Source organism: Pseudomonas sp. p50(2008) (assembly GCF_015351605.1).
Lineage (GTDB): Bacteria > Pseudomonadota > Gammaproteobacteria > Pseudomonadales > Pseudomonadaceae > Aquipseudomonas.
In genome coordinates this window covers 56,120-171,462 of the sequence record NZ_JACMYF010000007.1, presented here as the reverse complement: position 1 = coordinate 171,462, position 115,343 = coordinate 56,120, and the positions used below count along the sequence as shown (strand labels likewise).

At 59.0% G+C, this 115,343-nt stretch carries 101 protein-coding genes and 2 pseudogenes (2 of these 103 running past the window's edge); 46 read left to right on the top strand and 57 right to left on the bottom strand.

Translation table 11 applies throughout. The annotated features are described in order from the left end of the window. The 3 genes and pseudogenes from H7698_RS20510 to H7698_RS20500 form a co-directional block, all read left to right on the top strand. A protein-coding gene (locus H7698_RS20510; protein ID WP_194692648.1) for a GtrA family protein crosses the window boundary here: on the top strand, positions 1–352 show its 3' portion. It extends 23 nt beyond the left edge of the window; the window shows 352 of its 375 coding nt (coding positions 24–375); the start codon falls outside the window, past its left edge; the stop codon is at positions 350–352. Then, complete coding sequence (locus H7698_RS20505; RefSeq protein WP_194692647.1) at positions 349–1,290, top strand: glycosyltransferase family 2 protein; 942 nt, start codon at positions 349–351, stop codon at positions 1,288–1,290. Before H7698_RS20510 ends, H7698_RS20505 begins: the two co-directional genes overlap by 4 nt. After that, positions 1,290–2,798 (top strand): annotated as a pseudogene (locus H7698_RS20500) (glucosyltransferase domain-containing protein). Before H7698_RS20505 ends, H7698_RS20500 begins: the two are co-directional and overlap by 1 nt. An 8-nt stretch (positions 2,799–2,806) precedes the next feature. Here the strand turns inward: H7698_RS20500 and H7698_RS20495 are convergent. The 7 genes from H7698_RS20495 to H7698_RS20465 all read right to left on the bottom strand — a co-directional run bounded on the left by H7698_RS20495 (position 2,807) and on the right by H7698_RS20465 (position 13,600). Then, positions 2,807–3,091: a putative quinol monooxygenase gene (locus tag H7698_RS20495; RefSeq protein WP_194692646.1), complete on the bottom strand. Its 285-nt coding sequence runs from the start codon at positions 3,089–3,091 to the stop codon at positions 2,807–2,809. Between the two features lie 57 nt (positions 3,092–3,148). Further along, on the bottom strand, positions 3,149–4,768 hold the full coding sequence (locus tag H7698_RS20490) for an FMN-binding glutamate synthase family protein (RefSeq protein ID WP_194692645.1): 1,620 nt from the start codon (positions 4,766–4,768) through the stop codon (positions 3,149–3,151). A 481-nt stretch (positions 4,769–5,249) separates the two neighbouring features. Beyond that, a complete protein-coding gene (locus H7698_RS20485; RefSeq protein WP_194692644.1) occupies positions 5,250–6,614 on the bottom strand; it encodes an ATP-binding protein in 1,365 nt (454 codons plus the stop codon). Next, positions 6,611–8,422: a DAHL domain-containing protein gene (locus tag H7698_RS20480; protein ID WP_194692643.1), complete on the bottom strand. Its 1,812-nt coding sequence runs from the start codon at positions 8,420–8,422 to the stop codon at positions 6,611–6,613. Before H7698_RS20480 ends, H7698_RS20485 begins: the two co-directional genes overlap by 4 nt. After that, positions 8,419–9,378, bottom strand: a complete 960-nt coding sequence (locus H7698_RS20475; RefSeq protein ID WP_194692642.1) for a cytochrome-c peroxidase — start codon at positions 9,376–9,378, stop codon at positions 8,419–8,421. Before H7698_RS20475 ends, H7698_RS20480 begins: the two co-directional genes overlap by 4 nt. 44 nt (positions 9,379–9,422) lie before the next feature. After that, entirely contained in the window at positions 9,423–11,297 is a 1,875-nt protein-coding gene (locus tag H7698_RS20470; protein ID WP_194692641.1) for a two-component system response regulator, read from the bottom strand. Continuing rightward, positions 11,294–13,600, bottom strand: a complete 2,307-nt coding sequence (locus H7698_RS20465) for a putative bifunctional diguanylate cyclase/phosphodiesterase (protein ID WP_194692640.1) — start codon at positions 13,598–13,600, stop codon at positions 11,294–11,296. Before H7698_RS20465 ends, H7698_RS20470 begins: the two co-directional genes overlap by 4 nt. A gap of 254 nt (positions 13,601–13,854) precedes the next feature. Between H7698_RS20465 and H7698_RS20460 the strand changes: the two genes are divergently transcribed. The 4 genes from H7698_RS20460 to H7698_RS20445 all read left to right on the top strand — a co-directional run bounded on the left by H7698_RS20460 (position 13,855) and on the right by H7698_RS20445 (position 18,247). Then, positions 13,855–15,225, top strand: coding sequence for an HD domain-containing phosphohydrolase (locus H7698_RS20460; RefSeq protein WP_194692639.1), 1,371 nt, complete (start codon positions 13,855–13,857; stop codon positions 15,223–15,225). A gap of 1,426 nt (positions 15,226–16,651) precedes the next feature. Beyond that, entirely contained in the window at positions 16,652–17,086 is a 435-nt protein-coding gene (locus H7698_RS20455) for an NUDIX hydrolase (protein WP_194692638.1), read from the top strand. Between the two features lie 22 nt (positions 17,087–17,108). Beyond that, positions 17,109–17,747, top strand: a complete 639-nt coding sequence (locus H7698_RS20450; RefSeq protein WP_162441198.1) for a LysE family translocator — start codon at positions 17,109–17,111, stop codon at positions 17,745–17,747. A 2-nt stretch (positions 17,748–17,749) separates the two neighbouring features. Next, complete coding sequence (locus H7698_RS20445) at positions 17,750–18,247, top strand: GNAT family N-acetyltransferase (protein ID WP_194692760.1); 498 nt, start codon at positions 17,750–17,752, stop codon at positions 18,245–18,247. 46 nt (positions 18,248–18,293) lie between these two features. Here H7698_RS20445 and metR read toward each other — a convergent pair whose 3' ends face one another. After that, positions 18,294–19,211, bottom strand: coding sequence for a transcriptional regulator MetR (gene metR / locus H7698_RS20440; RefSeq protein ID WP_194692637.1), 918 nt, complete (start codon positions 19,209–19,211; stop codon positions 18,294–18,296). Between the two features lie 119 nt (positions 19,212–19,330). Here metR and metE point away from each other — a divergent pair, with 119 nt between their 5' ends. The 3 genes from metE to H7698_RS20425 all read left to right on the top strand — a co-directional run bounded on the left by metE (position 19,331) and on the right by H7698_RS20425 (position 23,654). Then, positions 19,331–21,643 (top strand): 5-methyltetrahydropteroyltriglutamate--homocysteine S-methyltransferase, encoded by a 2,313-nt coding sequence (gene metE / locus H7698_RS20435; protein WP_194692636.1) that lies wholly within the window; start codon positions 19,331–19,333, stop codon positions 21,641–21,643. A 242-nt stretch (positions 21,644–21,885) separates the two neighbouring features. Then, positions 21,886–22,905, top strand: a complete 1,020-nt coding sequence (locus tag H7698_RS20430) for an alpha/beta fold hydrolase (RefSeq protein ID WP_194692635.1) — start codon at positions 21,886–21,888, stop codon at positions 22,903–22,905. 83 nt (positions 22,906–22,988) lie between these two features. Then, a complete protein-coding gene (locus H7698_RS20425; RefSeq protein ID WP_194692634.1) occupies positions 22,989–23,654 on the top strand; it encodes a DsbA family oxidoreductase in 666 nt (221 codons plus the stop codon). Between the two features lie 21 nt (positions 23,655–23,675). Here H7698_RS20425 and H7698_RS20420 read toward each other — a convergent pair whose 3' ends face one another. The 11 genes from H7698_RS20420 to H7698_RS20370 form a co-directional block, all read right to left on the bottom strand. After that, on the bottom strand, positions 23,676–24,005 hold the full coding sequence (locus H7698_RS20420) for a GlpM family protein (protein ID WP_178114321.1): 330 nt from the start codon (positions 24,003–24,005) through the stop codon (positions 23,676–23,678). A gap of 8 nt (positions 24,006–24,013) precedes the next feature. Then, positions 24,014–25,342 (bottom strand): sigma-54-dependent transcriptional regulator, encoded by a 1,329-nt coding sequence (locus H7698_RS20415; RefSeq protein ID WP_194692633.1) that lies wholly within the window; start codon positions 25,340–25,342, stop codon positions 24,014–24,016. Beyond that, on the bottom strand, positions 25,339–27,240 hold the full coding sequence (locus tag H7698_RS20410) for a sensor histidine kinase (RefSeq protein WP_194692632.1): 1,902 nt from the start codon (positions 27,238–27,240) through the stop codon (positions 25,339–25,341). Before H7698_RS20410 ends, H7698_RS20415 begins: the two co-directional genes overlap by 4 nt. A 353-nt stretch (positions 27,241–27,593) precedes the next feature. Then, positions 27,594–28,328, bottom strand: coding sequence for an amino acid ABC transporter ATP-binding protein (locus H7698_RS20405; RefSeq protein ID WP_162439398.1), 735 nt, complete (start codon positions 28,326–28,328; stop codon positions 27,594–27,596). Beyond that, on the bottom strand, positions 28,325–28,996 hold the full coding sequence (locus tag H7698_RS20400; protein WP_162439399.1) for an amino acid ABC transporter permease: 672 nt from the start codon (positions 28,994–28,996) through the stop codon (positions 28,325–28,327). Before H7698_RS20400 ends, H7698_RS20405 begins: the two co-directional genes overlap by 4 nt. Then, entirely contained in the window at positions 28,996–29,742 is a 747-nt protein-coding gene (locus H7698_RS20395; protein ID WP_162439400.1) for an amino acid ABC transporter permease, read from the bottom strand. Before H7698_RS20395 ends, H7698_RS20400 begins: the two co-directional genes overlap by 1 nt. A 191-nt stretch (positions 29,743–29,933) precedes the next feature. Beyond that, positions 29,934–30,848 carry a glutamate/aspartate ABC transporter substrate-binding protein gene (locus tag H7698_RS20390; RefSeq protein WP_162439401.1) on the bottom strand — a complete coding sequence of 305 codons (915 nt, stop codon included), beginning with the start codon at positions 30,846–30,848 and terminating at the stop codon, positions 29,934–29,936. Positions 30,849–31,299: 451 nt separating this feature from the next. Beyond that, positions 31,300–32,838: a glycerol-3-phosphate dehydrogenase gene (gene glpD, locus H7698_RS20385; protein WP_194692631.1), complete on the bottom strand. Its 1,539-nt coding sequence runs from the start codon at positions 32,836–32,838 to the stop codon at positions 31,300–31,302. Between the two features lie 362 nt (positions 32,839–33,200). Beyond that, positions 33,201–33,956, bottom strand: coding sequence for a DeoR/GlpR family transcriptional regulator (locus H7698_RS20380; protein ID WP_162439403.1), 756 nt, complete (start codon positions 33,954–33,956; stop codon positions 33,201–33,203). A gap of 95 nt (positions 33,957–34,051) precedes the next feature. Continuing rightward, the gene (gene glpK / locus H7698_RS20375; RefSeq protein WP_162439404.1) at positions 34,052–35,557 is read right to left on the bottom strand and encodes a glycerol kinase GlpK; all 1,506 of its coding nucleotides are present in this window, start codon (positions 35,555–35,557) and stop codon (positions 34,052–34,054) included. Between the two features lie 75 nt (positions 35,558–35,632). Further along, positions 35,633–36,484, bottom strand: a complete 852-nt coding sequence (locus H7698_RS20370; RefSeq protein ID WP_162439405.1) for an MIP/aquaporin family protein — start codon at positions 36,482–36,484, stop codon at positions 35,633–35,635. A gap of 296 nt (positions 36,485–36,780) precedes the next feature. On the opposite strand from H7698_RS20370, the gene ybaK reads away from it, so the two are divergent. After that, positions 36,781–37,251, top strand: coding sequence for a Cys-tRNA(Pro) deacylase (gene ybaK, locus H7698_RS20365; protein ID WP_007971306.1), 471 nt, complete (start codon positions 36,781–36,783; stop codon positions 37,249–37,251). Positions 37,252–37,385: 134 nt separating this feature from the next. Here the strand turns inward: ybaK and H7698_RS20360 are convergent, their stop codons facing one another. Next, the gene (locus H7698_RS20360) at positions 37,386–38,495 is read right to left on the bottom strand and encodes an ABC transporter ATP-binding protein (protein ID WP_162439407.1); all 1,110 of its coding nucleotides are present in this window, start codon (positions 38,493–38,495) and stop codon (positions 37,386–37,388) included. Further along, positions 38,492–39,412, bottom strand: a complete 921-nt coding sequence (gene argF, locus H7698_RS20355; RefSeq protein WP_162439408.1) for an ornithine carbamoyltransferase — start codon at positions 39,410–39,412, stop codon at positions 38,492–38,494. The genes H7698_RS20360 and argF overlap by 4 nt, the downstream gene beginning before the upstream one ends. A 408-nt stretch (positions 39,413–39,820) precedes the next feature. On the opposite strand from argF, the gene H7698_RS20350 reads away from it, so the two are divergent. The 3 genes from H7698_RS20350 to grxD all read left to right on the top strand — a co-directional run bounded on the left by H7698_RS20350 (position 39,821) and on the right by grxD (position 42,819). Next, positions 39,821–40,111, top strand: a complete 291-nt coding sequence (locus H7698_RS20350) for a hypothetical protein (protein ID WP_162439409.1) — start codon at positions 39,821–39,823, stop codon at positions 40,109–40,111. Positions 40,112–40,271: 160 nt separating this feature from the next. Next, positions 40,272–42,380: a molybdopterin oxidoreductase family protein gene (locus H7698_RS20345; protein ID WP_194692630.1), complete on the top strand. Its 2,109-nt coding sequence runs from the start codon at positions 40,272–40,274 to the stop codon at positions 42,378–42,380. Positions 42,381–42,477: 97 nt separating this feature from the next. Further along, positions 42,478–42,819, top strand: a complete 342-nt coding sequence (gene grxD / locus H7698_RS20340; RefSeq protein ID WP_194692629.1) for a Grx4 family monothiol glutaredoxin — start codon at positions 42,478–42,480, stop codon at positions 42,817–42,819. A gap of 199 nt (positions 42,820–43,018) precedes the next feature. Here the strand turns inward: grxD and bfr are convergent, their stop codons facing one another. After that, entirely contained in the window at positions 43,019–43,492 is a 474-nt protein-coding gene (gene bfr, locus H7698_RS20335) for a bacterioferritin (protein ID WP_017340571.1), read from the bottom strand. Positions 43,493–43,691: 199 nt separating this feature from the next. Further along, a complete protein-coding gene (locus tag H7698_RS20330; RefSeq protein WP_008057530.1) occupies positions 43,692–43,910 on the bottom strand; it encodes a bacterioferritin-associated ferredoxin in 219 nt (72 codons plus the stop codon). A 302-nt stretch (positions 43,911–44,212) separates the two neighbouring features. On the opposite strand from H7698_RS20330, the gene H7698_RS20325 reads away from it, so the two are divergent. After that, positions 44,213–44,815: a peroxiredoxin gene (locus H7698_RS20325; protein WP_064679479.1), complete on the top strand. Its 603-nt coding sequence runs from the start codon at positions 44,213–44,215 to the stop codon at positions 44,813–44,815. 73 nt (positions 44,816–44,888) lie between these two features. Here H7698_RS20325 and rnt read toward each other — a convergent pair whose 3' ends face one another. Continuing rightward, positions 44,889–45,566 (bottom strand): ribonuclease T, encoded by a 678-nt coding sequence (rnt, locus tag H7698_RS20320; protein WP_162439412.1) that lies wholly within the window; start codon positions 45,564–45,566, stop codon positions 44,889–44,891. Then, the gene (gene pyrC / locus H7698_RS20315) at positions 45,563–46,609 is read right to left on the bottom strand and encodes a dihydroorotase (RefSeq protein WP_194692628.1); all 1,047 of its coding nucleotides are present in this window, start codon (positions 46,607–46,609) and stop codon (positions 45,563–45,565) included. The genes rnt and pyrC overlap by 4 nt, the downstream gene beginning before the upstream one ends. 159 nt (positions 46,610–46,768) lie before the next feature. Here pyrC and H7698_RS20310 point away from each other — a divergent pair, with 159 nt between their 5' ends. Both H7698_RS20310 and H7698_RS20305 read left to right on the top strand, forming a co-directional pair. Continuing rightward, on the top strand, positions 46,769–47,689 hold the full coding sequence (locus H7698_RS20310) for a flagellar protein MotY (protein WP_194692627.1): 921 nt from the start codon (positions 46,769–46,771) through the stop codon (positions 47,687–47,689). Between the two features lie 129 nt (positions 47,690–47,818). Continuing rightward, complete coding sequence (locus H7698_RS20305) at positions 47,819–49,036, top strand: argininosuccinate synthase (protein ID WP_008155574.1); 1,218 nt, start codon at positions 47,819–47,821, stop codon at positions 49,034–49,036. Positions 49,037–49,189: 153 nt separating this feature from the next. Here the strand turns inward: H7698_RS20305 and H7698_RS20300 are convergent, their stop codons facing one another. Continuing rightward, positions 49,190–49,810 (bottom strand): hypothetical protein, encoded by a 621-nt coding sequence (locus H7698_RS20300; RefSeq protein ID WP_162439415.1) that lies wholly within the window; start codon positions 49,808–49,810, stop codon positions 49,190–49,192. Positions 49,811–50,285: 475 nt separating this feature from the next. Between H7698_RS20300 and H7698_RS20295 the strand changes: the two genes are divergently transcribed. Beyond that, positions 50,286–50,912: a response regulator transcription factor gene (locus tag H7698_RS20295; protein WP_162439416.1), complete on the top strand. Its 627-nt coding sequence runs from the start codon at positions 50,286–50,288 to the stop codon at positions 50,910–50,912. 66 nt (positions 50,913–50,978) lie between these two features. Here the strand turns inward: H7698_RS20295 and H7698_RS20290 are convergent, their stop codons facing one another. The 8 genes from H7698_RS20290 to metG all read right to left on the bottom strand — a co-directional run bounded on the left by H7698_RS20290 (position 50,979) and on the right by metG (position 57,765). Beyond that, a complete protein-coding gene (locus H7698_RS20290; RefSeq protein WP_162439417.1) occupies positions 50,979–51,158 on the bottom strand; it encodes a PA3496 family putative envelope integrity protein in 180 nt (59 codons plus the stop codon). A 106-nt stretch (positions 51,159–51,264) separates the two neighbouring features. Next, entirely contained in the window at positions 51,265–51,903 is a 639-nt protein-coding gene (gene nth, locus H7698_RS20285) for an endonuclease III (protein ID WP_162439418.1), read from the bottom strand. 25 nt (positions 51,904–51,928) lie between these two features. Then, on the bottom strand, positions 51,929–52,438 hold the full coding sequence (locus H7698_RS20280) for an Rnf-Nqr domain containing protein (RefSeq protein WP_194692626.1): 510 nt from the start codon (positions 52,436–52,438) through the stop codon (positions 51,929–51,931). Next, positions 52,431–53,042: an RnfABCDGE type electron transport complex subunit G gene (locus tag H7698_RS20275; RefSeq protein WP_194692625.1), complete on the bottom strand. Its 612-nt coding sequence runs from the start codon at positions 53,040–53,042 to the stop codon at positions 52,431–52,433. Before H7698_RS20275 ends, H7698_RS20280 begins: the two co-directional genes overlap by 8 nt. Beyond that, positions 53,039–54,031 (bottom strand): RnfABCDGE type electron transport complex subunit D, encoded by a 993-nt coding sequence (locus H7698_RS20270; protein ID WP_194692624.1) that lies wholly within the window; start codon positions 54,029–54,031, stop codon positions 53,039–53,041. The genes H7698_RS20275 and H7698_RS20270 overlap by 4 nt, the downstream gene beginning before the upstream one ends. Then, on the bottom strand, positions 54,018–55,028 hold the full coding sequence (rsxB, locus tag H7698_RS20265) for an electron transport complex subunit RsxB (RefSeq protein ID WP_194692623.1): 1,011 nt from the start codon (positions 55,026–55,028) through the stop codon (positions 54,018–54,020). The genes H7698_RS20270 and rsxB overlap by 14 nt, the downstream gene beginning before the upstream one ends. Next, complete coding sequence (locus tag H7698_RS20260; protein WP_194692622.1) at positions 55,025–55,594, bottom strand: Rnf-Nqr domain containing protein; 570 nt, start codon at positions 55,592–55,594, stop codon at positions 55,025–55,027. The genes rsxB and H7698_RS20260 overlap by 4 nt, the downstream gene beginning before the upstream one ends. A 119-nt stretch (positions 55,595–55,713) precedes the next feature. Then, on the bottom strand, positions 55,714–57,765 hold the full coding sequence (metG, locus tag H7698_RS20255; protein ID WP_194692621.1) for a methionine--tRNA ligase: 2,052 nt from the start codon (positions 57,763–57,765) through the stop codon (positions 55,714–55,716). A 389-nt stretch (positions 57,766–58,154) separates the two neighbouring features. Here metG and apbC point away from each other — a divergent pair, with 389 nt between their 5' ends. After that, positions 58,155–59,249, top strand: coding sequence for an iron-sulfur cluster carrier protein ApbC (gene apbC / locus H7698_RS20250; protein ID WP_194692620.1), 1,095 nt, complete (start codon positions 58,155–58,157; stop codon positions 59,247–59,249). Between the two features lie 157 nt (positions 59,250–59,406). Here apbC and H7698_RS20245 read toward each other — a convergent pair whose 3' ends face one another. Further along, positions 59,407–60,165, bottom strand: coding sequence for an SDR family oxidoreductase (locus tag H7698_RS20245; RefSeq protein WP_194692619.1), 759 nt, complete (start codon positions 60,163–60,165; stop codon positions 59,407–59,409). A 164-nt stretch (positions 60,166–60,329) separates the two neighbouring features. Here H7698_RS20245 and H7698_RS20240 point away from each other — a divergent pair, with 164 nt between their 5' ends. The 4 genes from H7698_RS20240 to groL all read left to right on the top strand — a co-directional run bounded on the left by H7698_RS20240 (position 60,330) and on the right by groL (position 63,837). Further along, on the top strand, positions 60,330–61,061 hold the full coding sequence (locus H7698_RS20240; protein WP_194692618.1) for a HugZ family pyridoxamine 5'-phosphate oxidase: 732 nt from the start codon (positions 60,330–60,332) through the stop codon (positions 61,059–61,061). Positions 61,062–61,127: 66 nt separating this feature from the next. Continuing rightward, complete coding sequence (locus tag H7698_RS20235; protein WP_194692617.1) at positions 61,128–61,604, top strand: FxsA family protein; 477 nt, start codon at positions 61,128–61,130, stop codon at positions 61,602–61,604. Positions 61,605–61,850: 246 nt separating this feature from the next. Continuing rightward, positions 61,851–62,144 (top strand): co-chaperone GroES, encoded by a 294-nt coding sequence (locus H7698_RS20230; RefSeq protein ID WP_054045166.1) that lies wholly within the window; start codon positions 61,851–61,853, stop codon positions 62,142–62,144. 49 nt (positions 62,145–62,193) lie between these two features. Continuing rightward, the gene (groL, locus tag H7698_RS20225) at positions 62,194–63,837 is read left to right on the top strand and encodes a chaperonin GroEL (protein ID WP_162439429.1); all 1,644 of its coding nucleotides are present in this window, start codon (positions 62,194–62,196) and stop codon (positions 63,835–63,837) included. Between the two features lie 170 nt (positions 63,838–64,007). On the opposite strand, the gene H7698_RS20220 is transcribed toward groL, so the two are convergent. Continuing rightward, positions 64,008–64,751, bottom strand: coding sequence for a phosphatase PAP2 family protein (locus H7698_RS20220; RefSeq protein WP_194692616.1), 744 nt, complete (start codon positions 64,749–64,751; stop codon positions 64,008–64,010). Positions 64,752–64,981: 230 nt separating this feature from the next. Here H7698_RS20220 and colR point away from each other — a divergent pair, with 230 nt between their 5' ends. The 5 genes from colR (at position 64,982) to H7698_RS20195 (ending at position 68,713) form a co-directional block, all read left to right on the top strand. Continuing rightward, positions 64,982–65,665: a two-component system response regulator ColR gene (gene colR / locus H7698_RS20215; RefSeq protein WP_162439431.1), complete on the top strand. Its 684-nt coding sequence runs from the start codon at positions 64,982–64,984 to the stop codon at positions 65,663–65,665. Then, complete coding sequence (locus H7698_RS20210) at positions 65,655–66,938, top strand: sensor histidine kinase (protein ID WP_162439432.1); 1,284 nt, start codon at positions 65,655–65,657, stop codon at positions 66,936–66,938. Before colR ends, H7698_RS20210 begins: the two co-directional genes overlap by 11 nt. A gap of 158 nt (positions 66,939–67,096) precedes the next feature. Next, positions 67,097–67,765: a class I SAM-dependent methyltransferase gene (locus H7698_RS20205; protein WP_162439433.1), complete on the top strand. Its 669-nt coding sequence runs from the start codon at positions 67,097–67,099 to the stop codon at positions 67,763–67,765. A 4-nt stretch (positions 67,766–67,769) separates the two neighbouring features. Continuing rightward, positions 67,770–68,483, top strand: coding sequence for a lipopolysaccharide kinase InaA family protein (locus tag H7698_RS20200; RefSeq protein ID WP_162439434.1), 714 nt, complete (start codon positions 67,770–67,772; stop codon positions 68,481–68,483). 2 nt (positions 68,484–68,485) lie between these two features. Then, the gene (locus H7698_RS20195) at positions 68,486–68,713 is read left to right on the top strand and encodes a hypothetical protein (RefSeq protein WP_194692615.1); all 228 of its coding nucleotides are present in this window, start codon (positions 68,486–68,488) and stop codon (positions 68,711–68,713) included. A gap of 204 nt (positions 68,714–68,917) precedes the next feature. Here H7698_RS20195 and H7698_RS20190 read toward each other — a convergent pair whose 3' ends face one another. From H7698_RS20190 to H7698_RS20145, 10 genes and pseudogenes are all read right to left on the bottom strand, one after another. Next, positions 68,918–71,956: a multidrug efflux RND transporter permease subunit gene (locus H7698_RS20190; RefSeq protein WP_194692614.1), complete on the bottom strand. Its 3,039-nt coding sequence runs from the start codon at positions 71,954–71,956 to the stop codon at positions 68,918–68,920. 13 nt (positions 71,957–71,969) lie between these two features. Further along, complete coding sequence (locus H7698_RS20185; RefSeq protein ID WP_194692613.1) at positions 71,970–73,118, bottom strand: efflux RND transporter periplasmic adaptor subunit; 1,149 nt, start codon at positions 73,116–73,118, stop codon at positions 71,970–71,972. 263 nt (positions 73,119–73,381) lie between these two features. Then, positions 73,382–74,479: a DUF1513 domain-containing protein gene (locus tag H7698_RS20180; protein ID WP_194692612.1), complete on the bottom strand. Its 1,098-nt coding sequence runs from the start codon at positions 74,477–74,479 to the stop codon at positions 73,382–73,384. Between the two features lie 14 nt (positions 74,480–74,493). After that, positions 74,494–75,558 carry an imelysin family protein gene (locus tag H7698_RS20175; RefSeq protein ID WP_194692611.1) on the bottom strand — a complete coding sequence of 355 codons (1,065 nt, stop codon included), beginning with the start codon at positions 75,556–75,558 and terminating at the stop codon, positions 74,494–74,496. Between the two features lie 27 nt (positions 75,559–75,585). Next, entirely contained in the window at positions 75,586–77,013 is a 1,428-nt protein-coding gene (locus H7698_RS20170; protein ID WP_194692610.1) for a di-heme oxidoreductase family protein, read from the bottom strand. Positions 77,014–77,302: 289 nt separating this feature from the next. Beyond that, entirely contained in the window at positions 77,303–78,658 is a 1,356-nt protein-coding gene (locus H7698_RS20165; protein WP_194692609.1) for an imelysin family protein, read from the bottom strand. 290 nt (positions 78,659–78,948) lie between these two features. Further along, positions 78,949–80,968 (bottom strand): annotated as a pseudogene (locus H7698_RS20160) (putative bifunctional diguanylate cyclase/phosphodiesterase). A gap of 969 nt (positions 80,969–81,937) precedes the next feature. Further along, the gene (locus H7698_RS20155; RefSeq protein WP_046033233.1) at positions 81,938–82,534 is read right to left on the bottom strand and encodes a superoxide dismutase; all 597 of its coding nucleotides are present in this window, start codon (positions 82,532–82,534) and stop codon (positions 81,938–81,940) included. A 176-nt stretch (positions 82,535–82,710) separates the two neighbouring features. Then, positions 82,711–83,313 carry a LysE/ArgO family amino acid transporter gene (locus H7698_RS20150; protein ID WP_162439666.1) on the bottom strand — a complete coding sequence of 201 codons (603 nt, stop codon included), beginning with the start codon at positions 83,311–83,313 and terminating at the stop codon, positions 82,711–82,713. Positions 83,314–83,319: 6 nt separating this feature from the next. After that, a complete protein-coding gene (locus H7698_RS20145; protein WP_194692608.1) occupies positions 83,320–83,721 on the bottom strand; it encodes an ACT domain-containing protein in 402 nt (133 codons plus the stop codon). A gap of 97 nt (positions 83,722–83,818) precedes the next feature. Here H7698_RS20145 and H7698_RS20140 point away from each other — a divergent pair, with 97 nt between their 5' ends. The 4 genes from H7698_RS20140 (at position 83,819) to H7698_RS20125 (ending at position 87,764) form a co-directional block, all read left to right on the top strand. Continuing rightward, on the top strand, positions 83,819–84,712 hold the full coding sequence (locus H7698_RS20140; RefSeq protein ID WP_194692607.1) for a LysR family transcriptional regulator ArgP: 894 nt from the start codon (positions 83,819–83,821) through the stop codon (positions 84,710–84,712). Between the two features lie 54 nt (positions 84,713–84,766). After that, a complete protein-coding gene (locus H7698_RS20135) occupies positions 84,767–85,759 on the top strand; it encodes an NAD-dependent epimerase/dehydratase family protein (protein WP_194692606.1) in 993 nt (330 codons plus the stop codon). Between the two features lie 107 nt (positions 85,760–85,866). Next, positions 85,867–86,739 carry an ATPase gene (locus H7698_RS20130; protein ID WP_194692605.1) on the top strand — a complete coding sequence of 291 codons (873 nt, stop codon included), beginning with the start codon at positions 85,867–85,869 and terminating at the stop codon, positions 86,737–86,739. 176 nt (positions 86,740–86,915) lie between these two features. Beyond that, positions 86,916–87,764 (top strand): cache domain-containing protein, encoded by an 849-nt coding sequence (locus tag H7698_RS20125; protein WP_194692604.1) that lies wholly within the window; start codon positions 86,916–86,918, stop codon positions 87,762–87,764. 151 nt (positions 87,765–87,915) lie between these two features. Here the strand turns inward: H7698_RS20125 and H7698_RS20120 are convergent, their stop codons facing one another. Continuing rightward, on the bottom strand, positions 87,916–89,433 hold the full coding sequence (locus H7698_RS20120; RefSeq protein WP_194692603.1) for an MDR family MFS transporter: 1,518 nt from the start codon (positions 89,431–89,433) through the stop codon (positions 87,916–87,918). 77 nt (positions 89,434–89,510) lie between these two features. After that, positions 89,511–90,695 carry a 4-hydroxybenzoate 3-monooxygenase gene (gene pobA, locus H7698_RS20115; RefSeq protein WP_442966312.1) on the bottom strand — a complete coding sequence of 395 codons (1,185 nt, stop codon included), beginning with the start codon at positions 90,693–90,695 and terminating at the stop codon, positions 89,511–89,513. Positions 90,696–90,883: 188 nt separating this feature from the next. Here pobA and H7698_RS20110 point away from each other — a divergent pair, with 188 nt between their 5' ends. Beyond that, positions 90,884–91,780, top strand: a complete 897-nt coding sequence (locus H7698_RS20110) for a helix-turn-helix domain-containing protein (RefSeq protein ID WP_162439658.1) — start codon at positions 90,884–90,886, stop codon at positions 91,778–91,780. A gap of 9 nt (positions 91,781–91,789) precedes the next feature. On the opposite strand, the gene H7698_RS20105 is transcribed toward H7698_RS20110, so the two are convergent. Both H7698_RS20105 and H7698_RS20100 read right to left on the bottom strand, forming a co-directional pair. Continuing rightward, positions 91,790–91,993 (bottom strand): hypothetical protein, encoded by a 204-nt coding sequence (locus tag H7698_RS20105; RefSeq protein ID WP_162439627.1) that lies wholly within the window; start codon positions 91,991–91,993, stop codon positions 91,790–91,792. 133 nt (positions 91,994–92,126) lie between these two features. After that, positions 92,127–93,032, bottom strand: a complete 906-nt coding sequence (locus tag H7698_RS20100; protein WP_208525786.1) for a LysR family transcriptional regulator — start codon at positions 93,030–93,032, stop codon at positions 92,127–92,129. A 123-nt stretch (positions 93,033–93,155) separates the two neighbouring features. Here H7698_RS20100 and H7698_RS20095 point away from each other — a divergent pair, with 123 nt between their 5' ends. Continuing rightward, complete coding sequence (locus tag H7698_RS20095; protein WP_194692601.1) at positions 93,156–94,043, top strand: MBL fold metallo-hydrolase; 888 nt, start codon at positions 93,156–93,158, stop codon at positions 94,041–94,043. Positions 94,044–94,245: 202 nt separating this feature from the next. Continuing rightward, positions 94,246–94,860 carry an NAD(P)-dependent oxidoreductase gene (locus tag H7698_RS20090; RefSeq protein ID WP_194692600.1) on the top strand — a complete coding sequence of 205 codons (615 nt, stop codon included), beginning with the start codon at positions 94,246–94,248 and terminating at the stop codon, positions 94,858–94,860. Positions 94,861–94,971: 111 nt separating this feature from the next. Here H7698_RS20090 and H7698_RS20085 read toward each other — a convergent pair whose 3' ends face one another. Then, complete coding sequence (locus H7698_RS20085; RefSeq protein ID WP_194692599.1) at positions 94,972–95,853, bottom strand: LysR substrate-binding domain-containing protein; 882 nt, start codon at positions 95,851–95,853, stop codon at positions 94,972–94,974. Between the two features lie 158 nt (positions 95,854–96,011). On the opposite strand from H7698_RS20085, the gene H7698_RS20080 reads away from it, so the two are divergent. The 6 genes from H7698_RS20080 (at position 96,012) to H7698_RS20055 (ending at position 103,440) form a co-directional block, all read left to right on the top strand. Next, positions 96,012–97,649 (top strand): 5-guanidino-2-oxopentanoate decarboxylase, encoded by a 1,638-nt coding sequence (locus tag H7698_RS20080; protein WP_194692598.1) that lies wholly within the window; start codon positions 96,012–96,014, stop codon positions 97,647–97,649. An 8-nt stretch (positions 97,650–97,657) separates the two neighbouring features. After that, entirely contained in the window at positions 97,658–99,106 is a 1,449-nt protein-coding gene (locus tag H7698_RS20075; RefSeq protein ID WP_194692758.1) for an aldehyde dehydrogenase family protein, read from the top strand. Positions 99,107–99,323: 217 nt separating this feature from the next. Further along, a complete protein-coding gene (locus H7698_RS20070) occupies positions 99,324–100,427 on the top strand; it encodes an extracellular solute-binding protein (protein WP_194692597.1) in 1,104 nt (367 codons plus the stop codon). Positions 100,428–100,617: 190 nt separating this feature from the next. Continuing rightward, positions 100,618–101,526, top strand: a complete 909-nt coding sequence (locus H7698_RS20065) for an ABC transporter permease (protein ID WP_194692596.1) — start codon at positions 100,618–100,620, stop codon at positions 101,524–101,526. Continuing rightward, positions 101,523–102,371 (top strand): ABC transporter permease, encoded by an 849-nt coding sequence (locus H7698_RS20060; protein WP_194692595.1) that lies wholly within the window; start codon positions 101,523–101,525, stop codon positions 102,369–102,371. Before H7698_RS20065 ends, H7698_RS20060 begins: the two co-directional genes overlap by 4 nt. Before the next feature lie 13 nt (positions 102,372–102,384). Continuing rightward, entirely contained in the window at positions 102,385–103,440 is a 1,056-nt protein-coding gene (locus H7698_RS20055; RefSeq protein ID WP_194692594.1) for an ABC transporter ATP-binding protein, read from the top strand. A gap of 114 nt (positions 103,441–103,554) precedes the next feature. On the opposite strand, the gene H7698_RS20050 is transcribed toward H7698_RS20055, so the two are convergent. Beyond that, positions 103,555–104,484 (bottom strand): AraC family transcriptional regulator, encoded by a 930-nt coding sequence (locus tag H7698_RS20050; RefSeq protein ID WP_194692593.1) that lies wholly within the window; start codon positions 104,482–104,484, stop codon positions 103,555–103,557. A 333-nt stretch (positions 104,485–104,817) separates the two neighbouring features. On the opposite strand from H7698_RS20050, the gene H7698_RS20045 reads away from it, so the two are divergent. Then, entirely contained in the window at positions 104,818–105,171 is a 354-nt protein-coding gene (locus tag H7698_RS20045; RefSeq protein WP_194692592.1) for a putative quinol monooxygenase, read from the top strand. Positions 105,172–105,212: 41 nt separating this feature from the next. Then, entirely contained in the window at positions 105,213–105,443 is a 231-nt protein-coding gene (locus H7698_RS20040; RefSeq protein ID WP_162439647.1) for a hypothetical protein, read from the top strand. On the opposite strand, the gene H7698_RS20035 is transcribed toward H7698_RS20040, so the two are convergent. The 5 genes from H7698_RS20035 to H7698_RS20015 all read right to left on the bottom strand — a co-directional run bounded on the left by H7698_RS20035 (position 105,444) and on the right by H7698_RS20015 (position 112,544). Further along, a complete protein-coding gene (locus tag H7698_RS20035) occupies positions 105,444–106,073 on the bottom strand; it encodes a flavin reductase family protein (RefSeq protein WP_194692591.1) in 630 nt (209 codons plus the stop codon). A gap of 197 nt (positions 106,074–106,270) precedes the next feature. Continuing rightward, complete coding sequence (locus H7698_RS20030; RefSeq protein ID WP_162439645.1) at positions 106,271–107,590, bottom strand: MFS transporter; 1,320 nt, start codon at positions 107,588–107,590, stop codon at positions 106,271–106,273. A gap of 227 nt (positions 107,591–107,817) precedes the next feature. Then, positions 107,818–109,152 carry a sigma-54-dependent transcriptional regulator gene (locus H7698_RS20025; RefSeq protein WP_194692590.1) on the bottom strand — a complete coding sequence of 445 codons (1,335 nt, stop codon included), beginning with the start codon at positions 109,150–109,152 and terminating at the stop codon, positions 107,818–107,820. Continuing rightward, positions 109,137–110,912 carry a sensor histidine kinase gene (locus H7698_RS20020; protein ID WP_162439643.1) on the bottom strand — a complete coding sequence of 592 codons (1,776 nt, stop codon included), beginning with the start codon at positions 110,910–110,912 and terminating at the stop codon, positions 109,137–109,139. The genes H7698_RS20025 and H7698_RS20020 overlap by 16 nt, the downstream gene beginning before the upstream one ends. Positions 110,913–111,020: 108 nt before the next feature. Continuing rightward, positions 111,021–112,544: a fumarate hydratase gene (locus H7698_RS20015; protein ID WP_003214142.1), complete on the bottom strand. Its 1,524-nt coding sequence runs from the start codon at positions 112,542–112,544 to the stop codon at positions 111,021–111,023. A gap of 523 nt (positions 112,545–113,067) precedes the next feature. Between H7698_RS20015 and H7698_RS20010 the strand changes: the two genes are divergently transcribed. The 3 genes in view from H7698_RS20010 to H7698_RS20000 are tightly spaced (at most 29 nt apart) and all read left to right on the top strand, a layout consistent with a single transcriptional unit that may run on beyond the window. After that, on the top strand, positions 113,068–114,174 hold the full coding sequence (locus H7698_RS20010) for a GGDEF domain-containing protein (protein WP_162439641.1): 1,107 nt from the start codon (positions 113,068–113,070) through the stop codon (positions 114,172–114,174). Continuing rightward, the gene (locus tag H7698_RS20005; protein WP_194692589.1) at positions 114,167–115,102 is read left to right on the top strand and encodes an iron-sulfur-binding ferredoxin reductase; all 936 of its coding nucleotides are present in this window, start codon (positions 114,167–114,169) and stop codon (positions 115,100–115,102) included. Before H7698_RS20010 ends, H7698_RS20005 begins: the two co-directional genes overlap by 8 nt. Positions 115,103–115,131: 29 nt before the next feature. Beyond that, positions 115,132–115,343 carry the 5' end (the start) of an enoyl-CoA hydratase gene (locus tag H7698_RS20000; protein ID WP_194692588.1) on the top strand. Its footprint extends 538 nt past the window's final position, so only the first 212 of its 750 coding nucleotides appear in the window; the start codon lies at positions 115,132–115,134; the stop codon falls past the right edge of the window.

Below are 115,343 nucleotides of genomic sequence, written 5' to 3'. Positions count from 1 at the left end.
TTCCAGCTACACGATAATCGGGGTTGCGAATACGCTGATCCACTGGCAACTCTTTTTCCTGCTGAGCGTGGCGGCCGATCTCAGCCAGGCACTCAGCAACCTGGCGGCGTTCCTCGTCGCGGCCTCTTTCTCTTTCTATATGAACGCACAATTTACCTTCGACGCCAGAGCGTCGACGGGCAGCTATCTGCTGTTTCTGGGAGCCATGGGCGCGCTGAGTCTGGGCGTTGGCCATGTCGCTGATGTGTGGAAATTCCCGGGTCTGCTGACCGTGGCGCTGTTTTCGGGCCTGAGCCTGGTGCTGGGATTTCTGTTTTCCAAGTACGTGGTGTTTCGCGAGCATGAGCTATGAAGATCTCGCTCATCGTTCCGGTGTTCAACGAAGAGCAGTCGATCAACCTGTTCTACCAGGCGGTGCGGCGCGAGCTGCAGATCGACCACGCTGACGTCGAGATCGTGTTCATCAACGACGGCAGTACCGATCAGACAGCAGAGCAGGCTGCGGCACTCGCAGAGGCCGATGAGCAGGTGGTGCTGATCAACTTTTCCCGCAATTTCGGCAAGGAGCCTGCACTGTTCGCCGGGCTGGAATACGCCACCGGCGACGCGGTGATTCCCATGGATGTGGATTTGCAGGACCCGATCAGCGTCATCCCATTACTGATCGAGCAATGGCAAAAAGGGGCCGACGTGGTGCTGGCCAAACGTCGCGACCGCAGCGCTGACAGTTACATGAAGCGTCACAGCGCCACGTTGTTTTACCACCTCCTCAACCGTATTTCGTACACCCGGATCGAAGAGAACGTCGGTGATTTTCGCCTCATGGATCGCAAGGTGGTGGATGTCATCCGCGCGTTGCCCGAGCATCAATTGTTCATGAAGGGCGTGCTGTCCTGGGCCGGGTTCAACACCGTGGTGGTGGAGTACGAGCGTGTCGGGCGAGTGGCAGGAAGCAGCAAGTTCAATGGCTGGAAGCTGTGGAACCTGGCACTGGAAGGCGTGACGTCGTTCAGCACGGTGCCGTTGCGCCTGTGGACCTACATCGGCGGCGCCATTTCGATCTTTGCCGTGATCTATGCGGTGTACATGGTGCTGGACAAGATTTTCTTCGGTAACAGCGTGCCCGGTTACCCCTCGTTGATGACCGCGATCCTGTTTCTCGGTGGAGTGCAATTGATCGGCATCGGCATCCTCGGTGAGTACGTAGGTCGTATCTACATCGAGGCCAAGCATCGACCGCGCTATGTGATCAAGGACATCGTCGGCGGCAAAAAACGGAACGAGCCTTGATGGGCCGGTTCAGTGACTACTTCACCCGGGAACTGGGGCGCCGTCAGGTCTGGCTGTTTTTTCTGATCGCGATCCTTGTGTATGTCTTGCCGCTAATCCTCGCGGACTATCCCTACATCGATGACAACTGGCGCTCATTGTCCGCCGGCACGGCCTGGGCGGATCAGGGCCGGTTGTTCACGCAGCTGTTCTACAACGCACTGACGTTCAGCGATGGCGCACCGAACATCTTTCCGCTGCCGCTGCTGATTGCCTCACTGGCCATGGCCTCGGCGTTGACTCGCCTGACTTTTCACTACTGGCCTCAGCCCACAGTCGCGGGTTGCCTGGTGGTGTTGCCGCTTTGGTACAACCCGTTTTTTCTGCAGAACCTGTCGTATCAATACGACGGCGCGGGCATGGTATTCAGTGTGGTCGCGGTGGTCTACGCGATCAGCTTTGAGCATCCTTCGCGCAACCTGCGATGGCTGGTACCGGCCTTTTTGATCGCACTGGGGCTTGGGCTTTACCAGGTGAGTTTCAATGTCTTTCTGGGGCTGTGCTGTGTGGAAGTGCTGAGGGCTGCGCAAGACAACGTCAACTGGGAGCAATGGCGCGACCGGGTGGGAGGAAAGATCGCCCAAGCGCTGTTGGGCGCGTTGATTTACGCCGTCAGTGCTTACCCGTTTACCAACCAGAGTCGCACGCTTTTACTGAATTGGGCTGCAAGCCCTTGACTGCAGGTGTCCACCAACATCAGTCGCGTGCTGGAAAAAGTGCAGCTGCTCTTCCACGGAGGATTCGCTTGGGTGTTCGCCGGCTTGTTGCTGTGCGCGATAGCGGGCGGTGTGCAGGTGGGCGCGCACATTTGGCAACGGCGAGACAGTGGCGCGAAAAAGTGCCTGATCGGCCTGGCGTGCTTGCTGACGCTGCCGATGGTGATGTTGCTGGTGTCGGGCATGGCGCTTTTTTTTCGTGACTTCAACGAAGGCGCCAGAACACTGATGGGGTTCGCGGTGCTGCTGGTGTTGTTGTTCTATCTGAGCCATGTGGCACTCGTCCGCCTGCACCCTCGGCTACCGCTGCTGTTGGTCGTGCCGCTGCTGGCGATGTTGTCGTTGTCGTACGCCTATGGTCGGGTGCTGACGGTGCAGAAAACCTTCGCGGCCAGCGCCCTGGCCAGCCTTCAACACGATATTGCCTCCCATCGCCAGCTACGCGACGCCAAGCGTATCTACTTGTCGGTGACCTATTCCGATCACTGGCTGCTGGGGGCGGCAGGTTCGTTCAAGCAGATGCCGGTGTTGCATTACTTGCTCAACATCGACTTTTTCGTGCTGGCCGAGAACCTGCCGGGCGTGGGCATCACCAACGTCGTCGCGGAGAAGGAACGGCGCAATGCCACGAGGGTGGGGTATCAGGGGTATCCGGCATTGGTGGACAGCCAGTTTTACCGGATCTACCTGATGGGTGATTACGGTTTTATCGTCATGAAAGAGCCATCCCCGATCGACTCGATTCGCTGGTGATGCGCAGGTTAGAACGCGTCCATCAGCAGGATCACGCAATCCCTGGCTTGGTATTGGTTGATCTGCGGGACCAGTCGCCGGAAGTGCTCGGTCTGGCAATGAGTGTCCAGTGCCGCCTGATTCGGCCATTGTTCAATGAAGACAAAATGCCCGGGGTTCTTTTGATCGACGAACAGGTCGTAGGCGATGCAATCAGGTTCCAGGCGAGTTTTCTCGACCAGTTCGGCGTACCACGGGCGGACGGTTTCAATGTATTCGGGCTTGATAAAATCCCGGGCGATCACTTTCAGCATCTGGTTCTTCCTTGAGGTAGCGCCAACCTCATGCTGAGGCTGGCGGGAAAATAGTCCTTACGCGGCGGCTACTTCATTGGGCTCAAAACTGTCCGCCCGCGCCATCTGCCACATCCGGGAGTAGAACTCGCCGTTGACTTCGCCGGTCAGTAATTCCCCCGGTTTGAGGAACACATGCAACTGCGAGAACAGCTTGATCTCGGTCGCCGACATGCGCCGCACCAGGTGCTTGGCCGACAGTTGCGAAGGGTGGTCGAGGCCGGCGGCGGCGAGCATTTCAGCCAGTGCCTTGAGGGTGTTGCGGTGGAAACTGAATACACGCTGAGCCTTGTCTGGCACCACCAGCGCGCGTTGGCGCAGGGCGTCCTGGGTGGCGACGCCGGTCGGGCATTTGTTGGTGTGGCAGCTTTGCGACTGGATGCAGCCGATGGCGAACATGAAGCCGCGCGCCGAGTTGGCCCAGTCGGCGCCGATGGCCAGGACGCTGGCAATGTCGAAGGCGCTGACGATCTTGCCGCTGGCGCCCAGTTTGATCTTGTCGCGCAGGTTCAGGCCGACCAGGGTGTTGTGCACGAACAGCAAACCTTCGCGCATCGGTACGCCGATGTGGTCGGTGAACTCCACGGGTGCAGCGCCGGTGCCGCCTTCCTTGCCGTCGACGACGATGAAGTCCGGAAGGATGCCGGTCTCCAGCATGGCTTTGGCGATGCCCATGAACTCCCATGGATGCCCAAGACAGAACTTGAAGCCCACCGGTTTGCCGCCAGACAATTCCCGCAATTGCTGGATGAAATGCATCATTTCGATTGGCGTCGAAAACGCGCTGTGGCGTGACGGCGAGATGCAGTCCTCGCCCATCATGATGCCTCGGGTTTCGGCGATTTCCTGGGTGACCTTGTGCTTGGGCAGGATCCCGCCGTGACCCGGTTTTGCACCTTGGCTCATCTTGATTTCGATCATTCGCACTTGCGGTGTCTGTGCCTGTGCGGCGAAGCGTTCCGGGTCGAAACGACCGTCCGCAGTACGACAGCCGAAGTAGCCGCTGCCCAGTTCCCAGGTCAGGTCGCCGCCGTGCTCCCGATGATAGGCGCTGATGCTGCCTTCGCCGGTGTCGTGGGCGAAGTTGCCGAGTTTGGCGCCCTGGTTCAGCGCGCGAATCGCGTTGGCACTGAGGGAACCGAAGCTCATCGCCGAGATGTTGAACACCGAGGCCGAGTAGGGTTGAGTGCATTGCGGGCCACCGACGATCACGCGAAACCCGCTCGGGTCGCTCAAGGGCGCCGGACGCATGGAATGGCCGATGAATTCGAAACCCGATTGATACACGTCGATCAACGTGCCGAAGGGTTTGTCGGCGCTTTCATTCTTGGCACGCGAATAAACCAGCGAGCGCTGAGCGCGGGAGAAGGGCAGGGCATCGCTGTCGGATTCAAGCAGGTACTGACGAATTTCCGGGCGGATGCCTTCGACCAGGTAGCGGATATTGCCCAGGATCGGATAGTTGCGACGCACGGCGTGAGGGCTTTGCAGCAGGTCGAACAGGCCGATCAGGCTGAGGACGGCGGTGACGGCAGTGAAGGGCCAGAGCCAGTCATGTTCGAGGAAGGGCAGGCTGGCGAGGGTGAACACTACGCAAGCGGCAAAGAAGGCGTAGCGGCTCAGGAGGGACAGGCTCATACGGTTTCCTTGGGTTCGGACTCAACAGTTATCGGTACGGCTTGAACAGCATTCTGTGGCCGGGAAGCATGTTCCTTTGCCACAGGTCTGCGCATTGTTGCAGAAGTTGCCAGGCATTCTGCGCCTGACGAAAAACTGAAAACACTTCAAGCCGGGATTTTATCCCCAGCATGGCGTGCAAGATTGTGAAGGAATTGTAAGGGCTGGATGGGTTAGAGGGGGCGTGTCGGAGAATAGGGATGCTGAATGTGCCATCGCCATCGCGAGCAGGCTCACTCCTACAGGGGATTTTGTTGGACGCAGATCCGGTGTCCACCGCAGATCAAAATGTAGGAGTGAGCCTGCTCGCGATGGGGTCGTGTCAGGCAACCAGGATGCTGAATGTGCCATCGCTATCGCGAGCAGGCTCACTCCTACAGAAATCTCTGCCGGGCACAAGATCCCGGCAACTATCGCGAGCAGGCTTTGCTCTTAAAAATGTTCAACTTGCCGGTTTCGTCTGGCGTATAGGCAGCTCGACCCGAAACGTCGTCCCCACCCCAACCTCGCTGCGCACCGAAATCTCCCCCCGGTGTTTTTTCACGATGCCGTAGGACAACGACAGCCCCAGCCCCGTCCCTTGGCCGACCGGTTTAGTCGTAAAAAAGGGGTCAAAAATCTTCTGCAAATTTTGCGGCGCAATGCCCGCGCCGGTGTCTTCGACTTCTATCCAGACCCTTTCATCGGCCTGCCCGGTACGCAGGGTGAGGGTGCCGCGTTCCGGGCCGATGGCCTGAGACGCGTTGACGATCAGGTTCATGATCACCTGATTGATTTGCGACGGCAGGCATTCGATATCCGGCAGTACCTGATACGCCTTGAGCACATCCGCCTTGTACTTGAGTTCGTTGGCCACGATGTTCAGCGTCGATTCGATACCTTGCTGCAAATTGACCCACTGCCATTCCTCACTGGCGTCCACGCGGGAGAAATCCTTCAAGTCCTTGACGATCTGTCCGACCCGGTTGATGCCGTCCTTGGACTCCTTGATCAGCAGCGGAATGTCCTCGCGCAGAAACTCCAGCTCGACCTGTTCGCGCAGTTGTTGCAGGCGCTCTACGCGTTCGCTGGAGCCGATGGCATCTTCCGCATCCCGGTAGGCGTCGAGCATTTCCTGAAGTTGCTTGAAGTAGCCATCCAGGGTGCCAAGGTTGGAAGAAATGAAGCCGATGGGGTTGTTGATTTCATGGGCGACACCGGCCGCGAGTTGTCCCAGGGAGGCGAGTTTTTCCGATTGCACCAGTTGCGACTCAAGCTGTTTGCGCTCGTCGATCTCCTGCTGCACCAGTTGCTCCAGATGGTTCATCTGCAAGGACGCCCGTTCGGTCATGTCCCACTTGGTCAGCAGGGTGTTGGCCATCTGCTGCACTTCGATGTTGTCGAACGGCTTTTTCAGAATCAGCAGACGGTCATGGGCCTGCAGACGGTCCAGCAGTTCATCCCAGGAATAATCCGAGTAGGCGGTACACACCACCACTTGCAGGCGCGGGTCGTCCTGCCACAGGTGTTCAATGGTTTTCGCGCCGTCCCAACCTTCCGGCATGCGCATATCGACGAAGGCCAGGGCGTAGGGGCGGTTTTCCTGTAATGCCCATTTGAGTTTACCCAGCCCCTCTTGTCCGCCGTATGCCGAGTCCAGTTCGAACAGGGCGCTGGGGGCTTTCACCTCACTGCCGAACAGCGCCGATTCCATCTGGTCCAGTTCCGCGGTCTGCACCGGTTCCGGCGCGAGAATCTTGCGAAAGTCCACGTGGATCGACGGGGTGTCATCGATCAGCAAAACGCGGCGGTTCGAGCGCTCGCTCATGCGTCCTCCGTGACGGCTTTCAACGGGATCTGCAACGTGAACAGCGCGCCTTTGCCTGGGCCGTCGCTGTGGGCGGTGAGGTGGCCGTTCATCTCGATGGCGGCCAGGGCGCAGCTGTGCAGGCCAAACCCGTGGCCTTCTTTGCGGGTGGTAAAACCGTGGGCGAAGATGCGCGTCATGTTCTCCTCGGCGATGCCTTCGCCGTCGTCCTTGACGCTGACTTGCAGGGTCGTGTCGTCGACGATTTTTACCCCGAGGGTCATTTGCCGCGGACGGTTGCCGAGGTCGGACATGGCGTATTTGGCGTTGCTGATCAGGTTGATCAGGATCAGCAGCAGCCGGTGTTTGTCGCCCATGATCTGCGGCACCTCGCTGTAGTCCTTGATCACGGTGACGTGATGCCGGGTCAGGGCGCCGGAGTTCATGCGCAAGGCGTCTTCGAGCAGTTCGCTGATGTGCAGCGGTTCCATCAGGCTGTTGGCGCCCGCATAGGATTGCTGGGTCGCGACGATGTCCTTGATGTGGTCGACACTCTTGCTCAGCTGCGCGAGTTCCTCGGTCATGCCTTGCTGTTCCAGGGCAATGGCCTCCACCAGTTGATTCAGGTAACCGGGCAGCAATTTGCCTTTCTCGTCCTGGGTCAGAAACGTGCCGAGATCCCCCGGGTGCTCGTTGATCAGCTGCATGGCTTTGCCCAGGCCCAGGGCTTTGCTGCCGCGCAGTTTGCGGGTGACCAGGTCGGCCGAGATGTTCACGCTGTTGAGAACGTTGCCGACGTTGTGCAGCACGTTGGTGGCGATCTCGGCCATGCCGGCCTGGCGAGCGGTGTCGAGCAGTTCGCTTTGGGTGTCCCTGAGTTCGCGGGTGCGCTCTTCTACTCGCCGTTCGAGGTCGTCGTTGGCCGATTGCAGGGCTTTGTTGACGCGATTGATGATCGTGAAACTGCGCATCAAATGAATCGCCAGGTACACCAGCAACAACACCAGCAGGACTGAAAAAACCAGCATGTAAAAGTGGTAGCGCTGGTCGACCGCATCGGAGCGCTGCTGGTCCGTATTCAGCAGGCTGGTGATGTCGTCCAGGTGTTTGGCCACGGGCACGGCTTCGATGTTTTCCAGCAACCGGTTGACCACCGGTTGTTCCTGCAGGATCAGTGAAACGTGCTTGCTGAGGATATCAATCGGACCGTGGAACTGTTCAGGCAAACGTTGTTTGTTCACCTGCAGTTTGTTCAGCCCCAGCAGAATGTCAGCCGCCTTGTCATCGGAGGTGACCTGGGCGAATTCCAGACTGCTCAACAGCAAATCGTAGGTGTCGGTGGCGATGTTTTGCAGCTGCAGTTTGTCCCCGTCCATCAGTTGCGCGAGCTGTTCCTGAATGTCGTCTTCGGCGACGGACAGGAACGCCAGCGAGTTGCGCAGCACGGCATTGTGCGACTTGAACTGCTCCACCAGCCGGGTCTTTTCCTGCAGATCATTGAGGAAGGCGTCATGGCTGTCACGCCAGGTGGCCGAGTCATTGCGCCCGTGGCCGGACTCCATCGCCTGGAACTGTTGCCACAGCTGGGTCATCTCGGTCAGTGGTGTGACCAGTGGATCGTAGTTGTGATTGGTGGCGATCCTGGCCTTGAGGATTTCGGTTTCCCATTGTGCGTTCAGTTGTTTGATCCGGCCGACCAGATCCCTTGATTCGGCATAGATCGTTGCCTGGTTCGAGTTGGATTTGAGGTACAGGAACAGCAGCGTCGAGGCCAGCATCAGGGCGACGATGCCGAGCAGCGCCAGGTTGCGGCGTTGAGACAGTCTCATAGGGGTTTACCTCCCCATTCGCCGGTCAGGGTCTTGAGGAATTTGACGATCAGGGTTTTGTCCTCCGCAGAAGGGATGCGACCGAGTTGGTACTTGAACATCACATCCACCGCCTCTTCGAGGGTCCTGGCCGAGCCGTCATGAAAGTACGGTGCGGTGACCGCGACGTTGCGCAAGCTCGGTACTTTGAACACGTTGCGGTCCTCATCGTCCTTGGTCACCAGATAACGGCCCAGGTCTGACTCGACAGGGTTTCCCCGCGCCTGGAAGTAATCGCCCATCACGCCGAACTTCTGAAACATGTTGCCGCCGATGTTGACCCCCTGGTGGCAAGCGATGCAGCCGTACTCTTTGAAGCGTTGGTAGCCGTACTTTTCATCCGTGGTGAGAATGTCGGTATTGCCTTGCAGGTATTGATCGAATCGCGAGTTGGCACTGATCAGCGTGCGTTCGTAGCTGGCCAGGGCGTTTTGCACATTGACCATGTTCACGCCGTCCGGGTACGCGTTGGCGAATAAGGCCCGGTACGCCGGATCGGCGGACAGCGTTTGCACCACGTGTTCCCAGTTGCTGCCCATTTCGCTGGGACTTTGCACAACCTCATGAACCTGGCTTTCCAGCGTGTCGGCGCGACCGTTCCAGAACTGCCGGAAGTTCAGGCTGGCGTTGAACACGCTGGGGGTGTTGACGCCCACCGCAAGCCCGGTGAAACCGATGGAGAAGGCTTTGTTGTCGGCGCCACCGGTCTCCAGTTGATGGCAGCTTGAGCAGGACAACGAGCCGTTGACTGACAAGCGCGGTTCGTTGAACAACTGACGACCCAGTTCGACCCGCAGCGGATTCTGCTTGGGAATGGCTGGCAAGGGTTTGAGCGGCTCATCCAGTGGCGCGGCGCTCACGCACAGGCAAAGTCCGAACAGCGGTAAAAGCAGCAGGTGCCGAAAGGCGGGCGACATCGGTTGGTTCCTTCGCGGATGGCCTGAGTGTCGTTGAGCCTTGTTCACGGAGTGACAGATGAAGAGGGCTTCACCGATTCCAGATACTGGACGAACGCCTCAGGCGTTACAGCTTTGCTGAAGTAGTAACCCTGACCCTCTTCACAACGGTGGGACCTGAGGAAATCCAGCTGTTCGAGGGTTTCCACGCCTTCGGCAATGATGATCAGTTTCAGACTGCGCCCCAGGCTGATGATGGCGCTGACCAGGGCAGCGTCATTGCTGTCACAGCTCAAGCCGCGAATGAACGACTGATCGATTTTCAGCACATCGATGGGAAAGCGCCGCAGATAACTCAGGCTGGAATAACCCGTGCCGAAGTCATCGATGGCCAGCCGCACCCCCAATGCCTTGATCCGGTTCAGGGACGTGACGGTGGCCTCGATGTTCTGCATGAGGACGCCTTCGGTGATTTCCAGTTCCAGCGAGGCGGGGTCCATGCCCGTCTGCGCGAGGATCTGTTCGATGCCCTCGACAAAGTCCCGCTGACGGAAATCGATGGCCGAGATATTGACCGACATGCAGAGCGTCGGCAGCCCTGCGTCCCGCCATGCACAGGTTTGCCGGCAGGCTTCGGCCAGCACCCATTTGCTCAACTGGACAATCAGGCCGCTGTCTTCGGCGACCCCGATGAACGCTGAGGGGTAGACCAGTCCGTTTCCGGGTTTCTGCCAGCGAATCAACGCCTCGGCGCCCACCACCTGGCCGCTGGCAAGGTCGAGTTTGGGTTGGTAATGCAGGACGAATTCATTGCGTTCCAGAGCCAGGCGAATACCGGTCTCGATGCTTTGCTGATCCCGGGCGCGCTGGTTCATTTCGTCGATGAAAAAGCGGAAATCGTTCGGACCGCTTTCCTTGACGTTGCGCATCGCGGTTTCGGCTTTCTTGATCAGCGAGATGGCGTCGAAGCCATCGTCGGGGTAAATGCTGATGCCCACACTGGCAGTCACGCTCAGGTCGTGGCCGGCAATGTGTTGCGGCGCGCGAATCGCCTTCAACAGTTTTTCGGCGATGCCCTTGGTCTGCTGGGGGTGACGGATATCGGCAAGGATCACCACGAATTCGTCCGAGCCGTAGCGAAACACCGAGTCGGACTCACGCACCGTCGCCACCAGATTGCGGCCGACCTGTTTGAGCATCTCGTCACCGGCGGGATGGCCCAGGGCGTTGTTGATGCGCTTGAAGCGGTCAAGCCCCAGAAACATCACCGCCAGTTGTTTGTCATGTCGCCGGGAGAGGGCAAGCGACTGGTTCAGTCGATCTCCCAGCAAGGTGCTGTTGGGCAGTTCGGTGAGCACGTCGTACTGCAACAAGTGCGACACTTTCAGCAGTTCGTGGACCCGGGCCTCGATGGTTTGCTCCAGGCTCAGGACCTTCATTGCCGCATCCTGGGTCATCTGCCATTTCCAGGTCATGGCACTGGCCATCTGACGGATTTCCAGGCTGTCGAAGGGCTTCTTAAGCACCAGCAACTGGTCGCCGAATTCCAGACGCTCGGCCATGTCTTCCCAGGTGTAGTCGGAGTAAGCGGTGCACAGCGCAATTTGCAGGTGCGGGTCGGCTTTCCACAACTGTTCGATGGTTTCCAGACCATCCCAGCCCGGCGGCATGCGCATGTCGATGAACGCCATGGCATACGGCCGGCCTTCATCCAGTGCGCATTTGACCCGATGAAGCGCTTCCTGGCCCTGATAGGCCGAGTCGAGCTGGAACGTCAGGCGATCGTTGGGCAGCGTGCCGAACAAGGCTTCTTCCGTGCCCGCCAGCGCTTGTTCGTCGTCGACCGGGGCACCCAGGATCTTGCGAAAGTCCTCATGAATCGAGGGCGTGTCGTCGATGATCAGAATGCGCCGGTTGGTTCGCACGAAAGGCGTTTTCATCCCTTGTCCTCCGTGGAGCGTTGCGGGTTGTCCAGAATCGGTCCGATGTCGTGGCTCGGTGGCACGATACTGCCGGCCTTCAGCAGCTCGGCGGCCTGCTGACTGGTGACGGCTTTACTGAAGTAATAACCCTGGGCATTCATCGGTGAACCCGTCGCCATCAACGAGCTGCGTTGCTCCTGGGTCTCGACGCCCTCGGCAATGATGCCGATCCCGACCTCCCGGGCGAAGTTGATGATGGCGCGCAGCGTGTTGGCACTGGCCGGGTCGCGGACGGCGGTGTCGATGAAGGTTTGCGTGAGCTTCAGGTGATTGACCTGATAGGTCTTGAGGTAATCGAACGAGGAGTACTCCGTGCCGAAGTCATCGATGGCAATCTTTACCCCGAGCTCGCGCAGACGCGGCAGCACATCGTTGTGGGTCCATTTGGTCTGGGCCAGGGTGGCTTCGGTGACGTCAAAGCGCAGGTCCCACGGACAGAGTTCCCAGCGTGCGGTGGTGCGCAGCACATCATAGATCAGCTCCGGACCGCTCTTGAGTTGCGCCAGGGACAACTTGATTGCAATGACCGGCGGCGCCATGCCCTGGTCGCGCCATTGGCGCATTTGCTGGCAGGCGCGATCCAGCACCCAGTGACCGAGGGCAACGATGGTGCCGGTTTTTTCCGCCGCGGGCAGAAACGCCGAGGCTTCCAGCAACCCGCGCTCGGGATGGTTCCAGCTGACCTGCGCTTCCATGCCGAGGATCTTGCCGCTGCTCAGGTCCACTTCCGGCCAGTAATGCAGTTCAAGTTCCTGGCGGTCGATGGCTTCTCTCAGGTCGTTGGCGATGGCCATGCGCTCGACCACCTCCCGATTGATCTCCTCGGAGTGGAAATGGTACTGGTTGCGGCCTTTTTCCTTGGAGCGATACAGCGCCATGTCGGCCTGGGTCAGCAGGGAATCGGCGCTGGTGCACAAGGGGCTGTAGAGGCTGATGCCGATACTCACAGACACCCGCACGTCGTTGCCGGCCAGGGCATAAGGCAGCACCAGCGCATCGCGGACCTTGGCGGCAAGGGCCGCGGCGTGGGTCGGGTCACTGACCTCCAGTTGCAGGATGGCGAACTCGTCTCCGCCGAGGCGGGCGACCACATCGTTTTCACGCACGCAGGCCCGGATCCGCTCGGCAACTTCTTTCAGCAACAAGTCGCCGACCGGGTGCCCCAGCGAATCGTTGATGCGCTTGAAGTGATCCAGGTCCAGGTAAAACATGGCAAACGCTGTCGCGCCCCTTCGCGCGGCCGCGAACGCCTGGTGCAGCCGCTCGATCAATGTGGCGCGGTTGGCCAGTCCGGTCAGGCTGTCGGTGCGCGCCAGCAGGGCGATTTTCTCTTCCGCCAGTTTGCGTTCGGTGATGTCGATGATGATGCCTTCGACCTCCAGCAAACGGCCGTCATCGTCGCGCACCGGGATGTAACGGTTTTCGACCCAGCGCCAGGCGTCATTGGCCGTACGCATCCTGAACTCGATGGACGCGCCTGCCGCATGACGATCCAGCACCCGGGCCATGGCGGTGTCGACCTTCGATTGATCGTCGGGATGAATCAGTTCCCGGGCCCAGTTGGCCGACGCCACGAGGTTCGCCGCGACGTGCCCGTACTTGGTGATGTTGTGGGAGATGTACATCAGTGGGAACGATGGCTCACCGCGCAGCCGGTACAGGATGGTCGGGCTGTTCTGCACAATGATGTTGGCATCGGACAGCTCCCGGGTGCGCTCTTCGACGGCTTGCTCCAGCAGCGACATCTTCAGCTCCGCATCTTCGGTCATCTGCCACTTGGCAGTCAGCGCGCTGGCGATCTGGCGGATTTCGATGGCATCGAAGGGTTTTTTCAGAATCAGCAGGCGGTCACCCAGGTCCAGGCGTTCGTCGATGTCTTCCCAGGAATAGTCGGAATAGGCGGTGCAGAGCGCCACTTGCAGCTTGGGATCGACTTGCCACAGCCGTTCGATGGTCTCCAGCCCATCCCAGCCAGGGGGCATGCGCATGTCGATGAAGGCCATCGCGTAGGGCAGATCGTTGGCCAGCGCCGTCTCGACCTTGTCCAGTGCCTCAAGGCCCTGGAACGCCGAATCGAGTACGAAACTTTGCAGTGACAACGCCGCCGGTGTACCGAAAAGGGCATTTTCGGCACTGATCAGGCGGTCGTCATTGAACGTGGGAGGGCTGAGGATTTTGACGAAGTCTGCATGGATCGAGACAGTATCGTCGACGATAAGAATCCGTCGGTTAGTGCGCGCGAGCAGCGTATTCATCGCCATGCGCGGCCACTGTGAGCGATTTGATGGGTTGTGTTCATAGGACGGGCATCCTTTCCCTGATCACCTGCCGAACGTACAGATATGGATCCGAGTCATCTGAGCATAGTCCTCTGCGGGGGACTTCGCGCTAGTTGGACGGAATCATTTTGCGGAGCGGGCTGAAAATCATCTAGCCTGTAGGTCAGGCTCCGACAATAGGGGATGTTGATTCGGGGCCTGACACAGCGCAATGGTTGTTTCACACGAGGTACGCCATGGAAGAGCAACTCCCCACGCCTTTGACCTACAAACCCACCGTGTTGCTGGTCGATGATGAAGAGTCGATTCTCAACAGCCTGCGACGCCTGTTACGTGGCCAACCTTACAACGTGCTGCTGGCCACCAGCGGTGCCCAGGCCCTGGAAATCTTGGCGCAACAGCCCATCGATCTGGTGATGAGCGATGCGCGCATGCCTAACATGGATGGCGCCACCTTGTTGGCTTACGTCCATCTGCATTACCCCCACACCACCCGCATCATGCTCACCGGCTATGCCGATCCGTCGGCCATTATCAAAGCCATCAATGAAGGGCAGATTCATCGTTACATCAGCAAACCCTGGCACGATGAGGAACTGCTCCTGACGTTGCGCCAATCCCTCGCGTATCAACATTCCGAGCGTGAACGGGTGCGCCTGGTGCAGGAAACGCGTGATCAGAACGAGCAATTGAAGCAGCTCAACGCCACCCTGGAAAAACACGTCGCCTCCCGCACTGCCGAGCTGCAGCAGACCGCTGACATGCTTGACCTGGCGTACGAGGAACTCAAACACAGCTACGTCACGGGCACCGAGGTGTTTTCGCTGCTGGCCAACCTGCGGTTGCCGCCGGCCAAGCAGACCAATCGGCAGATCATCGAGTTGGTGCGGGTCTACTGCAAACGGCATGGCCTGGACGAAGGCAGCAGTCGCGACCTGACCATGGCGGCGGCGCTCTACAACATTGGCAAGCTGAGCTGGACCGACAGCATGATGACCGCCCCGGCGGACCTGCTGCATCACAACGATCGCGAGCGTTATCGCGGTTATCCGAAGCAGAGTGAATCGCTGTTGATGACCCTTGATCCGATGAAGGACGCGGCGCGGCTGATTCTTCACCATCAGGAGCGCTGGGACGGTAACGGCTTTCCCGACCGGCTCAAGGGGGAGGCGATTCCTTTCGGTTCGCGGCTGCTGAAACTGGCGGTGGATTTCATCGAGTTGCAGCGAGGCCTGATTCTTGAGCGGCAGATGAACAGCGATGAAGCGCTGGTGTACATCCGCAGCTATGCCGGGCGGCTTTATGATCCTGAGATGGTGGAGGATTTCATTCAGGTGTGTGCGGCGTATCTCAGTGATGTGTCGTTGGCTGATCCTTTGGTCAAGGTGCTGACCACTCGGGAGGTGGCGGCGGGCATGATCCTGGCGCGCAACCTGAATGCTGATAACGGCATGCTGCTGTTGAATGCGGGCAAGGTGTTGAATGGGGCGTTGGTGGAGAAGTTGATTGCCTTTGAAGCGATGGAGGGGGCGAAGTACAGTATTTTTGTGAAGGAGCCGGAAGCGTTGTCGGACGCGATTCTTGAGGCGGGTGAGGTGTCGCGATAACGGCCTGACAGCCAATCATTTCTCGGCTGTACCCGAACCAAACTGTTGGAGCTGGCCTGCCAGCGATGGCGGCCCCACAGCTGGTAATTTTTTGCGGATGTACCCGGATCAAACTGTGGGAGCTGGCTTGCCAGCGATGGCGGCCTCATACCCGACGAGTATTCTCCTGATGAACCCGGATCAAACTGGTCTGACCCCAAACTGTGGGAGCTGGCTTGCCAGCGATGGCGCCCTTACAGCCAACCCATATCTCACTGATCCACCCGGATCAAACTGTAGGAGCGAGCCTGCTCGCGATAGCGGTCTGATCGGCGGTGAGATTCTTTTTGGTGTACATATCCATTGCTGCGGTTACGGCTTCTATGGGTTTCGCCCTTACGGCGAGTCACTTGGAAGAGCGCCAAGTAACCAAACGCTCTTGCCCCTTTCGTACGGTGCCTCGCCTGGGCTCGGCATACCCTCGCTCCGGTCCTGCTCCGTGGGCCCGCCGCGATCGGCCATCCATGGCCGTGCGCGGCTAACCCGGCATCCATGCCGGGTTGCCCACTGCGCAGAACCTGCGCTCGGCCTTCCGAGGGGGCAAGAAGATCAAAATCTAAAGCAGATCTAAAGCCAAAACGAGGCGGCCTGAGAGCCGACCTGACTTTCAAAGCTTACGCGTTCACCTGTGGGGGCTGAGCTTGCTCGCGATGGCGGCCTCACAGCCGATCGATATTTTCCTGATGTACCGGATCAAACAGTGGGAGCTGGCCTGCCGGCGATGGCGGCCTCAAAGCCGACGAGTATTCTTCTGATGCACCCGGATCAAACTGTGAGAGCTGGCTTGCCAGCGATGGCGCCCTTACAGCCAACCCATATCTCACTGATCCACCCGGATCAAACTGTAGGAGCGAGCCTGCTCGCGATAGCGGTCTGATCGGCGACGGTTTCATTGCTGGTGTACATATCCATTCCTGGGGTAACGGCTTCTATGGGTTTCGCTCTTACAGCGAGTCACTTTGAAAAGCGCAAAGTAACCAAACGCTCTTGCCCCTTTCGTCCGGTGCCTCGCCTGGGCTCGGCATACCCTCGCTCCGGTCCTGCTCCGTGGGCCCGCCGCGATCGGCCATCCATGGCCGTGCGCGGCTAACCCGGCATCCATGCCGGGTTGCCCACTGCGCAGAACCTGCGCTCGGCCTTCCCATGGGGCAAGAAGATCAAAAGCAGATCAAAAGCAGATCAAAAGCCAAAACGAGGCGGCCTGATAGCCGACCTGCTGCTTGAGGCCTGTGCGTTTCCCTTTGGGAGCTGAACCTGCTCGCAATGGCGGATTGATAGCCGACAGGTGTGTTCCACATATCCACGGATCAAATTGTGGGGGCTGGGATGACGCCGTACGGAAACTCATGTGATCCTTGCCTCTTTTACCCAAGGACGATCCTGTTTCATGACCCTTTCATCCGCCACTTCACCCCGTCTCATCCACATCGCCGCAGCCCTGGTGATTGATCCGCGCGGTCGCACGTTGCTGGTTCGCAAGCGCGGGACCGAGGCGTTCATGCAGCCTGGCGGCAAGATCGAGCCCCATGAGCAACCGGTCCACGCCCTGGCTCGTGAGCTGGAGGAAGAACTGGGGCTGGTCATCGATCCCGCGCACGCCACTTTTCTCGGCCAATTCAGCGCACCGGCCGCCAACGAGCCAGGGTTTGTGGTGCAGGCGGAACTCTTTCTGCTGACCATTGATTCAGACGTATCGCCTGCCGCTGAGATCGAAGAGGTTGTCTGGATCGACCCGGCCACCGATGGCGACCTCACGCTCGCGCCATTGACACGAGACTTGATCCTGCCGTTTTATCGAGCTTCGCTGACCACAACTGCCTGATCTTTACGGACGAACACTTGCCATGATTCCCCTTCAAGACCTGTTGATTTTCGCCGCTGCAGCCTTGCTGATGGTGCTGACGCCCGGGCCGAACATGATCTACCTGATCTCCCGTTCGATCTGCCAGGGACGCAAGGCGGGCGTGACGTCGTTGCTGGGTGTGGTCGCGGGTTTTTTTGTGCACCTGTTCGCGGCGGCCGCGGGTTTGACTGCGGTGTTCCTGGCGGTGCCAATGGCCTATGAAGTGTTGAAATGGGCGGGGGCGTTGTACCTGATGTGGCTGGCGTGGCAGGCGGTCAGACCGGGGGCGCGGTCGCCGTTCGAAGCACAGCAGTTACCGCCGGACTCGGCGCGCAAGCTGATCACCATGGGGTTTCTGACCAGTGCCCTGAATCCCAAGATCGCCGTGTTTTACCTGTCGGTGTTCCCGCAGTTCATCACGCCTGAGCATGGCTCGGTGTTTACCCAGAGCATCATCCTCGGCCTGACCCAGATCAGCGTCAGTTTCTGCGTCAATCTGTTGATCGCCGTGTTTGCCGCGGGTATCGCCTCCTGGTTCGTCAACAACCCGACGTGGCTGGCGGTGCAGCGTTATTTCATGGGATTTGTGTTGGCTGCGCTGGCGGTGCGGCTGATGCTTGAGCAACGAAGAGCGGCTTGACCATGTGGATTGAGCGACTGGATGCCAGCCATGCCCTGGATTATCGGGGACTGATGCTTGAAGCCTATGACCTGCACCCTCAGGCGTTTACTTCCAGTGTGCGAGAGCGCGCGGCAATGCCGTTGAGTTGGTGGGAATCGCGTTTGAGCAACAAGCTGGACGTGGTGTTTGGTGCCTTTGAAAACGGCGGGTTGGCGGGCATTGTCGGGCTGGCCTTCGAGCCTCGGGAAAAAGCCCGGCACAAGGTGACATTGTTTGGCATGTACGTGTCCGGCAAGGCTCGTCAGCGCGGGCTGGGTTACACGCTGGTGCAAGCCGCGCTGGCTGAAGCGCAGAACCATCAGGGTTTGCGCTTGGTTCAGCTGACCGTCACCGCTGGCAATGAAGCAGCGTTCAGGTTGTACCAGCGCTGCGGCTTCATCCAGTACGGCCTCGAGCCCATGGCCGTGCGCGTGGGCGAGGACTACTTCGACAAGATTCATATGTGGCGCGAAATTTAGACTGCCTGTAGGAGCAAGCTTTGCTCCTACAGGAGGATGTGGCGCTTTAGCGAACTGCGCTAACGCCATCCAGTGTCGAGAACGACGTATCTTTCGCCGTCAGCAGAAAGTCGCGCATGTACGGCGCATCCAGCATGTCGGCGCGAATCCCGGCGTACAAGGTTGCAAACAATCCCTTCTCACCCAGCCGCTTGGCCTTCACATAGCCCCGTGAACTGTATTCATGCAGCGCCCAATGGGGCATGCCGCAAACCCCACGGCCGCTGGCCACCAATTGCATCATCATCACCGTCAGTTCCGAAGTGCGGACCTGAGCCGGTTCGATGTCGGCGGGTTCCAGGAAGCGGGTGAAGATGTCCAGCCGGTCACGCTCGACCGGGTAGGTGATCAGGGTTTCTGTCACCAGATCTTCCGGGACGATGTAGGCCTTGTTCGCCAGACGGTGCTGGTTGGCGACCGCAAGCATGGCTTCGTAAGTAAACAACGGCACGTAGGTGATGCCGGCCAGCTCCAGGGGATCGGACGTCACCACCAGATCCAGATCGCCACGGGCCAGGGCCGGCAGCGGGGCGAAGGAGAAACCCGAGGCCAGGTCCAGCTCGACTTCCGGCCAGGCATCGCGGAACTGGTCGATGGTCGGCATCAACCACTGAAAGCAGCTGTGGCACTCGATCGCCATGTGCAAACGCCCGGCAGTGCCGCCGGCCAGCCGCGCGATGTCGCGCTCGGCGCCACGCAACAGCGGCAGGGTGGCGTCGGCCAGTTGCAGCAGGCGTAAACCGGCGCTGGTAAAGCGCACCGGTTTGGTCTTGCGCACGAACAACGGCATGCCCATGCGCTCTTCCAGTTCCTTGAACTGGTGGGAGAGGGCGGACTGCGTCAGGTGCAGGCGATCGGCTGCGTCTACCAGGCTATCGGCTTCGCGCAAGGCATGCAGGGTCTTCAGGTGACGGATTTCAAGCACCGGGGGCTCCATGAGGAAAACTTGTGATCAACACGAAAAGGTTGAGTTTGTCTCATGTTGGGTTGGGTGTCGACAATAGCGCCATGTTTTACAGCATCTTTTAAGAGAGAATTTTCATCATGGCCCTGGCACACACACTTGGTTTCCCTCGCATCGGCGCTGATCGCGAACTGAAAAAAGCCCTGGAGGCTTACTGGAAGGGCGACCTCGATCAGGACGCGTTGAAGCGCGTTGGCCAACAACTGCGGGCCAGCCATTGGCAATTGCAGAAAGACGCCGGCATCGACCTGCTGCCGGTCGGCGACTTCGCCTGGTACGACCAGGTGTTGACCCATTCCCTGACCTTCGGGGTGATCCCGGAGCGTTTCGACAGCGCCAGGGATGCCAACGGCCTGCCGACTCTCGACACCTTGTTCGCCATGGCCCGTGGCGCCACGGCGAGCTGCTGCGGCGGTGAACACACCAAGGCGCAATACGCCCAGGAACTGACCAAGTGGTTCGACACCAACTACCACTACCTGGTCCCGGAGTTCAGCGCGGACCAGGCATTCAAGCTGAGCTGGGAGCAGCTGTTCGATGAAGTCGACGAAGCTCGCGCCCTCGGCCACAACGTCAAACCGGTGATCATCGGTCCACTGACCTACCTGTGGCTGGGTAAAGCCAAAGGCAACGACTTCGACAAACTCGACCTGCTGGAGCGCCTGCTGCCGGTCTACAACGAAATCCTTGTTCGCCTCGCCGAACAAGGGGTGGAGTGGGTGCAGATCGACGAACCGATCCTGACCCTCGATCTGCCCCAGGACTGGAAAAACGCGTTCGAACGCGCTTATCACATCCTTCAGTATTCGCCGCTGAAAAAGCTGGTGGCCACCTACTTCAGCGGCCTGCAAGACAACCTCGGTCTGGCGGTCGGCCTGCCAGTACAAGGCTTGCACATCGATGCCGTGCGTGCCCCCGATCAACTGCTGCACGTGCTCGACCGCTTGCCGACCTACAAGATTCTCTCGGTGGGTCTGGTCAATGGGCGCAACGTCTGGCGCTGTGAGCTGGAACCGGTGCTGGCACAACTGCAGTTTGCCCAGGAACGTTTCGGCGACAACCTGTGGGTCAGCAGTTCCTGCTCGTTGCTGCACAGCCCGGTGGACCTGGACCGCGAAGACAAACTCGATCCGGAACTGAAAAGCTGGCTGGCCTTTGCGGTGCAGAAGTGTGGCGAAATCGCTGTGCTGCGCGATGCGCTCAACGATCCGCAATCGCCGAAAGTACGGGCTGCGTTGGCCGAGAGTCGTGCTATTCAAACGAGCCGCGCCGAGTCGCCGCGCATCCATAAAACCGATGTTCAGGCGCGTATCGACGCGATCGGTGCGGCGGATAGCCAACGTCATTCGCCGTTCGCAAAGCGCATTGAACAGCAACGTGCGCGTCTGAAATTGCCGGCGTTTCCGACCACCACCATCGGCTCGTTCCCGCAGACCGGCTCGATCCGCCTGGCGCGTCAGGCGTTCAAGCAGGGCAAGCTGTCGGCCAACGATTACACCGACGCCATGCACAGCGAGATTCGCCACGCTGTGCAGGTTCAGGAACAGCTTGGCCTGGATGTGCTGGTGCACGGTGAAGCCGAGCGCAATGACATGGTCGAGTACTTCGCAGAGCAGCTCGATGGTTATTTGTTCACACGCTTCGGCTGGGTGCAGAGCTACGGTTCGCGCTGCGTGAAACCGGCGATCATCTACGGTGACCTGAGCCGTCCGAACGCCATGACGGTGGACTGGATCACTTATGCCCAGAGCCTGACCGACAAGGTCATGAAAGGCATGCTCACCGGTCCCGTGACCATGCTGATGTGGTCGTTCCCCCGTGAGGATGTTTCGCGCAAAGTCCAGGCGCAGCAGCTGGCCCTGGCCCTGCGTGACGAAGTGGTAGACCTGGAAGCTGCCGGCATCAAGATCGTGCAAATCGACGAAGCCGCATTCCGTGAAGGCCTGCCTCTGCGCCGCGCACAGTGGCAGGAATACCTGGACTGGGCGGTGGAAGCATTCCGCCTGACCGCCTCGGGTGTCCGTGACGAAACCCAGATCCACACCCACATGTGCTACAGCGAATTCAACGAGGTGATCGAGTCCATTGCGGCCATGGACGCCGATGTGATCACCATCGAAACGTCGCGCTCGGACATGGAATTGCTGGAGGCGTTCGAGGCGTTCGACTACCCGAACGACATCGGTCCGGGCGTCTACGACATTCACTCGCCACGGGTACCGGACACGGCCGAGATGGTCAAGTTGATGAGTAAAGCGGTGAAGCGCATTCCAGCCGAGCGGTTGTGGGTGAATCCGGATTGCGGGCTGAAAACACGGGCGTGGCCGGAGACCGAGGCCGCGCTGGTGAACATGGTGGCGGCGGCTCGGCAGTTGCGCAGTCAGTTGGCTTAACATTTAGCGGCGCCTGCTCTGACCCCATCGCGAGCAGGCTCCCCCCATTGGAAATGCGTTAATCCGGACACAGCGGGGGAGTTGGTCTGCTCCGGGTGGCAATCCGACGATGAACGATCAAACGGCCTCGAACATGACCGCTCGGCACTCTTCATCAAACTGTCACGCAACTGTGGCAGCGCGCTTGAACAAACTTCATCAGACTCGCGCTCTACTGGGGTTCTGCGTTTCGGTGTTTTTTCATGCGTGTATTTTTATTCCTGGCCGCATTGTTGTTCGGCCTGCCGTCTTTGGCGGCTTCGCGTTGCGATATCAATGTTCCGACTGAACGGGCCGATCTGGCGCAGGTGAGCCTGGCGTACCAGAGCATTGGTCGTGCATCGGACCCCGCGCTGTTGCTGGTGATGGGGCTCGGCGGACAGCTCATTCACTGGCCCGACGAGGTGGTCGTCGCGCTGTGTCAGCAGGGTTTTCGGGTGATTCGTTATGACAATCGCGATGTCGGTCTCTCGACCTGGCGGCAACCCCCTGTCGACGCCAACCTGACCTTCGAAGTGCTGCGCTACAAACTGGGGTTGCCAGTGTCGGCGCCCTACACCCTGACCGACATGGCCGACGATGCGTTCGGGTTGATGGACGCCTTGCACGTCGAGCAGTTCCACGTGCTCGGCGCGAGCATGGGCGGCATGATTGCCCAGCACATGGCGGCGATGGCGCCGCAGCGGGTCGAGAGCCTGACTTTGATCATGACCAGTTCCGGTGCCGAAGGGCTGCCGGCGCCGAGTGCAGCATTGGTGCAATTGCTTGCGCGTCGTGGTGCGCCGAATCGCGAAGCCGCTCTGGAACAACAGGCAGATCTGCTCGCGGCGCTGGGCAGTCCGACGGTGAGTGATGATCGGCAGGCATTGTTGCATCAGGCGGCACAGTCCTATGACCGGGCATTCAACCCTGAAGGCGTGAAGCGCCAGATCATGGCCATCCTTGCGGAACCGAGCCGGGTAGCGCTGCTCAATCAGCTTCGTGTGCCGACCCTGGTGGTGCATGGGACGGCTGATCCCTTGCTGCCGGTGATGCACGGCGTGCACCTGGCGGCGCATATTCGCGGCAGTCAGCTGAAGCTGATTCCGGGCTTGGCTCATCGATTCCAGGAGGCGTTCAAAGCGCCGCTACTGGCGGCGGTGCTGCCGTATTTGCAGGCTCATCGCGAAGACACTTCGCATTGGGCGCAGATTGATCCGTTGCCGGCTCCCAATCTCCTGTAATTCACAGTAGATCTGCTGCGCGTCAGGGTTCGTCGGGTGTATCGTTTGACCTTTGCGGCGCATTCCAGTTTGCGAGGTGAGTGATGAGTACCCCACTGAAAATCGATTTCGTCAGCGACGTGTCCTGCCCCTGGTGCGTGGTGGGCTTGTACGGCTTGACTCGCGCTCTGGATTTGCTGGGCGATGAGGTGCAGGCCGAGATTCGTTTCCAGCCGTTCGAGCTGAACCCAAAGATGGGACCTGACGGACAGAACATTACCGAGCACATCACCGAGAAATACGGATCGACGCCTGAGCAATCGCAGAAGAATCGCGAAATGATCCGGGCTCGTGGTGCCGAGCTCGGGTTTGCCTTCCGCACGGACGGTAATAGCCGCATCTACAACACCTTCGATGCTCATCGTTTGCTGTATTGGGCGGGGCTCGAGGGCGCGCAGTTCAATTTGAAGGAGGCGCTGTTCAGGGCGTATTTCACCGAAGGCGGCAATCCGTCTGACCCTCAGCAGTTGGTCCGGATCGCCGAAAGTGTCGGACTGGATCGCAAGCGCGCCGAGGCCATATTGGCGTCGGATGAGTTCGCCAAAGAGGTTCGCGAAGAGGAGCAGCTGTGGCTGTCACGGGGCGTCAGTTCGGTGCCGACCGTGGTGTTCAACGGGCAGTACGCGGTCAGCGGCGGGCAGCCGGTTGAGACGTTTGTCGGGGCGATCCGGCAGATCATGAGCGAGTCGAAGGGTGGGACGGTGAGCTGATTCGAGCTTTTGTGGCGAGGGTCAGCCGTGGACGCGCACCCACACGCTGACCAGCACCGTAGCCGCCATCAACCACGCCACTGCCGCAACGGCCAGCGAAGCTTCCAGCCGCATCTTGTCGACCATCACATACAACGTTGCCAGGTAGATGAAGTACGGAATGATCGACCACATGCCAAACACGATGGTGGTCTTCAGGTCATCCAGCGAACGGCCCTTGCCGACGATGTAGTGCGCGATCAGTGCAAAGGTCGGAAACAGCGGCACCAATCCTGCGATGTAATAGTTTTTGGTTTTAGCCAGCGCAGCAAGAATGATCACCACCGCTGCACCCAGTGTTGCTTTGAGTATCAGGTCCATCAGTGGCTCAGCCCGTATTTTTTCACTTTATCGAACAGGGTGGTCTTGGCCATGCCCAGCTCCAGGCTGGCCTGGGTCAGATTGCCGCCGCTGCGTTGCAAGGCGTCGCTGAGCAGGTTGCGTTCGAAGGCTTCCACCGCTTCGGCGAAGGCCAGGCCGTGATTGCTGCCACTGGTGCCGGATTTCTTGAAGGCCGGCAAGCCCAGGGCAAAGCGTTCAGCGACGTTGCGCAGTTCGCGCACGTTGCCCGGCCAGTCATGACTCATCAGGTGCGACAGGGTCTGGTTGTCCAGCTCCGGCACTGCGCGGTCAAAGCGCAGGGACGATTGCTGCAGGAAGTGCTCGAACAGCTGCAGGATGTCTTCACGACGCTCGCGCAGCGGCGGCAGTTCCAGGGTCACCACGTTCAGACGGTAATACAGGTCGCTGCGGAATTCGCCGGCCTTGCTCGACTCGTCCAGATCGGATTTGGTCGCCGCGATCACCCGGCAATCCACCGCCACGCTCTGGTTTGAACCGAGGCGTTCGAGGGTGCGCTCCTGCAATACCCGCAGCAGTTTGATCTGCAGCGGCAGTGGCATGCTTTCCACCTCGTCGAGGAACAACGTGCCGCCGTCAGCATGTTCGATCTTGCCGATCCGCCGTTTGCCAGCGCCGGTAAACGCGTTGGCTTCGTGGCCGAAGATCTCGCTTTCGAACAGGTTCTCCGGCAGGCCGCCGCAGTTCAGCGCAACAAACTGCCGGGTGTGGCGACGACTGAAGTCGTGCAGGCAGCGGGCGACCAATTCTTTACCGGTGCCGGTTTCGCCCTCGATCAACACGTTGGCCGAGGTGTCGGCGACGTTGGCGATCAGCTCCCGCAGATTCTGCATGGCCGCAGAACGGCCGATGATCCGGCCTTCCAACGAGTCGCGCTCTGCCAGTTGCCGCCGCAACGACGAGACTTCTCGAGCCAGGCTGCGTTGCTCCAGAGCGCGACGGGCAACGTCCACCAGGCGCTCCGGGGAAAACGGTTTCTCCATGAAGTCATAGGCGCCTTTTTGCATCGCGCCGACCGCCATCGATATGTCGCCGTGGCCAGTGATCAACACCACAGGCAGGCTGCGATCACGGGCCTTGAGTCGGGTCAGCAATTCCAGGCCATCAATGCCCGGCAGGCGAATGTCGCTGATGACGATCCCGGCAAAGTTGTCGCCGACCCGCTCCAGCGCTTCTTCGGCGCTGCCCACGCCCACGCAGGGAATGTCTTCCAGGGTCAGCGCCTGCTGGCAGCCGAGCAGTACATGAGGATCGTCTTCGACGATCAGCACACTAAGGTCGTTGTTCATATTGGCTCGGCGAAAGAGGGGCTTACCAACGGTAAACTGAGGACAAAAGTGGTTCCACCACCGACCGGGTGTTCGACACCCAGGTGTCCGCCCGTAGCAGCGGCCAGGCTCGCGGACAAGGTCAGGCCGAGGCCCAGACCCTGCTCGCCGGGTTTGGTGGTGAAGAATGGTTCGAACAGATGCTTGCGCGTTTCGGCGTCGATGCCGTGGCCGTTGTCGCGGACACGAAGACGGTATTTGCCATCGAGCACTTCACCTTCAAGCCACAGCTCCGGTAACGGCTGGGCCTGCATGGCATCCAGGGCGTTGCCCATCAGGTTGACCAGAATCTGCTCCAGGCGCGTCTGATCGATTTGCACCTGTACATCGCTGAAGTCGCGATGCACTTGCAGGTGCGCGCTTTCAACCCGGCCACCGAGCAACTGCAAGGCCGCATCCACGGCTTTACCGAGGCTGGCCTGACCCTTGTCGTCACCGCGACGGGCAAATGACCGCAGGCTGGCGGTGATCCGGCCCATGCGGTCGATCAGTTCATTAATGGTCTTGAGGTTGGTGCTGGCGACATCCAGCTGACCGCGTTCCAGGAAGCGCACCGTGTTGCCGGACAAGGTGCGCAGCGCGGCGAGCGGCTGGTTGAGTTCATGGGCGATGCTGGTCGACATCTGGCCGATGGCCGCGAGTTTACCCGCCTGCACCAGTTCGTCCTGGGCCCGGCGCAAGGTCTCTTCGGCCTGGCGCCGTTCACGAATCTGGCCCTTGAGCCGTTCGTTACTGGCGCGCAGGTCGGTGGTGCGTTCGGTAATCCGACGCTCCAGTTGATTGTTGGCTTCCTGCAAGGCTTCCCGGGCGGCGAGGCGGGTGGAGATGACCTTTCTGCGCTCATTCCAGGCAATCAGCAGAAACGTCACCAGGGCCAATGCCACGGCCACCAGAATCCCCTGGTTGATCGCTTCGCGGCGCAAATCCTGAAGCGGGGTGAGGAGGGTGAAATTCCACGGTGTGTCGCTTAACGGGCGAGTTTGCGACAGGTAGCTGATGTCTTCCTGATCGGACTCCACTTCGCTGTTGGCGGGGAAGGTCAGTTTCTCTTCACCCTCTGCCAGTTTTTCCCGGGCCAGCGGTTGCAGTTCGTTGAGCGGAAACCAGTAGTACTGGAGGCTGCGGGCGAGTTTTTCCTTGGTCTCGTCGCTCAGCGGTATCACTGATTTGAGACGACGTGCCGGATCGCTGGACAGAATGATGATGCCGTTCTCGTCACTGACGAAGGCTTCCAGACGGGCGCGCTGCCAGCGTTCTTCCATCGCTTCGAGGCGGACTTTGACCACCGCGACACCGGTGATCTTGCCGTGTTCTTCCAGGCCGTGGGCCAGGTAGTAACCGGGTTCGCCGTTGGTGCTGCCGATGCCATAGAAACGTCCCGGCTGGCCGCGAATAGCGTTTTGGAAGTAGGCGCGAAAGGAGAGGTCTTCACCCAGGTAACTGTCGACATCGCGCCAGTTACTGGTGGCCATGACGCGGCCGGTGGTGTCCATCACGTAGATGGCGCGACTGCGGCTGCGGCGGTTCAGGCCTTCCAGGTAGTCATTGACCGTTTGCCGATGTTCCGGCGACGGGTCGGCCAGCAGTTGGGAAACACTGGTTTCGAGTTCCAGCAGGCTGGGCAGGTAGGTGTACTTGCTGATCTCGCTCTCGACGGCGCGTGCATGCAACTCCAGCTGGCGCTGGCCGTTTTCGCTGAGGCTGCGTATGCCGTAGTACTCGCTGACCCAGAAGCCGACGTAACCCAATCCGATCATCAGCGCGATGATCAGCGGAGGCAGGAACAGATGGCGAATCAGACGGGGTTTCACGGCGAGTGATGGCGGCGCTGCGCGATAGAGAGTGGGGTCGCATTTCATCACAGATGCCTTGGGTCAACCACAACACAATCTTCCGATCACTGATGCTGCTTGGGGGGCTGTGGCGAGGGGATTTATCCCCGTTCGGCTGCGAAGCAGTCGTAAATCCCGACAACTCGGTTTGTCTGGATGGACCCTGGGGGCCGCTGCGCAGCCCAACGGGGATAAATCCCCTCGCCACAGAAATCCCTTTGCCACAGAAATCCCTTTGCCACAGAAACCCCGTTGCCTCAGAAATCCTCTTGCCACAGAAACCCCGTTGCCTCAGAAATCCTCTTGCCACAGAAACCCTGTTGCCACAGAAGTCCCCTCACCACAAAAGCCCGCTCCCACTGGTGGGGAGCGGGTTCTTCTTAGTGCTGCAGAATCTTGTTGAGGAAGTGCTGTGTACGCTCGGCCCGGTGGCTGATGTCGCCGAAGAACTCTTCTTTCTTGCAGTCTTCGATAATCTTGCCCTGGTCCATGAAAATTACCCGGTCCGCCACTTTGCGGGCGAAGCCCATTTCGTGGGTGACGCACATCATGGTCATGCCTTCGTGGGCCAGCTGCACCATCACGTCCAGCACTTCGTTGACCATCTCCGGATCGAGCGCCGAGGTCGGTTCGTCGAACAGCATGACGATCGGGTCCATCGCCAGCGCACGGGCAATCGCCACACGCTGTTGCTGACCACCGGAAAGCTGGCCAGGGTGCTTGTGGGCATGCGCCGACAGACCGACGCGCTCAAGCAGTTGCAGGCCTTTCTTGGTGGCTTCTTCCTTGCTGCGGCCCAGCACCTTGATCTGCGCGATGGTCAGGTTTTCGGTGATGGTCAGGTGCGGAAACAGTTCGAAATGCTGGAACACCATGCCGACGCGCGAGCGCAGTTTCGGCAGGTTGGTCTTCGGGTCGGCGATGGACGTGCCATCGACGACCACGTCGCCTTTCTGGAACGGTTCTAGGGCATTGACGCATTTGATCAGGGTCGACTTGCCGGAACCGGAAGGCCCGCACACCACGATCACTTCACCCTTTTTGACCTCAGTGCTGCAATCAGTCAGCACCTGGAAGTCGCCATACCACTTGTTGATATTTTTGATAGAGATCATACGGCGAACCTTTTTTGCAGACGCTTGACCAGCAGCGAGGCGGAAAAGCTGATGATGAAGTACACGAGCCCTGCGAAGATCAGGAACTCATTGGAGCGACCGATGATGTCGCCACTGGCACGCGAGGCGTTGAGGAAGTCCACCAGGCCGACGGCGTAAACCAGCGAGGTGTCCTGGAACAGGATGATGCTCTGTTGCAGCAACAGCGGGGTCATCTTGCGGAACGCCTGCGGCAGGATGATCAACCGCATCATCTGGCCATACGTCATGCCCAGCGCCTGGGCAGCGCCCATCTGGCCCTTGGGAATCGACTGCACACCGGCCCGGACGATCTCGCAGAAGTACGCGGCTTCGAACATCATGAAGGCCACGATGCACGAGGTGAACGCGCCGATCGGCGTGTCTTCGCCGGTGATCCAGCGCAGCACGAACGGCACCGCCAGGTAGAACCAGGTGATGACCAGCAGCAGCGGGATCGAGCGGAAGTAGTTGACGTAGGCGCCGGCGATGTTCGACAGCAGTTTGCTGTGGGACAGGCGCATCAGCGCGAGGATGGTGCCGAGGATGATCCCGCCGACGACGCCCATCGCCATCAATTGCAGGGTCATGACCATGCCGTTCCACAAGCCCGGCAGGGACGGGATGATGCCCGAGAAGTCGAATTCCATCATTTACCCCCTACGGAGATCAGGCCCGGCACAGCGACTTTCTTCTCGACCAGGCGCATCAGCAACATCAGGCTCATGTTCAGGGTGAAGTAGATCAGGGTCGCCAGGGTAAAGGCTTCGAACAGGTTGGCGGAGAACTCGGCGGTTTGCTTGGTTTGTGCAAGCAGTTCCATCAGACCGATCAGCGAGGCCACGGAGGTGTTCTTGAACACGTTCAGGAATTCCGAGGTAAGCGGCGGGATGATGATGCGGTAGGCCTGGGGCAGCAGCACGTTCCAGTAGATCTGCGGCAGCTTGAAGCCCATGGCGCGAGCGGCGGATTCCTGGCCGCGCGGCAACGCCTGGATGCCGGTGCGCACCTGTTCGCAGACACGAGCGGTGGTGAACAGACCCAGGCACACGACGACGCTGAGGAATGCCGAGGTGGTCGGGTTCAGGTCCTGCTTGTACCAGTCCTGCATGCCTTGAGGCAGCAGATCGGGTACCAGGAAGTACCAGATGAACAGCTGAACAAGCAGCGGCACATTACGGAAGATTTCAACGTAGCAGGTCGCGATGCCCGATACGATGCGATTCGGTACGGTGCGCATGACACCCAGAATCGAGCCCAGCGTCAGGGCAATGATCCAGGCCATGATGGCGATGGCGATGGTCCAGCCCAGTCCGGTGATGTACCAGTCGAGATACGTCTCGCTGCCCACCCCGGTGGACCTGAAGAACACGCCCCAGTCCCAGTTGTAATTCATTAGGGTCTCCCCTCGGATCGATCAATGTGCAAGTGCCCGCCTGGGGAAGCTCCGTTCCCACCCGACTTGAACGTCGGGCACACGCCACCGGCTCGACAGCTACCGGTTCGAGTGTTTCCAGAAATGCCAGCAGGGAGTGACAACCTCCTGAAAGGGCAACAGCCCTCTCAGGAGGTAAGGTTAGTCAGAAATCAGGATTTCTTTTCGTCAGCCGCTTTATCGGTCGGATTGGCGATCAGGGCCTTGAGTTCATCACTCATCGGGAAGTTCAGGTTCAGGCCTTTTGGCGGGATTGGCGCCATGAACCATTTTTCGTAGATCTTGTTGATCTCGCCCGACTTGTAGGTCGCCACGATCGCGTCATCCACGGCTTTCTTGAACGGCTCGTCGCCCTTGCGGACCATGCAGCCGTAAATTTCGTAGGACTGTGGCGTACCGGTCACGGCCCAGTCGCTGGCCTTCTTGGCTTTGGCTGCTTCACCGGCCAGCAAGGCGTCGTCCATCATGAACGCTACAGCGCGGCCCGATTCCAGCATCTGGAACGACTCGCCGTGGTCTTTGGCGGAAATGACATTCATGCCCATCTGCTTGTCGGCGTTCATCGATTTGATGATGCGCTCGGACGTGGTGCCGGCGGTGGTCACGACGTTCTTGCCTTTCAGGTCGGCGAAGTCTTTGTAAGGGGAGTCTTTCTTCGACAGCAGGCGGGTGCCGATTTCGAAGATGCCGACGGAGAAGTCAACTTGCTGCTGACGCTCGACGTTGTTGGTGGTGGAGCCGCACTCGACGTCCACGGTGCCGTTTTGCACCAGCGGGATACGGGTTTGCGAGGTGACCAGGTTGTATTTGACCTGCAGGTTTGGCATGTCCAGGTCTTTCTTGATCGCTTCGACGATTTTCAGCTGGATGTCGTGGGAGTAGCCGATCGGTTTGCCGGAGGCATCAGCGATGTAGGAAAACGGAATGGAAGCGTCACGATGCCCGAGGGTGATGACACCGGACTCTTTGATCTTCTTCAGTGTGCCAGTGAGTTCGGCAGCGAAAACTGGAGTGGTAATCAGAGCGGCAGCAATGGCTGCGCCCAGGATATGGGGAACGATGCGCATCAAATTTTCCTCGACATTGTTTTTTTTATGGAGCCAGTTCATCGGCCCTTTTTGTGCTTCGAAGGTTTGCCGGCGTCTGAATGAACGGCGCAGCAAGCATTCGTCCAAGAGTGTAGAGCATGACTCGTGCCAGGCCAGGTGCTATGAGATAAATCGTTGAAATATAAGGATATTAAATATTTATGGCGAGATTGTTTGCGTTGTTTAATCCGGTATCCCGAATCGACTGCCGGGTCGCGTTCGGAAAACCGAATGCAATATAGGAGTCATCCGCATTTTCCATGTAGGAGTGAGCCTGCTCGCGATTACCTTGTGTCAGGCACATAGAGTTTTGCATGTGATGGCCTTATCGCGAGCAGGCTCACTCCTACAGTGGGATGTGGTGGGATTAAAAATGCAAAAAGCCCCTGGATCATGCGATTCAGGGGCTTTCGGTTGAGCGGATACCCGATCAGGCCGCTTCGATCTTGCTGCGGTTCTGTTCGACCTTGCTCAGGTAATCCACCAGCTTCTGCTGTTCTGCCGGGGTGGTGAACAGCCCGAGCTTGCTGCGACGCCACAGGATGTCGTGCGCGGTGGTTGCCCACTCTTCGCTGCACAGGTAATCAACTTCGCGGGTGTAGAGACCGCCGCCGATGTGATCACCCAGGTCATTGAGGCTCTGCACACCTTCCAGCATCCGCCAGGTGCGGCTGCCGTAGGTGGTGGACCAGCGGCGCGCGATTTCGGTCGGCACCCAGTCGAACTTGTCGCGGATCAAGGCGCACAAGGCTTGAGGGGTGGTCATGTCTTCGCCCCCTGGCAGCGTAGCGGTGGCCGTCCAGCTGGGTTTGATCTGGGTGAAGTACGGCGTCAGTTGTGCCAGCGCCGACTCGGCCAATTTGCGATAGGTCGTCAGCTTACCGCCGAAGACTGACAACAACGGTGCTTCTTCGCCGCTGCCGGACAACGCCAGGGTGTAGTCGCGGGTAACGGCCGAAGGGTTGTCGGATTCGTCGTTGCACAACGGGCGAACGCCGGAGTAGCTGTGCAGGATGTCGTCGCGGCTGACTTGCTTCTTGAAGTGCGCGTTGACCACCTTGAGCAGGTAATCGGTCTCGCCGTCGGTGATCGCGACTTTCGCAGGATCGCCGGTGTATTCACGGTCGGTGGTGCCGATCAGGGTGAAGTGGTTCAGGTACGGAATGGTGAAGACGATTCGCTGATCTTCGTTTTGCAGAATGTGCGCGTGTTCGCCTTCGTACAGTTTCGGCACGATCAGGTGACTGCCCTGGATCAGGCGGATGCCGTATGGCGATTCCATCTTCAGGTCGTCACGGATGAACTTGGCGACCCACGGGCCAGCAGCGTTTACCAGGGCCTTGGCGCGAATCGAAAACAGGCTGCCATCGGCGCGTTCCAGGTGCAGATGCCACAGACCCTTGCTGCGACTGGCGCTGGTGCAACGGGTCTGAGTGTGGACATGGGCGCCTTTTTCGCGGGCGGCCATGGCGTTCAGCACCACCAGGCGAGCATCGTCGACCCAGCAATCAGAATACTCAAAGCCCTTGGTGATTTCGCTTTTCAGCGGGCTGTCCGGACCGAACTTCAGGCTCTTCGAACCTTCCAGTTTTTCCCGTTTGCCAAGGTTGTCATACAGGAACAGGCCGGCACTGATCATCCACGCCGGGCGCAGGTGCGGGCGGTGAGGCAGCACGAAGCGCATCTGCTTGACGATGTGTGGCGCCTTGGCCAACAGCACTTCGCGTTCAGCCAGCGCTTCGCGCACCAGACGGAACTCGTAATGTTCGAGGTAGCGCAGACCCCCGTGGATCAGCTTGCTGCTGGCAGACGAGGTGTGGCTGGCCAGGTCATCCTTTTCGCAAAGGAACACCGAAAGACCGCGACCGGCGGCATCCGCTGCGATCCCCACGCCATTGATGCCACCACCGATAACGGCAACATCGTAGACCTCGGCGAGAGGGGGCGTAGGCAAGGTAGAAGTGGGCATCGGCTGGCCTCGGGCTTTGATTTTCTGTATTGGAATTCGAACATTAATGTTCATTTGCGAAAATGGTAGCCCATAAAGACGCGCACAGCCAGTCAACTTCGATTGAAAATACTCATCGAAGGGCTGTAAAAGGAAAATTTACGAACATTTAGAGGCTGTGAAGAACAAAATGTGGCGAGGGGATTTATCTGTGGCGAGGGGATTTAGCGAACCGTCGCACCGCCCCGTTCGGCTGCGAAGCAGTCGTCAACACTTCACACCATGTGTTTCGGAAATACTGTAGTGCAACTTTCAGGGGCCGCTTCGCGCCCAACGGGGATAAATCCCCTCGCCACAGGGTTTCTTCAACAGGCGCAAAGGGGTTAAACCACTTCCAGCCGAATCTTGTGCTGACTCAACAACTGCGCCAGCGCCGGCACCGGCTGCTGATCAGTGACCAGGCAATCGATCAGGCTGATCGGGCCCAGACGAATCATGGCGTTGCGCCCGAATTTGCTGGAGTCAGCCGCCAGAATCACCTGCCGCGCATTGGCGATGATCGCCTGGGACACGCGCACTTCCTGATAATCGAAGTCCAGCAGGCTGCCGTCCTCATCGATGCCGCTGATGCCGACCAGCGCAAAGTCGACCTTGAACTGGTTGATGAAATCGACGCTGGCCTGGCCGACCACACCACCGTCGCGCCGCACATTGCCACCGGTCAGCAGGACGTCGAAATCGTCCTTGGCGCTGAGCATGGAGGCTACATGCAGGTTGTTGGTGATGATCTTGAGGTGATTGTGATTGAGCAACGCCCTGGCGATCGACTCGGTGGTGGTACCGATGTTGATGAACAGCGAGGCGTGGTCGGGGATCTGCGCCGCAATGGCTTCGCCGATACGCTGCTTTTCATCGCGCATCTGATCGGCACGCATGGCGTAGGCGGTGTTTTCGACACTGGAATCATAGGCTGCGCCGCCGTGGTAGCGACGCAACAGATTGGCTTCCGCGAGCTGATTGATATCGCGGCGAATAGTCTGCGGTGTAACGACGAACAGCGTGGCCAGTTCCTCGATACTCACGTAGCCGCGTTCACGGACCAGTTCGAGGATTTGCTGCTGACGGGGAGGCAGATTCATTGGGCTTCCTTTGGGCTGCCATGCAAAATTTGCCCATCATGCCGCAGGAATCTGCTCCCGACCAGTTACAACCCTAATCCTCTCGCAGGGCGGGCTTATTCATCGCCTTCATGGGGTTCCCAGTCACGGGTGCGGCTGACCGCTTTTTTCCAGCCGGCGTAGAGTTTTTCCTTCGCGGTTTCGTCCAGCGCCGGCTCGAATTCACGTTCGATCACCGCCTTGCCGCGCAACTCGTCCAGGCTGCCCCAGAAGCCACACGCCAGGCCCGCCAGATAGGCGGCGCCCAGTGCGGTGGTTTCGCGCATTTGCGGACGCTCGACCTGGGTGCCAAGGATGTCGGCCTGAAACTGCATCAGGAAATTGTTCGCCACCGCACCGCCGTCCACGCGCAGGGCTTTGAGGCGTTCACCGGAATCCTGTTGCATGGCGTCCAGAACGTCGCGGGTCTGGTAGGCAATCGATTCCAGCGCTGCACGAATGATGTGATCCACGCGTACGCCGCGGGTCAGGCCGAACAGCGCGCCACGGGCATACGGGTCCCAGTACGGAGCGCCCAGGCCGGTAAAGGCCGGGACCAGGTATACGCCATTGCTGTCTTTGACCTTGTTGGCGAAATACTCGGTGTCATGGGCGTCGTTGATGATTTTCAACTCGTCGCGCAACCACTGAACGGTCGAACCGCCGTTGAACACCGCGCCTTCGAGTGCGTAGGCGACTTCACCGCGAGGGCCGCAAGCGATGGTGGTCAGCATGCCGTGCTTGGATTTCACCGCTTTGTCGCCAGTGTTCATCAGCAGGAAGCAGCCGGTGCCGTACGTGTTTTTCGCTTGTCCTGGCTCGACGCACATCTGGCCGAACAGAGCCGCCTGCTGGTCACCGGCGATACCGCCGATGGCGATGCCGCTTTTGGTGTGGCCGTAGATTTCGGACGAAGATTTAACTTCCGGCAGCATCTCGCGGGGGATATCCAGCACGTCGAGCATCTTCGCATCCCACTCCAGCGTGTGGATGTTGAAGAGCATGGTGCGCGAGGCGTTGGTGTAGTCGGTGACGTGCACTTTGCCGCCGGTAAATTTCCAGATCAGCCAGCTGTCGACGGTGCCGAACAACAACTCACCCTTGCGCGCACGTTCGCGGCTGCCTTCGACGTTGTCGAGGATCCACTTCAATTTGGTGCCGGAGAAGTACGGGTCGGTGACCAGTCCGGTGGTCTCGCTGATGTATTGCTCGTGGCCATCGCGTTTGAGCTGCTGGCAGATTTCAGTACTGCGGCGGCACTGCCAGACGATCGCGTTGTAGATCGGGCGGCCGGTGGTCTTGTCCCAGACCACGGTGGTTTCGCGCTGGTTAGTGATACCGATGGCGGCGACCTGGTCGTGATGCAGGCCGGCTTGGGCCAGGGCCTCGACCATCACCGCGCTTTGCGTGGCGAAAATTTCCATCGGGTCATGCTCGACCCAACCGGCTTGCGGATAATGCTGGACGAATTCGCGCTGGGCGGTGCACACCACGTTTGCATCACGGTCGAAGATGATCGCGCGCGAACTGGTCGTACCCTGATCGAGGGCAATGATGTAGTTCTTATTCTGAATGTCGGTCATGTCGATTGCCTTGGACGAAATAAGGGAGTGAGGTCAGGCGCGGGACCAGATTGGCAGGATCACGCGCCTACGGTATCAAGAAGTTCGTGGTTTGCCGTCAATGGCCGGTGCTGCGTCCTTTGTAGCAGGTTGGGTGCCGGGCAAATGCCGGGCAATCAGCCCGCGATAAGCTGCAGCACCGAGGCAGGCACCGACGATCGGTGCAAAAACCGGAATCAGGAAGTAAGGGATGTCGCGCCCGCCGGTTAAGGAAATCTCACCCCAGCCCGTAAAGAAAGTCATCAGCTTGGGCCCGAAGTCGCGCGCCGGATTCATCGCAAAACCGGTCAAAGGCCCCATCGAACTGCCGATCACTGCAATCAGCAAACCGATCAGCAAGGGTGCCAACGGCCCTTTGGGCAAGCCGTTGTTATCGTCGGTCAGGGACATGATCACGCCCATCAGAATGGCCGTAATGATCATTTCAACCAGAAACGCCTGGGCTGTGGACAGGGCTGGGTGCGGGAACGTGGAAAACACTGAGGCCAATTCAAGACTGGCCTGGGTGCCGCGAACCATATGGTGCGTTTGTTCGTAATCGAAGAATAAATTGCTGTAGAGCGTGTAAACCAACAAGGCCCCACAGAAGGCGCCCGCTACCTGAGCCAGGATATAGAACGGCAGTTTGCGCTTTTCGAAGTCGGTGAACATGCACAGCGCAATACTGACGGCCGGGTTGAGGTGCGCGCCTGAAACCCCGGCGGTCATGTAGATCGCCATGCTCACCCCAACGCCCCAGATGATGCTGATTTCCCACAAGCCAAAGCTGGCACCTGCAACTTTGAGTGCAGCCACACAACCGGTGCCGAAAAAGATAAGCAGGGCAGTACCCAGAAACTCGGCCATGCACTGGCTCGAAAGCGGCGGTTGTTGTAAAGCAGTTGTCATTGAAAACCTCGTTGTTGTTTTTGTCTGGGTGCTGCGAAGGAATATTCTTGCCGTATTCGTATTCGAAAAAATATAGACAAGAAACACTGCTGTCAAAGGTCGAAAGTGAACCGTCGGTCACATTTCAACTATTAGTCAGGTGAATGATCCTATTGTTCACGGCGCAGGCTTAATGTGGACGGACGGTAAAACGAGTGGCAAGTCCAATGAAACGGGGCTGAGATAGAGCCTTTTACGGGTCAATGGCCTAGAATCCAGCACGATATTTTTGTATCGCCGACCAGTCTGGAGCTGTCATGACCCCCGCATTGGATTTGTTGAAAAAAGTTCGAGCCGAACATCGCGTGCACAGTTACGAACATGATCCCAAGGCTGCGTCTTACGGATTGGAGGCTGCGGAGAAGCTGGGGCTCGACCCGGCACAGGTGTTCAAGACCTTGCTGGCGGCCAGTGAGAAGGGTGAGTTACTGGTGGCTGTAGTGCCCGTCGTTGGCAGTCTTGATTTGAAAGGGTTGGCACATGCGGCGGGGGTAAAGAAAGTCGAGATGGCGGACCCGGCGGCGGCTCAGCGGTCGACGGGTTATCTGCTGGGTGGCATCAGTCCGTTAGGGCAGAAGAAACGCCTGCGCACGTTTATCGACAATTCGGCCCAGCCGTTTGCGAGTATTTTTGTCAGTGCGGGGCGAAGGGGGCTTGAAGTGGAGCTTGCGCCTGCGGTGCTGGCGGAGCATACCCAAGCGAAGTTTGCGGATATCGGCAGGGCATAACTTGGAATGGGCATGCGCCCATATCCATTGTGGGAGTGAGCCTGCTCGCGATGGCGAAGTGTCAGTCGACAAATCATTGACTGAAGCACCGTCATCGCGAGCAGGCTCACTCCCACAGTTTAGATCTACAGTTGTCAGCTGGTTGTGCTGTACCGGCGGACGCCTGACTCGACTGCCGGTATCTGCGCCGCGGTGCTACCGGTTGCCTGGAACAACACCAGGTGTTCAGCCGCAACGCGAATGCCCACTTCGGCACCGACCAGATGATCCGCGTGACTTGGGAAGATCGATTCCAGCTGCGTGCCGGTCGGTAGCTGCAACCGATACAAGGTTGATGCGCCGAGGAAGGTCTTGCCAGTGATGCGTGCTTTCAGGGCGCTGTCCGGTGCATAAACGATATCGTCCGGACGCAGCAGCACATCGACCGCGCCACCTACCGGCCAGGTGTAGGCGCGGTTGCCGCGCAGTTCACCCAGTTCGGTCTGCACCGATTCCGGGCTGTTCAGCTGCCCGCGAATGAAGTAACCCTGACCGATGAAACTGGCAACGAAGGGCGTCAGCGGCTCGTGATACAGGTTGTAGGGCGTGTCCCATTGTTCCAGGCGACCCTCTTTGAAAACCCCGACGTGATCGCTCACCGCAAAGGCTTCTTCCTGATCATGGGTGACCAGGATGGCGCTGGTGCCGCGAGCCTTGAGAATGTCGCGCACTTCATGGCTGAGCTTGCGGCGCAACTCGCCATCGAGGTTGGAGAACGGTTCATCGAGCAGCAACAATTGCGGCTCCGGCGCTAGTGCACGGGCCAGGGCCACGCGTTGTTGCTGACCACCGGACAACTCATGGGGAAAGCGCTTGCCGAGATTCTTCAGGTTCACCAGTTCGAGCAATTCTTCGGTGACGCGTTCTTTCTGCGGGTGCTTGCGGATGCCGAATGCGATGTTTTCGGCCACGCTCAAATGCGGAAACAGTGCGTAGTCCTGGAACACCATGCCGATACGGCGTTTCTCTGGCGCAAGCGTGAAACCGGCGCTGGAGATCGTCTCTCCGGCCAGTTGGATTTCACCTTCATGCACCGGTTCGAACCCGGCAATGGCACGCAAGGTGGTGGTCTTGCCGCAACCCGAAGAGCCGAGCAGGCAGCCGATATCACCCGCGTTCAAATGCAGATTGAGATTCTGTACCACGCGCTGATCTTGATAGCCGCAGGCGAGGTTGCGCAGGTTAAGCAGTAATGGCTGGCTCATGCGTGGTGGTACGAAGGCGGGACGAGAAACTCAAGCAAGGCCTTTTGTGCGTGCAGACGATTCTCGGCCTGATCCCAGGCCACGGAGCGCTTGTCGTCGAGCAGGTCGAGGCTGATTTCTTCGCCACGGTGAGCGGGAAGGCAATGCATGAACAAGACGTCCGGAGCGGCCAGGTCGAGCAAGGCCCGGTTGACCTGGAACGGTGCGAACAGCTTCAGGCGCTTGGCGGTCTCTTCTTCCTGGCCCATGGAGGTCCAGACGTCGGTACTCACCAAATGTGCGCCGCGCACGGCGTCTTTCGGATCGCGGACGATGGTCACACGATCGCCGGCCTTGGCCACGAATTCAGCGTTAGGCTCGAAACCTTCCGGGCAGGCAACGCGCAACTGGAAGTCGAACTGGATCGCCGCTTCTATATAGCTGTTGCACATGTTGTTGCCGTCGCCGATCCAGGCCACGGTCTTGCCCTGGATCGAGCCACGGTGTTCGAGGAACGTCTGCATGTCGGCCAGCAACTGGCACGGGTGCAGGTCATCGGACAGGCCGTTGATCAGCGGAACACGGGAGTTGGCAGCGAATTCGGTCAGGGTGCTGTGGGAAAACGTACGGATCATCACGGCATCGAGCATGCTCGACATCACAATGGCGGCGTCACCGATCGGCTCGCCACGACCCAGTTGGGTGTCACGGGGCGACAGAAAAATCGCCTGGCCACCGAGCTGGATCATGCCGGCTTCGAAGGAAATACGGGTACGGGTCGAGGACTTCTCGAAAATCATCCCGAGAACGCGGTTTTTCAGAGGCTCGAACAGTACGCCGCGGTTACGCAGGTCCTTGAGCTCAACGCCTCGACGGATCACGCTGATTAGCTCTTCGGGCGTGCAATCCATCAGGGAGAGAAAGTGCCTTGCGCTCATCATTGACTACCTTTTTGCAACAGACCGCAGATACTCAAAGCCTTGTTTAACTGAGAAACGGGCGAGACCTGCGGCGTAAGCCGCACGGGGCGACGAAATAGGGGAAGGCGCGATCTTATAATTAAATGTCGCGTCTTACCAATAGGGCTACGGTTTTTAGGGGATTTCAGAGGGGCTACGGGGAGACCGCAGTAGCGCTTTTGAAGCCTGTTTCCTGACAGCAGCCCGCCATTTGTACACTGTGCTTGCGGGGCTTTGCAATCTTGCAGGGCGGGCATAGGGCATCGCCGGTCGGTTTGCGACCTGTCATTTGCCAGGGCATATCTAGCATGTGTCTGGTCTGAAACATTTGCTAAAGCAAAGTGCTGGGTTATAACTACCTTTCGAGCGACGCAGGAAGCTTCCGGAATGGAATCGAAAGAACAGCAATTAATGGAATTACTCAGCCTCACGGCCCGCTCACTGACCCATCTCACGGCCTCTATGACCTCGATGTCCTTCGAGTTGATGCGCAGCCATGACGAAGTCACAAAAGCAGCCGGCAGGCGCATGATCGATCGCATGGCCACCATCAGTACCGGACTGGACGAGCATTGGCGCCTGATCGGTGAGCTCACGGGTGTGCATGTCGCCCAGGAGCAGATCGAGACCGTCCAGGAGATCCAGCTGCAGGCACCCCCCAGGCTTCCACCGAACTGATCTGCATGAAGGGTTGGTCGCGCTGATCAGTGGCGCTCATCGGCTGGCCTGATGGCCGCCGATTCACAAGACGAACGTCGCTGGCGCACTTGCGGGTCTGGCGCCATAGTTTTGTTCCCGCGGCCGATATTGCCCGCTCAGAACAAAACAGAGACTGGCCATGACCAAGACTCTCCATCACCGTGCGTGCCACCTGTGTGAGGCCATTTGCGGCCTGACCATCGAAACCACCGACGTTGACGGCGCCGGCGTGCAGATTACCTCGATCAAGGGGGATGCGCAGGACACGTTCAGTCGCGGTCACATCTGTCCCAAGGCAGTTGCCTTGCAGGATATCCAGAACGACCCGGACCGCCTGCATCAGCCGATGCAGCGCGTGGGAAGCGAATGGCAGCCCATCGAGTGGGAAGATGCCTTCAACCTGATCGCCGAGCACCTTGCGGCGATTCAGGCGCATCACGGGCAGAATGCGGTGGCGGTCTATCAAGGCAACCCCAGCGTGCACAACTACGGGTTGATGACCCATAGCAATTACTTTCTCGGGCTGTTGAAAACCCGAAACCGGTTTTCGGCTACGTCGGTGGACCAGTTACCGCATCACCTCACCAGCCATTTGATGTACGGCCATGGCTTGCTGTTGCCGATCCCGGACATCGATCACACCGATTTCATGTTGATCCTTGGCGGCAATCCGCTGGCGTCCAATGGCAGCATCATGACCGTGCCGGATGTGGAAAAACGCCTGAAGGCTATTCAGGCACGGGGCGGCAAAGTGGTGGTGGTCGATCCGCGTCGCAGCGAAACGGCGGCGATGGCCGATCAGCATCTGTTCGTGCGTCCCGGTGGCGATGCGGCGTTGTTGTTCGGGTTGCTCAACACCTTGTTTGCCGAAGGGCTGGACTGCGAAAGCCATCTGCCGGTGGACGGTCTGGATGAAGTGCGTGAGGCGGTCAGCCGGTTCACCGCCGAGGCCATGAGCCCGCTGTGCGCGGTGCCGGCCGAGCAGATCCGGCAGCTGGCTCGCGATTTTGCTGCGGCACCTACGGCTGTTTGCTATGGGCGCATGGGCGTGTCGACCCAGGCGTTCGGCACGTTGTGCCATTGGCTTGTGCAATTGATCAATCTGGTCACCGGTAATCTTGATCGGGTCGGTGGTGCGCTCTGCACCGAACCGGCCGTGGATCTGGTGGCATCTACGTCGGGAGGGCATTTCAATCTGTGGCAAAGCCGTGTCTCCGGGCGTCCGGAGTACGCTGGCGAGCTGCCGGTGTCGGCCTTGGCCGAAGAAATGCTCACCGAAGGGGAAGGGCAGGTACGCGCGCTGATCACGGTGGCGGGCAATCCGGTATTGTCCACGCCCAATGGCCGGCAATTGGAGCAGGCGCTGGACGGGCTGGAGTTCATGGTCAGCATTGACCTGTACATCAATGAAACCACACGCTATGCCGACCTGATCCTGCCCTCCACCTCGGCCCTGGAAAACGATCATTACGACACGACGTTCAACATGTTCGCCGTGCGCAATGTCAGTCGGTTCAATCGCGCCATTCTCGCCAAGCCTGAAGGTGCGTTGCACGATTGGGAAATCTTCGTCGGGTTGGCCAAGGCCTTTGCCAGCAAGACCGGCAAGGAGCTGAAACCGACCATTGCGCCGGCCCAGATGATTGATCGGGGCTTGCGGATGGGGGCGTATGGCGATGCGTCGCCGCATAAGTTGTCGCTGGCGACTTTGTTCGATCACCCTCACGGTATCGATCTGGGTGCCCTGAAATCCAACCTGGCGCCGCGTTTGAAAACTGCCAATCAGCGTGTTCAGGCCGCGCCTCCAGCGATTCTCTCGGACCTGGTACGCTTTGCAGCCTTGCAGGCGCCTGCTCCCGATGAGTTGTTGATGATTGGCCGGCGTCACGTGCGCAGCAACAACTCGTGGATGCACAACTATCACCGACTGGTGAAAGGCAAGCCGCGTCATCAACTGCTCATGCACCCTGAGGATCTCGCCAGCCGCGGCCTTGACGACGGTCAGCGCGTGCGTGTCAGTTCTCGGGTCGGGGTCATCGAAGTGGAAGTGGTTGCCAGCCTGGACATGATGAAAGGCGTGGTCAGCCTGCCCCACGGGTGGGGGCATGCGCGGCCGGGCGTGCAGATGACAATCGCCAGTGGCCAGCCAGGCTCCAGCGCCAATGACCTGACGGATGAATGCCAGCTCGACGAATTGTCGGGTAATGCGGCGCTCAACGGGGTGCCGGTGACCGTGGCGGCGGCGTGATCGTGTCTGTCGGGGAGACCGAGCATAGCGCTCGGGTTTCCGTTACAATGCGCCACCGTGCCGACCTCTGAGTCGGAAAGTTCAGCCGAGGTGCTCCATGGATATCATCGAAACGATTAAAGAGCAGATTGCTAACAACACCATTCTGCTTTACATGAAAGGCTCGCCGAATGCCCCCCAGTGTGGCTTCTCCGCAAAAGCTGCACAGGCTGTGATGGCATGTGGTGAAAAGTTCGCCTACGTGGACATCCTGCAGAACCCGGAAATCCGTGCCAACCTGCCAAAATACGCCAACTGGCCAACCTTCCCGCAACTGTGGGTCGGTGGTGAGCTGGTCGGCGGTAGCGATATCATGACCGAGATGGCTGCGGACGGTTCGTTGCAGAGCACTATCAAGGCTGCTGTCGAAGCAGCTGCTGCGAACAAGACCGAAGCCTGATCAACTGCTTGCTGCCTGTAGGAGCAATGCTTGCTCGCGATGAACGATAACGCGGTTTTTTGTTAAACCCCGGCGCCTGCATCGCGAGCAAGCTTTGCCCCCACAGTAGAGTCAGTGTCCCGGATAGGGTCATTAAAAAGCCCCGCCTCTGTAAAAGAGAGCGGGGCTTTTTTGTTGTCTTGAGATTAGCGGGCGCTAATTACTCTTCGCCCATCTGCGATTGCAGATAGTTCTCAAGACCCACTTTATCGATCAGGCCCAGTTGGGTTTCCAGCCAGTCGATATGTTCTTCTTCAGACTCAAGGATATCTTCGAGCAGTTCACGGCTACCGAAGTCACCTACGGTTTCGCAGTGAGCAATCGCTACTTTCAGATCAGCGTGACCGGTACGTTCGATGCGCAGGTCGCACTCAAGCATTTCCTGGGTGTGCTCGCCAATCTGCAGCTTACCCAGGTCCTGGACGTTCGGCAGGCCTTCAAGGAACAGGATGCGCTTGATCAGCTTGTCCGCGTGCTTCATCTCGTCGATGGATTCGTGGTACTCGTGCTTGCCGAGCTTGTTCAGGCCCCAATCTTCGTACATGCGCGCATGCAGGAAATATTGATTGATCGCGACCAGCTCATTGGCAAGGATCTTGTTGAGATGCTGGATGACTGTAATGTCGCCTTTCATGATGGGGTCCTGCCCTTTATTAACTGTCTATACGGCAGAGTTTGAGCCGCGTCATTAAGAGTGTCAAACCTAAGTTATTGAAAGTTAAGTGAAAATTAATCGGAATAAGAATGTTTGTGTTCCGCGTCTGGCGCCTAAGCGATTGATTTGCAGGCATAAAAAAACCGGACATCAAGTCCGGTTCTTTAAATAGGGTGTTTTAAGCGGCAGTAAATTCTACAGGGAAAGGTATCGCGGCCTGGGCCGTTTGCAATTTGGTCAGGGTTTCACGCACCACTTCCTTGGCAAGGCAGGCGCATTTACCGCATTGACTGGCTACGCCGGTAGCCTGGCGGACTTCCTTGTAGCTGCAGCAACCTTCATAGATTGCATCGCGAATTTGTCCGTCGGTGACGCCAGTGCAGAGGCAGACATACATAAGTGATAACCGTCGCTGGTTGTGACTCAATTGCGATGGATCTTAATGTTAACGAGAATGATTGTCAAAGTGGTTTCTGAAAGCTTCGCGTTATAAACGCGCATCCCTGACGAACGGTTGGCTATAGCATTTTTCAGGCAGAAGCAATCTGGCAGTGTCGAAAAATCCGTTGGGGACAGGTCAAAAACGCAGTGTATGATGGCCGGTCCTTATGAAGCGGGTTCGTGTCACAGGGCTGTCGCCTGAAGGTGGCAGGCTGGCGCAAACCCGGAACTTCACGTTTTTACACCAGGAGATATTCAATGAGCGTACTCGTAGGCAAACAAGCCCCTGACTTCACCGTACCGGCTGTACTCGGCAATGGCGAAATCGTCGACAGCTTTACCCTGTCGTCGGCCATCAAAGGCAAATACGGCCTGGTGTTCTTCTACCCGCTGGACTTCACCTTCGTTTGCCCGTCCGAGCTGATCGCTCTGGACAACCGCATGTCTGACTTCAAGGCACGCAACGTTGAAGTGATCGCCGTGTCGATCGACTCGCACTTCACCCACAACGCCTGGCGCAACACCCCGGTGAACAACGGTGGTATCGGCGAAGTTCGTTACACCATGGCTGCCGACCTGAAGCACGAAATCGCCAAGGCTTACGACGTTGAATCCGAAGGCGGCGTGGCTTTCCGTGGCGCGTTCCTGATCGACGACAAAGGCGTTGTCCGCTCGCAGATCATCAACGACCTGCCGCTGGGCCGTAACATTGAAGAGCTGATCCGTCTGGTCGACGCTCTGCAATTCCACGAAGAGCACGGCGAAGTTTGCCCTGCCAACTGGAAAAAAGGCGACAAAGGCATGACCGCTTCGACCGAAGGCGTCGCGGCTTACCTGACCGAAAACGCTGCTGCCCTGTAAGGCGCGTTTCTGGCATAAAAAAACCGGCCTCTGAGGCCGGTTTTTTTGTGGGCGTATAAATCAGCAACAGCAATCAGTCGTTGAAATCTTCCCAGCCACCCATTTGCTTCCAGCGATTGACGATGCCGCAGAACAGCTCGGCTGTCTTTTCGGTGTCGTAGCGAGCCGAGTGGGCCTCGCGACCGTCGAAATCGATGTCAGCGGCCTGGCAGGCCTTGGCGAGCACGGTTTGACCGTAGGCCAGGCCTGCAAGCGTTGCAGTATCGAAGCTGGAGAACGGATGAAACGGGTTACGTTTCATGTCCAGGCGCGCTACCGCAGCGTTGAGAAAGCCCAGGTCGAAAGAGCTGTTGTGACCGACCAGGATCGCCCGTTTGCAACCGTTGGCTTTCAACGCCTTGCGGATGCCGCGGAAAATATCGGTCAGTGCAGCTTCTTCGCTGACAGCCATGCGCAGCGGATGATCGAGTTTGATCCCGGTAAATTCCAGCGCCGCCGCTTCAATGTTCGCGCCTTCAAAAGGCTCTACACGGAAGAAGTAGGTGTGGTCGGGATAAACAAAGCCCTTTTCGTCCATGCCGATGGTTGTTGCAGCGATTTCCAGCAAGGCGTCAGTGGCAGAGTTGAAACCACCGGTTTCAACGTCGACAACAACTGGCAGGTATCCACGGAAGCGAGCAGCCATTGGGTGGCGCGAACCACCTCCGCCACCTTGACCGTCCTGTTCGTCGTCGAAATGGTCTTCACTCACGCGTGTTCCTCCAGCAGGCGCCAGCGCAGTTTTTCACCGGCGCGCAGCGGGATAACGGTCAGCTCGCCAAATGGCAGGCTGGTAGGGGCGGTCCATTCATCACGGACCAGGGTAATGCGATCGGTATTGACCGGCAGGCCGTAGAAGCGCGGGCCGTTCAGACTGGCAAAGGCTTCGAGCTTGTCCAGTGCGTTGCGTTGCTCGAACGCTTCGGCGTACATCTCGATCGCTGCATAAGCGGTGTAGCAACCTGCACAGCCGCAAGCGGCTTCTTTCGCGTGCTGGGCATGCGGCGCCGAATCAGTGCCGAGGAAGAACTTTTCGCTGCCGCTGGTGGCGGCGTCGAGCAGGGCTTCCTGGTGGGTATTGCGCTTGAGAATCGGCAGGCAGTAGAAGTGCGGGCGAATCCCGCCAACCAGCATGTGGTTGCGGTTGTACAGCAAGTGATGAACAGTGATGGTCGCGCCGACGTTGGCCGAGGCCTCGTTGACGAACTGCACGGCGTCCGCGGTAGTGATGTGTTCAAACACTACCTTGAGCGTCGGGAAGCGCTCGACCACACGACGCATGTGCTCGTCGATGAAGATCTTCTCGCGGTCAAAGACGTCGACGTCACCGCGGGTGACTTCACCGTGAATCAGCAAGGGCATCCCGACTTCGGCCATGGCCTCTATCGCAGGGAAAATCTTGTCGATGCTGGTGACGCCAGAGTCCGAGTTGGTGGTCGCGCCGGCCGGGTACAGCTTGGCGGCGTGAACAAATCCGCTGGCCTTGGCCTCGCGAATTTCTTCGGGCTGGGTGCGGTCGGTCAGGTAGAGAACCATCAGCGGTTCGAAACGGCTACCGGCCGGACGTGCGGCCAGAATTCGCTGGCGATAGCCATCGGCTTCAGCAGCGTTGCGTACCGGAGGAACCAGGTTGGGCATGATGATGGCGCGACCAAAGGTGCGCGCGACATCCGCGACGGTATTGGTCAACACGGCACCATCGCGAAGATGAATATGCCAGTCGTCGGGACGCAGCAGGGTCAGGCGGTCGGACATGAGGGGATTCCAGGCGGGTCAAACTGAGGGGAATGCTACCGGAAAAGACTCTTCCAGGCACTCGCTATCAAGTTTTGCCGCAAGCTTCCGATATCCAACAGGTATGCCGTAAACAAGTCTGTGTCGGTCTTTTTGTTGTAGAAGCCAGTGGAGCCTCCCGTGCGCCAGCGTTATTTAGCCTTGCTCAGTGTGTTTGCCAGCGTTCCTGCCATGGCGCTCACTTTCCAGACGCGCCTGGAGAGCATCGAGTGGACGGTCGAAGGGGACAAGTTCGAATGTCGTCTGACTCAACCGATTACCGACTTCGGCGCTGGTGGATTCGTCCGCCGTGCTGGAGAACAGGCGACTTTTCGTCTGACGGCCTTCAACGCCATGATTGGCGGCGGTTCGGCGACCTTGCTGGCTGCCGCCGCGCCCTGGCAGCCGGGCCGTGGCGATATCAACCTGGGGTCTGTGCGCATCGGGAGTGGCAACGTTCTGTTTGACACTTCGCAGGTACAGGCCGGGCGTTTGATCAGCGGCTTGCTGGACGGCCGAAGCCCGGTGATCCGGCATTCATCAGGCGATGGCCGGGTATCGGAAGTGCGACTGCTGCCGGTCAGGTTCAGCCAGGCGTTCAATGAATACCAGAGCTGTGTGGCCAAGCTGCTGCCGAAGAATTTTGAACAGATCCGGCAGTCCCAGATAGGTTTTTCCGGCGAAGGCCTGGACCTGGACGCGCGAGCCAAGGCCCAGTTGCAGGTGATGCTGGAGTTCATGAAGGCTGATCCGACGGTCAATCACATCGAACTGGACGGTCACTCCGACAACAGTGGCAATCGCCTCACCAACCGTGACCTCTCGCGACGTCGTGCCCTGGCGGTCATGGAGTTCTTCAAGGCCAATGGCGTTCAGGAATCGCAGATCACGATGCGCTTTCATGGCGAACGTTATCCTGTGGCCCCTAACAACAGTGCCGCTAACCGCGCGAAGAATCGCCGGGTTGCCGTGCGCCTCGAAAGGGTGGTGCCCACGGAGAAGGCCACGCCGCAAGTCGCTCCCCAAATCACTGCACCCGGCAGTACGTCTGCAACATCCTGACTTGCCGGTCATCGTCGCGCTCTCGACAGAATCTGTCGCTTCGTCGTCATAAGCTGTCGCGCCTCTGTAAATTATTGCGCATGACCGGTAGACTCGACGGCTTTCCGTAGAACCCCGTGGAGTGATGGCATGGCGGACGTAAACAAGGTCGTTCTGGCGTATTCCGGCGGCCTGGACACTTCGGTGATCCTCAAGTGGCTGCAGGATACTTATAACTGTGAAGTGGTGACGTTCACCGCTGACCTGGGTCAGGGCGAAGAGGTCGAACCTGCACGCGCCAAGGCTCAGGCCATGGGCGTCAAAGAGATCTACATCGACGATTTACGCGAAGAGTTCGTGCGTGATTTCGTTTTCCCGATGTTCCGCGCCAACACCGTTTACGAAGGCGAGTACCTGTTGGGTACTTCCATCGCTCGTCCGTTGATTGCCAAACGCCTGATCGAAATCGCCAACGAAACCGGCGCTGACGCTATCTCCCATGGTGCTACCGGCAAGGGTAACGACCAGGTTCGTTTCGAACTGGGCGCTTACGCCTTGAAACCAGGTGTGAAAGTGATTGCCCCTTGGCGTGAGTGGGACCTGCTGTCCCGCGAGAAGCTGATGGATTATGCCGAGAAGCACAATATTCCGATCGAGCGTCACGGCAAGAAGAAATCCCCGTACTCGATGGACGCCAACCTGCTGCACATCTCCTATGAAGGCGGCGTGCTGGAAGACACCTGGACCGAGCACGAAGAAGACATGTGGAAGTGGACCGTCTCCCCGGAGAAGGCTCCTGACAAGGCTCAGTATCTGGAACTGACCTACCGCAATGGCGACATCGTTGCACTGGACGGCGTCGAGATGACCCCGGCCACCGTTCTGGCAACCCTGAACAAAATCGGTGGCGAGCACGGTATCGGCCGTCTGGATATCGTGGAAAACCGTTACGTGGGCATGAAGTCCCGTGGCTGCTACGAAACCCCGGGCGGCACCATCATGCTGCGCGCTCACCGTGCGATCGAATCGATCACGCTGGACCGTGAAGTGGCTCACCTCAAAGACGAGCTGATGCCAAAGTACGCGAGCCTGATCTACACCGGTTACTGGTGGAGCCCGGAGCGCCTGATGCTGCAACAGATGATCGATGCCTCCCAGGCACACGTGAACGGTGTTGTGCGTCTGAAGCTGTACAAAGGTAATGTGATCGTTACAGGTCGCAAGTCCGACGAATCGTTGTTCGATGCCAACATTGCGACCTTCGAAGAAGACGGCGGTGCCTACAACCAGGCGGACGCGGCGGGCTTTATCAAGCTCAATGCGTTGCGCATGCGCATTGCCGCGAACAAAGGCCGGAAGCTTTTCTGAGCCCTTTGAGCGTTCACCCCGCGCAGTGATGTGTGGCCTTGTCATCGACAAGGCCACACAGTCGAAAAAAGAAATGTTCCATTTGAATGCGCTGCGTTTTCTCGTGCGCTTTCCAATTCCTTCCCGTTTTATCTCTCTGGTTGTGTCTCAAGGCTATTGGTTGCCATGAGCCAAGGGACAGTTTTGTTCCATGATCGTCAGGTCATTTGAGCTCAAATTGAAAGAAGCGCAGAACGTGCTGCTTTTTTTTACGTGCTTGAAATTATCGAGCGCACTCGCTTTCAGCAAAACCTCCGAATCCGCACACGTGATGAATACGATTGCACGGGCTGGTTTTCCCGGTTCGTCCTGAATGTTCTCCACTGAAGCGTTGATGACAGCTTTTTTACTGACCCCCCGCACGTCGACGATATAGAGATCCTTGAGACGCTTGGGAAAACGAATGTAATGCTCCATCGGTTGGGGTATGTGCAAACCTGCCTCGCTTGGCGCTTTGGCTTCGCGCGTCTGCGAGCGCTCGTTGCCCATGACTTTCAGGAAATGTTTGCTCTTTTCAAAGTCGGCAGGCGCATAGAGTGAGCGGTAGTTGAAATTTAGCGTGGCGAAGAAAAGCAGCAGTAAATAAAAAGGGAAACTGATTAGAAACCAGACATAAATCTCTCGTTCCGAATCGTCGAGAAAGGGCAGAGAGATAGCCGCTGATGTTTCAGACAGTGTTGCGAATATGGCGATAACTGTCATGGGGTTGGTTATTCGCTGTTTGAGTTTGTCCATAATTTTTTCTCATTTGTTTTATCTTTTTCTCGATGGGTTAATGGTTTTTTAGAACGGTGCAGTGAATCAACTGGCGCTTTGATTTTAGAATGGATTAGTTTTTTTATAGTAGTTGGGTGGTGTCGAATGGGGTGATTTGCGGGGTGCGGTAATTTTAGTATGAGATATGATTATCCAGGAACTCCGGCTTCTTTATCGTAATCTATTGTGAGGTCAATATTGCATTGGCAGCTCACGTTTTTGTTAGCATGTTTGTTGTTGTGAATAGATACAAAAACTATAAAAAAACGAAATATTAGGAGACTATTTATACTTCAGAGGGGCTGTTCAGAAGGTTTTTTTGTAGGATAAATCTTTAAAATTTGTAGGAAGCGTCTCTCGGTGCAGGCGAGCGGGGGGCATGCCATGCCATGGGCGAAACGACTAGGCTATTGTGCTGGTTCTAAAAATTCGAACAGCGAAATTGGACTTGCCCATGAATAAAGTGCTGATCGTGGATGATCACCCCGTCATTCGTCTTGCGGTACGTATGCTGATGGAGCGTCATGGCTACGAGGTCGTTGCCGAAACCGATAATGGCGTGGATGCATTGCAGCTGGCTCGTGACCATATGCCGGATATTGTCATTCTGGATATCCATATACCAAAGTTGGACGGACTTGAAGTTATTGCGCGCCTGGTATCGACAGCAATGCCGATTAAAGTCCTGATTTTAACGTCGCAGGCTCCGGGGCATTTTTCAATGCGTTGCATGCAGTCTGGCGCCGCAGGATATGTTTGCAAACAGCAGGATCTTACTGAGCTGCTTAGTGCAATAAAGGCCGTATTGTCAGGTTACAGCTACTTTCCAAACCAGGCCTTGCACACCGTGCGTTCCAGTTTGGGAAATGCCAGTGAAGCGGACATGGTGGATCGCTTGTCCGGACGAGAAATGATGGTATTGCAACAGTTGGCTCGAGGTAAAACCAACAAGGAGATTGCCGATGGAATGTTTCTCAGCAATAAAACGGTCAGCACGTACAAGACCCGGCTGCTATTGAAGCTTAATGCTCGCTCACTGGTTGACCTGATCGAGCTGGCACAACGCAATGGTCTGGTGTGATTGAGCTCGCGTTCATCAAGGTTTCGCACCTGTTAAAAAGCCTCCGTTTCGGGAGGCTTTTAGGTGTCATAGGTCAAAATCGTAGTCGGCCAATTGCTTCTGCAGTCGGCGCTCCTCCAGCATATTGTCGATGGTACGGCGCTTGCTGAGGTTGGTCTTTGCCACTTCCACTACCGGTTCAGCGTCTTCGGCTTCAACGGCTGTGAAGTCTTCTTCTACGTCCAATTGCTCTTTGCCAGTGCTCATAGGTTAACTCCAGGCTAAGACTGCCGTTGGCGCCTCTTATAGCGATAATCTCCCTGCGGGTAAAAAAGATTTTTTCAATCGATGTATCAATAAAACCAATAGCGGCTCAATCGTCCGAAGTCTTGTGCTTGTATTCGCACAAATCTTCGATGCGACAGCTCCCGCAGCGAGGCTTGCGGGCCAGGCAGACATAGCGGCCATGGAGGATCAGCCAATGGTGAGAATCGAGCAAATATTGCTTCGGCACGAACTTCATCAGTTTGTTTTCCACCTCGACCACATTCTTGCCTGGCGCAATGCCGGTGCGGTTGCTGACCCGGAAAATATGAGTGTCTACGGCCATGGTCAGCTGACGGAACGCGGTATTGAGCACGACATTCGCCGTCTTGCGACCCACCCCTGGTAGCGCTTCCAACTCCTCGCGAGTCTGCGGCACTTCGCCGCCGTGACGTTCCACGAGCAAGCGACAGGTCTCGATCACATTTTTCGCTTTGCTGTTGAACAGGCCGATGGTCTTGATGTACTCCGACAGCCCCTCGACACCCAACGCATGAATGGCTGCTGGGGTATTCGCCACCGGGTAGAGTTTGGCGGTGGCCTTGTTGACGCCCACGTCGGTTGACTGCGCCGAGAGAATCACTGCGATCAGCAGTTCGAACGGCGAGGAGTAGGCCAGTTCAGTTTTCGGTTCCGGGTTGTCTTCGTGAAGCCTGCGAAAAATTTCCAGCCGTTTTGCTGCATTCATGGACAGTACGTTTCCCCGAAGGAGGTCAGTGTAATGAGGTCGGTCGGGCCCAAGCCTGCCAGGCGGCGATCAGCAATCCGAGCAGGATAAAGCCGCCGGGTGCCAGGGTGGCCAGCCGCAACCCGCTCGTGCCGAGTAGTTCACGCAGCAGTCCGAGGCCGACCATCAATGCGCCGAACAGGACGCACAACCGAAGGCGATCACGCCAGGCACTTTGGAAAAAACCGGAGTGGTCCAGAATGACGCACTGCAGAGCTATCAATCCGGAGTAGATTCCGAGGTGTTGGTGCCATTGCAGTGACCAGGCCCGTGCGGCAAATTCCGCGCAACCGGTCAGCGTCGCCGCCAGTAATACCCCCGTCATCAAATGGGTCGCAGGCATCAAGCGGGATCTCACGGCATTCATGCTCAGGCCGAAGGCCAGGGTCACCACCATAAACATCAGCCACACGCCCAGAGCAGTCATCCACGAGCCCGTAGCACCGATCAATGGCGCGAGCATCAGCGAGTTCCGCAGTGACGATGTCTTACTCATGGCTGTTAACCCCGATCAACGCTTGTCGATGTTCATCGAAATAGCGCAACGCATCATGGATCGCATTGATCGCAGCGCGGGAGGTGATGGTCGCCCCCGCTATCTGATCGAATTGCCCCTGATCCTTTTTCAGCGCCCAGCCATTGTTGCCGGTTTCAGCCAGAGACAGGCCGGAAAACACCTGAAGCCAACCATTCGGCCATTCGGCGATTCGCGCACCCAGCCCGGAGGTTTCGGATTGCTTGAGCGTTTTGACGCCCAGCAACATGCCATTGACGTCGATGGCGATCAGCAGCTCGAGAGTGCCTGCGTAACCGGTAGTCTGGCTGCGCAGCAATACGGCGCTCGGTTGACCGGCTTTGGTCGCGCGATAGCCAGCCAGCAGCGTGCTGTTGGCCAATGTGCGGTCGGTGAGTGTGAGCGGCAGTTCCAGCGGTTGATTGTCGTAGCTGTCAGGCGAAAGCATATCCAGCAGGTTGCGACTGTCGATCAGGCGTTGTTGCGCGGCGATCCCCGGGGCGCTGACATGCTGCGCGAAGTACGTCGCAGCCATGCCCAGACCTGCAATCAACACCAGGATCACACCACTCGTTGCACGGTTCACGGCGTAATCCTTTCCTGTCTCGATGTGACCAGTCGCTCCAGCGCCGGTACGCAGAGGTTCATCAATAGGACGGCAAACGCCACACCATCGGGATAACCGCCCCATGTGCGGATCAGGTACGTCAACAGTCCCACACCCGCACCGAACATCAAGCGGGCGCCGGGGCTTTTGGGGCCGGACACCGGCTCGGTGGCAATGAAGAAAGCGCCCAGCATGGTCGCGCCGGTGAGCAGGTGAAACAGCGGAGACCCATTGGAGTCGGAGCCGGAGCCGTTCCAGCACACCAGGCTGATGACGAACAGGCTCGCCAGCATGCCGACAGGCGCATGCCAGCTGAACACCCGCCGTTGCAGCAGAAAAACGCCACCCGCGAGGAACGCCAGGTTGACCCATTCCACGCCACGTCCGCCAAAGTGACCGAACGCAGGGTTGCCCGCGAACAGTTCGTCCATGGTCAGGCTTTTGTTGATGCGCAGGCTGTCCAGTGCGGTGGCTTGAACCCAGGCATCCGGTGACGGGCCGGTGCTGAAGCCGAAGACCTGCTGCAAACCGCCCATCAGGTCCATACCGTGGGACGATGGCCAATGGGTCATCGGTTGAGGAAAGCTCACCATCACCAAGGCGAAACCGAGCATGGCCGGGTTAAACGGATTGCTACCGACTCCGCCGTACAGGTGCTTGCCGAGCACCATCGAAAAGCTCGCGGCACTGACGGTCAACCACCAAGGGCAATAAGGCGGCAACGCCAACGCCAGTAATGTCGCGGTGACCAGCGCGCTACCGTCCCACACGTACGCCGAAATCGGGCGCTTGCGCAGTTGCAGCATCACCGCTTCAACGGCCAGCGCGGAGACAGCGGCGAGAATGAGATTGATCAATACACCCCAGCCATACAGCCAAAACATCGTCAGCATGCCTGGCACGGTCGCCAGCAACACCAGCTTCATGACCTGCTGCAGACGCTCGTCGACCGATTCAAGGGGTGGCATAACTGTCCACCAGGCGCTCGGCTTCGTTCAGCGCACGTTCCAATGCCTCGATCTGCTCCGGCGGCAATTCGCTGGATTGCGCCTTCTTTAGCTCGGCGCGACGCATGGCCAACTGGATTTTTGCCCGATTCAGCTCAGCATTTTTCGCCGGGGGAGCCGGCGTCGGCAGGGCCGCTGCACCGTCTTCCAGTGTTGCCAATGCCTGTTCGGCCGCCTCGAATTGCTGCTGCAGGATGATCAACTGCGACTGCTGGTCGAAGGTGGGAGGGTGCCCAAACGCCTTGAGTGATTTATTCAACTGCGCGCGGCTCATGGCCAGATCGATCTTGGCTTTTTTCAGAGCCGCGTCGGCGTTGGCAGCCTTTTGTGCCCGAACGCGTTCCAGTGCGGCCTGCACCGGATCGAGCGTCGAGGCGCTGGGCTGTGGCGCGGTTCGATGCGCACGGGCCTGACGCTCGGCCAGTTTCTGTTCTTCTTCACGATGCAAACGGGCATTGCGCTGCTCGAAGCGACGCCGTGCGTGATTGCGTTTAACCGCTCGCGAGCGTTGTTCTTCAAGGCTGACGGCCAGCCCGCCGACAATCGGTACAACCGTCGCCAGCGGCAGCGGGCGCATTTCGATGCAATCCACCGGGCAAGGTGCTACGCACAGATCGCAACCGGTGCATTCGTCGATGATGACCGTGTGCATCAGTTTCGCCGCGCCGACGATCGCATCCACCGGGCAGGCCTGAATGCACTTGGTGCAACCGATGCACTCGGCTTCCCGAATATAAGCAATTTGCGCCGGCGCTGAACCGCGGCTGGTATCCAGTTCCAGCACCGGTACTTTCAACAGGTTGGCCAGGGCCGCGATGGTTTCACTGCCGCCGGGAGGGCATTTGTTGATCGACTCTCCGCCGGCAATGCCTTCGGCGTAGGGTTTGCATCCGGGATGACCGCATTTACCGCATTGGGTCTGCGGCAAGAGGGCGTCGATGCGTTGAATCAGACTCATGTTTTGATCAGTCCGGTAAATCCGAGAAAAGCCACTGCAATCAGGCCGGCGCTGATCAGATCGATCGGCAGACCCCGAAAGGGCAGGGGGACATCGTTATCGAGCGTGCGTTGGCGCAAATCGCTGAACAGGCTCAGCACCAGCCAGAGCCCCAACCCGGCACCCAGGCTCAGCGCCGTAGCGTGGAAAAAGCCCTTGTCGTCCTGAGCGTTGATCAGCATTAACCCCAAGAGTCCGGCGTTGCCTAGCACCAGTGGCCAAAGTCCCTGGAAGGAAAGCTGTGGCAGCCGTCGCGTCAACAACGTCAGCAGCGGAGTTATCAACAGGACGTTTAGCGACAGGAACACGAACAGACTCAACGATGCCAGCTCCAACGGCACCAACACCCCCTGATAGAGCGTATAGCCGAGCACGCCGACCACCAGCATCAGGCTGGTCGTTGCGATGCCCAGTGCATGGACCTGTTGGCGCTGGGCGCCGAGCAGTGGATCGACGCCCAACGGCCAGTGCAACACGAAGTTGTTGATCAGGGCAGCGCTGATGAGTGTCAGAAGCGTCTCGGTCATGATCGTTTGCCTGAAGCGTTTTTATGCGCTGCGCAATAGCTCCAACAATAGTATGGGCCAGACATGAAAATCCCACAGGCGCGCCGGGCACGACTGTGGGATAGGGTTGTAGCGCAAACTTACTTGATGCGCTGACCTGGCTTGGCGCCGCTGTCCGGGCTGAGCAGGTAAATTTCTTCACCGCCAGGACCGGCGGCCATCACCATGCCCTCAGAGATGCCGAACTTCATTTTGCGCGGCTTGAGGTTGGCGATCATCATGGTCAGGCGACCGTCGAGCTTGGACGGGTCCGGGTAAGCACTCTTGATCCCGGAGAACACGTTACGTTGCTCCCCACCGATGTCCAGGGTCAGGCGCAGCAGCTTGTCGGCACCTTCCACGTGTTCGGCTTTTACGATCAGGGCAACACGCAGGTCGACTGCGGCAAAGGCATCGAAATCGATTTCCGGCGACAGCGGATCCTTGGCCAGTTCGCCATCGGCAACGGGTGCAGCGTTGCCGGTGTCGGTCTGGCTGGCCGTCAGGTCTTCTTTCGAAGCGTCGGACATGGCTTGCACCTTGACCGGATCGATTCGGGTCATCAGCGGCTTGAACTCGTTCAGCTGATGGTTGCCGAGCAAGGTCGCGTGGTCGTTCCAGGTCAGCGGCGCGACGTTCAGGAACGCCTCGGCGTCAGCGGCCAGCAGTGGCAGCACAGGCTTGAGGAAAATCACCAACTGGCGGAACAGGTTGATGCCGGTGGCGCAGATGGCCTGGACTTCTTCCTGCTTGCCTTCCTGTTTGTTCAGCGACCACGGAGCCTTGTCGGCGATCCAGGCGTTGGCGCGGTCGGCCAGGCCCATGATTTCGCGCATGGCCCGGGCAAAGTCGCGGGCTTCATAGGCGTCGGCAATGCTTGGCGCTGCGGCCAGGAACGCATCGGTCAGCTCGGGCGCGGCGTTGGTGTCGACCAGCACACCGGCATTGCCTTTATTGATGAAACCGGCACAACGGCTGGCGATGTTGACGACTTTACCGACCAGGTCGGAGTTGACCTTCTGCACGAAGTCTTCGAGGTTCAGGTCCAGGTCGTCGACGCCACGGCCCAGCTTGGCCGCGTAGTAGTAGCGCAGGTATTCCGGCGACAGGTGATCCAGGTAGGTCCGGGCCTTGATGAAGGTGCCTCGGGACTTGGACATTTTCTGACCATTGACCGTCAGGTAGCCGTGCACGTTGATGCCGGTCGGCTTGCGCAAACCCGCGCCTTCGAGCATGGCTGGCCAGAACAGGGCGTGGAAGTTGACGATGTCCTTGCCGATGAAGTGATACAGCTCGGCGGTAGAGTCCTTGGCCCAGAACGCGTCGAAATCCAGGTCCGGGCGACGGGCGCAAAGATTCTTGAAGCTCGCCATGTAGCCAATCGGCGCGTCCAGCCAGACGTAGAAATATTTGCCGGGCTCGTCCGGAATCTCGAAGCCAAAGTACGGCGCATCGCGGGAGATGTCCCACTGTTGAAGGCCGGCATCCAGCCATTCGGCGATCTTGTTGGCAACGGCGTCTTGCAGGGTGCCACTGCGGGTCCAGGCTTGCAGCATTTCCTGGAAGTCCGGCAGCTTGAAGAAGAAGTGCTGGGAATCCTTCAGCACCGGAGTGGCGCCGGAGATCGCCGACTTCGGATCTTTCAGGTCGGTGGGGGCGTAGGTCGCACCACATTTTTCGCAGTTGTCGCCGTACTGGTCTTGCGTGCCGCATTTAGGGCAGGTGCCCTTGATGAAGCGGTCGGCCAGGAACATTTTCTTTTCCGGATCGAAGTACTGGGTGATCGAGCGCTGGGCGATGTGACCGGCGTCACGCAGCTTCAGGTAGATCTGACTCGACAGCTCACGGTTTTCTTCGGCGTGAGTGGAGTGGAAATTATCGAAGTCCACCAGGAACTCGGCAAAGTCGGCGCTGTGTTCAGCCTGGACGTTGGCGATCAGTTGTTCCGGGGTGATGCCTTCCTTTTCCGCGCGCAGCATGATGGCCGAACCGTGGGCGTCGTCGGCGCAGACATAGATGCATTGGTTGCCGCGGTGCTTCTGGAAGCGCACCCACATATCGGTCTGGATATATTCCAGCATGTGGCCAAGATGGATCGAACCATTGGCATAGGGCAGGGCGCTGGTGACGAGGATCTTGCGTGGCTCGGACATGGGGCTCGGCTACTTGATGAAACGGAGGTCGGCCACTATAAAGCGCCGGCGCATATTTTTCACCCCGTGTGCCTGTATCCAAATGCCCTGACCGAAAAAATTGTTGTTTCGGATGAGTGCGGTGCAGGGGTCTTTTTTGTGGCGAGGGGATTTATCCCCGTTGGGTGGCGAAGCCGGCCCATGAATCAGCCATTACGGTACGTCTAATAAACTGAGTGCGCTGGATTGACGACTGCTGCGCAGTCGAACGGGGATAAATCCCCTCGCCACACGCAAGCTCCCTCGCCACAGGAGCATGTCCACTGCAAATGATTGTCTGGCATGCCGTCCATTGCTCAGAACAGGTACGATACCCGCCTGATTTTCCAGTCTTGCTATCGGAGTTGCCCATGAGCGCCGTCAATCGCGCAGCGGTGGAAGCCGTCCTTCGCCAATACACCGACCCTTATTTGAACCAGGACCCGGTCAGCGCCGGGTGCGTGCGCAGCATCGACGTCCAGGGTGATCGTGTCAGCGTCCAGCTGGAACTGGGCTACGCCGCCGGTCTGTTCAAAAGTGGCTGGGCACAGATGCTGCAAATGGCCATCGAAGGCCTGGAGGGCGTGACAAGCGCCAGTGTCGACATCACCAGTGTCATCGCTGCGCACAAGGCTCAGGCACAGATCCCGGGCCTGGCCAACGTCAAGAACGTCGTGGCCGTGGCTTCCGGCAAGGGCGGCGTGGGGAAATCCACCACCGCTGCAAACCTGGCCCTGGCCCTGGCCCGCGAAGGCGCCAAGGTCGGGATTCTCGACGCGGACATCTATGGTCCGAGCCAAGGCATCATGTTTGGCATCCCTGAAGGCACCCGACCAAAGGTCAAGGACCAGAAGTGGTTTGTGCCGATCGAATCCCATGGTGTCGAAGTGATGTCCATGGCGTTCCTGACTGACGACAACACTCCGATGGTCTGGCGCGGCCCGATGGTCTCCGGTGCGCTGTTGCAACTGGTCACCCAGACCGCATGGGGCGACCTGGATTATCTGGTCATCGACATGCCGCCAGGCACCGGTGATATCCAGCTGACCCTCGCGCAGAAGGTCCCGGTGGCCGGTGCCGTCATCGTCACTACACCGCAAGACCTGGCGCTGCTCGACGCACGCAAAGGCGTCGAGATGTTCCGCAAGGTCAACATTCCGGTGCTGGGTGTCGTGGAAAACATGGCCGTGCACATCTGCTCCAATTGCGGGCATGCCGAGCATCTGTTCGGCGAGGGCGGCGGTGTGAAACTGGCCAGCCAGTACGGCGTCGAGTTGCTGGCGTCGTTGCCACTGGCGATGGCGATCCGCGAACAGGCCGATGGCGGCAAACCGACGGTGATCGCCGAGCCGGACAGCCCTATCGCAATGGTTTACCAGGAGCTCGCTCGCCATGTCGGCGCGCGGATCGTGTTGCAGGAAGCGGTATCGCCGGCGATGCCGAACATCACCATCAGCGACGATTGATGACCTGAAACACAATTAACTGTGGGAGCTACCTGTGGCGAGGGGATTCATCCCCGTTGGGCGGCGCAGCCGCCCCAAAAAACTGGGGCCTGCTTCGCAGTCCAACGGGGATGAATCCCCTCGCCACAGGTAGCTCCCACATTGATCTGAGAGGGCTTTAGATACGCAGCCCGCCATCCATCTCCAGAATCCGACCGGTGTAGTAGTCGTTCTCGAAGATGTAAGCAGCCGAATGGGCGATCTCTTCCGGCTTGCCCATGCGCTTCAACGGAATCCCCGCCGTCATCTTCTCCAAGGCCTCAGGCTTCATGCCCAAGGTCATTTCGGTTTCGATAAAGCCCGGCGCAATCCCCGCCACACGAATGCCGTAGCGTGCCAGTTCCTTGGCCCAGGTCACGGTCGCCGCCGCGACACCGGCCTTGGCGGCGGAATAGTTGGTCTGACCGACATTGCCTGCGCGGGAGATCGACGAAATATTGATGATCGCACCGCTGTTTTTGAGCTCGACCATTTTGGCCGCCACTTCGCGGGTGCACAGGAACACGCCGGTCAGGTTGACGTCGATCACGGCCTGCCATTGGGCCAGGGTCATCTTGGTCATTTCGCCGTCTTTCACCTTGATCAACAACCCATCACGCAGGATCCCGGCGTTGTTGATCAGGCCATGGATTGCGCCAAAGTCTTCAGCCACCTGAGCGACCATGTGCGTAACCTGCTCTTCGTTGGCCACATTGCACAGGTAGGCGCGGGCTTCAACGCCCTTGGCCTTGCACGCGGCGACGGCGTCATCGAGCTTTTCCTGGTTCAGGTCCACCAGCGCGAGTTTCGCGCCTTTGCCGGCGAAATACTCGGCCATGGAGCGGCCTAAACCCTGGCAACCGCCCGTGATAATGATTACTTTGTCAGTGAGTTGCATTCGCATGCCCCGGTAGTAGATCGCAGTGGTCTTATTTTTAGAGGGCCTCTCGATCTGCACCTGATAACACCCGGCTGCACATGAGAACTGCCCCGATGACGCGCTGGAACTATCACCAGGCGCCTGTCCGTTTTTTCGACGGATTCTATATAAGGAGTCATAAATTGAGCGTTGAAGCGGCCAAGAATGCCCGAGAATTGCTTCTCAAGGAATACCGTGGAGTCTTGTCGACCCACTCCAAGGCCATGCCAGGTTTTCCTTTCGGATCTGTCGTTCCGTACTGCCTGGATGAGCAAGGCCGGCCGCTGATCCTGATCAGTCGAATTGCCCAGCACACGCATAACCTGCAAAAAGACCCGAAATGTTCCTTGTTCGTGGGCGAGCGCGGAGCCGAAGACGTGCAAGCCGTTGGTCGACTGACCTACCTGGCCGAAGCCGAGAAGCTTGAGGACGCGACCGTGATAGAGGCGGCAGCCGAGCGCTACTACCGCTATTTCCCGGACTCCCGGAACTATCACAAGGCTCACGATTTCGATTTCTGGGTGCTCAAACCCGTACGCCATCGCTACATCGGCGGTTTCGGCGCGATTCACTGGGTTGATCATCTGACCCTGGCGAACCCGTTCGCCGGCAAGGCTGAAGTCAGCATGGTCGAGCACATGAACGCCGATCACACCAAGGCCATTGCTCACTATGTAGAACTGGCGGGCTTGCCCAAGACCGAGCCGGCGCTGTTGGCCGGTATCGATACTGAAGGCATGCACTTGCGCATCGGTCAGACGCTCTACTGGCTGCCGTTCCAAGCCCCATGTAATACGCCGACACAAGTGCGCGAAGCCTTGGTTTTTCTGGCTCACGCCGATCATTGGCCAAAAAATGAAGTGGCCGACGCTTGAATTCACAGAACGGCGACGTCATCTAAGGGAAACTGGCAAGGCATTCTTGCGTTGAGGAACCATTTGATGCGCCCTTTTTTATTGCTCTTTGTACTGTTTCCGGTGTTGGAGCTGTTCGTATTCGTCAAGGTCAGCGGTGCGATCGGGTTTTTCCCGGCCCTCCTGCTGGTCATTCTCGGCTCGATGCTCGGTGTATTCGTGCTGCGTATCGCCGGTCTGGCCACTGCGCTGCGCGCTCGTGAAAGCCTGAACCGTGGCGAGCTGCCGGCCCAGACCATGCTTGAAGGGCTGATGCTGGCATTGGCCGGTGGCCTGTTGATCCTGCCGGGTTTCGTCACCGACGTGCTGGGTCTGATCATGCTGCTGCCGATCTCCCGTCGGCTGTTGGCCGATAAAATGCGCCAGCGCGCCGAAGAGCAGGCCATCCGGCAGCGTGCGTTCGCCGATGACCTGCAATCCCGTGGCGGTCCGGCCCCCCGCGAGCCTCTGGGCCGCGAGCCGAACGTGATTGAAGGCGAGTTCGAACACCGCGATCCCAAGTAACCGCTTCACTGCACGGCACCTTCGGGTGCCGTGTTCGTTTTCGGGGTATCAAGGTAAAAAATTTTCGATCCCCGCTCTTGTAATAAGCTTATGCGCCCTTATGTAACGGTCACCGCAAGGTTTCTGGCATTCACGCCAGACAGACTTCCGCGTCTCGCTTGTCGAGCCGCACCCGGCACCGCCGGATTTGTTAAACCCGCCGGGACTACACCGGCCGATGAAAACCACAATTAGGAGAGATCGACAATGAAGCTTCGTCCTCTGCATGACCGCGTCGTCATCCGTCGCAGCGAAGAAGAAAAGAAAACCGCTGGCGGTATCGTCCTGCCAGGTTCGGCTGCTGAAAAAGCCAACAGCGGCGAGATCCTCGCTGTCGGTACCGGCCGCGTGCTGGAAAACGGTGAAGTGCGCGCACTGGCCGTTAAAGTGGGTGACAAGGTTGTGTTCGGTCCGTACTCCGGCAGCAACACTGTGAAAGTCGACGGCGAAGACCTGCTGGTAATGGCTGAGAACGAGATTCTCGCTGTTATCGAAGGCTGATTCCCCGCTCATTTTCCCGCTACTACAAAGTATTTAAGGAATATCGATCATGGCTGCTAAAGAAGTTAAATTCGGCGATTCCGCCCGCAAGAAAATGCTCGCCGGTGTCAACGTCCTGGCTGACGCAGTAAAAGCGACCCTGGGCCCTAAAGGCCGTAACGTGATCATCGAGAAGAGCTTCGGCGCTCCGACCATCACCAAGGACGGCGTTTCCGTTGCCAAAGAAATCGAGCTGAAAGATCGCTTCGAAAACATGGGCGCGCAGCTGGTCAAAGACGTTGCCTCCCGTGCCAACGATGACGCAGGCGACGGCACCACCACCGCTACCGTTCTGGCTCAGTCGATCGTCAACGAAGGCCTGAAAGCCGTCGCTGCCGGCATGAACCCGATGGACCTGAAACGCGGCATCGACAAAGCGACCATCGCTATCGTCAAAGAGCTCAAAGCCCTGTCCAAGCCTTGCGCTGACACCAAGGCAATCGCTCAGGTCGGCACCATCTCGGCCAACTCCGACAGCTCCATCGGCGACATCATTGCCGAAGCCATGGAAAAAGTCGGTAAAGAAGGCGTGATCACCGTTGAAGAAGGCTCGGGCCTGGAAAACGAACTGTCGGTTGTTGAAGGCATGCAGTTCGACCGTGGCTACCTGTCCCCGTACTTCGTCAACAAGCCAGAGACCATGACTGCCGAGCTCGACGGTCCGCTGATCCTGCTGGTCGACAAAAAGATCTCGAACATCCGCGAAATGTTGCCAGTACTGGAAGCCGTTGCAAAAGCCGGCCGTCCACTGCTGATCGTGGCTGAAGACGTTGAAGGCGAAGCCCTGGCGACTCTGGTTGTGAACAACATGCGTGGCATCGTTAAAGTCGCAGCCGTCAAGGCTCCAGGCTTCGGCGACCGTCGCAAGGCAATGCTGCAGGACATCGCTGTCCTGACTGGCGGTACCGTTATCTCCGAAGAGATCGGTCTGAGCCTGGAAAGCACTACCCTGGAACACCTGGGTAATGCCAAGCGCGTCATCCTGTCGAAAGAAAACACCACCGTGATCGACGGTGCCGGCGTTGAGGCTGACATCCAGGCTCGCGTTCTGCAGATCCGTCAGCAAGTGGCTGATACTTCTTCCGACTACGACCGTGAAAAACTGCAAGAGCGTCTGGCCAAGCTGTCCGGCGGCGTTGCAGTGATCAAGGTTGGCGCTGGTTCCGAAGTTGAAATGAAAGAGAAGAAAGCCCGCGTTGAAGACGCCCTGCACGCTACCCGTGCAGCCGTTGAAGAAGGCGTGGTACCTGGCGGTGGCGTGGCACTGGTTCGCGCTCTGCAGGCAATCTCCGAACTGAAAGGCGACAACGCTGATCAGGACGTTGGTATTCAATTGCTGCGTCGCGCTGTTGAAGCGCCACTGCGCCAGATCGTTGCCAACTCCGGCGACGAGCCAAGCGTAGTTGTCGACAAGGTCAAGCAGGGTTCGGGTAACTACGGTTACAACGCTGCTACCGGCGAATACGGCGACATGATCGAAATGGGTATCCTGGACCCGGCTAAAGTGACTCGTTCGGCTCTTCAGGCAGCGGCTTCCATCGCCAGCCTGATGATCACCACCGAAGCCATGATCGCCGAGATCAAGGAAGACGGCCCAGCTGGCGGCGGTATGCCAGACATGGGCGGTATGGGTGGCATGGGCGGCATGATGTAAGCCAGCCTTACCCCTGTACTAAAAACCCCGCCTGCGAAAGCAGGCGGGGTTTTTTAATGCCCTCAATCTGGTCTGCCGAGGAGACCGAGTCGCGGCCATCGCGGGCAAGCCACGCCCCCACAGGATCAGCATCACCCTGCGGGAGCGGGCTTGCCCGCGATGACGCAGGATCAGGCACTGATGGGTTGTGCTTTGGTCGCGCGTTCAGCCTTGGAGGCCGGCCGATACAGAACGTAGTAATACGCCCCCAGACAAATCAGCCAGCAAAAAATCGCCGTCCACACATTGTGCGAAAAGAAGTGCGCGCCCTGCATCATCCGGCTCACCGAGAACACCGACCCCAGCGCAAACGCAAAGACAAACGCCTTGCGCGCCAGCTTGGGTCGACGATCACGCAGCACAAAGAACAGCGCAAACAACGTGAAACCCGTCGCCGCATGGCCACCCGGCCAGCAACGTCCAGGTTTATCGGTGGCCGGGCGCGGGCTCAACAATTCGCTGTAGGTCTCATGACCACCGAATTGCTCCAGGCTCCATGGGCACTGAACCGCGGTCACCGCCTTGACCGGCGTGACAAAAGACGTCGCGAGCGCCAGCGACAGCACCAGGCATCCCAGCTCCCGCTTGAACGGTTTGAGCTTTTCCATGAAAAAAGAACCGATGAAGCCGAAGATGGCCAGCACCGAGAAAGCAATGACCACCTGTTTCGCGCGGTCGTGCAGGATGTTTTCCAGGAAGTAACTGTGTCGTCCGACGAAAGCACCGGCGGCCGGGTCATAGAACCGGTTGGCCAGGGCCATGTCCAGGTCAGTCAGTTCGAGCAGCAGCAGAACAATTGCCGCGACAGCAGGAACCCCAAGGCACACCCAGAAATTGAGAGGGCGCGAGGTGGGGCGGGCAGTGGTGGACACCATGGCAATTCCTTGTTCTGTAAAGTGTTCTGTGAAGTGTTCAGAAAGCGCAGCCGCGCGGAGTTTGAACCGGACTCTGTCGTCTACGTGTGAATCGATAGTGAAAAAGTCGTCAAGGCTCGAACAGGCTTGCATGGCCAATTTACATCTGCACACAGTCCTAGCCCTGAGCCTGACTTGGCCTTAAGCTGCGCGGGCCAAGACGGCCGTCACTGTGTACGGAGGAGTTACCCATGCGAATTCTATTGGTTGAAGACAACCGCGATATCCTGGCCAATCTGGCGGATTACCTGGGGCTCAAAGGCTACACCGTGGATTGCGCGCAAGACGGTTTGTCAGGCCTGCACCTGGCGGCCACCGAGCACTATGACCTGATCGTGCTCGACATCATGTTGCCCGGTATCGACGGCTACACCCTGTGTAAACGCTTGCGCGAAGATGCCCGCCGCGACACCCCGGTGATCATGCTCACCGCTCGCGATCAACTGGACGACCGCCTGCAGGGCTTCAAGTCCGGTGCCGATGACTACCTGATCAAGCCCTTCGCCCTGTCTGAATTGGCCGCAAGAATCGAAGCGGTGATGCGCCGTGCGCAAGGTGGCGGTCGGCGTACGTTGCAGGTCGGGGACCTGGCCTATGATCTCGATACTCTGGAAGTCACCCGCGAAGGTCGCTTGCTGAAACTCAACCCGGTCGGCCTGAAGTTGTTGGCCGTGTTGATGCAGAAAAGCCCGCACGTCCTGCGCCGGGAAATTCTCGAAGAAGCGCTGTGGGGCGATGACTGCCCGGACAGTGACAGCCTGCGAAGCCATGTCCACCAGTTGCGCCAGGTGATCGACAAACCGTTCGCCAAACCGTTGCTGCAGACCGTTCACGGTGTCGGTTATCGCTTGGCCGAGGGTCGAGATGGAGTTTAAACAGAGCCTTGCTCAACGGATCATCATTGCCTTTGCGCTGATGAGCGCGTTGGTTGCGGGCGCTTTCGCCATGGGCATTGTGGCGACGGTGCACCTGGTGGAAGAAAAACTGATCTCGGCAGGATTGGGCGGCGATCTACAGCGCCTGCTGCTGATGGACAGTGTCTCGGACTGGAGCCATCGACCGGAGCCGGACCAGCTGTTTTATTTCAGCGGTGGGCCTGGCGACTTCGACTTGCCCAAGGATTTGCGGCATCTGGAGCCTGGTTTTCACGAAGTGTTTCGCGAACAGCTGTCGTATCACGCAATGGTTGAAGTCGTCGATGGCCGACGTTACGTGCTGATGCAGGATCAAAGTGATTTCGAAGAGCGTGAACGGGTGCTGTTTGCCGTTGTGCTGGTGGGTTTTGTACTGAGTCTTGCGTTGGCAGTATTTCTGGGCTGGGTGTTGGCGCGCAGAGTCATGGCTCCTGTCGTGCGACTGGCTCGCCAGGTACGTCATCGCGATCAACTGCTGGGCCTGGCTCCGCCACTGGCACCTGACTACGCCGCCGATGAAGTGGGCGAATTGGCCGTGGCCTTCGACGCTACGCTGGGACGACTGCGCCAGGCATTGACCCGGGAGCGCCTGTTCACCAGTGACGTCAGCCATGAACTGCGCACGCCGTTGATGGTACTGGCCAGTTCCTGCGAGTTGTTGCTGGAAAACCCTGGCCTCGATCAGCGCGGTCACGCCCAGGTCGAGCGAATCGCTCGCGCCTGCGAGGAAATGCGAGAGCTGGTGCAAACCTTCCTGATGCTGGCGCGTGCGCAACGCGAAGACGCCAGCCAGACGCTTCAGCAAAACCTTGGCGAAGTGGCCGACGGGTTGCTCAATCTATGGCGCGAGCCCATAGAGGCGAAAGGTTTGAAGCTGATCTTTGAACCGGGTAACCCCGCGGACACCTGCTACAACGCCACGCTATTGCACGCGGTCATGGGTAACCTTCTGCGTAACGCACTGCACTACACCGAGTACGGATTTATCCGCTTGACCCTGACACCCACCGGTTTCCTGGTCGAAGACAGTGGTGTCGGGATTCCCGAGGAAAAGCGCGAAGCGATGTTCGAGCCTTTCGTGCGCGGGACCGAGAAACGCGGGGAAGGTTTGGGGCTGGGGCTTTCGTTGGTGCAACGTATCTGTGAAAACCAGGGATGGGTCGTCAGCTTGACGACCATGGAACCCAATGGCTGTCGTTTCGAGGTCCAACTTCGTCCCTCGGGCCTGCGCTGAAAAGTGTTCAATGGGTAGCGGCCCATGGCTACTACTCGATTCTGTAAAATTTAGAAATACTTCTCCGATTTACATGACAAATCTTTCACAAAGTAATGACCTGACACTGACAAGACCCTACCTAAGGTAGTCGTCATCAGCAGTTAGGAGATTTGATGATGGATGAGCCAATCAAACTTGATTTTTCCGAGAAGTATGACGATCAACATGCGCAACGGTATCTGCGCAAACACAAGGATGGCCTGGGCCGTCGCCTGTCTCACTGGCGTGACGAGCAAATGGCACGAAAGGCGCTTTCCCTGGTCGGAGAACCGGGGCTAGTCCTGGATTTACCCTGTGGCGCAGGACGTTTCTGGCCGTTGCTGGCGGAAAAATCCAATCGGGCAATCATCGGTGCCGACAACTCCGAGTCAATGCTCAAGATCGCTATGAGCGCGCAACCGGCCGATGTGGTGAAAAGGGTACAACCCTTGCACACATCTGCTTTCGACATCGCCTTACCTGATAACGCCGTCGACAGCATTTTCTGTATGCGCTTGCTGCACCACATTGGTGAAGCCGAGCATCGATTGGCCATTTTGCGTGAATTCGAGCGCGTCACTCGTGACAGCGTGATCATTTCACTGTGGGTGGATGGCAACTTTAAAGCCTGGAAACGCAAGCGTTCTGAAAGAACGCGTGGGCAAGAAGGTTACCAAAATAGGTTTGTGTTACCAGCTGTTACGGTCGAGAAAGAATTTGAGCAAGCGGGTTTCCGCATCCAGGAACAACTGGATTTTTTACCGCTCTATGCCATGTGGCGAGTTTACGTATTACGCAAGAGGTAACAGGATGGCAGTGCAATGTGCACCAGAAACGGAGGTCGCGTCCGGCGATCGGTTCGACTATTTCTGGAATCAGCGCGGTGAATGGGTAGAAGAACCTAACGTGCGTCGCGGTGGTGAAAGCGGCGTTCAGCGCGTCCGGGGCAGCGATGGTCAACTGCTGTACGCCAAGCGTCAGACCGGGCATATCTACCGCAGCTGGCTGCACCCGTTCGGACGGCCGACCGTCTTGCGCGAACTGGATGCGCTGACCGGTTTGCGCAAGATCGGCGTACGCGTTCCAGAAGTCGTTTTCTGCGGTGCTCAACGCGATCCTGTGCACAAGTGGCGCGCCTTGCTGGTGACGAAGTCGCTGGACGGCTTTGAGGAAATCGAACATTGGTACGCCGGCGGTGGTCGCGAGCGTTCAGGTGAGGCGGTACACGACCGGGTGCTGAAAGATCTGGCAGACAATCTGGCGCGGATGCACAAGGGTCGCTGGCAGCACAGTTGTATTTACATCAAGCATGTTTTTGTCCGTGTCACGGGTGAAGGCGAAGCGGCCAAAGTAGAGGTCGCATTGATCGATCTGGAGAAGTGCCGACAGCGTCTGACGGCTCGCCAGGCCGCGGCCCATGACATGAAGCAATTGCGCCGCCACTCGTCGTTCAGCACGACGGACTGGAAAAAACTGGTCTACCTTTATGAGACGGCGTTTGGCAGCGCTATCAAGGGTTTATAGCAATGAAACTCGAAATTGCACGAGGTGTGTTTCTGGTAGGAGCCTTGGCAGTTGCTTCAATTGCGGTGGCGGCTTGGGAGCAGCCCCGCACGCAGGTCCTCAGTTCGGTGAGCGGCGACGCTCACTGTCCGCTGCCACGGGTCGCGAAAGCATCCGAAGCGTCCCAACCCGATCATGACCTGTTGCTGTTCATGTTCGGACTTTCCCAGGGAATGAGGCCGCAGAGTTGAACAAATTGAAGCCCAAATAAAAGGCCTCGCAAATGCGAGGCCTTTTATTTGGGCTTGAGGGTGGAGGCCGGTGAACCCTGTAGCAGCTGCCGAGGTACGAGGCTGCGTCGGGCTGCGAAGCGGCCCCTGAGGACGGTCCTGCGGACCATAAACGCAGCCTCGTACCTCGGCAGCGGCTACAGGAACCAACCTGTTCCCACAGGGTTATGCGTGTTCCTTTGGCTTGTCAGGTTTCGCCAGCAACGTATACACGCACGGCAATACAAACAGAGTAAACAGCGTCCCGATCGACATCCCCGTGGCGATGACCGTGCCAATGTCGAACCGACTGACAGCCCCCGCTCCGGTCGCCAGGATCAATGGCACCATGCCAAACACCATCGCCGCCGTGGTCATCAAGACAGGCCGCAAACGAATGGCCGCCGCTTCTTCCACAGCCTCGCGCGCCGTCAACCCTTTGTCCTTGCGCAGCTGGTTGGCGAACTCGACGATCAGAATCCCGTGTTTACTGATCAACCCGATCAGTGTCACCAGCCCGACCTGGGTATAGATGTTCATGCTCGACCACCCCAGGAACAGCGGAATCAACGCCCCGCAAATCGACAGCGGCACCGTCACCAGGATCACCAGCGGATCGCGGAAGCTTTCAAACTGCGCCGCCAGCACCAGGAAAATAATCGCCAAAGCCAAGGCAAACGTCACCCACAGCGCACTGCCTTCCTGGACAAACTGTCGCGAGGCGCCGGCATAGTCGATTCCAAACCCGACCGGCGCTTCTTCCCGAGCGATCTGGCGGACGGTGTCGAGCGCTTCGCCCATGCTCACTAAAGGCACGCCGGACAGGCGGGCCGTGTTGAGTTGCTGGAACTGGTTGAGCTGCCGCGGTCGCGCCCGGTCGGTCACGGTGATCAAGGTCGACAAGGCCAGTAATTCGCCCTTGGTGTTTTTCACGTAATAGTTGTTCAGCCAGTCGGGGTTGTCCCGGAAGGGCCGTTCAACCTGAGCAATGACTTTGTAGCTGCGACCTTCAATAGTGAAACGGTTGATCTCGGCCTCACCCAGCAACGTCGCCAGGGTTCCGCCCAAGTCCTGCATGGACACGCCCATCTGCGCCGCTTTGGCGCGATCGATATCCACCACCACTTCGGGTTTGTCGAAGGCCAGGTCGACGTCGACGAAGGCGAACTTGCCTGATTCTACGGCGCGTTTTTTTACCCGCTCCATCACCTGTGCCAACAACTCATAGTCGTTGGCGGTGTTGATGGCGAATTGAAACGGCAGTCCTTCGCTCGTGCCTGGCAACGAGGGCAGGTTGAAACCGAACACCTGCAGGCCGGAAATTTTCTCCAGCTTGCCCTGAACCTCCGGCAGGATCTCCATCTGGGTACGGCTACGATCACCCCATGGCTTGAGCAGGAAGCCGCCAATTCCCGATTGCACGCCATCGAATCCATTGATCTGAAAGGAAGAGTAGTACTCGGGAAACTCCTTGAAAATGGTAATGAATTCGTCGGTGTAGGCGTTCAGATAGTCAAGGTTGGTCGTTTTCGGTGCGTTGGCCAACATGAAAATGATGCCCTGATCCTCGTCGGGGGCCAGTTCCGACTTGGTGAATTTGAGCAACACCGGAATCAGGCATAACACGATGACGGCGAACACCAGCACCACCGGCCGGGTATTGAGCGTGCCGTGCAGCATGCGTTGGTAGCGGCGTTTGAGGCCTTCGAAAATCCGGTCCAGTCGATGGGCAAGCCCACTGGGATTTTCGTCATGGCGCAGCAGATAGGCGCACATCATCGGCGACAAGGTCAGGGCCACAATGCCCGAGATCACCACCGCGCCGGCCAGGGTCAGGGCGAACTCCTTGAACAATGCTCCGGTCAGCCCCGTCAGGAAGCCGATGGGGGCGTAGACCGCCGCCAGGGTGATGGTCATCGAGATCACCGGCATGGCGATCTCCCGGGTACCTTCGATGGCGGCATCCATCGGCGTCTTGCCTTCTTCGATGTGCCGGTGAATGTTCTCGACCACCACAATGGCGTCATCCACCACCAGGCCGATGGCCAACACCATCGCCAGCAGGGTCAGCAGGTTGATCGAGTAACCCATCATTTGCATGAAGAACATCACGCCGATCATGGACAGCGGGATGGTCACTACTGGAATCACCACCGACCGCAGGGCGCCGAGGAACAGGAACACCACCACAATGACGATCAGTACGGCTTCGAACAGGGTTTTCACCACTTCATCGATCGACGCCTGAATGAACAGCGTCGCGTCGTAGGCGATTTCACCTTTGAGGTTCGGCGGCAGCTGGGCTTCCAGTTCCGGCATGATCTTGCGCACTTCCTTGATCACGTCCAGCGGGTTGGCGCCCGGTGTCGCCTTGATTCCGATGTACACCGAAGGTGTGCCGCCGAAGGAACTGATGGTGTCGTAGTTTTCCGCGCCCATTTCCACCCGCGCCACATCGCTGAGCAGTACCCGGCTGTCGCCATCGATCTTCAATGGAATGGCAGCGAAGGCTTCAGCCGATTTGAGCTCGGTGTTGGCGTTGACACTGGTGACCACGTACTCGCCTTTCACTTCGCCGGCGGCGGAGAGAAAGTTGTACTGGCGCACCGCGTTGGTCACATCGCTTGCGGTCAGGCCGAAACCGGCCAGCTTGACCGGGTCCAGCCACAGGCGCATGGCGAAGACCTGGTTGCCGAGAATCTCGGCTTCGGCCATGCCGGGCAATGTGGCCAGTTTTGGCTGGATCACCCGCGACAGGTAGTCGGTGATCTGTGGGTTATTCAGTTCCTTGCTGAAGAAGCTGATGTACATCAGCGCCGAAGCGTCCGCGGCTTCCTTGCTCAGCACCGGGTCTTCAGCATCCTGTGGCAGCTGGTTCTTGACCTCGTTGGCTTTGGCCAGCAATTCGGTGAACAGACGGTCGGTGTTGGCGTCGATACGTGCGTGGATCGAGATCACCGAGAAATTCTGGCGACTGACCGACGTCATGTAGTCGATACCCTCGGCGCTCGCCAGGCTCTGTTGCATCGGTTGGGTAATGTAGCCCTGGATGGTTTCGGCGTTGGCCCCGGGGTAGGCGGTGGTCACCGTGATCAGGGCGTTTTCCATCTGTGGGTATTGGCGCAGTGGCAGCTTGCTCCAGGCCTGGAAACCCAGCAGGACAATCAACAGGCTGACCACGGTGGCGAGCACCGGGCGGCGGATGAACGGGTCGGTAAAAGCCATGGGGATTCCTTGATCAGTCCGCGCGTGGCGGGCTGTTCTGCTCGGCTAGAGTCTTGTCGTCGCTGATGGCAATGGGCGCGCCGTTGTCCAGTTTGATCTGGCCGGCCGTCACCACTTTTTCGCCTTTGCGCACACCTTTGGTGATCATCACCTGTCCATCGCGGCGCTCACCGGTTTCGATGAAACGTCGTTCGGCGATGAGGACCGGTTGGCCCTTGTCGTCTTTTTCCGGCGTGCCGTCTTCGCTTTTCTTCTGTGCGACCACATAGAGCGAATTGCCGTAGAGCGTGTAGGTGATCGCGCTTTCAGGGATGACGATTCGCAGCTGCGGGTCAGGCAGCAGCACTTGCAGGCTGGCGAACATGCCCGGCAGCAACTTGCCGTCGGGGTTGGCCAGGGTGGCGCGAACCTGAACGTTGCGGGTGGTGTTCTCGACTTTCGGGTTGATCGCACTGATCAGGCCGGGGAAAGTTTGCGTCGGGTAGGCAGCGACGATGATCTGTACCTGTTGGCCGACGGCGATCTTCGGTACCGACTGCTCGGGCACGAAGAAGTCGACATAGAGGCTGCTGAGGTCTTGCAGGGTGGCGATCATGGTGCCAGTGGCGAGATAGTCACCGATGTCCACCTGACGAATACCGATGGTCCCGCTGAAGGGGGCGACGATGCTTTTTTTGCCGAGTGCAGCCTTGAGTTGATTGACCGTGGCCTTGCTCTTTTTCTGCACCGCCGACAGTCGGTCGAACTCACCCTTGGAAATGGCCTGGCTGCCGACTAGCTGGCTGCCGCGTCCGTAATCGAGCTGGGCCAGCCCGAGGTCGGCCTGCGCCGTTTCCAGCAACGCACTTTCCACGGCGCTGTCGAGTCGCAGGAGTGGTTGGCCGGCCTTGACCTTTTGCCCTGACTCGAACTGCAGCTCGATAACAGTACCGTCGGTCTCCAGGCTCAGGTCCACGCCTTGCAGCGCCTTGAGCGTGCCGACAGTGGGTAGACGGGCTTGCCAGGGTTTTTCGGTGGCGGTGGCCACGGCGACGCTTATTGGCGGTTTCGGCGCAGTGAAGCCTTGAATCATCGTATAGATGGAAAAGGCTTTGTAAGCGGCCAGCACCAGCACAACTAGCAGGACAACACCCAACATGATCAGCATGCGGCGACGCAGCATATTTCCACTTCCTTGGAGAAAATCAGGGCATACAGTGCCGCACATTACTCCGAGTGTGAGGGTGTTTCCAACTGGCAGGTTTTACAGGTAACCATCACCCGGACCTGTAGCAGCTGGCGAAGCCTGCGTTCGGCTGCGAAGCAGTCGTGAAATCAGGCTATGCGGTATATCCGGCATGCCGAGGGGCCTGGGTTTACGACTGCTTCGGTCGAGCGCGACCCCGGAGCGAACGCAGGCTTCGCCAGCTGCTACAGAGACCGCATTTATATAAGGTGAAGATGGTTATCCCAGAGCCCTGCGGGCAGTTCCAACGGTTTTGCGACCAGATCGTCCTGACGGCAATCGTAGTAGCGGCAACGGCCCTGGCCCGAGGTCACGACGAAACCATCGGCCACCGCCCCGACCCCGGCGCAATCGGGAAGTGGCGCATCCAAGCGCACTTCGCCGCTGTCCAGGTCCCAGATGAAAAATCGATTGCCCCTTGGGGCGGTCAACGCGACCAGACGCAGTTCACTGTGCACTGCGACGCTTGCGGTGTAGTGCCCCATCGCCTGGAGCTGGTGCTCACGCACGGGGAACGCCACGAACGGTTGACCGGGACGCTTGATCGCCAGCAACTCCGAAGATTCATGGGAAGCCCCCATGAACTGCTGGCCGGCGACGATGGTGCCGTCGCTGGCGATCCCCAGATGGCGCACGCTGTTCATCTGCTGGGCCAGGGTTTCCTTGCTGAGCAGGGTGCCGTCGCGTTGCATCAATACCAGGCTCGGCTCCATGGCATCGAGATTCATCTCGACCCGGCTTTCGGCCTCGGTGCGAATCCCGCCGTTGGCCACCACCAGGGTTTCGCCATCGGGCATCCATGACACCTGGTGCGGACCAATCCCGTGAGTGGAAATCTCGCCGCGGTGAACCAGGCGCTCACCTTCGAATGCGTAAACGCCGAGCAAGCCACGGCCCGGATCGGACGTGTCGTTCTCGGTGGCGTACAACCAGTCGCCGCTCTTGTGAATCACTGCGTGACCGTAGAAATGCCGATTCGGCAGCGACGTCACGGTTTGCAGCAAGGCACCGTCACGCAAGTTGATCAGGTAGCTTTCGGTGCCCGGACGACGAGCGACAAACAGTGCAATGGGCAGCGTCGGATGATTGATGATGTCGTGGCAACGCTGGCCGACCTGGGTGGCGAACACCCGCGTGCCGTCCAGCCGATAACCGACGGCGTAATGCTTGCCATCGGTATCGTCCCGCGCCGACAGCAATAGCGGGCTCTTGTCCTTTTGCTTGAACAGCGTCCAGCCGCCCAGTGTCACTGCTCCCAGCAGCAAACTACCTAAAGTCAGAGCCTGACGTCGCAGCATCGCACTTGCCCTCATCAGTCACCGTCGTTGGCGTTGAAGCCCAGTTGAATGCCCAGCGCCTTGGCCAGTTCGCCTTCGTGCAGGCGGTGGACGACGTTGAGGCTGTCGTAGATATCGTTGAGTTGCTGGCGGCCGGCATCGTCATTGAGCATTTCTGTCAGCGAGCGCTGGTTGCTGGCGAACAGTTTCAGGGACGCCGCGTAGGCAGCGTCGATCTTGTCGGCCAAGGGCTTTTGATCGCTTGGCAACAGGCCACGCAGGCCTTTGTTGTCCACACCTTCCCACACGGATTTGGCGGCGGCGAGGCTGGCTTCGAGGCCTGTCAGCGACGATTGGCTGCGCCATGCATCAGCCTGGAACGGTTGCGGCACGCCTTTGCTCTGACGGCCCATCGGGGTGCCGAGTTTTTTCTTCAGGGAGTCGAGGGCGGTCACCTGCACGCGCAGCAAATCGGCGATGGCTTCGTGAGAATCGGCGTAGCGCTGGTTCGGGAACTTGCTCATCTGCGCGAGCATGCCGTCGGTGTTGTTCCAGCTTTTCAGAATGTCTTCGGCCAACAGTTTCTGGTGCTCGCCGATCGCTTTGAGCAATGGGCAGTACTTGGCTTTTTGCGCGTCGCTGGCGACGTCGGGCTTGCTGTCGAACAGGATGTATTCGTAGGCCGAAAGCCCTTGAACCACAACACTCGACTTGGCCAGGGCAGCGGCGTCGATCTCCGGTTGCGCAGTGACCAGTTGCTCGACCTGACGGCCGACGAGGTTTTTCTTGTCTGGCCAGAACTGCACTTGCCACGCCCGGTTGCCCTCAGCCAGCGGACCGATCAACAGCGGTTGCAGTTCGGCCCAGGCTTTCTGCGCGTGCAGGAAGTCGGCGCGAGCGGTGTCGAGGTCTTGCTTGCCTTCGCAATAGGCGAGCGCACTGACGGCCAGTTGGCGGTCGGCTTCAACCCAGCGGGTGTAGGTCGGCAGGATCACGGATTTGGCGATGGCCGCCGACGTGACCGCTTGCGGATCCTGTGGCGAACACGCGCCCAAGGCGAGTGCGGCAAGGCTGGTAAATAGCAATTTGGGACGGAACATGTAGGGCTCCCGCTGATTGAACGCGTATTAAAGGGAATTCAAAAATGCCAGCAACGCGGCGCGCTGCTCGGCATTGAAAGACAAAACCTGTTGCTGCGCCGCTGTCGCTTCGCCGCCATGCCAGAGCACGGCCTCGAGCGCATTACGGGCGCGGCCGTCATGCAAAAACCGGGTGTGTCCACTGACCGCCTGCGTCAGGCCCATGCCCCACAATGGTGGCGTACGCCATTCGCGGCCACTGGCCTGGAATTCGGTACGGTTATCGGCCAGACCTTCGCCCATGTCATGCAGCAGCAGATCGCTGTACGGGCGAATCACTTGATTGGCCAGCTCAGGTTCCGCGGCATTGGCGGCAGTGGTGTATTTGGGCGTGTGACAGGACTGGCAGCCGGCCTGGAAAAACAGGGTCTTGCCGGCCAGCACTTCGGGCGCGCCGACATCGCGGCGCGCTGGTACGGCCAGGTTGCGGCTGTAGAACAGCACCAGGCGCAAAATATTGTCGCTGACTTCCGGCTCGCCATCGGGACCGTTGACGTTGGGGGCCTGCTTGCAAGCGGTTTGCGTGTCGGTGCAGTCATCAATCGGCCTCAGACTCGTGGTGAGGCCCATGTCACCAGAAAACGCGTGAACATTTTGTTGATTGAGGTTCGGTTGGCCGGCTTTCCAGCCAAATCGGCCAAGGACGGTTTTCTGTTGGGCGTCATCCCAGACCTGGTTCGGACGTCCGCTGACGCCTTTGTTGTCTTTCGCCTGAGCCTCGGCATTGGCCAGGATTGCCGATTCGGGAATGGCTTCCAGCAGTCCCAGGCCAATCATCGGCGGGGCAACGCGTGCGGAAAAACGCGTGTCGGGGTGCATCGGGCCATAGCCGAGCTGAGTGATCTGCAGGGTCGGCTTTTGCAACTCGATTTCGGTGCCGTCCTTGAAGCGAATCGGCACCGGCGTGTAGTCGACACGCACCTTGCCTTCCGGGACCACGCCGGGCACTGACATGTCCTGGAACTGCCCGCCATAGACGGGCTCGGGAACCACCCCCAGTTGCTCGATGACGTTGGCAAACGCCGGTGCATCGGGAATCGACAGCCGTACAAGCATTGAAACGGCATTCGACGCGCCGGGCGCAGGCGGATGACCGCGGCCGTCCTTGATGTGACAGTTCTGGCAGGCGTTGGTGTTGAACAACGGGCCGAGGCCATCCCGCGCGGTGGTGGTCGAGGGGGCGATCACCCAGGGATTGCGGAAGAAGCTGTTGCCAACGCTGAAATCCACCCGCCGGGAGGGCGGCAGATTGGCGGACGGCAGGGAAAAGGAATTCTGATCGGTCTTGCGCACGGTCGTGCTGCCACCGGACCGGGCTTCACCGGGTTCGGCCTTGGTAAAACGCGGGGCGTCATCGCAGGCACTCAGGCCCAGGGCCAGAAACAGTGCGGGCAAGCGAAGAAGCAGCGGGGGCATCAGACATCCTGCAAGACGAGCAAAACAAGGGCGCAAAGTCTAACAGGGCACGGGAGATTGAATAAGAGGAATTATCGTTTGGTTGATGTGGGGCATGGTTTTCATGTGAGACCGAGGCGCCGCCATCGCTGGCAAGCCAGCTCCCACAGGGATTGTGGTGTGCCCGGTTTTGCGAGCGCCGACGAATCTGTGGGAGCTGGCTTGCCAGCGATGGGGCCATCAGCGTCACGCAAAAATCAGGCAAGAAAAAGGCGACCCGGAGGTCGCCTTTCTGTTCAGTCAGCGTTGATCAGAACTCGTGATCAGCGTTGTCCGGGTTCAGGTCGCCGATGCCCAGTTTGCCAGCGGCGGCTTCGATCGAACCGGTCTGCTTGACCAGCGAAGCGATGGCGTCGCGGACGATCTGGTTGCCAGCGGTGTTGCCGGCAGCGATCAGTTGGTCGTAGTGCTCACCTTTGTTGGCGTGATCAACGATGACCTGCATTTTCGCTTCGGTCGCGGCCAGGTCGGCTTTCAACGCGGTGTCGGCGGCTGGGTCGGCTTTGGCCACCAGGGACGACAGGCTTGCGCCAGTCATTTTGGTGCCGTCCGTGCGGGTGTATTCGCCCAGGTATACGTTACGAATGCCTTTGGCATCGTAGAACTGGGAATTGTGCGTGTTGTCGCTGAAGCAGTCGTGTTCGTCTTCCGGGGAGTTGGCTTCCAGGGAAACCTTCATGCGCTCGCCCGCCAGTTCGCCCAGGGACAGGCTGCCCATGCCGAACAGCATTTTGCGCAGGCCGGATTCACCCGGTTCGGCTTCCAGCGTGGCGCGGTAGTTGTCGGCCACGTTCGGCTTCCAGTTGCCGACCATTTCTTCCAGGTCGCTGACCAGCAGTTGGGTCACGGACTTCAGGTAGGCACGACGACGGTCGTTGTGGCCGCCAGTAGCGCCGGCGCCTTCCAGGTAGTCGGACGCTGGACGATTGCCCGCGCCAGGGCCGGTGCCGTTCAGGTCCTGGCCCCACAGCAGGAATTCGATCGCGTGGTAGCCGGTAGCAACGTTGGCCTCGGAACCGCCCAGCTCGTTCAGGCTGGCGAGTTTTTCCGGGGTGATGTCCTTCACGTCGATCTTGTCTTCGCCGACCTGAACTTCGGTGTTGGCGATGATGTTGGCCGTCGCGCCCGGGTTACCCAGTGCGTGTTCGTAGGATTTGTCGACGTAGTCGATCAGGCCTTCGTCCAGTGGCCAGGCATTCACCTGACCCTCCCAGTCGTCGATGATGGTGTTGCCGAAGCGGAAGACTTCGCTCTGCAGGTACGGAACGCGAGCGGCGACCCAGGCAGCCTTGGCGGCTTTCAGGGTGTCGGCGTTCGGTTTGGCGAGGAAGGCGTCGACGGCGGTTTGCAGGGTTTTCGCAGTAGATTCGGCATCGCTGTAAACGGCGAAAACCATGTCGGCGTAATGGGCGACAACGGCTTTGGCGGCGGCTTCGTCGACTTTACCGGCAGCGGCAGGTGCAGCAGCCGGGGCGGCTGGAGCGGTGGTGCTGGCGGCTGGAGTCGGCGCTGGTGCCGCGGCGTTCTTGTCTTTGCCTTCGCCACAACCGGCGAGGGAAATAGCGATGGCCAACAGACTGGCGGTAGCCAGAGGCATACGAATCATGGCGAACATCCTGCTTCGAGAGGGGGTGGAATGGCGCTGTCAGCGCGCAAAGCTGCGACATAATGCAAATCTTTCGCATTATGTGTAAAGGGATGTAGGTGGAAATATTTCTTATTCACAGACAGGTCAGGCGATACAAAACCTGCAGCAGCTGGCGCAGCCTGCGTTCGGCGTCGAAGCCGTCGTGAAATCGGGTGCCTCGTTGATCCGGGCAAACTTCGGTGTCAGGTAGAGCGACTGCTGCGCAGCCGGACGCAGGCTTCGCCAGCTGCTACAGGGGAACGCTTCGTTTATAAAATAGCGGCATTACTGCGTTGCGCCTGCTTCAGGTAGGCGCTCAGTTCCCGGGCCGGTAGCGGCTTGCTGTAGAAATAGCCCTGACCCTCGTGACACCCCTCGGAAATGATGTAGGCCTCTTGCTCGGCGGTTTCCACGCCTTCGGCAATGACCTGCATGCCCAGGCTTTTGCCCAGCTGGATGATCGCCCGGACGATGGTTGCATCGTCGTCATCGTCCAACAGGTCCTGAACGAAGCTCTTGTCGATCTTGATCTTGTCCAGGGGCAGGCTTTTCAGATAGCTGAGTGAGGAGTAGCCGGTGCCGAAGTCATCAATCGCAATCAATGCACCGGAGCGACGCAGGCTCAGCAGGTGTTGGGCGGCGGTACTGATGTCTTCCATCAGGCCGGTTTCGGTAACTTCCAGTTCCAGACTGCGTGGCGGCAGGCGGTACATTTGCAGCAGGTTGTTGACCACTCGCGGCAGCTCGGCATGGTGCAACTGCACCGTTGACAGATTCACCGCCATGCGCAAATCGGCGAAACCCTGATCATGCCATTCGCGCAATTGCTTGCAGGCCTGATCCAGGACCCATTCGCCAATGGCGATGATGGTGCCGTTCTGCTCGGCCAACGGGATGAACAGGTCGGGCGGCACCAGCCCATGTTCGGGATGTTGCCAGCGAATCAGCGCCTCGACGCCCACCACGCGGTTTTCCCGGTAGCTGATCTGTGGTTGGTAAACGAGGTAGAACTGGTCACGGGTCAGGGCGTCGCGCAGGTCTTTTTCCAGTTCGCGACGACGGCGCATCTCGGTGTCGACACTGGCGATGTAGAACTGATACCGATTGCGCGAGCGGGACTTGGCCAGCGTCATGGTCTGTTCGGCTTTTTGCAGCAACTTCTCGGTGCTGTCGCCGTCCTCGGGGAACAGGGTGATTCCGATGGTGGCGCGCAAACGAATTTCCTGGTGATCGAGGGCAAACGCCGCTTCCAGATCGTCGAGGATACTTTGGGCCAATTCAGCGGCTTCATAAGGCTGTTCGATGTCGGCCTGGACCAGGGCGAACTGATCGCCGCCAAGACGGGCGAGGGCGCCGAGTCGACCGCTATGGCCCCGCAGGCGATCCGCCAGGGCGAGCAACAGTTGGTCGCCGGTCTGGTAGCTGAATTGTTCGTTGATGCTTTTGAAGTCATCGAGCCCGACGCACAGCACTGCCACCCGTCGTTGCAGTTTGCCGGCATCGACCAGGATTTTGTCCAGTTGGTGCTGAAGTTGCTGGCGGTTGGGCAAGCCGGTGAGGAAGTCGTACTGGGACATGCGCAGCAAGCTGTTCTCAGCTTCATGGCGCAGGTGCGTATTGCGCTCGATGGACTCGAGCAACTGATTGGCGGTGTTGATCCAGATACCCAGTTCGTTTTTCTCGTGACCCTTGAGTTGCGGGATCTTGTGCGCGCTGGGGCGATCCGGGTTGATTTCAGTCAGGTGTTCGATGATTCGCGACAGGGGTTTGGTCAGCAGCCAGTGATAGACCAGGTACAGCACCAATCCCATGGCCAATGCGCGTAGCACGCCAGAGATAAAGATGATGACCGAGCTGACGGAAACCCTGGCCATAGGTGGCGGTGTCGAGGGTGATGCTCAGGTCGCCGTAATATTCGCTGTACGGGCCGCGACCCACCAATTGTGTGGTGAAGGTGCGTTCTTTGCCGAGGATCAGGTCGGTCAGCCAGCGACTGTCGGACTGCTGCAAGTCACGGGACTTTTGCGCGAGCATGGCTTCGTTGGGATGGCCGATGGAAGCCTGGCGTACGGCGTCGTCCTGAAACAGCCCTTCGATTACCTGCATACCCATTTCGCGGTCCAGGCTGTAGACGGCCTGGGTCGAAGGGTCGCGAAACATGTCGAGGATGCGCTCGGCATCATTGGCTACGGCCTGGCGTGTTTTATAAGCATCGAACACGATCTGCGCGCAGCTCAAGACTACGCCGACGATCAATGCCGACAGGAGCACGACCCGGAGCAACTTCATCGACAAGCTGTTCTTGAGTTCCAGCTTCAAAAGGCTATTCCTTGTTCCGTGCGGGTAGCATCAAGTTGCCATGAGTATTGGCAATCCGGTGAGGTCAGTCAAAGGGACATTCATCCACAGGAGATTTTGCCTGCAGCTTGGCCGATTTTCGGTTGTCTGAGGTCTTTTCCTATTCGTACTGTGTCGGTAGTCGGGTCCTTGAACTTGAGGGGGGGCGAGAACTATTTTCCTTTGATTTGATGGTAGACGGGTGTGGCGTTGGGGCAAGGGGGCAGCGGCTGGTTTCATTGTGCGAAATTGGCGGTGGACCTGCTTCTTGCGGATATGCCTCGATCCACTTTGGGAGCCGGCTTGCCAGCGATGACGGCCTGATAGCCGACCAGTCTTTTGCGGATGTACCTCGATCCCTGTGGGAGCTAGCCTGCTGGCGATGGCGGCCTGACAGCGACCTTTTTTTTGCAGGTGTACATATCCATTGCTGCGGTAACGGCTACTTAGGGTTTCGCCCTTACGGCGACTCACTTTTTTTTTCAAACGCCAAAAAAAGTAAGCAAAAAAAGGCTCGCCCCAAGCGTACGGCACCTCGCTAAAGCTCGGTGTTCCCTCGCTCCGGTGTCCATCTGGGGGCATCGCCTACGGTCTGCTTCGCGACGACCTCCTCTCGATGTGTGCGGCTTCGCCGCACGGCGCTTCGCGCCTGACCCCCAGATGAACACCTCCACTCGGCCTCCCGAAGGGGCGGGTGGATCAAAAGCCGGATCAAGATCAAAAGCTTTTAGGCGAGCTAACGCTCGGCCTTGAGTGGTGGAGGGCAAGGGCAAGGGCGGTGGGGATATGGTTTGGTGTGGGCGGGGTTTCGACGATTGGGCCGGGAAGCTGACCATTAATGCCTGATAGACGTGCTTTTACTTTTTTGAATTCCATAAAAAAACCCGGCTAAACGCCGGGTTTTTTTGACTGGTATCGATCTTAAGCGGTGAAGGTTTTGCCTTCGAACTGCTCAGCCACGAATTTCCAGTTGACCAGGTTCCAGAACGCTTCGACGTACTTCGGACGAACGTTGCGGTAGTCGATGTAGTAGGCGTGTTCCCAGACGTCGCAGGTCAGCAGCGGGGTGTCGCCGTTGGTCAGCGGGTTGCCGGCGCCGATGGTGCTGGCCAGGGCCAGGGAACCGTCAGCCTTTTTCACCAGCCAGCCCCAACCGGAACCGAAGGTGCCGATGGACGTTTTGCTGAACTCTTCCTTGAACTTGTCGAACGAACCGAACGCGGTGTTGATGGCTTCAGCCAGTGCGCCGGTTGGTTGGCCGCCGGCGTTTGGCGCCAGGCAGTTCCAGTAGAAGGTGTGGTTCCAGACTTGAGCGGCGTTGTTGAAGATACCGCCCGAGGAAGATTTGACGATTTCTTCCAGGGTTTTGCCTTCGAACTCGGTGCCTGGCACCAGGTTGTTCAGGTTCACGACGTAGGTGTTGTGGTGCTTGTCGTGGTGGTATTCCAGAGTTTCCTTGGAAATGTGCGGCTGCAGGGCATCGTGTGCGTAGGGCAGCGGCGGCAATTCGAAAGCCATGATGATTCTCCTAATCAGGTCAGTTGCGGTGAGCGCAAGGCCGATCACGGGCGGCCAGACAAGCGCCGGGGAGTTTGTACTCTTTGCGGCGCATCGGATCGGATCATAGCACCGGGGGTGCGGCATAACCACGCAACAACTGTGTGGAATAGAGGTTCCAGAGCTGTTTGGAATATTCAGGCGCTGGTTATCAGTTGAAAGGCAACGGTGAACATCATCACTGCCACCAGCAGGTCGAGGATTCGCCAGGTACTCGGTCTGGCCAGCCACGGTGCGAGCCACGCAGCCCCCAGTGCCAGGGTGAAAAACCACAGCAACGAAGCACTCGCTGCACCCACCACATAAGCACCGGGCTCGGTCTGTTGCGCGCCGAGGGAGCCGATCAGCAGGACCGTATCCAGATAAACATGCGGGTTGAGCAGGGTCACGGCCAGCGCGCTGAGCATCACCGCACGAAGTGAGCGCACCGTCTGGTTTTCACCTTGTTGCAGGCTCTGTTTCGAGCAGGCTCGGCGCAGCGCGAGGCTGCCGTACCAAATCAGAAAAACTGCCCCACCCCAGCGAGCGACCGCCAGCAGCGTCGGGTTATGCGCGAGGACCGTCGCCAGGCCGAAGACCCCGGCGGCCACGAGCAATGCATCGCACACCACGCACAGTGCCGCCACCGGCAGGTGATGTTCACGTCGCAAGCTCTGCGCCAGTACAAAGGCGTTCTGCGTGCCAATCGCCATGATCAGCCCTGCGGCCACCAACAGGCCGTTTACATAGCTTTGCCACATGAAATATTACTCCGCGTTGGCTGCCAGATCCCGCAACACGCCCATGGCGCGCTCGGCATCGGCCTGGCCGACAAACAAATGGTCGTGGTAATAGCCGGCAATCACGTTGCAGCTGATCCCGGCCTTGCCCAAGGCAGTGGCGAAGGCGGCTGTCAGGCCGACCGCTTCCAGGGCCGAGTGCACGTTGAGGGTGATCCAGGCGGCGACGTAATCGAAGCTGAAACCTGCCCGTTCGGCGTGGGACTTTTCCAGAATGACCGTCAGGCCTTCCTGCTCGCGAAAGCTGCCGACAATCTCAAGTCCTGCTGGCAACTGACCGTCGCACAGGGTGCAGAACACGTATTCGCCGGCGTTGAGTTGCGGGCTCATGCTGCGCAGCAGTGTTGCCAATGAAGTTTCGCCAGCCATGTGGAGTGTTCCTTGTTCAAGAGTTCTTGCTGGTCATTCTCGTCGTGAACGCTGTATAAGAAAAACCAATCATGCTGATCGCTCATTAGGAAAACTGATGTTCGACTATAAATTGCTTTCTGCCTTGGCCGCCGTGGTCGAGCAGGCCGGTTTCGAGCGCGCCGCTCAAGTGCTCGGTTTGTCGCAATCGGCGGTGTCGCAGCGCATCAAACTGCTGGAGGCGCGGGTCGGCCAACCCGTGCTGGTGCGGGTAACGCCGCCAGCGCCAACCGAGATTGGCCGGCGCTTGCTCAACCATGTGCAGCAGGTGCGCTTGCTTGAACGAGACTTGCAAACGCTGGTGCCGGCGCTGGATGAAGAAGGTCTGCCCGAGCGCCTGCGCATTGCGTTGAACGCTGACAGCCTGGCGACCTGGTGGGCCGAAGCGGTGGGCGAGTTTTGTGCGCAACAACATCTGCTGCTGGACCTGGTGGTCGAAGATCAAACGGTGGGTCTCAAGCGCATGCGTGCGGGCGAGGTGGCGGCGTGTGTCTGTGCCAGTGAGCGTCCCGTGGCAGGTGCGCGCAGCGTGCTCCTGGGCGCCATGCGTTACCGGGCGTTGGCCAGTCCGGCGTTCATTGGCCGGCATTTTCCTGAGGGCGTGCGCGCCGAATTGTTGTCCCGAACGCCGGCGTTGGTGTTCGGTCCGGACGATTTTCTGCAGCACCGCTACCTGGCTTCGCTGGGCGTCGATGGCGGTTTCGAACACCATTTATGCCCATCCTCCGAAGGCTTCATACGTTTGACCGAGGCCGGTCTTGGCTGGGGGCTGGTGCCTGAGTTGCAGGTGCGCGAGCAACTGGAGCGTGGTGTTTTGGTGGAGTTGTTGCCAGATAAGCCCATCGATGTGCCGCTGTACTGGCATCATTGGCGCAATGGCGGTCAGTTGCTGGGGTTACTGACCGATCAATTGGTGCATTCATCCAAGCAATGGCTGGTGCCGTTGGACTGACGGGCAGCGTCAAGACACACGCATTACGCAAAACGAAACACATCGGAGCTCTACATGAAAATTCTGGTCACCGGCGCAAGCGGCTTCATTGGCGGACGCTTTGCGCGTTTTGCCCTGGAGCAAGGCCTGGACGTGCGGGTCAACGGTCGCCGGGCCGAAAGCGTCGAACACCTGGTGCGTCGTGGCGCCGAGTTCATCCAGGGCGACTTGAGTGACCCGGAACTGGCCCGCGATTTGTGCTCCGATGTCGAAGCCGTCGTTCACTGTGCCGGCGCAGTGGGCTTATGGGGGCGCTATCAGGACTTTCACCAAGGCAACGTCCAGGTCACTGAAAACGTGGTCGAAGCCTGCCTGAAACAACGGGTCCGACGATTGGTGCATTTGTCTTCGCCGTCGATCTACTTCGATGGCCGCGATCATTTGGGATTGACCGAAGAGCAAGTCCCCAAGCGCTTCAAGCACCCTTATGCCGCCACTAAATACCTGGCGGAACAAAAGGTCTTCGGTGCCCAGGAGTTCGGCCTCGAAACCCTGGCCCTGCGCCCCCGATTCGTGACCGGTGCGGGTGACATGAGCATCTTCCCGCGCCTGCTAAAAATGCAGCGCAAAGGACGTTTGTCTATCGTGGGCAATGGCCTGAACAAGGTCGATTTCACCAGTGTGCAAAACCTCAACGAAGCCTTGCTCAGCAGTCTGCTGGCCAGTGGCTCGGCGTTGGGCAAGGCGTACAACATCAGCAACGGAACGCCGGTTCCGCTGTGGGATGTGGTCAATTACGTGATGCGCAAGATGGAAGTCCCACAGGTTACCCGCTACCGTTCCTTCGGTTTGGCCTACAGCGTGGCGGCACTTAATGAAGGCGTTTGCAAACTGTGGCCGGGCCGTCCCGAGCCGACCTTGTCGCGATTGGGTATGCAGGTGATGAACAAAAATTTCACTCTGGACATCAGCCGCGCCCGGCATTATCTGGATTACGATCCGAAAGTCAGTCTCTGGACGGCACTCGATGAATTCTGTGGCTGGTGGAAGGCCCAGGATCTTCACTGACAGACCCGTCACTGAACCGAGTTGGGGGTTCAGGGTCAATCGATGCGGCCGTGGGGGTTATACTGCGGCGCATCAAGCCATCACCGCGTTTCACAAAGGTTGACTCAATGTCCATGCGTAACGATGCCAACGACGACTTCGATGATGTACCGAGCCTGCGTGCCGACAGCCTCGATGACGATGATTTTGTACCCGCCGCTCGCCACTCGGTGCATTCGCGCCCGGCGCCTGTGGTCAAGGTCAAAAGCCCGAGCACCGGTCCGCTGTGGGCGTTGGTCGGTGCTTTGTTCTTTGCATTCGCCGGTCTTGCCTGGTGGAGCTTCCAGCAGATATCGCTGATGGAACAGCAGTTGGTGGCGACCCAGGAAAGTTTTGCGCGCATCAGTGAAGAAGCGGCGGGGCGCTTGCAGGATATCTCCGGCAAGGTGGTCGCCAGCCAGACCAATGTCTCCAGCGATAGCGAGGCGTTGAAGCTGCAAATCAAGCAGCTGGAAAGCAAACTTCAGGATCAGGGCAAACAGCAGCAAGGCGTGGTCGGTCAGGCCTCGGACCTGGACAAGCGCCTGGCCCAGATGACGGCGCAAACCGCCGAGCAGGATAAGCGTCTGGCGCAGGCCACCACGCTGGTTACCGAGCAACAAACCCTCAATACACAGTTGCAGGCTCAGCTCAAAACGTTGAGCAGCGAATTGGCCGCGCTGAAGAGCGCACCGGCTGACACCAGCAAAATCGATGCGCAGCTCAAAAGCCTTGGCGCCGATATCGCTGCGCTGAAGAAGCAAGGCAACCCGAGTGTGGCGATCGAGCGCCTGGAACAGGACATGATTGTGCTCAAAAGCGAGCAGGACAATCGTCCGGCCGCGGCTTCGGGTGGCAACACGGCGGAATTCGATGCCTTCCGCAGTCAGGTCAGCCGCAATATCAACACGTTGCAGGCGCAGATCCAGACGCTGTCGAAGCAGCTCAACGCGCGGCCATAAAAATCGGGGTTTGAAGAAGCTTTTTGTGGCGAGCAAGCTCGCTCGCCACAGAAGCTCATCAACTCGTACCCATAACAAATCCTCGCGCCATCAAGCCTCCATGTTTTCCTGAATACTCCTACATATCCCCATCCCGTCTACGCTCTTGAAACACCAATAGGAACGAGGGATGCGCAATGGGGGTTTTGCAAAGATTGGCGTTGCTGGGGGCTTTGCTGTTACTCGGCTTGAGCCAGGCACACGCTGCAGGCACAGAAAAAGACGACAGCAAGGCCGCCATCGCCTTGCTGGAAAAGGCCTTGGCCTACTACCACGATAATGGCGACAAGGCCTTCGCCGCGTTCAGCCGCCAGGGTGAGTTTGTCGACAAGGACCGTTATGTCTTTGTGGTCGACACCAAGGGCGTGATGCTCGCCAGCGGTGGTCCGTCTTCAGCGTTGATTGGTCGAGATGTGTCAGATGTCCTCGGCCCGGACTTGCAGAAAGCCTTCAAGGACGCCTTGAGAGTGCCTGAAGGCAATGGCATCCAGCAGGCCGAGTATCGCTGGCAGAACTGGACCGACGGCAAGGTCGAGCGCAAGCACGTCTACTACCAGAGGATCGGCCAGCGCATTCTCGCGGTGGGTTACTACCTGCCACGAGCTTCGGCGGAACAAGCCATGGCGTTGCTGAACAAAGCAGCAGGCGACCTGGCCAAGGACGAGAAGGGCACCTTGACCGCGATCAACTCCCTCAAGGGCGGTTACTTGCAGGATGACCTGTATGTCTTCGTGGTGGACCTGGACACCCAGCGCTATGTCGCCCACGGCACCAACCTGCGATTGATCAACACCGATTTCAGCAAGATCAAGGACCCCGACGGTAAACCGGTGGGCGAACCGATTTTGGCGCTGATCGCCAAGCAGGATTACGGTGAATATGAATATAAATGGAAGAACCCGGTGACCGGGAAGGTTGAGGCCAAGCATGCCTACCTGAAGAAGGTCGGGCATTTCCTGGTGGCGGTGGGGTATTACAGCCCTTGATAGAGTAGTGACAGCTAGACAGCTAGACAGCTAGACAGCTAGACAGCTAGACCGCTATCGCGAGCAAGCGTTGCTGCCACGGGGGGATTGGGCTATCGAAGATCCCCTGTGGGAGCAACGCTTGCTCGCGAAGGCAGGCACCTCGGTCCATCTACCGAACCTTATCCTCACGCCCCCGCAACACGGCGTTCGGCATCGCAATCGCCGCCGCCAATCCCAGCAACGACACTGCCGCACTCACCAGCAGCAAATGCTTAAACGTCATCAGCAACTCTGCACGCAAGGCATCCTGCGCCTCACCCGGCGCGGCGTTCAAGCCATCGAGCAAGACACTCCCGGAGTGGCCTTCGGTGATCAGCGTAGAGCCGGCCAGGTGAGCGAAATTCGAATCCTGCAACAGGGCCAGCAGCAGCGCCGACATTAACGCCACACCCACCGCGCCGCCGAGGGAGCGAAACAGATTGGTGGTGCTGGTGGCGACGCCGATGTCCCGTTGTTCCACCGAGTTCTGCGTTCCGACCAATGAGGTGGGGAACTGCATGCCACTGGCAATCCCGCTGAGCACCATGAACAGGCTGCTCCACATCATCGCCTGCGGAGGGCTCAGGGCCATGCCGACGATCGAGATCGGCATGAGCGCAGCGCCGCCCAGGATCATTGGTTTGTAGCGACCGGTCACCGAGGTCCGGCGTCCGGCAAAATAAGCACCCATCGGCAAACCGATCGCCAGCGGCAACAGGTGCAAGGCCGCGCTGTCTGCCCCCGCGCCGGTGACGCTCTGAAAGCGTAGCGGCATCAGTACGATCAACGAGATCGCCTGGAAACTGGTAAAGAAAATCGTGCACCAGCAGAGGATCGCGGTGCGGTTGGCAAACAGATGCATGGGCAGCAACGGCTCCCGCGTCCGGCGCTCGTGCCAGACGAAGAGCGCCAACACCAGCGCCGCACAACCGAGCAGACCGGTCACTTCGCTGCTGCGCCACGCGTAACCCTGGCCAACCTGGGTGATGCCCAGCAGCAACGCGGTCAAACCGATGATCATCAGCACGGTGCCGAGGTAATCGATGATCGGTTTGCGTTGTGGTACCGGTAACCCGACCAGCGTGCGATGGGCCACCAGCCACGCGATCAATCCCAGCGGCAAGTTGATCAGAAACACCCAGCGCCATGACAGGTACTCGGTCATGTAACCCCCCAGCACCGGCCCGGCCACGCTGGCCACGGCGTACATGCTGCTGAAGTAGCCCTGGTAACGACCGCGTTCGCGAGGTGGCACGATGTCGCCGATGATCGCCTGGCTGACTGAGACCATCCCCCCCGCACCGATGCCCTGAAGAATCCGCGCCAGCACCAGTTGCTCCATGCTCTGGGCCATGCCGCAAAACAACGACGACAGCGTGAACAATCCCATGCCGAACAGCATCAACTTGCGCCGGCCGTACAGGTCGCCGAGTTTGCCGTAGATCGGCACGGCCACTGTCATCGCCACCATGTAGCCGGAAATCACCCAGGCCAGCAGCGAGACGTCCTTGAATTGCGCGGAGATGGCGGGCATCGAGACCGCCACGATGGTCTGATCCAGTGCGCTGAGGAAAATCGCCAGCATCAGGGCAATCAGCACGCTTTTAATGGCCGGCTTGGGCGTTTCCGGCTGCTTGAGATTGGTCACGGTAAAACCTGCGGGCAGTGAATGACCCGCAAGCCGCAAGACCCGCGGGGATGCTCGCAGTGTAAGTCGATAGCAAGCTATTCGATAGCCTCGTAGGGGAGGCCGACGTAATTTTCTGCAATGGTTTTGCGACCCGCCTCGGAGTCGACAAAGTACGCCAGCTCCGACTCGGTGATGCGCTGGCTGAACGCGTCCTGATCGTCAAACCGGTGCAGCATCGACGTCATCCACCAGGAAAACCGCTCGGCTTTCCACACCCGGCGCAGACAGACCTCAGAGTATTTCTCGAGCAAGTCGAGGCGTCCTTCGCGATACACCTTCAACAGAATATTGAACAACGTACTCACGTCGCTGGCGGCCAGGTTCAGACCCTTGGCGCCGGTCGGCGGAACGATGTGCGCAGCATCGCCGACCAGAAACATCCGACCGTATTGCATCGGTTCGACCACGAAGCTGCGCAGCGGGGCGATGCTTTTCTCGATCGACGGACCTGTGATGAGGGCGTCCGCCAAAGCGGTCGGCAGACGGGATTTGAGCGTCTCCCAGAAACGCTCATCGGACCAGTTTTCAACCTTGTCGTCTGCCGGGACCTGGACGTAATAACGGGTGCGGGTGGCTGAACGCATGCTGCACAGGGCAAAACCTTGCTCATGGCGGGCGTAGACCAGTTCGTCGTGGACCGGAGGGGTGTCGGCGAGAATCCCCAGCCAGCCGAACGGATAAACCCGTTCGAAAATATTCAGGCAGGTGGCGGGAATCGATTGCCGCGCCACGCCGTGGAAACCGTCACAGCCTGCAATGTAGTCACAATCGAGCCGAAAGGTTTCGCCGTCCTTGTCGAACGTGATGTACGGCTCTTCGGTTTTCATCCCGTGCAGTTCTACGTTGCTCGCGCCATAGAGGGTCGTGGCGCCAGCGACCTGACGAGCGGCCATCAGGTCGCGCGTGACCTCGGTCTGGCCGTAGACCATCACCGTTTTACCCCCGGTCAGCGCCTGCAGATCGATGTGCACCTGACGCCCGTCTAGTGCCAGGTCGAACCCGGTATGAACGAGGCCTTCGGCGTCCATGCGCTGGCCCACGCCAGCCTGGCGCAGCAGCTCTACCATGCCTTGTTCAAGGACACCGGCACGGATCCGCCCGAGCACATAATCCGGGGTCTGGCGTTCGAGAATGAGGGTGTCGATACCGGCGTTATGCAGCAGCTGGCCGAGCAGCAATCCAGACGGACCGGCGCCGATAATGGCGACTTGGGTTTTCAGCGTTTTCATTGTTTTTATGGCTCGCAAGCTTCACGCGACCAGGGCCGGTGAATGATTTTTATGGATCGAGTGCTTGCATTTTTCACTTGCGAGTCGGTCAATTGAAGGGGAAAACTGAGCTGAAACCTGTACATTCTGCCAATCGGTGCGATTATCGCCCGCCACATCTCCGAGGCCTGATTGAAGTTATGAACAAGCCTGCCCTGCCTTCTATACCGGTGTTCAAGCTTTACGGAGAAAGCCTGGACTGGCCAACACCTGACTTGCTGCACTGTGAAACCATTTCCAGACGCAGCCGTGAACATCAGTGGGAGATCAAACCCCACCGCCACGCCGATTTATGCCAGTTGCTCTTCGTTTTCAAAGGTCAGGCAGAGCTTGAAATCGAAGGCAAACGCACAAAACTCACTGAACCGGCGATCCAGATCCTGCCGCCCTTATCGGTACACGGCTTCCGGTTTTCCGAAGACGTCGAAGGGTTTGTCGTGACGCTGGCCGCGCCGCTGCTCAGTCATCTGCAAGCACAGCTGGGCAATTCCCTGCAGGCGCTGGCCCACGCCGACAGTTATCCGGCAGGCAAGGACAGCGATTACCTCAACAGCCTGTTTTCAGCATTGCAGGACGAATACACCGGCCATCAACCGGCGCGCGAAATGCTCATGCATTCGCTGGTCAGCGTGATCCTGGTATGGGCCAGCCGGCAGGCGTTGCAGCGGCGTTCCGCCAGCCAGCGTCCGCAGCGCGCGCGGGAATACCTCAATGGTTTTATCCAGCTGGTGGAAGAGACGTATCGCCAGCACGTCAAGGTTGAAGACCTGGCGCATCGGCTGGGAATTTCCGTGTCCCACCTCAACGGCACTTGCCGCGAACTGGCGGGACAACCGGCCTTGCAGATCATGCACGAACGGCAACTGCTGGAGGCCAAGCGCTTGCTGACCTATACCAGCATGACCATTTATGAAATGTCCGATGTGTTGGGATTTTCCGATCCGACCAACTTCACGCGTCTGTTCCGGCGCAGGGTCGGGATCTCACCCAAGGCGTTTCGCGACCGTTTGAAGGCCGATCAGGACAGCGACACCTGACCCCTTTCGCTAGCGAAGGGCGTTGAGGGTCGCGTTGTGGGGAATGCAGCGCTCGAAATTACAACTCGCGTATTCGCGGGGCAGTTGCCGCAGCTGTTCGACCCGCCAGGCAGCGGTGCCATAAAGCGCCAGCGTCGCTGCGCAGGTGACGAAAATGGCGAGGTATCTTCTTGTTTTGATGTTCATGGCGTTGACCTCTGAACGAATACCCATGGGTATTACTTTCAGCATAGGCCAGTCGGGGTGGGATGCCAGTCAAACATCATGCGCATGTAGCCCGACATTCAGAACACTGATGAACCCGCTCCCACAGGTTGGATTTCCTACCGTTTCATGGATTACAGCCCTACAGCCCTAAATCCCACTCAGGCTCTTGCGGAAACCTCAGCACCAGAAAATCCAGCAGGCTGCGCAGCGTCGCCGGCATGTGTTTGCGTGAGGCATACACCGCGTAGATGTTCATCTGTCGGGGCTCGGCCTGGGGCAACAGGCGAATCAGCTCACCGCTGTGAATGTGCACGCCGGCCTGATAAGTCGGCAGCATCGCGATTCCGGCGCCTGCCAGGGTGGCGCGCAGCAGTGTGCTGGCTTCGTTGGCGCTGATGTTGCCTTGCACGGGCACCGACACGGGCTCACCGTCCTGCTCGAAATGCCACAGGCTTTTGCCAAAATAGGAATGGGTCAGGCAATTGTGTTGGCTGAGGTCCTCGACTCGCTGGGGCGCGGGGTGCTCGCGCAGGTAGTCCGCAGAGGCGCAGATCACCGAGCGACAGACGGTGAGTCGTCGGGCAATCAAATTGGGGTCCAGGTCATTGCTGGTGCGAATGGCCAGGTCGATCCGCTCATCCACCAGGTTTACCGTCCGGTCGAGCATCTGCATGTCGATGCTGACGCCGGGGTAGCGCTTGACATAGGCAGCCATCGCGTCCGCCAGTTGCGCCTGGCCGAACGAAGTACTGACACTGATGCGCAGCGAGCCGCGAGGTGCATCGTCCGGCTCACTGACGGCGGCTTGCATGTCGCTGGACAGGTCGAGCAATTGCCGACAACGAGGCAGGACCTCGCTGCCGGCGGCGGTCAGGCTCAATTTGCGCGTGGTGCGGTGCATCAGGCGCGCGCCGACCCAATCCTCCAGCTCAGCCAGATAGCGCGACACCACTGGCCGCGACAGGTCCAGATGATCGGCGGCGGCGGACTGACTGCCAAGGTCGACCACCGTGACGAAAACACGCATTGCTTGAAGACGATCCATGATTTGCCCGATTTCAGAAACAAACTATGTATCAGCATCGCATTTTTTGTACTGAGTCAGGCAACTAAGCTCTGTTCCCTGCACGGCACCGGCCAAGCCAGGCCATCGACAACGGAGCAACACATGATCGGCTTCACTTCTCTCAAACGTATTTTGCTGGCAACGGCCGTGTTTGGCTTTGCCGCCCATGCAACAGCGGCTTCGACCCTGACCCTGGATGTCTACAACCCAGGCGACAAGGCCATTTTCCCGGTGACCTCGGTGCTGGTCAGTGGCGAGAAGGACGCGATCCTGGTGGATGCCCAGTTCGGCCAATCCCAGGCCAAGCAAGTGGTCGAGAAAATCCGCGCCAGCGGCAAACAACTCACCACGATTTACATCAGCCACGGTGACCCGGATTACTACTTCGGCCTCGACACCCTGACGGCTGCGTTCCCCAACGCCAAGGTACTCGCGTCGCAACCGACCGTGGATCACATCAAAAAAACCGTCGACGGCAAACTCGCGTACTGGGGGCCGAAAATGGGCGCCGACGCGCCGGCCAAAACCATTGTGCCGGGCGTTCTCGAGGGTGACAGCCTGATGCTTGAGGGGCAGAAGTTGCAGGTGCTGGGTCTGGATGGCAAACAACCGGATCGCAGTTTTGTGTGGATCCCGTCGATCAAGGCTGTGGTGGGTGGCGTGGTGGTTGCGCAAAACATTCACGTCTGGATGGCCGATACCCAAACGGCAGCGTCCCATGCCGATTGGTTGGCTACGCTGCACGCCATCGAAACCCTGAATCCGAAAACCATCGTGCCGGGCCATTACCTCGGTGAGAGCACTCGCTCACTGGCTGCAGTGCAATTCACTGCCGATTACATCAAGGCCTTTGATGAGGAAACCGCCAAGGCAAAAGATTCGACCGCACTGATTGCCGCGATGAAAAAGCGCTATCCGACACTGGGTGAAGAAAGCTCGCTGGAGCTGAGCGCGAAAGTCGCGAAGGGCGAGATGAAGTGGGGTGAATGAGTTACGTACTTAAAACGCATTCTTGTGGCGAGGGGATTTATCCCCGTTCGGCTGCAAAGCAGTCGCTAAGCCCTCAAACGCGTTCTATATGAGGTATTGCAGGTGACTGCTACGCAGTCAAACGGGGATAAATCCCCTCGCCACAAAAGCATTTCATCATCCAGATTTTTACTGACTCACTAAAAGCCAACGGGAGAACGTCATGAGCAAAATCGCAATCATCGGTGCCACCGGTCGTGCCGGTAGCCAACTGCTGGAAGAAGCCCTGCGTCGTGGTCATAGCGTTACTGCCATCGCCCGCGACACTGCCAAGGTGGGTCAGCGTGAGGGTGTGATCAGTCGCAATGTCGATGTGTTGGATGCCAACGCATTGCAGGCCGCCGTGGCCGGGCATGACGTGGTGATCAGCGCCGCGCCTTTCGCCACGATTCCGGCTGGTGCGGTCATCGGACCGGTGAAAAATGCCGGGGTCAAACGGCTGCTGGTGGTGGGTGGCGCCGGTTCACTGTTGCTGCCGGACGGAACCCGCGTGATCGACAGCAAGGGCTTTCCTGAGGCATACAAAGCCGAAGCAAGTGCCGGGGCGTTGTTTCTGGAAAACCTGCGTCAGGAAAAGGATCTGGACTGGACGTTTGTGTCGCCATCGGCGGAGTTTGTCGAAGGCGAGCGCACTGGAAAGTTTCGGATTGGCCAGGATGATTTGCTGGTAAGCAGTGAAGGTCGCAGCTGGATTACCTTTGCCGACTACGCGATCGCGATGCTCGATGAAGTGGAATCCCCGAAGCATTCACGCCAGCGGTTTACGGTCGGATACTAATCCAGGCGGATACACCAAAAATCCTGTAGCAGCCGGACGCAGGCTTCGCCAGCTGCTACAGGTATTTGCGCGTTTTCAGGGGGGTATGGTTTTTACGCATTATCCATGCGCTCAACGCGATTGAGCCTGCTCCACCAACCATCCCATCAACTCGCGCAGTTTCGGCGAAGGCCCCGGCTTCTCGGGGAACACCAGGTAATACGCCAGTCCGGTTTTGACCTTCAGCTCAAACGGCATGACCAACCTTCCGGCGCTCAAGTCATCGCCAATCAACGACCAGTCTCCGATCGCCACGCCAGTCCCTTGGGACGCCATCGACATGGCCAGGTCCAGGGTTTCGAAATGCTGACCCTTACCCACATTGTTCAAGCGCACGTCGGCGGTCGCCAGCCAGGCTTTCCAGTCCCGCTCATCCCGTGTCGGGTGCAGCAGCAGGTGCTGTTCCAGGTCATCCGGGATGCGCAACGGCACTGACCCTTCAAGCAGCGGTCTGGAACAGACCGGCGTCAGCTGCTCATCGAACAAATGAAACGAGGCCAGCGTGCTGTCCGGCGGCGCACCGTACATCACGGCTGCATCGAACTGTTCGCGGTGAAAATCCACGCCGTGCTTGACCGTGGTGGTCAACTCCACCGGCACGTCCGGGCGCTCCCGTTGCCACTGCAAAAGACGCGGTAGCAACCAGCGCATGACACAGGTCGGTGCCTTCAGTTGCAGGGTTTCGCGCTTCGCGCCGATTTGCTCCACGGCCTCGTCGATCAACCCGAAAACCTGCTGCACCCGTGGCAGCCATTCCCGTCCTTCAGCGGTCAGTTCCAGGCCGCGAGCCTGACGAATGAACAGTTCATAACCCAGATGATCTTCCAGCCCGGCAATCTGCCGGCTCACCGCGCCTTGGGTGATGTGCAGCTGTTCGGCGGCACGGGTGAAGTTGCAGCACTGCGCGGTAATCCAGAACGTGTGCAGCGCCGGCAGGGGAGGCAGTCGTTTCATTGGGATCCAAGGTATGACGTGAGGACATGGCTAGTATGACTTTTTATCCATTGTTGAGGCGAGGTGTCGCCCGTTCAATGAGGCCATCCCTGGACCTGCCTGCGCATCATAAACATTGCACAGGTCCGGCGTCTCAAACGAACAAGAAGGGCAAACACATGGCGACGTGCGGCGAAGTATTGGTCAAGTTACTCGAAGACTATGGGGTCGAGCAGGTGTTCGGCATTCCCGGGGTTCACACCGTGGAGCTGTATCGCGGGCTGGCCCGTTCGAGCATCAACCACGTCACTCCGCGTCACGAGCAGGGCGCCGGCTTCATGGCTGACGGCTATGCACGCACCAGTGGCAAACCCGGCGTGTGCTTCATCATCACCGGCCCCGGCATGACCAACATTACAACGGCGATGGGCCAGGCCTACGCCGATTCGATCCCGATGCTGGTGATCTCCAGTGTGCAATCGCGCAGCCAGTTGGGTGGCGGTCGCGGCAAGCTGCACGAGTTGCCGAACCAGAGTGCGCTGGTCGGTGGCGTGGCGGCGTTCTCCCACACCTTGATGTCGGCGGCGGAATTGCCGGGCGTACTGGCCCGTGCTTTCGCGCTGTTCCAGGCGGGCCGCCCGCGTCCGGTGCACATCGAAATTCCGTTGGATGTGTTGGTTGAAGACGCCGACGATTTGCTGAGCAGCGTGGCGGTGCAGATTGATCGCGCAGGTGCTTCGCCGTCCGCCGTTTCGCGCATGACCGACTTGCTCGCGGGCGCCAAGCGTCCACTGATCCTCGCGGGTGGCGGCGCCATTGACGCTGCCGCCGAACTGACTGAATTGGCCGAGTTGCTGGACGCGCCTGTCGCGCTGACCATCAATGCCAAAGGCATGCTCGAATCCGCTCACCCGTTGCTGATCGGTTCGACCCAGAGCCTGGTCGCCACCCGTGCGCTGGTCGCCGAGGCCGACGTGGTGCTGGCCATCGGTACTGAACTGGCCGAGACCGATTACGACGTCACCTTCGCCGGTGGTTTCGAAATTCCGGGCAAGCTGCTGCGCGTTGATATCGATGCGGACCAGACCGTTCGCAACTATCCGCCGCACGTGGCCCTCGTCGCCGATTCACGGCATGCGGCCCAGGCGTTGCTGAGCGCTCTGTCGCACAAATCCCTGGCTGAGCGCCGCAACGATTGGGGCCAGGTTCGTGCCGCCCGTCTGCGTGATGAATTGGCCGCCACCTGGGACGCCCCGACGTTGGCGCAAACGCGCTTCCTCGAAACCGTCCTGCACGAACTGCCGAACGCCGTGTTCGTCGGCGATTCGACTCAACCGGTTTACACCGGCAACCTGACGTTCAACCCTGAGCGTCCGCGCCGCTGGTTCAACTCGTCCACCGGTTACGGCACCCTCGGCTACGCCTTGCCGGCTGCCATTGGCGCCTGGCTCGGTGGCAGCCTCGCAGCGGGCGCGCGTCCTCCGGTGGTGTGCCTGATCGGTGATGGCGGCCTGCAATTCACCCTGCCGGAACTGGCCAGCGCCGTTGAAGCGCGCACGCCGGTGATCGTCCTGTTGTGGAATAACCAGGGCTACGAAGAGATCAAGAAATACATGGTCAACCGGGACATCGAACCGGTGGGCGTGGACATCTACACCCCCGACTTCATCGGTGTGGCGAAGGCGCTGGGCTGCGCGGCCGAAGCGGTCAACGGTGTCGAGCAACTGCGCGTCGCTCTGCGTGTCGCCAGTGATCGCCAGGGCCCGACCCTGATTGAAATCGATCAGACGTCTTGGATGCAGGCGGTGTCGAAATGAGCTTCGCTTTGACGTTACCGACCACGCTTGAAGGCCTGTTCATCGACGGCCAATGGTCGGCCGGCCCTGAACACCTGCGCGTGATCAATCCGGCAACCGAAGCCTTGTTGACCACCGTTAATGGCGGCGATGCGCACTCGGTCGATCAGGCTGTCAGTGCGGCAGCCAACGCGTTCAAAGGCTGGTCGCAAACCACCGGCGCCGAGCGTGGCGCGGTCCTGCGCAAGATCGCGGCGGGCGTGCAGGCCGGTCGTGAACAATTGATGCATTTGCAGTCCGGCAACAACGGCAAGCCGCTGTTCGAAGCGGCCATCGACGTCGACGATGTGATCGCCACGTTCGAGTATTACGCAGGGCTCGCTGAAGGCCTGGATGCCAGGCAAGACAGCGCCGTTGAGCTGCCGAGCGACGAATTCAGCGCTCGGGTGCGCCGCGAACCTTGCGGTGTGGTCGGCCTGATCGTGCCGTGGAATTTCCCGATGGTGACCACCGCGTGGAAACTGGCGCCGGCCCTGGCTGCCGGTTGCTGCGTGGTGCTCAAACCGTCCGAAGTGACGCCGCTGCCGGAGCTGGAACTGGCGGCGATCATTGCCCAATCCGGTCTGCCCAAGGGCGTGTTCAACCTGGTCTGCGGCACGGGCCTGGCGGTAGGCGCACCGCTGTCGGTCGATCCGCGCATCGCCAAAATTTCGTTCACCGGCAGCAATGCGGTCGGCGTGCAGGTCATGCAACGCGCGGCAGAAACCGTCAAAGGCGTGAGCCTGGAACTGGGTGGCAAATCCTCGCTGCTGGTGCTGGCCGATGCCGACATCGAACTGGCGGTGGAAGTGGCCTGTGGCGGCGGTTTCTACAACGCCGGACAGATGTGTTCCGCCACCAGCCGTGTGCTGGTCGCTGATGAACTGGCGGATGAGTTCCTGATCCGCCTGAAGGCGCGTGCCGAAGCGATTCGCGTGGCGGACCCGTTCGATCCGGCGGTGGAAATGGGCGCACTGGTCAATCAGGCGCAATACCAGCGCGTACTCGGCCACATCGACCGTGGTTTGAGTGCGGGCGCAACACTGATCTGCGGCGGCAATCGTCCGGCAGACCTGCCGCGCGGCTATTTTTTACAGCCGACCATTTTCACCGACGTGCCCCAGGGCAGTGCGTTGTGGTGTGAAGAGATTTTCGGCCCAGTGATCTGCGTGCGCAGTTTCGCCTCCGAAGCCGAGGCGATTGCCCTGGCCAACGACAGTCAATTCGGTCTGGTGGCCAGCGTGGTCACACGCGACGCCGAAGCCGCGGATCGTGTCGCTAACGCGTTGCAGGCGGGGCTCGTGTGGATTAACGCGCCGCAGGTGATCTTCCCGCAGACCGCCTGGGGTGGCTACAAGCAGAGCAGTATCGGCCGTGAATTGGGCCCTTGGGGCCTGCAAGCTTTCCAGGAAATCAAACACGTGATTCGGGCCGTTTGAAGCCACGAAATCGGTCAGCGCATGCCTCTCCATGAGGCATGCGTCGGCGTCATGGCTTCGATGAGTTTTTATCGATAGTCAGGTGTTTTGCACAACTTCAGGATGAACTCGCTGGCTCAGCCAAGCCCCCGAAAATACGGGGGCTAATGCTGCTCCGGCCGCGCGGATGCAACAGTTTCGACCTGCCTTATACCTACAAAAACAAAGGGAGTCCGTCATGGGCGAGCATGATCTGAACAGACGTCAATTCATCAAGACCGTGGGCGTAGCCTCGGTTGCCGCGGCGGCCATGAGCCTGCCGTTCGTCAAGGCCAATGCCAGCGACACGCGCTTTGCCGGCAAGACCCTGCGCCTGCTGACCTGGTCCGATGACACTGGCCTGGCTGCACTGCGCAACATCGCTGCGACATTCGAAGACAAGTACGGCTGCAAGGTCATCGCTGACCGCACCGGCAGTACGTCGGAAATGGTCGCCAAGCTCAAGGCCGGCGGTGACCGTCCGCAGTACGACATCATCACCCTGGCAGGCGTCGGCGCCGAAGGTCTGGCCGCCGCCAATCTGCTCGAAAAACCTGATCTGAACCGCATTCCCAACCTGGTCGACGTGCCGGAGAAATACCGCACCGGCGCCAACGGTCATGGCATTGGTTACCTGTTGTGGTGCAACAGCCTCGTCTACAGCACCCGCACGATCAAGGAAGCGCCAGACAGCTACGCCGCCCTGTGGGACGCGGACCTGTCGCCGAACATTTTCCTGCCGCCGCCGAACTGGACCGAGGCCATGGACCTGATCATCATCGCCGCCAAACTGGCCGGTGGTGACGAACACAACATCGAACCGGGTTTCAAGAAACTCGCTGAACTCAAAGACCGTGTGGTGACGCTGGGCGAGAACCCGAACCAGATCGCCGAGCTGTTCCGCACCGGTTCCCTGGACATGGGTGGCTTGTACGCGCCGGCGTTTTTCCCTAAACAGATTCGTGATCCGGCGTACGGTCTGGGCGCGACGTTTGGCATGAAGGAAGGTTTTTACACCGACCTGATGTTGTCGGTGATGCCGAAGAATCGTCCGGGCGATATCGACATGGCTTACGCCTTCATCAACCACTCTCTGGACCCGCTGGTGCAGGGCAAGATGGCCGAGGACATCTACAACGGTCCGGTCAACGCCAAGGCGATCATCTCCGCCGAAGCGCGCAAGAGCCCATACATCCTTACGCCGGAGCAGATTGCCGAGAAGGCGATCATGCACGACAACGCCTTCCTGGCCTCCGTGCATGACCAATGGATTCGTCGCTACACGGAAATCTTTTCTTCCTGATCGAGTGACGAACACAGCTCTCCAAAGCACCACAAAACCCTGTGGGAGCGGGCTTGCCCGCGATGACGGCCTACCTGTCGACAATGATGTGACTGACAGATTGCTATCGCTGGCAAGCCAGCTCCCACAGGGTGTGCGGTGGTTTTGAGATTGTGTTCGTCAACTGCTTTCCATTGACGAGACCTTTGCTATGGAACACCAACCTTTAATCCAGTCGGTCAGTGCTGCCGAGCCGCGCGCGAAGCGGGGTGTTTCGCCTACGGTGCGCGCCTGGCTTTTCCTCACGCCGTCGATGCTGTTCCTGGGTGTATTGATTGCCGCCAGTCTGCTGGTCCTGCGCATGAGCGTGGGCACCAAAGGGGCGGAATGGACCGGGTTCAGCCTGGCCAGTTACGCTCAATTGCTCGAACCGTACTACCTGAAATCCTTGCTGCTGACCCTGCGACTGGCGCTGATCAGTGCGGTCGTCGCCGTGCTGTTGGCGATCCCCGTGGCCTACACCATGTCGCGCCTGACCTCACCGTTCGTGCGCCGGGTATTTCTCGCCGCGGTGCTGCTGCCCTTGCTGGTCAACCTGTTGCTGCAAAGCTACGGCTGGCTGGTCATTCTCGGCCCAGGCGGGATGCTTAATCAGGCACTGATGGGACTGGGCCTGATCAAGCGACCGGTCATGCTGCTGTACAACCAGAACGGCGTGCTGATGGGCTTGGTGCAAACCGCCTTCCCCTTGGCCGTACTGCCGATTGCCAGCGCCATGCGCGGCGTCGCCCGCACCTACGAAGAGGCTGCCGCTACCCTGGGCGCCAGTCGCTTGCAGGTGTTCCGCCAGATTGTTTTGCCGATGAGTTTGCCGGGGATCATCACCGGCGCAACGTTGGTCTTTGCCTACAACGCCAGCAGCTTCGTCGTGCCTTTGCTGCTTGGTGGCCGTCGCGTGCCGATGCTGGCGGTGATGGTGCATGACCAGATCGCCCCGCTGATGAACTGGCCTGCCGCGTCCGCTGCCGGGGTGGTGTTGATCGTCACGACGTTGGCGATCATGACCTTGTCCGAATACTTTACTGGCCGACGTCGGCGCAGGATGGAGGCTTCCCAATGAGCACGCTGATCAAGAAGCGTCATTCGCTGCTGCCGGGCGACACCGGCAAGTTTGCCGGCATCCTCTCGGGCTTCATCCTGCTGCTGGCGGTGTTGCCGATCCTGACCATGATTGTCATGTCGTTCAGCGGCGCCTCGAACCTCGATTTCCCGCCGAGCAGTTACAGCCTGCAATGGTACAAGGCCGCCTGGAATACCTTCGTCTCGCCGGATTCAAGTGACGTGCTGAGCCTGGGCAAGGCCATGACCACCAGCCTGATGGTCGCGTGCCTGACCATGGTGTTTGCCACGATCATCGCGGTGCCGGCAGCTTATGCGCTGACCCGTTGCGAGTTCCGTGGCAAGGCCGTGGCGATGCAATTGATGTCGCTGCCGCTGGTGTTTCCGATGGTGGTCTTGGGGCTGGCGCTGCTGCTGGTGTTCGACAGCTTGCCGTTCCATATGACCACCTCGCGACTGGTGATCGCCCACGTCATCCTGGCGCTGCCCTTCGTGGTGAAGAACTGCACGGCTGCGATGCTCTCCATCGGTACCGAAGTCGAAGAGGCCGCGCAAATGCTGGGTGCGTCGCCGACGCGGGCGATTTTCGATGTGGTGGTGCCGTTGATGAAATCGGGGATTCTGGCGGGCATGCTGCTGGCGTTCATCGTCTCGTTCAACGAATTCACCGTGACCTACTTCCTCTACACCATCGACGTCATGACCGTGCCGATCTGGATGTACAGCCGCACCGTGTCATCGCTCGACCCCACCGTATTTTCGTTTGCCGTGCTGATCGTGCTGATCGACTTCGTCCTGATCTGGGCGTTGGAGAAGCTGGTGGGCGAGGGCGGCGTTTCCTTTTGATTTGAGGTGCAACATGACTGGTCTGATTCTGGAAAACGTCGAGAAACACTACGGCTCGGCCTGCGCGGTAAAGGATGTAAACCTGCATTTGCCGGAGGGCAAACTGGTGTGTTTTCTCGGCCCGTCGGGCTGCGGTAAAACCACACTGCTGCGCATGATTGCCGGCCTTGAAACCCTGAGCGGTGGCGAGATTCGCCTGGACGGCGAAGACATCGGCCACACCCCGGCACATCAACGAAATTTTGGCATGGTGTTCCAGTCCCTGGCGCTGTTCCCGCACATGACGGTGGGGGAGAACATCGCTTACCCGCTGAAACTGCGCGGCGTCAGCAAGGCGGATCAGCAGGCGCGGGTGGTGGAGTTGCTGCAGTTGATTCAGTTGCAGGAAATGATCGACCGTCCGGTATCGAAGCTGTCCGGCGGCCAACGCCAGCGCGTGGCGATTGCCCGGGCGATTGCCTCGCGGCCGAAAATTCTGTTGCTGGATGAACCGCTGTCGGCGCTGGACGCCAAGTTGCGCGAGTCGATGCAGGTGGAAATCCGTCAGCTGCAACAGCGCCTGAACATCACCACCATCATGGTGACTCACGATCAGCGTGAGGCCATGACCATGGCGGACATCGTGGTGGTGCTGGGTGAGCATCGCGTGCAGCAAGTGGGGTCGCCGATCGAGATTTATCGGCATCCGGCCAACGAGTTCGTGGCGGACTTCATCGGTTCCGGCAACATCTTCCCGGCGACGGCATTGGGTAATGGCAAGGTCGGTTTGCCCGGCGGTGACGCGCTGGAAGTGCCGATCTGCAGCAGCATTGTGGTGGGAGAGAAGGTGAAGATGCTCATTCGGCCTGAGGATCTGCAACTGTCGCAACCGCAAGCGACGGCGGGGAATCGGTTGCTGGGCAAGGTGACGTTTGTACGGGATATCGGCGCGACGATTGAAACCACTGTGGAGTGTTCAGGGGTTTCGTTTACGGCGTTGAGCACGCCGTGTCAGGGGTTTGGGTTGAGCATTGGCAACCCGGTTTCAGTGACACTGCCGGCTGAGGCTTGTCGGGTACTCGGCGCCTGACTGACTGGCCCCATCGCGAGCAGGCTCACTCCTACAGTAGATCGGTGTACACCGGCCCCCTGTAGGAGTGAGCCTGCTCGCGATGAGGCCGGCAAAACCAGCACAAAAATCAGATCAAATGGTCAACCGCAACCGCGCCAGATCCCGCAATGGCGGTGCCCCAAACAACCGGCTGTACTCCCGGCTGAACTGCGAAGGGCTTTCATACCCCACCCGATACCCCGCCGCCGAAGCCTCCAGACCCTCCGCGAGCATCAACCGCCGCGCTTCCTGCAAGCGCAGCTGCTTCTGATACTGCAACGGGCTCATCGCCGTCATTGCCTTGAAGCGGTGATGCAAGGTCGACACGCTCAGGTTCACTTCCTTGGCCAGATCATCAATGCGCAACGGTTGTTCGTAGTTGCCGTTGAGCCATTTGATCGCCTGGCTGATGCGATGGCTCTGGCTGTTGGCGATGGCGATTTCATACAGCCGATGGCCCTGCTGACTGCGCAGCAGACGATAGAGAATCTCCCGGCGAATCAGTGGTGCGAGCATCGCGATGTCTTTCGGAGTATCCAGCAAACGCGCCAGCCGCAGCACGGCGTCGAGCATGGCCGTGTCGATCCGCTCGACATACAAGCCACGACCCGTTGGGCGGGTGGGCACGCCGAGGGGGCCGGCGTCGGCGATCAGCGCGGTGATTTCCGCCGGGTCGATGTCCAGCCGTACCGCGAGTATCGGCTCTTCGGAGGTGACATTCACCACGCGTCCGCTCAAGGGCATCTGCACCGACACCACCAGATAGTTCAGCGGATCGTAGTTGAAGTACTCGTCCGCCAGTCGGACCTCTTTGCGCCCCTGGGCCATGATGCACAGCGCCGGTTGTGCCAGCACCGGGGCAAACTCGTGGGACTGACTGTGGCGGGACATGAACAGCGAGCCGACGGCGGTGGCATAGGTGCCGTCCTCCATCGTGTTGCGGCGAATGATCGCGGCCAGTTCCGCACGCTGGCGTTCCATTTCGGCGTCCAGCGGGGCTTGAAAATGATCGAGCGACGACATGCGCGGCATCCTCGGTGGGGCGTGGGTAATGAGGAGAGCTTAAATTTGTGCAAGCAACAGCGGTAGACACATCCTGCCTGAAGCTTGCCTGATTCTGCACGGGGTTGAGGAGGACGGTTGCTTTAGCAGGCTATTGACCGGAAAACTTGCTCGAACGTCTGTTTCAATCCAGTGGCCGGATTTACAGGTTGTTACAGGTGCGCCATGAAGCTTCGCAGGATTGTGCAACAAGCCGGCAGGAATCGACTAACCGCACTATGACCGGCGCGCTTAACCTTTGATCCTGTCGCAGCCCGTCCCACGGCTGCCACTCGAGTACCTGGGAGGTTGAACATGTCTACGCAGATTCCCGTCAGTCATATGGCTTTTGTCCGTGCCCGCGCCGGGCGTTCAGCGGAGCTGGGTGCGCGGCTCAGTGCCCTGATCGAGCCGTCCCGCAGCGCACCTGGCTGCTTGAGTTTTACCCTGCAGCATTCGCAATGTGATCCTGATCTGTGGCTGGTGTCCGGTTTCTGGACCCATCAACAAGCCATGACCGCCTACTTCAACACCCCGGCCATGGGGGTTTTTGCCGAGCTGGTCCAGGAACTGGTGGTCAACAGCCTGGATTTTCATACCTTCAGAGAGGTGTCGGCAGCCCAGGCGATCGGCGAGACCCGGTCATGGGTACACAAAATGGCGGGTTGAGGGTTTAATGGCTGCATTCTCAACTAGCCAGGATGCGCGACATGGCACGTAAAGCCTTTGAAACCTTTGAAGCTGTTTCCGCTGTAGTACCGGCTGAAGGTGGGTACCACGCCGCCATCGCCGTCAAAGCCCTCGGCGGGTCGGGCGCACCGCGTTTTCACACGATTCTCGAAGATCAGGTCTTCAAAACCGCCCATGACGCCGACGAAGCCGCGGCGTTGAAACTGACCGGGCTGAAGAACGTCAGCGACGACGCCGAACTCGTCTGGTAACTACTTGACCGCCCCCGGGCGGAACATCTTGAACAATGCCTCAGGTCCCAGCTGAAAATAATCCGCTGGACCGCCGCCGCGCAGAATCGGTTCTGCCGCGGCGGTGTCGTACACCCCATCCTTGAGCAGCCACTTGGCGATGTGCACGGCGACCACTTCGCCGAGTATCAGCCAGCTTGGCACCACATTTCCGTCAGCTCGTTGCAGCTGAATGATCTGCGTGACCTTGCACTCGAACGACACCGGGCTCTCGGCGACTCGCGGCACCTGAATGATTTTCGAAGCGGTGGGCGTCAAGCCGGACAGCTCGAACTCGTTGACCTCAGGCCCGACCATCGCGCAGCTCTGGTTCATCTGCTCGGCCAGCGGACGGGTCGCCAGGTTCCAGGCGAACTCGCCGGTCTGTTCGATGTTGTTGAGGCTGTCTTTGCGCCCGACGCTGGAAAAACCAATGATCGGCGGAATGTAATTGAAGGCGTTGAAAAAGCTGTAAGGCGCCAGGTTCAAACGACCGTCGGCGTCCTGTGAAGAGATCCAGCCAATGGGGCGCGGGCCGACGATGGCGTTGAACGGGTCATGCGGCAGGCCGTGACCGTTGGCGGGTTCGTAGAAGTGAATATCGTCGGGCATGGTGCCGTATTCCTGAAGTGGTGTTCAGAGCAAAGAAGATCATTGTGCAGACGGTATCGGTTAATTTCCAGCAAGCAGATTTTGGCGATGCAAAAAAAAGATCGCAGCCTCCGGCAGCTCCTACAGGGTGTACATCAAACCCGTTCAGGAGCTGCCGAAGGCTGCGATCTTTTGATTTTAACGGTGTTGCAGCAGACTCAGTCCGTGGTGATCCGCGAATGCTTGCGGGTGTCTTTCATGGTGACGTACACCAGCAAGGACACCGCGATGCACGCAGTCACGTACCAGTAGTAACCGGTTTCCATGCCGATGCTCTTGAACCACAGCGCGATGTATTCAGCGGTGCCGCCGAAGATCGATACGGTCAGTGCATACGGCAAGCCAACGCCCAGGGCGCGGATTTCAGTCGGGAACAGCTCGGCTTTCACCACCGCGTTGATCGAGGTGTAGCCGCTGACGATGATCAGCGCCGCCATGATCAGGAAGAACGCACCCCACCAGCTTTGAACCGTATGCAACGCGGTGAGGATCGGCACGGTGAAGAGCGTCCCGAGCACACCGAAAGCGATCAGGATGGGTCGGCGACCGATCTTGTCCGACAGCCCGCCCACCAGCGGTTGCAGGCACATGAACAGGAACAGCGTGGCGGCCGAGATCGTGGTGGAATCGGAGATGCTCATGCCCACCGTGTTCACCAGGTACTTCTGCATGTACGTGGTGTAGGTGTAGAACGCCAGCGTACCGCCCATGGTCAGGCCGACCACGGTCATCAGTTCCTTCGGATGGCGCATCAAGGTGCGCATGGCGCTTTCCTTGGCCTTTTCTTTCTTGGTGAACGACTCGGTTTCTTCCATGCCACGACGCAGGTACAGCGCGACGATCGCACACAGTGCGCCGATGGCGAACGGAATGCGCCAGCCCCAGGCGTACAGCTCTTCGGTGGTCAGGACATTCTGCAGGACGATCAATACGCCCAGCGCGATGAGTTGGCCAGAGATCAGGGTCACGTACTGGAAGCTGGAGAAGAAGCCTCGACGTTCCTTGGTTGCCATTTCGCTGAGGTACGTTGCCGAGGTGCCGTATTCGCCACCGACCGACAGGCCTTGCAGCAAACGGGCGAAAATCAACAGGATGGGTGCGCCGATACCGATGGTTTCATAACCAGGGCTCAGGGCGATCACCAGCGAGCCGAAGCACATCAGGTAGACCGACGCCATCAGCGCCTTCTTGCGCCCGACCTTGTCGGCGTACAGGCCCATCAGCCAGCCCCCGATCGGACGCATCAGAAAGCCCACGGCAAAAATCGCAGCAGTGTTCAGCAGTTGGGCAGTGGTATCGCCTTTAGGGAAAAACGCCTTGGCGAAATAGAGGGAGAAGGCGGCGTAGACGTACCAGTCGTACCACTCGACCATGTTGCCTACGGAACCGCTGAAGATCGATTTGATGCGGCTGGAGGTGGTTCTAGGCTTGGCCGGCACGGCAGCCGACCCTGCGGGCAGGGTATTGGAGTTATCCATTGAAGGATCCTTCATTTAATTGTTTTTTTGGAGCGCGTAAAAACGCAGCCTGAGGGGGCTATAGCAGGAGGTGTGCCAACCGGGAGAAGGTTGATTTAGAGGGGGTCAGGGGACTTTGTGAGCGGAAATCCGCTTATGTGTGAAGGGGTTTGAGCGGAAAACTGCCTATCGGTCCGCAGGTTTTCGTTGGCTGTCCCGACGATGAGGCCAGCCCAGACACTGCAAAATTAGCTGCCTTGCACAAACATCTCGCGCGTCAGTCCATGCCGCTGCATCTTTTCATTGAAGGTGCGGCGCGGCAGTTGCAGTTCTTCGAGGACGGCTTTCACATCGCCTTTGTGACGGGTCAAGGCAGCGCGCAGGCAGTGCGCTTCAAACGCTTCCTGCCGGGCTGCCAGCGACTGGCCCGGTTCGCTGCCCGCCGGTGCAGGTTCATCCAGCCCCAACACCTGGCGCTCGGCGACGTTGGCCAGTTCGCGCACGTTACCTGGCCAGTCATGGCTCAACAAATGGCTCAACTGCGCGCCGGACAACGGGGGGAAGGTGCGGCCCAGGCGCGCGGCGGCGCTCTGGGCAAAGGTATCGAACAACAACGGAATGTCTTCACGGCGATCGCGCAACGGTGGCAGGCGCAGCTCGGCGACGTTCAGCCGATAGGCCAGATCCTCGCGGAAACGTCCGGCCCGGGCTTCGTCCAGCAAGTCCGGTTTGGTCGCGGCAATGATCCGCAGATCCACACGGATGCTTTGATTCGAACCCAGCCGCTCGAGCTTTTGCTCCTGCAATACCCGCAGCAGTTTCACCTGTTGGGCCAACGGCATACTTTCGATTTCATCGAGAAACAGCGTGCCGCCATCAGCGTATTCAAGCTTGCCGATGCGCTTGCCCTGGGCGCCGGTGAACGCGCCGCTTTCGTGACCAAACAACTCTGCCTCGAACAACTGCTCGGGAATCGCCGCGCAATTAAGCGCCACGAACGGCTTGTCGGCGCGAGGTCCGAAATCGTGCAAGCAGCGCGCAACCAACTCCTTGCCGCTGCCGGTTTCACCACGGATGAGCACATTGACCGGCAGGGCCGCCAGCTCCAGCACCTGCCTGCGCAAGGTCTGCAATCCACGGGATACCCCCAACAGCGTCGCATCGAGTTTGGCGCGGTGGTCCGCCTGTTCATGCAGGGCACGGTTTTCCAGGACCAGGCGGCGCTTGTCCAGCGCCCGGCGCAGGCTGCCGAGCAAGGTTTCGGGGCTGAAGGGTTTTTCGAGGAAGTCGTAGGCGCCATCGCGCATGGCGTCGACTGCCATCGGCACGTCACCGTGGCCGGTCAGCAGAATCACCGGCAAGTCGGCATCGCATCGCTGAACTTCGGCCAACAGTTCCAGGCCGGTCATGCCGGGCATGCGCACGTCGCTGAGGATGACACCGGGAAAATGCCTGGGCAGTTGCGCCAGGCATTCATCCGCACGGCTGTACAACTGCACCTCGAAACCCGACAGGCTCAGCCATTGCTCGACCGCGTTGCGGATACTGCTTTCGTCGTCGACGACGATCACTGAATTGAGCATGAGCCATGAGCCTCCAGGTCGATCGGCAGGGTGAGGGTGAACACGGCGCCGTTACCCAAATTGTCCGCGCTCAGGCGGCCGCCCGATTCGTGAACGATGGCAAAGGAGACGGCCAGGCCGATGCCCAGGCCATCGCCTACCGGTTTGGTAGTGAAGAACGGATCGAAGACCTTGGCCAGGTTTTCTTCAGCGATACCACCCCCGTTATCAGCGACGCTGAGGCGCCAGAGTTGTTCGTCGGCCTCAAGGCGGATTTCCAGGCGCTTGCACGGTTTGTCCTGCATGGCATCCAGTGCGTTACGCAGCAGATTGATCAACACCTGTTCCAGACGAATTGCATCGCCGCGCACCCACGCTGGGCGCGTCAGGTGCAGCACCGTGCTGACCTGTTCGTCACGCAGGCGGGTATCGAGCAGTTGCAACGACTGGTCCACTACGGCTGCCAGATCCAGGCATTCGCGCAAGCCGCCGGGGCTTTTGCGGGCGAAGGTTTTCAGGTGGCCGGTAAGGGCGGCCATGCGTGTCAGCATGTCATCCACCGGTTTGAGCGCCTTGTACGCGTCATCGACGCGACCATGATCGAGCAGCAGGCGCAACGTCGCCAGCTGCATACGCTGCGCGGTCAGGGGTTGATTGATTTCGTGGGCGAGGGCAGCGGACATCTGGCCCAGCGCCGCCAGTTTGGCCGATTGCACCAGGCCGTCCTGGGCGGTGCGCAGGTCGCGGGTGCGTTCTTCGACCAGTCGCTCAAGCTCTTCGCGACTGCGCTGACGCATTTTTGCCAGACGCCAGCGTTGGTTGAGAAACAGCAACAGGAACACCAACGCCAGCCACAAGCCGGCAGCGGCCAGCGCTGCATTGCGGCTGTCTTCGAAGGCCGTTTGTGGACGGCGCAGCAAATGCAGCGTCCAGCCCTCGGCCGCCAACGGCAGGGATTCCCACAGGTAATTCACTTTTCCGTCGGGACCCTCGACCTCAGTCAAATTGCTGTTGTCGTCGAAGTTTCGCAGCGTTTTGACCTCCAGTGGCGTCAGCCGCTGTTTGTCGTATTGGCGGGTGGCCTTGAGTTCGGCGAGGTCGCTGTCATTGAGCGGCTTCAATAGGCGGTAACGCCAGCCCGGCTGGTTGGCGATGAAGACAATTCCCCGTGCATCGCTGACCAGCAAGGTGTCGTTGCCCTGGCGCCATTCACGCTCCAGTTCCGGAAACTCGAGTTTGACCACCATCGCGCCCAGAAACTGCCCGTCGTCATCGATGACCGCACTGGACAGGAAGTATCCGGGAATCCCGCTGGTCACGCCCACGGCGTAGAAACGCCCGGTGCCCTGGGTGCGGGTCTGACTGAAATAGGGGCGGAAGGCGTAGTTATGACCGACGTAACTGCTGGGCAGGCGCCAGTTGCTCGCCGCGATGGCAAGGCCCGTGCGGTCGAGCAGTTCCAGGGTTGAGGATTCGGCGGCGCCGTTGATTTTCTCAAGTTTGCGGTTCAACGAAGCTTGAAGATCGGGGTTTATGGCTCCCTTGAGCGCCGAGCGCAGTTCTGGGTCCAGCGCCAGCACGAGGGGCAGGGCGCGGTAGCGTTCGATCAGGGTATGCAATGAAGTGGCGTACAGCCCCAATTGCTGATTGGCGCGAGCGGCATCTTCCACCAGCGCCTGGCGCTCGGCGTGACGCATGGCCAAGGTGGCCGCAAGGACTGCCCCGGCGACGATCACAACGGTATAGAGCGTCAGGCGCAGGGAGCGAGAGTACTCGATCATACGGGGCGTTACACACGGGGGAGGAAGAGGGGGCGCACGATAGCATGGGCCATAAAAAAGGCGACAGGAGCATAGCCCCTGTCGCCTTTTTTCAGTCAGTCGGAAGGCTTACTGCACTTCGACTGCCAGGCTTTCACTGATCTTTTTCTGCCAGATGGCAGGACCGGTGATGTGGACCGACTCGCCCTTGCTGTCGACGGCAACCGTCACTGGCATGTCTTTGACGTCGAACTCGTAGATGGCTTCCATCCCCAGTTCGGCGAAAGCCACGACGCGGGATTTCTTGATGGCTTGTGCCACCAGGTAAGCCGCGCCGCCAACAGCCATCAGGTAAACGGCTTTGTGGTCCTTGATCGCTTCGATGGCGGTCGGACCGCGCTCGGATTTGCCGATCATGCCCAACAGGCCGGTTTGCTCGAGGATCTGACGGGTGAACTTGTCCATCCGCGTGGCAGTGGTCGGACCGGCAGGGCCAACCACTTCTTCGCGCACCGGATCAACCGGGCCGACGTAGTAGATGAAGCGACCCTTGAGGTCTACCGGCAAGGTTTCACCCTTGTTCAGCATTTCGACCATGCGCTTGTGCGCAGCGTCGCGACCGGTGAGCATCTTGCCGTTGAGCAGGACGGTTTCGCCCGGCTTCCAGCTCTGCACATCTTCCGGGGTCAGCGTGTCGAGATTGACGCGACGGGCCGACGGGCCGGCTTCCCAGACGATTTCCGGGTAAGCGTCCAACGGCGGTGCTTCCAGCGAGGCCGGGCCGGAACCGTCGAGCACGAAGTGGGCGTGACGGGTGGCGGCGCAGTTGGGGATCATGCACACCGGCAACGAAGCGGCGTGGGTCGGGTAATCCATGATCTTCACGTCGAGCACGGTGGTCAGGCCACCCAGGCCCTGGGCGCCGATGCCCAGTTGGTTGACCTTCTCGAACAGCTCCAGGCGCATCTCTTCGATACGGTTGGACGGGCCACGCTTTTTCAGCTCGTGGATGTCGATGGATTCCATCAACACTTCCTTGGCCATCACGGCGGCTTTCTCGGCGGTACCGCCGATGCCGATGCCGAGCATGCCTGGTGGGCACCAGCCGGCGCCCATGGTCGGAACGGTTTTCAATACCCAGTCGACGATCGAGTCGGACGGGTTGAGCATCGCCATTTTCGACTTGTTCTCGGAACCGCCGCCCTTGGCCGCCACGTCCACTTCCACGGTGTTACCCGGAACGATGGAGTAGTGGATAACGGCCGGGGTGTTGTCCTTGGTATTTTTACGAGCGCCCGCCGGGTCGGCGAGGATCGAGGCACGCAGGACGTTTTCCGGCAGGTTGTAAGCCTGGCGCACGCCTTGGTTGATCATGTCGTCCAGGCTCATGGTGGCGCCATCCCAACGCACGTCCATGCCCACACGGACAAACACGGTCACGATGCCGGTGTCCTGGCAAATTGGACGGTGGCCAGTGGCGCACATGCGTGAGTTGATCAGGATTTGCGCCATGGAATCACGGGCTGCCGGCGATTCTTCGCGCAGGTAAGCCTCGTGCATCGCCTGAATGAAATCCACGGGGTGGTAATAGGAAATGAACTGCAGGGCGTCGGCAACGCTCTGAATCAGGTCGTCTTGCTTGATCACGGTCATGAGTCGCGCTCCTCTAAAAGACGGGAACATTCAATAAGGTGCTTGCAGCTTGGGTGTATCGGTCGGTTGCAAGCACCTTTACAAGGCACGCCGGGGCTGCTGGCGCGACGCTAAAAAGGCGCGGCAGTATAACGCGCCTCCGTTTGGTAAACACCCGCCGGGCGTTAATCATTGGTCGCATCCACAACCATTTAACAGCTGGAAAAACCTGTGGTGAGGGGATTTAGCGAAACGTCGCACCGCCCCGTTCGGCTGCACAGCAGGCGTGAAGTTTTGGGGCCGCTGCGCGACCCAACGGGGCGGTGCGACGTTTCGCTAAATCCCCTCGCCACTTCGCAGCCGGGCACAGGCTTCGCCAGTTGCGAGAGGGGCGGGTGTTTGCGGGGGATTGGAGTCAGTGGTTTGACGCCAGTTTTTCGCGCCGAGAATTGAATGGTCATTTATCAGGCACGACACTAAAGTGGCAACCGGACTGTAGAGTAGGACACTCAAACAGCGTTTTTTTTGCACGGTGAGTCAACGATTGACCCATAACGCTATCCAACGGCTTTTGCTCAAACGCTTTGCCCTCGCCGCCGGTACCTATGCCCTGGCTTTGATGTTGCTGTGGCTGGCATTTTTTACTGGGCACTACGCCGAATCGTTAACCAGCGTCGTTGTGGGCAGTGCGTTGGTCGTCACCAGCCAGGTGGTGCTGTTCGGGGTATTTTACAGCGGCTGCAACCTGCGCTTTTCCGATCCCAGCCTGACCGAAGCCCAAGTACTGCTGGGGCTGGGTTGGCAAACCTGGCTGATCGCCCATCTGGACCAGGCTCGGGGTGCGTTCCTGGTCTTTTACGTGTTGATTCTGCTGTTCGGCCTGTTTCACCTGTCGCGACGTTCCTTTATACGGTGCGCGATGCTGGTATTTTTCAGTTTCAGTGCGATCACGCTGTGGGACGCCTATCACTTCCAGCTGACTGACCCGGCGCTGGCAGCGTTGCAGGTTTGCGTGCTGTTTATTGTTCTGGTCTGGCTGGTGTTTTACGCCAGCTACGTCCAGCACTCGCGCCAACGCATGCGCCAGCGCCGTTTCGCCTTGCAGGCGCATCAGGACACGCTGCGCGGGATGATGCGCCAGCTTGAAGATCTGGTGGCCACCGATGAGCTGACCGGGCTGTTCAATCGCCGGCACTTCCTGCGACTGGCTTCCCGCGAGTTGAATTCGATGGAGGACGGCGTGGTGCATGGTCTGGCGCTGATCGATCTCGATCACTTCAAGCGCATCAACGATGTCCACGGTCATGCTGCCGGCGATCAGGTGCTGCAAGCCTTTGCTGCGGTGGCCACTGCGTGCTTGCGTGAAGGCGACGTGCTGGCCCGTTACGGCGGTGAAGAGTTCGTGGTGTTGTTGCCCGACTGCAATGCCGAGCGCCTGACGTCTTGCTGCGAACGGTTGCGCATTGCGTTCACTGATGTCGAGTTGATTGGCCTCAATGTCAGTCACCTCAGCTTGTCGGCCGGCATGACGTTGCTGGAACTGGATGACGATCTCGACGATGCCCTGCACCGGGCCGATCAGGCGCTCTATCGCGCCAAACGTGATGGTCGTAATCGTTGCGCGGCGGCCTGGGAGAACGCCGATGCCTGAGCTGCGGGTTGGCGAGCAGAAATGGTCGGTCGCGGCGGGCAGTAATTTGCTCGATGCGCTGAACAGCAACGGCATGGCGGTGCCTTACAGTTGCCGTGCCGGCAGTTGCCATGCGTGCCTTGTGCAATGCCTGCAAGGGTTGCCAAGCGACAGCCGGCCCGATGCCTTGAGCGCCGAACAGCGCCGGGAAGGCTGGCGGCTGGCCTGTCAGTGCCAGGTGCTCGAGGACTTGCAAGTACACGCTTTCGATCCGCAGCAGGACGGACGCCCGGCGAAGGTAGCGGCTGTCGATTGGTTGAGCGCTCAGGTGTTGCGTCTGCGTCTGGTTGCCGAACGGCCATTTCGCTACAGCGCCGGGCAGCACTTGGTGTTGTGGGCAGGTAACGTCGCCCGGCCCTATTCCCTCGCCAGCCTGCCGGAAGAGGACCGCTTTCTGGAGTTTCATCTCGATTGCCGCCAGCCGGGGGCATTCAGCGATGCCGCCCGTCAGCTCAGGATTGGCGATGTCATCCGGCTCGGCGAGTTACGCGGCGGTGCACTGCATTACGACGCTGACTGGCACACCCGGCCTTTGTGGCTGATGGCCGCCGGCACCGGATTAGGGCCGTTGTTTGGTGTGTTGCGAGAAGCTTTGCGTCAGGATCATCAAGGCGCCATCCGCGTTATTCACCTGGCCCATGACGCCGATGAACACTATCTGGCCAAACCGTTGCAGGCCATGGCCGACGGTCGTCCGAACCTCAGTATCGAGCTGTGGACGCCGGCCGAGTTGCCAGCGGCTTTGGCGCAATTACGCCTTGTTTCGCGGCAAACCCAAGCCTTACTCTGCGGGTCCCCCGACAGTGTCGACGCCTTTGCCAAACGGCTTTACCTGGCGGGACTGCCGCGCAATCAACTGCTGGCTGACGTCTTTTTGCCTCGTGGTTGAACGCTGACTCTTCAGACGCGAGATCCACCATGACCGAAGCCATCCAGATTGAGCGTGAACGCGGGCTTTTGACCCTGCGTCTGAATCGCCCCGACAAGAAAAACGCCCTGACCCGCGCCATGTACAGCGCGTTGGCAGCAGCATTGAAACAGGCTGATGAAGATCTCGACATCTACGCCGTGCTGATCACCGGCAGCCACGAGTGCTTCACCGCCGGTAACGATATCGCCGACTTTATTCA

Bases quoted from the DNA above. Each gene is read 5' to 3' on its own strand.
- H7698_RS20260 (WP_194692622.1), bottom strand. From the start codon at position 55,594: ATGACCGAGACGCTTCTGACACTCATCAGCGCTGCCCTGATCAACAAC.
- H7698_RS20125 (WP_194692604.1), top strand. From the start codon at position 86,916: ATGGGGGTTTTGCAAAGATTGGCGTTGCTGGGGGCTTTGCTGTTACTC.
- H7698_RS20210 (WP_162439432.1), top strand. From the start codon at position 65,655: ATGGAGTTTAAACAGAGCCTTGCTCAACGGATCATCATTGCCTTTGCG.
- H7698_RS20390 (WP_162439401.1), bottom strand. From the start codon at position 30,848: ATGCGCATCGTTCCCCATATCCTGGGCGCAGCCATTGCTGCCGCTCTG.
- H7698_RS20095 (WP_194692601.1), top strand. From the start codon at position 93,156: ATGATCGGCTTCACTTCTCTCAAACGTATTTTGCTGGCAACGGCCGTG.
- H7698_RS20300 (WP_162439415.1), bottom strand. From the start codon at position 49,810: ATGGACAAACTCAAACAGCGAATAACCAACCCCATGACAGTTATCGCC.
- H7698_RS20150 (WP_162439666.1), bottom strand. From the start codon at position 83,313: ATGTGGCAAAGCTATGTAAACGGCCTGTTGGTGGCCGCAGGGCTGATC.
- H7698_RS20470 (WP_194692641.1), bottom strand. From the start codon at position 11,297: ATGAAAACGCCTTTCGTGCGAACCAACCGGCGCATTCTGATCATCGAC.
- nth (WP_162439418.1), bottom strand. From the start codon at position 51,903: ATGAATGCAGCAAAACGGCTGGAAATTTTTCGCAGGCTTCACGAAGAC.
- H7698_RS20180 (WP_194692612.1), bottom strand. From the start codon at position 74,479: ATGCTGCGACGTCAGGCTCTGACTTTAGGTAGTTTGCTGCTGGGAGCA.
- H7698_RS20170 (WP_194692610.1), bottom strand. From the start codon at position 77,013: ATGCCCCCGCTGCTTCTTCGCTTGCCCGCACTGTTTCTGGCCCTGGGC.
- H7698_RS20475 (WP_194692642.1), bottom strand. From the start codon at position 9,378: ATGTCGCCCGCCTTTCGGCACCTGCTGCTTTTACCGCTGTTCGGACTT.
- H7698_RS20085 (WP_194692599.1), bottom strand. From the start codon at position 95,853: ATGAAACGACTGCCTCCCCTGCCGGCGCTGCACACGTTCTGGATTACC.
- H7698_RS20030 (WP_162439645.1), bottom strand. From the start codon at position 107,590: ATGGATAACTCCAATACCCTGCCCGCAGGGTCGGCTGCCGTGCCGGCC.
- H7698_RS20080 (WP_194692598.1), top strand. From the start codon at position 96,012: ATGGCGACGTGCGGCGAAGTATTGGTCAAGTTACTCGAAGACTATGGG.
- grxD (WP_194692629.1), top strand. From the start codon at position 42,478: ATGGATATCATCGAAACGATTAAAGAGCAGATTGCTAACAACACCATT.
- metG (WP_194692621.1), bottom strand. From the start codon at position 57,765: ATGTCCGAGCCACGCAAGATCCTCGTCACCAGCGCCCTGCCCTATGCC.
- H7698_RS20070 (WP_194692597.1), top strand. From the start codon at position 99,324: ATGGGCGAGCATGATCTGAACAGACGTCAATTCATCAAGACCGTGGGC.
- H7698_RS20235 (WP_194692617.1), top strand. From the start codon at position 61,128: ATGCGCCCTTTTTTATTGCTCTTTGTACTGTTTCCGGTGTTGGAGCTG.
- H7698_RS20450 (WP_162441198.1), top strand. From the start codon at position 17,109: ATGATTCCCCTTCAAGACCTGTTGATTTTCGCCGCTGCAGCCTTGCTG.
- ybaK (WP_007971306.1), top strand. From the start codon at position 36,781: ATGACCCCCGCATTGGATTTGTTGAAAAAAGTTCGAGCCGAACATCGC.
- H7698_RS20325 (WP_064679479.1), top strand. From the start codon at position 44,213: ATGAGCGTACTCGTAGGCAAACAAGCCCCTGACTTCACCGTACCGGCT.
- H7698_RS20415 (WP_194692633.1), bottom strand. From the start codon at position 25,342: ATGAACAACGACCTTAGTGTGCTGATCGTCGAAGACGATCCTCATGTA.
- H7698_RS20490 (WP_194692645.1), bottom strand. From the start codon at position 4,768: ATGAGCCTGTCCCTCCTGAGCCGCTACGCCTTCTTTGCCGCTTGCGTA.
- H7698_RS20195 (WP_194692615.1), top strand. From the start codon at position 68,486: ATGAAACTCGAAATTGCACGAGGTGTGTTTCTGGTAGGAGCCTTGGCA.
- H7698_RS20135 (WP_194692606.1), top strand. From the start codon at position 84,767: ATGAAAATTCTGGTCACCGGCGCAAGCGGCTTCATTGGCGGACGCTTT.
- H7698_RS20040 (WP_162439647.1), top strand. From the start codon at position 105,213: ATGGCACGTAAAGCCTTTGAAACCTTTGAAGCTGTTTCCGCTGTAGTA.
- H7698_RS20305 (WP_008155574.1), top strand. From the start codon at position 47,819: ATGGCGGACGTAAACAAGGTCGTTCTGGCGTATTCCGGCGGCCTGGAC.
- glpD (WP_194692631.1), bottom strand. From the start codon at position 32,838: ATGCCCACTTCTACCTTGCCTACGCCCCCTCTCGCCGAGGTCTACGAT.
- H7698_RS20480 (WP_194692643.1), bottom strand. From the start codon at position 8,422: ATGAGACTGTCTCAACGCCGCAACCTGGCGCTGCTCGGCATCGTCGCC.
- H7698_RS20190 (WP_194692614.1), bottom strand. From the start codon at position 71,956: ATGGCTTTTACCGACCCGTTCATCCGCCGCCCGGTGCTCGCCACCGTG.
- H7698_RS20005 (WP_194692589.1), top strand. From the start codon at position 114,167: ATGCCTGAGCTGCGGGTTGGCGAGCAGAAATGGTCGGTCGCGGCGGGC.
- H7698_RS20505 (WP_194692647.1), top strand. From the start codon at position 349: ATGAAGATCTCGCTCATCGTTCCGGTGTTCAACGAAGAGCAGTCGATC.
- H7698_RS20060 (WP_194692595.1), top strand. From the start codon at position 101,523: ATGAGCACGCTGATCAAGAAGCGTCATTCGCTGCTGCCGGGCGACACC.
- H7698_RS20410 (WP_194692632.1), bottom strand. From the start codon at position 27,240: ATGAAATGCGACCCCACTCTCTATCGCGCAGCGCCGCCATCACTCGCC.
- H7698_RS20140 (WP_194692607.1), top strand. From the start codon at position 83,819: ATGTTCGACTATAAATTGCTTTCTGCCTTGGCCGCCGTGGTCGAGCAG.
- bfr (WP_017340571.1), bottom strand. From the start codon at position 43,492: ATGAAAGGCGACATTACAGTCATCCAGCATCTCAACAAGATCCTTGCC.
- colR (WP_162439431.1), top strand. From the start codon at position 64,982: ATGCGAATTCTATTGGTTGAAGACAACCGCGATATCCTGGCCAATCTG.
- H7698_RS20290 (WP_162439417.1), bottom strand. From the start codon at position 51,158: ATGAGCACTGGCAAAGAGCAATTGGACGTAGAAGAAGACTTCACAGCC.
- pyrC (WP_194692628.1), bottom strand. From the start codon at position 46,609: ATGTCCGACCGCCTGACCCTGCTGCGTCCCGACGACTGGCATATTCAT.
- H7698_RS20350 (WP_162439409.1), top strand. From the start codon at position 39,821: ATGGAATCGAAAGAACAGCAATTAATGGAATTACTCAGCCTCACGGCC.
- H7698_RS20330 (WP_008057530.1), bottom strand. From the start codon at position 43,910: ATGTATGTCTGCCTCTGCACTGGCGTCACCGACGGACAAATTCGCGAT.
- H7698_RS20380 (WP_162439403.1), bottom strand. From the start codon at position 33,956: ATGAATCTGCCTCCCCGTCAGCAGCAAATCCTCGAACTGGTCCGTGAA.
- H7698_RS20495 (WP_194692646.1), bottom strand. From the start codon at position 3,091: ATGCTGAAAGTGATCGCCCGGGATTTTATCAAGCCCGAATACATTGAA.
- H7698_RS20035 (WP_194692591.1), bottom strand. From the start codon at position 106,073: ATGCCCGACGATATTCACTTCTACGAACCCGCCAACGGTCACGGCCTG.
- H7698_RS20280 (WP_194692626.1), bottom strand. From the start codon at position 52,438: ATGAGTAAGACATCGTCACTGCGGAACTCGCTGATGCTCGCGCCATTG.
- H7698_RS20485 (WP_194692644.1), bottom strand. From the start codon at position 6,614: ATGAGCGAGCGCTCGAACCGCCGCGTTTTGCTGATCGATGACACCCCG.
- H7698_RS20465 (WP_194692640.1), bottom strand. From the start codon at position 13,600: ATGGCGATGAATACGCTGCTCGCGCGCACTAACCGACGGATTCTTATC.
- metE (WP_194692636.1), top strand. From the start codon at position 19,331: ATGGCCCTGGCACACACACTTGGTTTCCCTCGCATCGGCGCTGATCGC.
- H7698_RS20360 (WP_162439407.1), bottom strand. From the start codon at position 38,495: ATGAGCCAGCCATTACTGCTTAACCTGCGCAACCTCGCCTGCGGCTAT.
- H7698_RS20045 (WP_194692592.1), top strand. From the start codon at position 104,818: ATGTCTACGCAGATTCCCGTCAGTCATATGGCTTTTGTCCGTGCCCGC.
- H7698_RS20050 (WP_194692593.1), bottom strand. From the start codon at position 104,484: ATGTCGTCGCTCGATCATTTTCAAGCCCCGCTGGACGCCGAAATGGAA.
- H7698_RS20105 (WP_162439627.1), bottom strand. From the start codon at position 91,993: ATGGGTATTCGTTCAGAGGTCAACGCCATGAACATCAAAACAAGAAGA.
- H7698_RS20175 (WP_194692611.1), bottom strand. From the start codon at position 75,558: ATGTTCCGTCCCAAATTGCTATTTACCAGCCTTGCCGCACTCGCCTTG.
- H7698_RS20405 (WP_162439398.1), bottom strand. From the start codon at position 28,328: ATGATCTCTATCAAAAATATCAACAAGTGGTATGGCGACTTCCAGGTG.
- H7698_RS20430 (WP_194692635.1), top strand. From the start codon at position 21,886: ATGCGTGTATTTTTATTCCTGGCCGCATTGTTGTTCGGCCTGCCGTCT.
- apbC (WP_194692620.1), top strand. From the start codon at position 58,155: ATGAGCGCCGTCAATCGCGCAGCGGTGGAAGCCGTCCTTCGCCAATAC.
- argF (WP_162439408.1), bottom strand. From the start codon at position 39,412: ATGAGCGCAAGGCACTTTCTCTCCCTGATGGATTGCACGCCCGAAGAG.
- H7698_RS20460 (WP_194692639.1), top strand. From the start codon at position 13,855: ATGGAAGAGCAACTCCCCACGCCTTTGACCTACAAACCCACCGTGTTG.
- H7698_RS20220 (WP_194692616.1), bottom strand. From the start codon at position 64,751: ATGGTGTCCACCACTGCCCGCCCCACCTCGCGCCCTCTCAATTTCTGG.
- glpK (WP_162439404.1), bottom strand. From the start codon at position 35,557: ATGACCGACATTCAGAATAAGAACTACATCATTGCCCTCGATCAGGGT.
- H7698_RS20455 (WP_194692638.1), top strand. From the start codon at position 16,652: ATGACCCTTTCATCCGCCACTTCACCCCGTCTCATCCACATCGCCGCA.
- H7698_RS20230 (WP_054045166.1), top strand. From the start codon at position 61,851: ATGAAGCTTCGTCCTCTGCATGACCGCGTCGTCATCCGTCGCAGCGAA.
- H7698_RS20245 (WP_194692619.1), bottom strand. From the start codon at position 60,165: ATGCAACTCACTGACAAAGTAATCATTATCACGGGCGGTTGCCAGGGT.
- H7698_RS20185 (WP_194692613.1), bottom strand. From the start codon at position 73,118: ATGCTGCGTCGCCGCATGCTGATCATGTTGGGTGTTGTCCTGCTAGTT.
- H7698_RS20145 (WP_194692608.1), bottom strand. From the start codon at position 83,721: ATGGCTGGCGAAACTTCATTGGCAACACTGCTGCGCAGCATGAGCCCG.
- H7698_RS20155 (WP_046033233.1), bottom strand. From the start codon at position 82,534: ATGGCTTTCGAATTGCCGCCGCTGCCCTACGCACACGATGCCCTGCAG.
- H7698_RS20100 (WP_208525786.1), bottom strand. From the start codon at position 93,032: ATGGATCGTCTTCAAGCAATGCGTGTTTTCGTCACGGTGGTCGACCTT.
- H7698_RS20295 (WP_162439416.1), top strand. From the start codon at position 50,286: ATGAATAAAGTGCTGATCGTGGATGATCACCCCGTCATTCGTCTTGCG.
- H7698_RS20400 (WP_162439399.1), bottom strand. From the start codon at position 28,996: ATGGAATTCGACTTCTCGGGCATCATCCCGTCCCTGCCGGGCTTGTGG.
- H7698_RS20110 (WP_162439658.1), top strand. From the start codon at position 90,884: ATGAACAAGCCTGCCCTGCCTTCTATACCGGTGTTCAAGCTTTACGGA.
- H7698_RS20025 (WP_194692590.1), bottom strand. From the start codon at position 109,152: ATGCTCAATTCAGTGATCGTCGTCGACGACGAAAGCAGTATCCGCAAC.
- H7698_RS20395 (WP_162439400.1), bottom strand. From the start codon at position 29,742: ATGAATTACAACTGGGACTGGGGCGTGTTCTTCAGGTCCACCGGGGTG.
- groL (WP_162439429.1), top strand. From the start codon at position 62,194: ATGGCTGCTAAAGAAGTTAAATTCGGCGATTCCGCCCGCAAGAAAATG.
- H7698_RS20090 (WP_194692600.1), top strand. From the start codon at position 94,246: ATGAGCAAAATCGCAATCATCGGTGCCACCGGTCGTGCCGGTAGCCAA.
- H7698_RS20205 (WP_162439433.1), top strand. From the start codon at position 67,097: ATGGATGAGCCAATCAAACTTGATTTTTCCGAGAAGTATGACGATCAA.
- H7698_RS20130 (WP_194692605.1), top strand. From the start codon at position 85,867: ATGTCCATGCGTAACGATGCCAACGACGACTTCGATGATGTACCGAGC.
- H7698_RS20445 (WP_194692760.1), top strand. From the start codon at position 17,750: ATGTGGATTGAGCGACTGGATGCCAGCCATGCCCTGGATTATCGGGGA.
- H7698_RS20020 (WP_162439643.1), bottom strand. From the start codon at position 110,912: ATGATCGAGTACTCTCGCTCCCTGCGCCTGACGCTCTATACCGTTGTG.
- H7698_RS20065 (WP_194692596.1), top strand. From the start codon at position 100,618: ATGGAACACCAACCTTTAATCCAGTCGGTCAGTGCTGCCGAGCCGCGC.
- H7698_RS20200 (WP_162439434.1), top strand. From the start codon at position 67,770: ATGGCAGTGCAATGTGCACCAGAAACGGAGGTCGCGTCCGGCGATCGG.
- rsxB (WP_194692623.1), bottom strand. From the start codon at position 55,028: ATGAGTCTGATTCAACGCATCGACGCCCTCTTGCCGCAGACCCAATGC.
- H7698_RS20425 (WP_194692634.1), top strand. From the start codon at position 22,989: ATGAGTACCCCACTGAAAATCGATTTCGTCAGCGACGTGTCCTGCCCC.
- H7698_RS20055 (WP_194692594.1), top strand. From the start codon at position 102,385: ATGACTGGTCTGATTCTGGAAAACGTCGAGAAACACTACGGCTCGGCC.
- H7698_RS20015 (WP_003214142.1), bottom strand. From the start codon at position 112,544: ATGACCGTGATCAAGCAAGACGACCTGATTCAGAGCGTTGCCGACGCC.
- H7698_RS20270 (WP_194692624.1), bottom strand. From the start codon at position 54,031: ATGCCACCCCTTGAATCGGTCGACGAGCGTCTGCAGCAGGTCATGAAG.
- H7698_RS20165 (WP_194692609.1), bottom strand. From the start codon at position 78,658: ATGATTCGTATGCCTCTGGCTACCGCCAGTCTGTTGGCCATCGCTATT.
- H7698_RS20345 (WP_194692630.1), top strand. From the start codon at position 40,272: ATGACCAAGACTCTCCATCACCGTGCGTGCCACCTGTGTGAGGCCATT.
- H7698_RS20370 (WP_162439405.1), bottom strand. From the start codon at position 36,484: ATGACAACTGCTTTACAACAACCGCCGCTTTCGAGCCAGTGCATGGCC.